Source organism: Arthrobacter sp. FW306-1B-G06A (assembly GCF_058781765.1).
The window spans coordinates 1-113,967 of the sequence record NZ_JBYSXB010000011.1 but is presented as its reverse complement, the minus strand read 5'-3'; the positions used below and the strand labels follow the sequence as shown (position 1 = coordinate 113,967).

Here is a 113,967-nt window from a genome sequence, read left to right as displayed (position 1 = left end):
AGTCCCTCCAGCTGCTCGCGGATGCCGGCTTTACGCGGATTTCCTTCGGCATGCAGTCGGCAGTCCCTCACGTGCTCAAGGTCCTGGACCGTACACACACACCCAGCCGCGTCCCCTTGGTGGTCCAATGGGCGCGCGACGCCGGCCTTGCCGTGAGCCTCGACCTCATCTACGGCACTCCCGGCGAGTCGATGGCTGATTGGCAGACCTCCCTGGAGACTGCCTTGTCCTACAGTCCGGACCACATCAGCGCCTACGCGCTGATTGTGGAAGAAGGCACCAAGCTGGCGGCACAGATCCGGCGCGGCGAGGTTCCCGGGATCGACGACGACGACCACGCCGCGAAGTACGAACTCGCCGATCAGCTGATCAGCGCCGCCGGTCTGGACTGGTACGAGGTCAGCAATTGGTCCCGTACGCCCGAACAGGCGTGCAAACACAACCTTGCCTACTGGCGGGGAGACGACTGGTGGGGCATCGGACCCGGTGCGCATTCCCACATGGGCGGCGTCCGCTGGTGGAACGTCAAGCACCCCACCGCCTATGCCAACAGACTCGGTAGCGGGGCCTCGCCGGCCGCTGGACGGGAAACGCTCGACGCCGGAACCCGGGAAGTGGAACGCATCATGCTGGAGGCGCGCCTCGGCACCGGGCTTCAAGTCGACGCGCTCGACAAGGTGGGCCGCCACGCCGTTGCAGGCCTCATTGCCGACGGCCTGGTTGAACCCGCAGCGGCCTTCCAGGGACGGCTGGTCCTGACCCTCAAGGGCCGGCTACTCGTCGATGCCGTGGTCCGCCGGATCCTTCCGGACTAGCGGCAGGCGTCAGCGCCCGGAGCGGGAGGCTACATAGGCATCCGCCGCGAGGACCGGCTACTTGATCCAGCGCAGGTTGAAGCGGTAGCGGTGCGGCTGACCGTGGTTGACGCGGATTCCGGCCGACACCGAGAAGCAGGTCACTGCGACCCAAATCGCCGTGGCCAAAACCGCGAACAGGTTTCCCACCACCGGGAGCAGGACCAGGATGTTTGCGAGCACGGCGGCAATCGTCGGAGGCAAAGTGAAGTTGAGCGCTTCCTTGGATTCCTGGGCCGTGAACGGGCCACGCTCGCGGAAGATCAGGTAGATCAGGAGCGAAGGCACGCAGCCGAGGATTCCTCCAAAGTGCGCCAGGGTTGCCCACTGCCGGTCTTCCGAGGCGGTCAAGGGCAGCGCGTTGGCAGGAACGCCGTGGTACTGGGACTGGCCCGAGGTGCCGTCCCGATCGTCAGGAGCGTTGTCTGCCACAGTTTCTTCCTTCGAGTGTCTATCGGTGCAGTGTTGCTGTCCCAGAATACTTGCTTGGCACGCAGTCAGCCGACCAACTGCTGTCCCCTACGCAGGTAATTCATCACGGAACGGTCAGGAAATCGATCACTTCCTCCACGCGACCGAGCAGAGACGCCTCCAAATCGGCATAGCTGTGGACGGCGCCCAGCAGCTTCTGCCAACCCAGTCCGACGTCCTCGGCCGTTTCATGCGGCCAGCCGAACGCCTTCAGGATCCCGGTCTTCCAATCCGTGCCCCGCGCGATGGTCGGCCATTGCTCGATCCCCAACACCTTGGGCCGGATTGCCTGCCAGACGTCCACGTAGGGGTGTCCCACGATCAAGACGTTTCCCGCGGCGCCCGGCAGCATCATGGCGTCGGCAGCAATCCGCGACTCCTTCGAATCCGGGACCAAGTGGTCCACAAGGATCCCGAGACGGCGGCCCGGGCCAGGGGAGAATGCGGCTATTGCCGCCTTGAGATCGTCCACGCCATGCAACGGCTCGACGACGATACCCTCCACCCGGAGATCATCTCCCCACACCTTTTCCACAAGTTCGGCGTCGTGCTTGCCTTCCACCCATATCCGGCTCGCCTTGGCGACTTGGGCCCGCTGGCCGGCGACTCGGACGGATCCTGATGCTGTCCTGCCTGCTGGCGCCGCCCCCTTGGCGGCGGCCGGGCGTGGGGCAGGCGGCAGGAGCTTCACGGCTTGTCCCTCCAGCAGGAATCCGAAGCCAAGCCGGAACGACTTGGCCTTTCCCCGCCGATCCTCCAGCACCACAATGTGCATGCCTCCGGACTTCTCCACCCTGGTCACGGCCCCGACCCAGCCGGACTGGACGTCTTCGAGAACCATTCCGCGTTCAACAGGAACCTCAGGCAGTTGCCGTTTGGCAGGCGAGGAGAGGTCTTGCGGGCCCCAATTGTCGTAAGACACGGTCTTCACACCACTTTGCGCTAGGGGATCGGTCACGGTCCGTGGCATTGCGCAGGACCGCGCGGGAATCATGTTCGCCGCGAGCGGTACCAATGCTAACAACGAGGTGGCTCATACTAGACTTGTTAGCACTTGGGCATGTTGAGTGCTAACTGTTGAAATGTTGATTGGAGGTGGGCAGTGAGCGAACCACGCAAGCTTGAAGTGTTACGCGCCATCGTGGAGGACTACGTTCACTCCCGCGAGCCGGTCGGTTCCAAAGCCTTGGTTGAACGGCACCATCTGGGAGTGTCGAGCGCAACCATCCGCAATGACATGGCCCTCTTGGAAGAAGAAGGCCTCATTGCCGCACCGCACACGAGCGCCGGCCGCATTCCCACGGACAAGGGTTATCGCCTGTTCGTCGACCGTATTTCCGAGGTCAAACCACTTTCGGCCGCCGAGCGCCGGGCCATCCACTCCTTGCTTGAGGGACCTGACGACGTCGAGGACATCCTTGAGCGCACCGTCCGGCTCCTCTCGCAACTGACCAACCAGGTCGCCGTCGTGCAGTATCCGCACCTGAGCCGCGCGCGCGTCCGGCACATTGAGTTTGTCCTTTTGGCACCGCGCCAGGTCCTGGCGGTGTTGATCGCCGATTCGGGCAAGGTGGAACAGGGCGTTGTGCACGCAGCGACGGACACCACCGACGACGAACTCATGGCCTTGCGGGCGCGATTCCTTGGAAGCATCGCCGGCTCCCAGCTCGACCTCATGCCGCAAGTGCTGCCATCGGTGGTTGCCCTGTGCCCGCCGGGGCTTCGGAACCTTGCCGGCGCCCTTGCCCACGGCCTGGAAAGGCTTGCCGAGCGGAGCCGCGACGAACGCATGGTCATGGCAGGCACGGCAAACCTGGCCCGCTCCAACGTGGACTTCCCGCTGAGCATCGGTCCGGTCCTCGAAGCGCTTGAGGAACAGGTGGTCATGTTGCGGCTTTTGTCCGACATGGCGGAAGACCCCCGGGGCGTCACGGTGAGCATCGGCCGCGAAAACCCCTACGACGGCCTCTCCGAGGCTTCGGTGGTTGCCACGGGCTACGGTCCGGGCAGCAGTGCCAAGATCGGCATTCTTGGACCCACCCGCATGGACTATCCCAACACCATGGCGGCCGTCCGTGCCGTCGCACGCTACCTTTCCCGCATTCTGGGCGGCTGACGGCCTCGGCTGGAAACCGCCCCGCAAGAAACGCAGTGGAACCGTAAACAAGGAAGAGATACCGACTTTGAGCAGTCACTATGACGTTCTGGGCGTCTCGCCGGAAGCAACCGGCGAGGAGATCAAGAAGGCCTACCGCAAACTCGCACGTAAGCTGCACCCCGATGTGAACCCCGGGGCTGGCGCTGCAGAGGAATTCAAGGCGGTGACCCACGCTTACGAGGTCCTCTCCGACCCACAGAAGCGCCGCGTCTACGACGCCACCGGCAATGAGAACGGGACCGACAACGGTTTCGGCGGCGGCTACGCGGGCCAGGGATTCGCCTTCCAGGACATCTTCGACACCTTCTTCGGCGGAGGAGGTGGCGGCATGCAAGGCCCAGCATCACGCATGCGCCGCGGGCAGGACGCCTTGATCAGTGTCCGCATCGACTTGCGCGAAGCCGTCTTCGGTGTCAACAAAAAGCTCGAAGTGGACACTGCAGTCATCTGTCCCACGTGCGAAGGCTCATGCTGCCGACCGGGCACCCACCCGGAACGCTGCGACATCTGTGGCGGCTCGGGCCAGGTCCAGCGGGCCGTGCGCTCGATCCTCGGCCAGGTCATGACCGCCGCGCCGTGTGGATCGTGCGAAGGTTTCGGCTCGATCATCAAGGATCCTTGCAATGAGTGCAACGGCCAGGGCCGCATCCGTAGCCGCCGTTCGCTGACCGTCAAGGTGCCTGGCGGCGTCGCTACCGGGACCCGCATCCAGCTGTCGTCGCAAGGCGAAGCAGGCCCCGCAGGCGGGCCTCCCGGCGACCTCTACGTGGAGATCCGGGTCAACAGCGATTCCACCTACATCCGGGAAGGCGACGACCTCCACGCCACGCTGAGCGTCCCCATGACCGCCGCGGCGCTGGGTACCGAGCTCCAGCTTGAGACTTTCGACGGTCCCCAGGAAATCGACGTCAAGTCCGGCACGCAGTCCGGCGAAGTCATCACCCTGCGCGGGCTGGGCGTCACCCATCTCCGCGGCTACGGCAGGGGAGACCTCAAGGTGCACCTGCACGTTGAGACGCCCGGCAAGCTCGACGCCGCACAGGAAGACCTGCTTCGCCAACTGGCCAAGTTGCGCGGGGAGCAGTTCACCGAAGGCAAGCTTGTGGCCAGTGGAGGTATGTTCGCGAAGCTGCGGGACAAGCTCGGTAACCTGTAGCGGTGAGCAACCCCGTATTCTTCACAGCTGCCGGATCGCTTGACGGGCTCGGGCCTGGCGACTCTTTCATGCTTGACGGCGCCGAAGCCAGGCATGCTGTCACCGTCAAGCGCCTGGAAATCGGCGAAGCCGTCGATATCGCCGACGGTGCCGGCAAACGGCTCACGGGCACGGTGGCCGAATCCGGGCAGGGAACCCTGACGGTCGTTGCCTCCGCCGTCCAGGAGGAACACCAGCCAGCCGTACGGCTCGTGTTGGTCCAGGCCCTCGCGAAGGGCGACCGGGACGAGCTCGCCGTCGAAACGGCTACGGAACTCGGGATCGACGCCGTCGTGCCCTGGCAGGCGGAACGTTCCATCGTGCGCTGGAAGGGTGACCGGGCGGCCAAAGCCCACGCGAAATGGCAATCTGTCGCCACGGCAGCCGCCAAGCAGGCGCGGCGCGCGTGGATTCCCGAGGTGCGTGCCGCCGTCGACGGCTCCGGCCTGGCTGCGGCCGTTGCCGCCGCCGATCTGGCGATCATCCTGCACGAGGACGCGAAACGTCCGCTACGGGAGGTCCTGGAGAAGTGGCACGGCGGGGTTTCCGACGCCGATGCCGGGGCTGGGCGGGAAGTGCTGCTCATTGTCGGCCCGGAGGGCGGCATTTCACCGCGCGAAGTGACGAAGCTCAGCGATGTCGGCGCCGTCACCGCGCTCTTGGGCCACCACGTGCTTCGCTCGTCGACGGCGGGTCCTGCCGCCGTCGTGCTCGCCAGTGACATCCTGGGGCGCTGGTAGCCCGCAGCACGTCCTAGATCAGCGGACGTCCTCAGCGAACGGTGAAAGTACGGGTATCAGTCGCGATGTCCGCGTCGTTGGGTCCCATCAAGGAGACCCGCAATTCGTAGCGGCCCGCTCCGAGCCCCACTGTGAAGCTGAAGGTTCCACCCTGTCCCGGAACGGTCGAGGCAGTGACCTGCCCGGCGAGGTACGAGGACTTGTCGCCGTTTGAGTTCTCGCGAAGGATTTGCCAATGCAGCTTCTTCGAGGGGTCCGTGCTTCGGCCGTTGAACTTGACCGGACCGGAAGGCAAGGTCAGGTCCTCCTGCGGGTCGATGATCCACACCGGCGCCACCATGGAGGCGTCGCGGACCATCGGATCGCCGAGTTTGACCTGGCCGAATGCCATGTAGTCCGTGTGCCCGTCAACCAGGATGGTCACCTTGATCTGCTGTCCTGAATCGATCAGGCCCGAACTTGCGGCCGCAGCGGTAGCGGTATAGACGAGTTCCTGGACCGCCCGCTGTGCCATCCCGGCATCGAGATTGGAGTTGAACGCGTCGCGGGAAACATCGACCGTGACCACGTTCTTACCGGAAATCGAGGTCGCCAGGCTGCCAGGGTTCTGCCAGGGAGTGAAGAAATCGTGATCCAGAGGCTTCTGGGACATCATGATCCGCAGCGCCGTGGTGATGGGGTTCTCGTTGCCTGGGTTGTCACGGAATTCGCGGTACAGGAAGGTGTCCGTGTCGCTGCGCCCGATCCAGTACACGGGGATCTTGTTGGAGGCCTGGGTCGTTTCGAGCGGAGCATTGCTGTCGGGGGCCGTCTGCAGGGCAGCGGTCGGGGTGGGGACCGGCGTCGTGGATCCCTGTCCAGTGCGATCGGCAATGCATCCCGACAGGAACAAGGCAGCCGTCAAGGCGGTCACAAGCATCGCGGAACGTTTCCGGATGCGTGTGCCGTGAGGGGTGACGGCTGGCCTGGTGATTTTGGATTCCTGATCGTGTTCGGCCGCTGTAGCGCGGGGGAGTCATGCGCCCGGCGCCCGGGCACAGGGGCATTTTTGCCCATGAATCAGCTTGTCATAGTCTCCGGGGCCCCGGCTGGCGTTTCGATACCCGGGCGGACAACTGCAATCCGATTGATACGAGGTCGATGCCGAGTTGATACCAAAGCGGCACGAATCCGCCGTCCGCAGCCCCGCCGGGCACGGTCCGGACCCATCCCGGAGACTGGCTGGCGTAGGATTGAAAGCAATCCGAGGCCCACGATCCTGCGCCCATCCAGCAGACGGACATCGGAGAAAATCGATGGACATCACCAAGCCGGAGGAGCACAGGCCGCGAGGCCAGCACTATGACAGAATCATTGAACGGGCGGCCCAAGGCCGGCAGCGTTGAGACAGGTCCGGCCGAGTTTCCCCACTCTGTCCCGGGCGCCCGGACGGAAGTTGTCATCTTCGACAACTCGGATCAGATGGTTCAGACCCTTGGCAGCCATGACGAGGCCTTGCGCTACATCGAAGCCCAGTTCCCCGGCGTCGACTTCCACGTGCGCGGCAACGAGCTCTCCTTCAGCGGACCGTCAAGCGACGTTCCCAGGATCATGCGGCTTCTGGAGGAAGTCCGTGGCCTGGTCGGCAAGGGGACAGTCATCACCCCGGACGTGCTCCAGCAGCTTGTTTCCTTGTTGCGGAGCCAATCGCTGCAAAACCCCGTGGAAATCCTGACCCACAACATCCTTTCGAGCCGCGGGCGCACCATTCGGCCCAAGACGCTCAACCAGAAGAACTATGTCGATGCCATTGATGACAACACCGTCATCTTCGGGATCGGCCCTGCGGGCACCGGCAAGACGTACCTGGCGATGGCCAAAGCCGTCCAGGCACTGCAGCTCAAGGAAGTCAGCCGCATCATCCTCACGAGGCCCGCCGTCGAGGCAGGTGAGCGCCTCGGGTTCCTGCCGGGAACGTTGAGCGACAAGATCGACCCCTACCTGCGTCCTTTGTACGATGCTTTGCACGACATGATGGATCCGGAATCGATTCCGCGGCTCATGGCTGCCGGGACCATTGAGGTAGCACCGCTTGCGTACATGCGCGGCCGCACGCTCAACGACGCGTTCATCATCCTCGATGAGGCGCAAAACACCACGGCGGAACAGATGAAGATGTTCCTGACCCGTTTGGGCTTCGGATCCAAGATGGTTGTCACGGGGGATATCACCCAGGTGGATTTGCCCTTCGGCGCCACTTCCGGGCTGCGCATCGTCCAGGAGATCCTCAGCGGGATCGACGGCGTGAACTTCACGATGCTGGACGCTTCCGACGTCGTCAGGCACCGGCTCGTCGCTGACATTGTGTCCGCCTACAGCAAGTGGGACGAAAAGCACCGGGTGCGTGCCCAGCACACGCCCATCCATGACAAACGGGGAGAACACCGATGAGCATCGAGGTCAACAACGAGTCCGGCGTCCAGGTGGACGAGGCACAATTGGTGACGCTTTCGCGCTTCATCTTCGAGCGGCTCTACATTCACCCGCAGGCCGAACTTTCCATCCTCCTGGTGGATGAGCCCGCCATGGAAAAGCTCCACATCGAGCTCATGGACGAACCCGGCGCCACGGACGTCCTGTCTGTTCCGATGGATGAGCTGACTCCAGGTACTCCCGGCAAGCCGGCTCCACAGGGCATGCTGGGCGACATCGCCATCTGCCCGCAGGTAGCCGAGGTTCAAGCGCGCAACGCCGGTCATTCAACGCAGGATGAAATGCTCCTGCTCTGCACGCACGGAATCCTTCACCTCCTCGGTTTCGACCACGCGGAGCCGGAGGAAAAGGAAGAGATGTTCGGCCTGCAGCGTGAGCTGCTGTCCGCGTTCCTCGGCAAGGACGCCCCCATGGAGACCATGCTGTGACCTCGCTCATCCTGGTCGGGATGGCGTTGGTATTCCTCAGTTTCGTCGCCCTGCTGACCGCGGCTGAAGCTGCCTTCACCTTCCTGCCGCGGCACGACGCGGAGCAAGCCATCGTCAAGAGCAGGGGAAATTCGCTTCGCAGTATCCTCGCCCAGCCCGTTGCGCACATTCGCGCACTGCGTTTCTGGCGTGTCTGGTTCGAGATGGCGGCAGCAGTGGCCGTCGCCGTCGTCATGCACAGCCTCCTCGAGAACGTTTGGCTTGCCGGATTGGCGGCTACAGGCATCATGGCCGTCATTGGATTCGTTCTGGTGGGCGTCTCGCCCCGTCAACTCGGACGCGCCCACTCGGGCGGGGTGGTTCGCTACTCGGCACCACTCATCAGGTTCCTGTGCTGGATCCTGGGTCCCATTCCTGGTTGGCTCGTTGCGATCGGCAGTACGGTAGCGCCCGGCGCGCCCAGCGGCGACGAAGCATTCTTCAGCGAGGAAGAATTCCGTGAACTCGTGGACAGGGCCACGGAATCCGACATGATCGAGGACAGCGAGGCCGAACTGATCCAATCGGTCTTCGACTTCGGCGACACCTTGGTGCGCTCGGTGATGGTTCCTCGAACGGACATTGTGAGCATCGAGTCCGGATCCAGCCTGGAGCAGGCCATGGCCTTGTTCCTCCGTTCCGGGTACTCAAGGATCCCCGTCATCGGCGAGAACGCGGACCAGATCCGCGGCATTCTCTATTTGAAGGACGTCGCTGCCGCATTGCATCGCCCCGAACAACCATCAGTCCGCCAAGACGTTGACGCCATAGCCCGCGAGGCCCGCTTCGTTCCGGAATCAAAGCCTGTCAGCGACCTCCTGAGCGAGCTTCAGCAAGAGTCCACGCATGTCGCCGTCGTCATTGACGAATACGGCGGCACGGCCGGACTGGTGACGCTGGAGGATCTGATTGAGGAAATCGTGGGGGAGATCGTCGATGAGTACGATTCGAACGATGCCGAGGTCACTGACCTTGGTGACGGCACGTACCGCGTCAGTTCGCGGATGAGCATCGACGACCTCGGCGAACTTTTCCACGTTGACCTCGACGACGACGAAGTGGACACCGTGGGCGGCCTCCTGGCCAAGACCCTGGGCAAGGTGCCCATCGTCGGCAGCGCGGTGCACGTGGATGGGATCTCCTTGAAAGCCGATAGGCTGGAAGGCCGGCGAAACCGGGTCAGCCATATCATTGCGGCAGCCATTCCAAAAGAAGACACTGACCTTGAAGACCTTCTCGACGAGGCCGACACAACGCAACAGGGAGTTCCACGTGAGCAAGCACAATAAGAAGTTCGACGCCGATCAGGACTTCGGCGGCTTCCACGCAGGATTCTCGGTTCTTGTGGGGCGTCCCAACGCCGGCAAGTCCACCCTCACCAACGCTTTGGTCGGCCAGAAGGTGGCCATCACCTCGGCAAAACCGCAGACCACCAGGCACACGATCCGCGGCATTGTCCATCGGGACGACGCGCAGCTGATCCTTGTCGACACTCCGGGCCTCCACCGCCCGCGCACCCTCCTTGGCAAGAGGCTCAACGATCTCGTCGCGGACACCCTCTCCGAAGTGGACGCCATTGGCTTTTGCTTGCCCGCCAACGAGAAGATCGGACCGGGCGACAAGTACATCGCAGCCCAGCTCGCCGCGGTGGGACGCAAGCCCATCATCGCCCTGGTCACCAAGACCGACCTTGTTGACCGCCAGGCCCTGACCGAGCAACTCCTGGCTGTAGCCGCGTTGGGCCGCGAAGTCCTCGGCGAGCAAGGCTGGGCCGATATCGTTCCGGTTTCAGCGACCGACGGTTTCCAGGTCAATACGGTCGCCGACGTCCTCATCGGCCACATGCCGCCTTCTCCGCCGCTCTACCCGGACGGTGAACTCACCGATGAACCGGAGGCCGTCATGGTCGCCGAACTTATCCGGGAAGCAGCACTGGAAGGCGTCCGCGACGAGCTTCCGCACTCCCTGGCCGTGGTGGTGGAGGAAATCCTGCCCCGCGAGGGCCGCTCCGAAGACAACCCGCTCCTCGACGTGCGGGTCAATTTGTACGTTGAGCGCCCGTCCCAGAAGGCCATCATCATCGGCAAGGCCGGAAGCCGGCTGCGCGAAGTCGGAACGAACGCCCGCAAGGGCATTGAGGCCCTCCTGGGAACCAAGATCTACCTCGACCTGCACGTGAAAGTGGCCAAGGACTGGCAGCGCGACCCGAAGCAACTCGTGAAGCTGGGGTTCTAACCGCTGGGGAATTTCCCAGTTTGGGCCCGTAAAATGGTCCGAATCCCATTTTCCGAGGAAAGGTTGAGCGAGTCGTGCGACGTCGCGATGCACGCGTACAAGAGCCCGGCACCCTTGGTGCCCGCGGCGCTGCACGCCACGGGGAAGCTCCCGGCACCCCCCGCCACATGAATGCTCCGAAGGGCCTCCCGCTCTGGCTCAAGGTCACTGCCGTGACGGTGTCAGTGCTGTTGGTTGCCGGTATCGCTTTCGCCGCCTACTGGGTCATCCGCTTGCAATCGAACATCAGCAAAGCACCGTTGTCGGCGGGCGCCACGAGAACCGAAGCCGCGGCCAACGATGCAACGGACCGCCTGCAGATCCTCATCCTCGGGTCCGACACGAGGGACGGCAAGAACTCGCAATACGGTTCAACGCAGGATTCCACCGGTTACGGCCAGTCAGACGTCATGATGCTGCTGGACATTTCAGCGGACAACAAGAGAGTGAGCCTCACGAGCTTTCCCCGTGACCTCCTGGTGAATGTCCCGTCATGCACTGATCCCAAGACCAATACCGTGTATCAACCCCACTCGAACGTCATGATCAACTCGGCCATGGCAGAAGCCGGGATCGGTTGCGCCGTGGACACAGTCAACAAGCTCACGGGACTGCAAATCGACCACTTCATGATGGCTGACTTCAACGCAGTCAAGGAGCTGTCCAACGCCGTAGGCGGAGTCAACGTGTGCGTGAGCGACGCCGTCTACGACCCCGATTCCGGACTCCGGCTCCCCAAGGGAACATCGAGCGTCCAAGGGGAACAAGCCCTGGCCTTCCTCCGTACCCGCCACGGTTTTGGCGATGGAAGCGACCTCGGCCGTATCCAGGCGCAGCAGGGTTTCCTCTCCTCGCTGACCCGGAAGATCAAGTCTGATGGCACGCTGGGCAATCCGCAGAGCCTGCTGTCCATTGCCGATGCCGTGACAAAGAACCTGACCGTGGACGAAGGCCTGGCGTCCGTCCAGTCGCTCCTGACCATCGGGAGCCGCCTCAAGGACGTTGACTTGTCCAAGGTCGCGTTCGTGTCGGTTCCCACCCAGCCCGCCGCCGTCGATCCCAACAGGCTCGAATTGGTTCAACCGCAGGCCACCCAGCTGTTCGCAGCCATGCGCGCGAACCTCGACCTGACCACCCCGGGGGCTACGGCCGCTCCCTCGGCCAGTCCCTCGCCTGCGGCCTCGGGGGCACCGTCCGGCAGCGCGGCGCCAGCGCCGAGCGCTCCGCCTGTTCCCGCCTATGACAAGGCCCTTCAGACAGTGACCGTTGCCGACGGAACAGGCATCGCATCCCGCGGCCAGGAGATCGCCGCCGCCCTGGTTGGCGGCGGATTCACGAAAGCCGCACACTTCCTCGCGGCTGCCGTTCCCAAGACCGTTGTGTATTACGGGGCAGGCTATGCCGACGTTGCGCCGGATGTCGCGAATCTCCTGGGGATCCCGGCCTCGCAAGTCGAACCATCCAACGGCATCGTGGGAGTCCAGGTCTATATCGGCAGTGACTTCGATTCGGGAACCAAGTACGGAGTTGCCTCCGTACCGGCCGACGTCGTCAAGCAGACCGCAGGCGACGTGAAATGCCAGGCGGTCAACCCGGCACTCGTCGCGAGGTAGCTGCTGCTGCTGCCTACCAGATGCTGACGCGGTCCTCAGGCGACAGCCACATTCCATCCCCGGCTTCCACCGCGAACGCCTCATGGAACGAATCCAGGTTCTTGGCGATGGCATTCGTTCGGAACTCGTTGGGGGAGTGCGGGTCCGTAGCGACGCGCCGGATGGCCTCCTCGGGACGGATGACTTGGCGCCAGCCGGCAGCCCAGGACATGAAGAAGCGCTGCTGTCCGGTCAGGCCTTCAAGGACCGGCGGCTCAGCACCGTCAAGGCTCAAGAGGTAGGCCTTGTAGGCAATGGTCAGGCCGCCGAGATCGCCGATGTTTTCGCCGAGCGTGAGCTTCCCGTTGACCTTGTGCTCAAGGGCGGCGTAGGGGGCAAGGGCGTCGAATTGGGCTACGAGCTTTGCCGCCAGTCCTTCGAACGCCTTTCTGTCCTCCTCGCTCCACCAATTCCGCAGCGCTCCGCCTCCATCGAACTGGGAGCCCTGGTCGTCGAAGCCGTGGCCGATTTCATGGCCGATGATGGCGCCGATGCCTCCATAGTTGACCGCGTCGTCAGCTTCCGCCGTGAAGAAAGGTGGCTGCAGGATCGCGGCGGGGAAGACAATCTCATTCAGCATCGGGTGGTAGTACGCGTTGACGGTCTGCGGGGTCATGAGCCACTTGTCGAGATCGACCGGCTTGCCGACCTCATCGAGGTGACGGTCGACGTCGGCGTTGTGTGCCCGCTCGACGTTGCCCAAAAGGTCGCTCGGGTCAATCTCGACGGCGGAATAGTCGATCCACTTGTCCGGAAAACCGATCTTGGGCCGGAAGGCCTCAAGTTTTTTCAGCGCTTCCGCCTTGGTGTCTTCGCCCATCCAGTCGAGGGCCGTGATGCTCTCGCGGTAGGCCTCGATCAGCTTGGCAACCAGCGTCTGCATCCTGGCCTTGTAGCCTTCGGGGAAGTGGCGTTCCACGTAGATCTGGCCTACCGCCTCCCCAAGGGCGGCTTCGACGACGGCGACGCCCCGCTTCCACCGGTCCTTGTTCTGTGGAGTGCCGCTCAGGGTGGTGCCGTAGAAATCGAAGTTTGCGTCCACGAACGCCGACGAAAGATAAGGGGCGGCGGCATTGAGCACGCGCAGGGCCAGCCACTCCTGCCACGTGGCAAGGGACTCGGACTCGACAAGGGCGGACGCACCGGTGAAGAAGTCCGGGGTGCTGACCACCAGCTCGGTGTACTTGTCCGCTTCAATGCGGGCCGAATCGAACCATGCGTCAAGGTGTGGAAACAGTTCGCGGCCCTCTTCCGCGGTCTTGAGGTTGTAGGTCTTCTGCGGATCGCGCAGGGTGACGTTGTCCCAGTGGTGCGAAGCAAGGGCCTTCTCAAGGGCGACGACGCGCGCCGCGGCAGTGTCGGCGTCGGGAATGCCCGCCAGGCCGAAGAGTTTGGCGACGTATTTCGCATAGGCGCTGACGATGCCTTCGAACTTCTCGTCCCGGTAATACGATTCGTCGGGAAGGCCCAGGCCGCCCTGGCCGATGTACAACAGGATCCGGTCCGGGTTCCCGGCGTCGGGAGCGGGATAGATCGAGAAGAGGCCGGAAACATCCGAGCGGAACAGGCGCCCCGTCAGGGCCACCACTTCGGCCGGCGACGTCGTGGCAAAGACCTCCGCGAGCCGGGCGCGGATAGGCTCCATGCCCTTGGCCTCGGTGGCTTCCTCATCCATGAAGCTGTTGTAGAGCCCGCCTACTTTGCGCTCGATGCCGCTGGCGTCTTCGCCCTTTGCTGCAGCTTCCTCGATGATCGCTTTGACTGCTAGTTCCGCGCCGTCGCGGAGCGCGGTGAAGGTTCCCTCGAGCGGTCGGTCGTCCGGGATGACCGTCGACTTCAGCCACGCCCCGTTGACGTGCTGGTAAAGGTCGTCTTGCGGCCTGACGCTTTCATCGATGTTGGACAGTGTGATCCCCGACTGTGGCACAAGAACTCCTTCGGACGACGAGCGGAACCGGCTCACTACCGTTCACGCGTCTGCATAGTGGACGTTGCTTCTGGTATTGCATTGTCATCATACGCACCCGTGTTACTGTGAAATGGTGCGTGCAGGAATGCTTCTCCTTAGCTGCCGCGGCGGGGCCTCGTAGGCGATCATTCGCTAGGCCAACCCTCGCTGCGGAGTTAGCTATGCCCGGCCAATCTTCCATCAAAGATTAAGAGAAAAGGCCCCAAGTCATGCGCAACGCACAAAAGCCCTCCGGAATGCCCATTCATCGGTACCTGCCTTTCCAGGAACAGATCAATGTCGAGCTGCCGGACCGCACCTGGCCGGACAAGGTCATCACCAAGGCTCCCCGCTGGTGCGCAGTGGACCTCCGTGACGGCAACCAGGCACTGATCGACCCCATGAGCCCGGCCCGCAAGCTGAAAATGTTCCAACTGCTGGTCAAGATGGGCTACAAGGAAATCGAAGTCGGCTTCCCGTCCGCTTCGCAGACAGACTTCGACTTCGTGCGGCAGCTCATCGAAGGCGGCCACATCCCGGATGACGTTTCCATCCAGGTCCTGACCCAGGCGCGCGAGCACCTGATCGAACGCACCTACGAATCCCTCGTCGGCGCCAAGCAGGCCATCGTCCACCTGTACAACTCCACGTCGGTCCTGCAACGGCGCGTCGTGTTCAACCAGGACGAGGACGGGATCCTGGACATCGCCCTCCAGGGTGCCCGCTTGTGCAAGAAATACGAGGAAACCCTCACGGACACACACATCACGTACGAGTACTCGCCGGAGTCCTTCACCGGAACCGAGCTCGAGTACGCAGCACGTGTTTGCAACGCGATCGCCGACGTTTTCGAAGCGTCCGCGGACAAGCAGGTCATCATCAACCTGCCCGCCACCGTGGAAATGGCCACGCCCAATGTCTACGCCGACTCCATCGAATGGATGCACCGGAATCTGCACCCGCGTGAAGGCATCATCATCTCCCTCCACCCGCACAACGATCGCGGCACGGGTGTTGCCGCCGCTGAGTTGGGCTACCTGGCCGGCGCCGACCGCATCGAAGGCTGCTTGTTCGGCAACGGCGAGCGTACCGGCAACGTGGACCTAGTCACCCTAGGCCTGAACATGTTCGTCCAAGGCGTGGATCCGATGATCGATTTCTCGGACATTGACGAAGTCCGCCGGACGGTCGAGTACTGCAACCAGTTGCCCGTTCCCGAGCGTTCCCCGTACGGTGGCGACCTGGTGTTCACGGCATTCTCCGGTTCGCACCAGGACGCCATCAAGAAGGGCTTCGAAGCCCTCGAGAAGGACGCCGCCGCCGCTGGCAAGGCCGTGGATGACTTCACCTGGCAGGTTCCGTACCTGCCGATCGATCCCAAGGACCTGGGCCGTAGCTACGAGGCCGTCATCCGCGTCAACTCGCAGTCCGGCAAGGGCGGGGTGGCGTACCTGCTCAAGAACGAGCACAGCCTCGACCTGCCGCGTCGCGCACAAATCGAATTCTCCGGCGTCATCCAGCACCGCACCGACACTGTGGGCGGCGAGGTCAGCGGTGCCCAGTTGTGGGCCATGTTCCAGGACGAGTACCTGCCGGCCAGCACGGCCGATGGCCAGTGGGGACGCTACTCGCTGGGTTCCATCCGCACCGAGACCGATGAGTCCGGCGAATTGACCCTGCATGCGGCCCTGCGCATTGACGGCACGATGGTCCAGCGGACCGGCACGGGCAACGGCCCGATCGCGGCCATGCTGGACATCCTGCGTCAAGACGGCGTGGACGTCCGCGTCCTGGACTACTCCGAACATGCCCTTTCCGAAGGTGGCAGCGCCACTGCCGCAGCATACGTTGAATGCGCCGTGGGCGAGCGGGTCCTCTGGGGAGTCGGTATCGATCCCAACACGAGCACCGCGGCACTCAAGGCAGTCATCTCTGCCGTCAACCGGGCCATCAGGTCCGTCCGGGCATAGCCATTTGCCGTGCGGCGTCGTCAACACGGCGCCGCACGGCTTCGCCGGCCCCGAGAAGGTCCGGTGTGGTGCGAAGATTAACTGTGGCCAATCCTTCGTCGTTTGCAGCGCGGTCCTATCGGGACGATGCCGTAGTGCTGCGCACCCACAAGTTGGGCGAAGCGGACCGCATCATCACTTTGCTGACAAAGCACCACGGACAAGTAAGGGCAGTTGCCAAGGGCGTACGGCGGACCAGCAGCCGGTTCGGTGCCCGGCTGGAGCCGTTCATGGTTGCCGACCTGCAACTCGTTTCCGGCCGCACTCTTGACATCGTCACCCAGGCTGTCGCGAAGGGCGCCTATGGGAGCTCGATCGCCGCCGACTACTCCCGGTACACCGTTGCCGCCGCCATGACGGAAACGGCAGAAAAGCTGACCGACGCCGACGCCGATTCGGGAACCGCCCAGTACAACCTGCTTGTCGGGGCACTTGCCGCGTTGAGCCGTTCCGACCACCCGCCGGAGCTCATTCTGGACTCCTACTTGCTCCGCGCTTTGGCGACCGGCGGCTGGGCGCCCAGTTTCACGGATTGCGCCCGCTGCGGGGCGAGGGGTCCGCACACAGCCTTCTCCGCTCCCTTGGGCGGAATGATCTGCAACGATTGCCGGCCGCCCGGCTCGCCGGCACCCGCTCCCGAGACCGTCGTCTTGTTGGGTGCGCTGCTGACGGGGGACTGGGCCACGGCGGATGTGTCCGAATCCTTGCATCGCCGCGAGGCCGCCGGATTGGTGGCGAGTTACCTCCAATGGCACCTTGAACGAGCATTGAAGTCCCTCAAACATGTGGAGCGAAGCTGAAAGTGGCACTGGGAAAAAAGAAGACGGCAACGGCGCGGACCACCCCGGTGAGGGCCCCCTACCACCACCCTTCGGGCGCCAGGCCGCCGGCCATACCTGCAGAACTGATACCGCAGCACGTGGCCATCGTCATGGACGGCAACGGCCGCTGGGCGAACCAACGTGGACTCCCGCGCATTGAGGGTCACAAAGCCGGGGAGCCGGCCCTGCTGGATGTGATGGCGGGCGCGATCGAACTGGGCATCAAGTACGTCAGCGTCTACGCTTTCTCCACCGAAAACTGGCGCCGTTCTCCTGAAGAAGTGCGCTTCCTCATGGGATTTAACAAGGATGTGCTACGTCGGCAGCGCAATCAGCTTGATGAATGGGGCGTGCGGATCCGCTGGGCGGGACGGCGGCCCAGGCTCTGGGGCTCGGTCATCAAGGAGCTGGAAGAAGCCGAGGAGTACACGCGCGGCAACGACACGTGCACCCTGACCATGTGTGTGAACTACGGCGGCCGCGCTGAAATCGCCGACGCCGTAGCCGCGATTGCCCAGGATGTCGCTGATGGCCGCCTCAAGCCCGGCTCCGTCACCGAGAAGACCATCCAGAAATACCTCGATGAGCCGGATCTTCCGGATGTGGACCTGTTCCTGCGAAGCTCCGGCGAGCAGCGCCTCTCGAACTTCCTCTTGTGGCAATCCGCCTATGCGGAATTCGTCTTCATGGATACCCTGTGGCCCGACGTCGACCGCAGGACTTTGTGGGACGCCGTCGAGATCTATGCCAAAAGGGACCGCCGCTACGGAGGCGCGGTCGACGCTGCGGCACCCCGCTGAACGCGGCACCGACTTAGCGCGAGCGCACCGTGTTAACACGAGCGCGCCGTGAAACCGCTCAGTCCGGATAGGATGCCAACCAGATGGCCACGTCCCGGTAGGCCTGCTGCCGGACGGTACGCCGTGACAGGAATACATCGTGAAGGGCACCTGGATAGCGGAAAACCGCCGTCCGGCGCCCGAGGCCCAGCGCCCGGCGGGCAGTCTGCTCGACGTCGATCACGGCGTCGACGCGCATGAGCTCCGCGGTCCACTCGGCCTGGATCCGAGTCCGGCCGGAAAGCAGCACGAGCACCGGAGCGTCGATATTGAGTTTGCGTTCGACGGCGGCGTGCCCGGCCAGGACTGCCTTTGTCCACCCTGCACGGATCGGGAAGGAAGCCCGGGGCCTCCATTCCGGATCCAGGGTCCATTCGCCGTGGGCCAGATTGCTGACGCTTTCCCAGTAGGCCGGCATCTCAGGGAAACGGAAGGGCCGTTTGGGATCGGTACGCGCAAACGGTTCCACCAGACGCATCGCCATGCTGCGGATCAGGCTGCTGCCCTGGAGTTCCAGCCACGGCGAATTCAACGTCAGGGTGGCAATACGGCCAGGATTCCGGTCAGCCCACAGCGCCGCGATCAGTCCGCCCAGAGAGTGGGCCAGGAGGTGGACGGTGGGTACCTCCGCGCTACCCGTCAGTTCGGCAACATCCTGCTGGATGGCACGAAGGGCGGCGTCAAGGTCTTCGTCATAGACCGAGAGATCGGTGGTGTAGCCGGGAGTCTGGCCCGGCCGCAGGCTCCGCCCGAACTTGCGCAGGTCAAGGGCATAGAAATGGAAACCCGAGGCGCCGAGGAACTCGGCCAGTTCTGTCTGCATGAAGTAGTCTGCCCAGCCGTGGAGGTACAGCACCACCCTCGGCGGCCCGTGGGTGACGGGCACGTCGCGCCGGCGCCGTCGTCGAGTGAATGCCGTCAAGGCATCCAAGAGTCCGTGCGGCGCCGTCTGCGTAGCGAGCGGGCGGACCTGCCGGACGAGGGTGGCGCAGACCGGACCCTCCTCGTCCGGTGGAAGTTCCAGCTCCAAGGCCTCGAAACCACCGCCCAGGAAGTCATGTTGCCAGACCGGCACCCCCAGTTCAGTGGTCATGGCGTTTCCCCCGCTTGTCCAAGTTCGTAGCCTGCCGGAGGTTCTGTCCGCGGCTCGTTGGTAATGTACCCGTGAATCCAACGCGCTAGCCTGTCGTAGGCATCGGCGCGCACCGGGCCGGCCGACAGGAAGACATCATGGAGGCCGCCGTCCACCCGTTCCAGGGTGACGGTCCGGCCAAGGGTCATGGCTCGGACGGCCATGGTGTTGACGTCCAGCACGGCGTCCGAATGCCGCATGGACTCCTGCCAGACCATGCCGTTGGCGCTCGCTCCGGAAATCAAGACCAGGATCGGGATGTCTATTCTCAGCCCCCGGGCTACCCTCGTGTGGCCGCTGAGGACCGCGCTGAGCCAACCGGCGCGCATGGGGAAAGCCAAAGGCGGGCGGTATTTATCGTCGAGGAGCCACTCGCCTTCGGCCGAGCTGCTGATGCTGCGGTAATAGAAGCCGCGTTCGGGCAAGCGCAGGATGGTCGTGGGCCGGAAGCGTGCCAGCGGCTTCACCATGGTCTGGGCGGCGCGGCGGACCACGGAACTTCCGTGCATTTCAAGCCACGGGCTATTGAGGACGAGGTACTGGACGGAGCCGGGGTGGCTGCTGACCCACAAAGCGGCCACGAGGCCTCCGGTGGAATGCCCCATCAGGGTCAACGAGCCGGGCTCCTGCCCATGCCCATCCGAAGAGCGGATCATATCGATGGCTTTGCTGATTTCGGCGTCGTAATCGTTCAGGTGCTCAACGTAACCGCCAGGCCTGTCCGCTTGCAGGCTGCGGCCATGGTTGTGCATGTCCAACGCGTAGAAATGGAAGCCTTGTCCCGTCCAGAACTCCGCCAAGGCGACGTTGAAAAAGTAGTCGCTCCATCCGTGCAGGAACAGGACCGAACGGTTGGCGGACGGGGGAAAGCCACCCGGGCTGTCCGCGCCCTGGCGCGGGACATGCCGGACCAGCGTTGCGCGCCGGACGACGCCATCAGGTCCGGCCGCCTCGAAGGCGCAACTCTCGAAGTCCGCACCGAGGATATCGGTCTGCCACTCCATGGGAACAGCTTAGACACTCGCCGCGGCATCGCGCCCGGCTGCACGTCCGGAGAACAGGCAGCCGCCAAGGAACGTCCCTTCCAATGCCCGGTAGCCATGGATTCCTCCTCCGCCGAAACCGGCGGCCTCACCCGCCGCATACACGCCGGGGACAGGAACTCCGGAATCGTCAAGCACGCGCGAACGGAGGTCCGTTTGAAGTCCGCCGAGGCTCTTACGGGTCAGGACGGAGAGCCGGACAGCCAGGAGCGGGCCGTGCTCCGGGTCGGTGAGCCGGTGCGGAGGCGCCACTCGCATGATCTTGTCGGTGGCGAAACGCCGCGCCGCGCGGATCGCGGCGAGCTGCGGGTCCTTGCCCAGTCCGCTTGCCACTTGCACGTCCCGATCGTGGATGAGTGAATCGAGCTGGGCGGGATCTATCAGCGCTGAACCCGTGAGCGCGTTCATTTTCGCGGCGAGCTCGGTGGCCGTCGCGGCGTGCAGGAAGTCCACGCCACGGTCCAGGAAGAGGCGCAATGGTGAATCGCTGCCTGGGTTGAGCCTGGAAACAAGGAGCCTGATGTCCTTGTCAGTCAGGTCCGGGTTCTGTTCGGAGCCTGACAGGGCGAACTCCTTCAGCGCGATGGTGCGGTTGCACACGAACCATGAATGTCCGTGTCCGCCCGCAAGGATGTGCCGGAGGGCGCCCAGTGAATCGAAGCCTGGAAATAGCGGGGCGGGCAACTGCCGGCCCGTCGCGTCAATCCACAGCGCCGACGGACCGGGGAGTATGCGGATACCGTGCGAAGGCCACACTGGGGAGTGGTTGTGGATACCTTCGGGGTAGTGCCACATGCGGTCGCCATTGATGAGCCTGCCGCCTGCGGCTGCGGCGGCGGCCAGAAACGCGCCGTCAACGGAGGCGGGTACACCGCTCAGCATATGTTCCGGCGCACCGCCGTCGGGCCATTGCCTCCGCACTAAAGTGTGGTTCCCGCCGATGCCGCCGGTCGTCACGATGATGGCTCCGGCGGTCGCCTCAAAGCGCCCGACGACGGTCCGGGACGATGCTTCGCCGCGTCCGGCGCCGGACGCCCCAAGGATCTCGCCGCCGACCCCGGTGACGCCGCCCGCCGTCGTCGTCATTTCCGTGGCGCGATGCCGGAAGTGGAGGGATATCCTTCCGCGGGCCACGCCTTCGTTCACTTTTGCCAGGAAAGGCTGCACGACGCCGGGTCCCGTGCCCCAGGTGACGTGGAACCGCGGGACCGTGTTGCCGTGGCCTTGGGGACCGTAGCCGCCGCGCTCAGCCCACTGCACCAACGGAAAGAGCCGCACGCCGAGCGATCTCAGCCAGCGGCGTTTCTCGCCGGCGGCAAAATCCACGTAGGCCTCCGCCCACAACCTGGCCCACGAGTCCTCCGGCCGGTCAAAGGCCGCGGACGCCAGCCAGTCGCCCAAGGCGAGTTCGGCACTGTCCTTGACGCCCAGCCTCCGCTGCTCGGGAGAGTTGACCAGGAACAAGCCACCGAAGGACCAGTGAGCCTGGCCGCCGACGGACGCGGACGGTTCCTGGTCCAGGACGGCAACCCGTTTGCCGTCGGCGTAGGCTTGGGCAGCGGCGACCAGTCCCGACAATCCTGCGCCAATAACGATGACATCGGCTTCGATGATTGCCTGGGAGTGAACTCCATCACGTGGATTGCTCGGCATTCGTACATGCTACCGCCCGGTAACCCGCTTGGTTTGGTGCGCGACCCGTAAACCGGAAAACTAGGAGCATGCGCGTTTACCCCACATTCTTCAAGCTGGCCTTCTCCTGGATGGATGCCGAAAAAGCCCACAAGATCGGCTTCCAGGCGATCCGCTTCGCACACCGCTCAGGCGCAGGACGCGTTTTGGCCAAAATGACGGCCCCGCACCCCTCATTGCGCACGGAGGCTTTCGGGCTGACGTTCCCGTCGCCCTTTGGCCTTGCGGCTGGCTTCGACAAAGAGGGCCACGGAATCGAGGCCCTCGCTGAACTGGGGTTCGGCCACGTCGAAGTGGGAACAATCACCGGCCAGGCGCAGCCCGGCAATGAGAAGCCACGGCTTTTCCGTTTGATCGAGGACAAGGCCGTCATCAACCGCATGGGCTTCAACAACGACGGCGCGGCGGCCGTGGCCCCACGGCTCAAGGCCGCTCGGGCGGCATTGCAGCGGACCCATTCAGGGGTTCGTCCCGTGATCGGAGTCAATATCGGCAAGACCAAGGTTGTCGAGCTCGACGACGCAGTCGAGGACTATCTGGTCAGTGCCCGCAGCCTGGCACCCGCCGCCGACTACCTCGTAGTCAATGTCAGCTCGCCCAACACTCCGGGACTGCGCCTGCTCCAGAACGTCGAAACGCTTCGCCCGCTCCTTCGCGCCGTCGGCGACGCCGCAGACGAATCGGCCGGCCGCCACGTGCCGCTGCTCGTCAAGATCGCACCGGACCTGAGTGACGAAGACATTGACGACGTCGCCCGCCTCGCCTTGGACCTCAAGCTCGACGGGATCATTGCCACAAACACCACCATCGGCCGGGAAGGCCTGGTAACCGACCCGGGCAAAGTGGATGCGTGCGGTGCCGGCGGACTCTCCGGCGCACCGCTCAAGGCGCGTTCGCTTGAGGTTCTGCGCCGGCTGAAGGCCGCGGTGGGGGAGGGCCTTGTGCTCATCGCGGTCGGCGGAGTGCAGTCCGCGGCCGACGTCCAGGAGCGGCTCGACGCCGGAGCAACCCTCGTGCAGGGTTACACGGCATTCCTTTACGAAGGTCCATTCTGGGCCGCCGGCATCAACAGGGCCTTGGCCAAACGGCGCAGTTAAGCGTCGCCGCCAGGCAGGGAACCGATAACCAGACACCTGGACCATTCCTGAACAGCCACGTGCGGTCAAGCAGAAGGACCCTGGAACAGCTGTTCCAGGGTCCTTCTGCTTCGTCGGACGCTTGTCCTCGGGGATCGGGGGCCTTAAGCGGGGTACTGGCCTCGCTGTACCTGCGGCTTCGGCAGGCGCAAGCGACGGAATTGCAGGGAACGCATGCTGCCGTACCAGACGGTGCCCCGCTCGACGTCGCCGAACTTCTGCGTCAAGCCCTTGCGCAACTTGCGGGAAAGGATGAAGACATCCGCGAAGACCGCGAGGAACATGACCCAGAAGCCGATCAGGATATAGCTCAGGGCGTCGCTTCCTGAAGGAATGATGAAGGAGATGACCACGAAAAGCAGGGCACCGAACATCAGGTACTCACCTAGGCTGAAACGGGCGTCGACATAGTCGCGCGCAAAACGCTTCTGGGGTCCCTTGTCCCGCAGCGGCAGGTACTTTTCGTCCCCGGTGTCCAGGGCCTGCCGCATTTTCTGGCGCTGATCCTGCACGGCAATGCGCTCGGCTTCCTTCGAAGCCTTGCGGTCCGTCGGGACGAGGGGGCGCTTACGGGCCGCTTCCTGTTCCTTGCGCTTGGGCGTGGGAGCGCCCTTGCCAACGCCTTTCACGGCAGCGTCGGCGGCAAGCTGGTCTACTTGGTCTTGAGCGCTCGGCTCATCCTTTTTACGTCCAAACACCACTACAGAATACCCCGCAGGAACCGCGCCAAAGTCGCCGTGACGTGCCGCCCCCCGAATGGGCCCGCCACGCCGCCCGGTCCGGTTCCCCGGCACCACTCGCGGAGGTAGTCTTTTCGCCATGACTTCAATGAATGCGGAGATCCCGCAGACCTTTTCCAGCGGCTCCGGCACAATCAATGTTGATGCGCTCAAGTCCTCGATCGATGCTTCCTTCGACGAGACCATGACCCGTTTGAAAGCCCTGGTCGCTATCCCTGGGATCGCCTGGCCCAGCTTTGACCCGGCGGAGCTGGAGCGGAGTGCCGAGGCTGTTGCTGCGTTGGTCCGCGAGTCGGGCTTCCAGGACGTCCAGATCCTGCGCTGCGACAAGGCCGACGGGAATCCCGGTGGACCTGCCATAGTTGCGCGCCGCGTCGCCGCGCCGGGCAAAGCAACGATCCTGCTTTACGCGCACCACGACGTGCAGCCGCCGGGCGATGTGACCTTGTGGGACAGCGAGCCCTTCGTCGCAGAGGAACGCGATGGCCGCCTTTATGGCCGTGGCGCAGCCGACGACAAAGCGGGAATCATGGCCCACCTGGCGTCTTACGCCGCCGTAACCCAGGTGCTGGGAGACGATTTCGGCCTTGGGGTCACCTTGTTCTTCGAGGGCGAAGAAGAAGCGGGCTCGCCGACGTTCCGCACTTTCCTCGAAACCCACCGCGAGCTCCTCGAGGCGAACGTCATTGTTGTGGCGGATTCAAGCAACTGGAAAGTCGGTGTTCCCGCGCTGACAACGAGTCTCCGCGGCTTGGTGGACGGCACCTTCGAAGTGCGGGTGCTGGATCACGCCGTGCACTCCGGCATGTTCGGTGGTCCGGTACTGGATGCGCCGACCCTTCTGTCCCGACTCATCGCGACCCTGCACGACGACGAGGGCAACGTGGCCATCGAGGGCCTGGTTGCCAAGGATGACGTCGTAGAGGACGTGGACGAGGAACAGTACCGCGCTGACGCCTCAGTGCTCGACGGCGTACGGCTCGCAGGCAACGGGAGCATCGCTTCGAGGCTCTGGACCAAGCCCGCGTTGTCCATCATCGGCATCGACGCACCCGCCGTCGACGTCGCATCCAACACGCTGCTCCCCGCCGCGCGGGCAAAGTTCAGCCTGCGCCTGGCTCCCGGGCAGGATCCCGATGCCGCCATGGACGCAGTCGGCAGGCACCTGGAGGCGAACGCGCCCTTCGGTGCGAAGGTGACGTTTGTGCCGGGGGAGCGGGGCAACGCCTTCTCCACCGATACAACGTCAGCTGCAGCCCGGATCGCGATGTGGGCACTCGGTGAAGCATGGGGCGTGCCCGCCGTTGAAATGGGGATCGGTGGATCCATACCGTTCATCGCGGATCTGACGGAAACCTATCCGGATGTCCAGATCCTGGTGACTGGTGTCGAGGATCCCGACTCACGGGCCCACAGCGCCAACGAATCGCTCCACATCGGCGATTTCCGCAACGCTGTGCTCGCTGAGGCGCTGATGCTCGCCCGGTTGAACACGGAAGGCCTCTGAGCCCGCGCCTGCATCGACCGGGAACAACGTAAGGGTCCGGCCGGTTACGTTAGGAGTTATAGCTATGCGTCGGCTCGACGTAGCATGTAGCTATAGCCCGCACGTATTTGGGTAAGGGCAGGCCGCGCGAAGGCGCAGCCGCCAAGAGCTTCATAAGAAGGTAGGCCAATGAGCACTGCAACCAACGAAAACAGCACCGGAGCGCAGCTCGCGGGCGGCGAGCTTCCTGAGCACGAGGTCAAGTTGACCGATGTCGCCGCGGGTAAAGTCCGGAGCCTTCTCGAACAAGAAGGCCGCACGGACTTGCGGCTCCGCGTCGCTGTTCAGCCGGGCGGCTGCTCGGGCCTGATCTACCAGCTCTACTTCGACGAGCGCCTGCTCGACGGCGATGCCGTCCGCGATTACGACGGCGTCGAAGTGGTTGTCGACAAGATGAGCGTGCCTTACTTGAGCGGTGCCAGCATCGACTTCGAGGACACGATCTCGAAGCAGGGCTTCACCATCGACAACCCCAACGCCGGCGGGTCTTGCGCCTGCGGCGATTCGTTCCACTAACCCGGGCATTCGCAGGCTGTTGGCCCAGTTCAGGAACGGGTTGAACCCGGTCCGACGCACTGGGCCAGCATGTCGGCGAAAACCGCTTGGTAGCGGTAAGCTCTACATCGGGTAGTAAAACTTTAGTGTGCCCGGTGGGCTTCCGGCCGGCCGGGCTGCAGCAACAAGAGGAAGGGCCGTCTGTGAGTTCGCAGAACCGAACCGGCAGCCGACGCATAAAGATCACCTCGATCACTGGCTTGGCACTAGCCGGCGCGTTGGTTTTGACCGGATGTTCACCAGAGGTAGAAAAAGGCTGGTTGCCCACGGAACGTGGAACCACCAGCAACACCGATCGGATCATGGACCTCTGGGTCAACTCATGGATCGCCGCCCTCGCCGTCGGCATTATTACTTGGGGCCTGCTGGTCTGGTGCATCATCGCCTACCGCCGCCGCAAGGGCACCACGGGTTTCCCGAAGCAGCTTAGCTACAACCTCCCTCTGGAGGTCTTTTATTTGACCATTCCGCTGTTCATGGTGCTGGTGTTCTTCTACTTCACCGACCAGGACCAGCGTGCAATCGATGACCGCTCCCAGGCGGCCGACGTCACGATTGACGTGCGCGGCAAGCAGTGGGCTTGGGACTTCAACTACGTGAAGGGCCCGGTCATCACCGAAGACCTTCACGAGGCCGGCGTCCAGGCGCACCTCACGGGCAACAACGTGGACAAGGACAAGCTCCCCACCTTGTACCTGCCGGTCAACAAGTCCGTTGACCTTGAATTGAACTCCCGCGACGTCATTCACTCTTTCTGGGTACCCGCCTTCCTTCAGAAGCGCGACATGATCCCGGGCAAGACCAACTACATCAGGTTGACCCCCACCAAGGAGGGCACCTATGACGGCAAGTGCGCCGAACTTTGCGGTGAATACCACTCAGAGATGCTGTTCCGCGTGAAGGTCGTTTCCGAGGCTGAGTTCCAGGCTCACATGGACCAGCTTCGCCAGAGCGGCAACACCGGTCTTCTCGATTCGAAGTACGACCGCAACCCGAACCTGAACGCAAAGAATTAAGGGAAGCGACGTGGCTACTTACACTCAATCCGCCGGAGTCCTTGACGCTCCGGTAGTACCGAAGTCCAAGGGACGCATCGTCGTCAACTGGATCACCTCCACTGACCACAAGACCATCGGGTACATGTACCTGATCGCGTCCTTTGTGTTCTTCTGCCTGGGTGGCGTCATGGCGCTGCTGATCCGTGCCGAGCTCTTCGAGCCCGGCATGCAGATCCTGCAGACCAAGGAACAGTACAACCAGCTCTTCACGATGCACGGCACCGTGATGCTGCTGATGTTTGCGACGCCGCTGTTCGCAGGCTTCGCAAACGTCATCATGCCGCTTCAGATCGGCGCCCCCGATGTCGCCTTCCCGCGACTGAACGCGCTGGCTTTCTGGTTCTTCCTGTTCGGCTCCACCATCGCGGTGTCCGGCTTCATCACCCCGCAAGGTGCCGCCTCGTTCGGCTGGTTCGCCTACGCGCCTTTGTCGGACACGACGTTCACCCCGGGCGTGGGCGGAGACCTTTGGGTCTTCGGCCTGGCATTGTCAGGTTTCGGAACCATCCTGGGTGCCGTGAACTTCATTACCACCATCATCTGCATGCGCGCTCCCGGCATGACGATGTGGCGCATGCCGATCTTCACCTGGAACACCCTTGTGACGGCAATCCTGGTTCTCATGGCCTTCCCGCCGCTCGCCGCCGCGCTCTTCGCGCTCGGTGCCGACCGCCGCTTCGGCGCCCACATCTTCGACCCGGAGAACGGCGGAGCTGTCTTGTGGCAGCACCTCTTCTGGTTCTTCGGCCACCCGGAGGTTTACATCATTGCGCTGCCGTTCTTCGGCATCGTGTCCGAGATCTTCCCGGTGTTCAGTCGCAAACCGATCTTCGGTTACAAGGGCCTGGTCTACGCGACCATCGCCATTGCCGCCCTGTCGGTTACCGTTTGGGCCCACCACATGTACGTCACCGGATCGGTGCTGCTGCCGTTCTTCTCCTTCATGACGATGCTGATCGCGGTACCCACCGGCGTGAAGTTCTTCAACTGGATCGGAACACTGTGGCAAGGCTCGATCACCTTCGAGACCCCCATGCTCTGGAGCATCGGCTTCCTGGTCACCTTCCTCTTCGGTGGCCTGACCGGCATCATCCTGGCCTCCCCGCCGCTTGACTTCCACGTCTCGGACTCCTACTTCGTCGTAGCGCACTTCCACTACGTCGTCTTCGGAACCGTCGTGTTCGCCATGTTCGCAGGCTTCTACTTCTGGTGGCCCAAGTGGACCGGCAAGATGCTCAACGAACGCCTCGGCAAGATCCACTTCTGGCTCCTCTTCCTGGGCTTCCACGGCACGTTCCTGATCCAGCATTGGCTCGGCGTCGAGGGCATGCCCCGCCGCTACGCGGACTACATGCCGCAGGACGGCTTCACCTGGATGAACCAGTTCTCCACCATTTCGTCCTTCGTGCTTGGCGCCTCGCTCCTGCCGTTCTTCTGGAACGTCTACATCACGTGGCGCAGCAACAAGAAGGTAGAAGTTGACGATCCCTGGGGCTTCGGCGCTTCGCTCGAGTGGGCCACATCCTGCCCGCCGCCGCGGCACAACTTCACCTCGTTGCCCCGTATTCGTTCCGAACGTCCTGCTTTGGACCTCCACCACCCGGAACTCGCCCAGCACCACACTGCACAGAGCCCCGAGCCGGCAGCAAAGGTACTCGGCAACGCTGATCAGAAGGACGCCAAGTGAAAATCGAATCATGGATCTTCGGAGCCGGGACCTTCTTCTTCGTCCCCGTCGCGGTGGCCTACGGCTTCCTGACCCACTGGTCCGAGTGGGTCGGAACCCTCGGCATTCTCCTGGTCGGTGGCCTGGCAGGCATGATCGGCGGCTACCTCGGTTTCACAGGCAAGCGAGTGGGCATGCGCCCGGAAGACCGTCCGGACGCTGAGATCCACGAGGGCGCCGGCGAGCAGGGACACTTCAGCCCCTGGAGCTGGTGGCCGTTGGCCCTCGGCCTGGCCTGTGCCGGTGGCTTCCTTGGCCTTGCCGTAGGTTTCTGGATCACGTTTGTCGCCGCTGGCCTGGCCCTCGTGGCCTTGGTCGGTTGGGTCTTCGAATACAGCCGTGGAGACCACGCGCACTAGAAGCACTTGAACAACGACGGCGGGCCCCACCATTTGGTGGGGCCCGCCGTCGTTGTATCTGGATGTCACAATGGAGTGCGTCGAAGGCGCGCTGTCCCGCTCATTGCCCTTCTACGGCCTCCAGGACGGCCGAAAGAGCGGCCAAGGCATCGTTGACCTCATTGAGCGTGCGGCCGGCTTGCAGCGCTTCTCGGGAGACGGACAGAACCACTTCGCACCCATGGCCGAAATCCTCGGTCATGACCTCGAGCAAAGACCGGGCATCCACCGCTTGCTGCCCGGGCTTACGGATCGTCACCGGAAGGCCCGTGGCCGTCACAGCCCGCACGAACACGGCGGCAGCCCGTGCATGGAGGCCGATCTCTGCGGCGACGATGGCTTTGTGCTCGGGCAAACCGGCTCCTTTGACTCGGACGGCCAGATGCCGACTGCGATTTTGATCCCTACAAGCGTAGCGCCGCCACACGGCGCCCGCGTTTACAGTGCCGAGCTGGTCTAGACCTGCCGGTGGATTGGCCTACGCTTATTTCATGACAGATTTCGTGGCCGGGGGCCGCTGTGCCCGCTGAGGCATCCCGCATCGCGGGGGAGATCGACCGCAAGAGCGGCACTCCCATCTACGTTCAGTTGCGCGAGATCCTGCGCAGCTATATCTCGGCGTCGTGCAAACCCGGTGCGGCGTTGCCTTCGGAGCGGGACCTTTCCGAACGGTTCGGACTTGCCCGCATGACGGTGCGGCAGGCCATCGACGCCCTGGTCGGCGAGGAAGTTATTGAACGCGTGGTTGGATTGGGAACCTTCGTCCGCAAACCGAAGCTGGACCTCCAGGTGAAGCTCACGTCCTACAGCGAGGAAATGCAACGCCGCGGCATGGTTCCGGCAGCGAAGGTCCTGAGCTTTGAACAGATCGCAGCCAGCGCCTTCCTGGCGAGGGAACTCCAGCTGGAGGAAGGTACGCCGTTGGTCCGCTTCCGCCGGCTCCTCCTCGCGGACAACGAACCCATGAGCGTGGATGAGAACTTCATCCCGGCCCATCGCGTGCCAGGCCTCCTGGACGATGCGCCCCCCACTTCGCTATACAACGTGCTGAGTGAGAAATACGGGTTGGTGATGGAGTGGGGAGAGGACATGATCGAAGCGACGGCAGCTTCACCATCAACGGCGCGGCTGTTGAACGTAGACGTCGGTACTCCGTTGCTCAAGATTCAGCGCCACGCATTCGTTGCCCGTGCCATGGTGGACTACTCCGTGTCCTACTACCGTGCCGACCGGTACAAGTTGTGGGTCCCGTTGCAGCGGCCGGGCGTCCGGTCCACCCGAAGCCAATCCACGGGGTACCGTACCCACTAGCTCAAAGCCCGGGAACCGGCCGCTTGAGCCCGCAAACGAAAGAAGGCCCCGTCCACATGGACGGGGCCTTCTTTGTGCTATCTGCGGGAGCTAGTGGCTAAGGCTCTTGTGCTCTTCGGCGGACTCGATGGCCTCATGGTGGCCGTGTCCGTGAGCGGCTTCAAGCTCGGCCGGGGTTGCCGGGGCAACACGGTCTTCGAAGAACCACTTGGACAACGCCGCGCGGCGCTTCTCCTTCGGGGTGACCACGCCGTGCTCGTTCGGTTCGGCCGGCAATGGGGAAGGCGACTCGAAGCCCACAAGCTTGTAGTGCTTGTAGTCGTCCAGCGGTGCGTGTACTTCGATGAACTCACCATGCGGCAGGCGCACGATGCGGCCCGTTTCCCGGCCGTGCAGGGCAATCTCGCGGTCCTTGCGCTGCAGCGCAAGCGCCACACGCTTCGTGACCATGAACGCAATGATCGGGCCGATGAAGAACAGCGTGCGCAGCCAGTACGTGACGTCGTTCAGGGCAACGTGGAAGTGCGTTGCGATGAGGTCCGAGCCGGCAGCGGCCCACATGACGCAGTACCAGGTGAAGCCTGCGACGCCAATGGCAGTGCGGGTAGGAGCGTTACGCGGACGGTCCAGAACGTGGTGCTCGCGGTTGTCCTTGGTGATCCAGCGTTCGATCCACGGGTACATGAACAGCACCGTGAAAATGATGCCGGCAGGAACCAACGCGGGCAGCAGCACATTCAGCGTCAGCACGTGGCCGAAGATGATGTATTCGAAGTGGAAGTCGTTGACCACACCAGGCATGAGTCGCAGGGCACCATCGACGAAGCCGATGTACCAGTCAGGCTGGGTACCTGCAGACACGGGGGAGGGGTCGTACGGCCCGTAGTTCCAGATCGGGTTGATGGTGAACATCGCAGCCATGAGCGCGACGACACCGAACACGATGAAGAAGAAGCCGCCGGCCTTGGCAGCGTAAACCGGTCCGAGAGGGTAACCAACGACGTTGCCGTCGTTGCGGCCCGGGCCGGGGTACTGGGTGTGCTTGTGCACAACCACCATGAACAGGTGGATGACGATCATCAGCAGGATCATGGCTGGCACGAGGAGGATGTGCAGCACGTACAGGCGGCCGATGATGGCCGTACCCGGGAACTCGCCTCCGAAGAGGAAGAACGAGATGTACGTTCCGATTACCGGGATGGACTTGATGACACCGTCGATGATTCGCAGGCCGTTACCGGAGAGCAGGTCATCGGGAAGAGAGTATCCGGTGAAGCCTTCAGCCATGGCCAGGATGAGCAGGACGCCGCCCACTACCCAGTTCATTTCACGCGGCTTGCGGAAAGCGCCCGTGAAGAAAACGCGCAGCATGTGTACACCAAGCGATGCCACGAACAGCAAAGCCGCCCAGTGGTGGACCTGGCGGAAGAACAAGCCACCGCGAATGTCGAAGGAAATGTTCAGCGACGAGTTGTACGCGACGGACATTTCGACATTCGTCAGAGGGGTGTACGAACCCGAGTAATGGGTCTCTGCCATGGACGGGTCGAAGAAGAAGGTCAGGAAGGTACCCGACATCAGGAGAATGACGAAGGAATACAGCGCCACCTCACCGAACATGAAGGACCAGTGGTCGGGGAAGACCTTCCGGCCGAATTCACGCAGGATTCCGGATCCGCCGACGCGCTCGTCAACGAAGTCCGTGATCCGGCCAACCTTGGTTTTGGGTACGAAGGGGACTTCAGCTGTTGATGAGGCGCTCATGCTCGTCACGCTCCCAGTAACTCGGTCCTACAGGTTCTTTGAAATCGCTCGTGGCTACGAGGTAGCCTTCAGCGTCAACCGCGATGGGCAGCTGGGGGAGCGGACGGCTGGCGGGGCCGAAGATAACCTTGCATTCCTTGGTGAGGTCGAAGGTTGACTGGTGGCACGGGCACAGCAGGTGGTGCGTTTGCTGCTCATAAAGGGCAACGGGGCAACCAACGTGGGTGCAGATCTTGGAGTAGGCAACGATTCCGTTGTAGCTCCAGGTTTCGCGTCCCTTGGAGATCGTCAAGTCATCCGGGTTGAGGCGCATGAGCAAAACGACGGCCTTGGCCTTCGCGTTGAGCTTGCCCTCCTGGAGTTCGTTGAGGCCCTCCGGGATCACGTGGAAGGCGGAACCGATGGTCACGTCCGATGCCTTGATCGGAGTTCCGTCGGGGTCGCGGGTGAGGCGCTTGAGCTTGCCGTCCTGGGGAGCCCACATGGTGTGCGCGAGCGTGTTGTCCGGGCGGGGACCCAGGTCACCGAACACTGCCAAGGCAGGGAGGGGCGCCAGTGCCACGGCACCCAGAAGGGTGTTGCGGATCAGCGGGCGACGCTTGATGCCGGTTTCCTCGACGATGTCCTCGACGATTCGCACGGCTGCCTGCCGGTCATCCTCGGTGCGGATGGCGTGGCGCTCTTCCGAAACCTCGTGGTCCGGCATGAGGGCCTTGGCCCAGTGCACGATGCCGGTGCCGATGCCCAGCATCGCAAATGCGGTGCCAAGGCCGAGCAACAGGTTTTGGGTGCGGATTGTTGCGATCGTGGAGTCTTGCCCAAGATCAATGGCAAAGTACGACACCAGGAAGATCACCGTGCCGATGACGGAGATGCCAAACAGTATGGCCACCTGTCGCTCGGCTCGCTTAGCGGCTCTCGGGTCCGTGTCAGCCAGGCGCAAACGGTGCGGAGGAAGCCCAGGATCCTGGAACTTCTCCACAACATTCTGACCAGCCGTAGCTACGGTGCCCGAGTGGTTCGGACTGCCGTCACTATGGTTGCCCATAATTCGCCTCATCCTTCTCTCGTTGTCCCGGCCGTAACCGGGTTAATGTTCAATTCAAAACTGCTGTGGGGACAGCAGAAGTTCTTTAGTGCGCTGGCCTAGGACGTACGCGACGTCAGCCAGATGGTGAAGGCGATGATGACGCCGAGGCCTGCAACCCAGACGAAGAGACCTTCGGATACCGGACCCAATCCTCCGAGATCGTTTCCACCAGGCGAGCCGTTGGTTTCGATCTTCTTCAGGAAGGTGATGATGTCGCGCTTGCCTTCAGGAGAGATGTTGGCGTCGTTGAAGACGGGCATGTTCTGCGGACCAGTGGCCATGGCTTCATAGATGTGCTGGCCGGAGACGCCAGCCAGTGCCGGAGCGAACTTTCCACGGGTCAAAGCACCGCCGGCGGCTGCGGCGTTGTGGCACATCGCGCAGTTCACGCGGAAGAGTTCGCCACCCTTGGCGGCATCTCCCTTTTCGTCGAGCAGCGATGCGTCGGGAATTGACGGGCCAGCGCCGAGCGAAGCGACGTAGGCCGCAAGCTGCTGGGTCTGCTGGTCGTTGAACTGCCGCGGCTTTTCCTGGGCCTGGGGTCCGTTCATCTGCATGGGCATACGGCCGGTGCCAACCTGGAAGTCAACCGCAGCAGCACCCACGCCGACCAGCGAGGGGCCGTCCTTGGTTCCGCTGGCGCCCATGCCGTGGCAGGTGGCGCAGTTGGCGGCGAAAAGCTTGCCGCCCTCCTGGGCGTCGCTTGCGCTGAAGGTAGTGGTATCTGCCTTCGCCTGGTTGACCGTTGTGGCAACGGCGTAGAGCCCACCAGTGACGAGGAGTCCCATCAGCAGCAGCGCAATGGCTGCCAGTGGATGACGTCGCTTCTGCGAGAGTGCCTTCACGTGGTGGTTCCTTTATTCGATCCTGCGTCGGCTCCAAGAGCCGCTTCTTTAAAATTCATCCTCTTGTGGAACAAGAGTGGGTGCCGGGCTACTTCAGTACGTAGATGACCAGGAAGAGGCCGATCCACACAACATCCACGAAGTGCCAATAGTACGAGGTGACGATTGCCGAGGTCGCTTCGAAGTGCCCGAACTTCTTGGCGGCGTAGGCACGGCCAATAATGAACAGGAAGGCGATGAGGCCGCCGATGACGTGGAGGCCGTGGAAGCCGGTTGTGATGTAGAACGAGGAACCGTAGGCATTGGCCGAGAGCGTCACATGCTCGGACACAAGCATCGCGTATTCGGTGGTCTGCCCGGCAACGAAGAAGGAGCCCATGATGAACGTCAGGATGAACCATTCGTTCATGCCCCAGCGGGTGAACTGCAGCACACCACCTCGACGGCGCGGCTCAAGTCGCTCGGCGGCGAAGACACCCATCTGGCAAGTGAAGGAACTCGACACAAGGACGATGGTGTTTACAAGCGCAAACGGGAAGTTGAGCTTGCCGGTTTCTTCCGCCCACAAGGCGCCCGACGTGGAGCGCAGCGTGAAGTACATGGCGAAGAGACCGGCGAAGAACATCAACTCACTGGAAAGCCACACAACGGTTCCAACGGAAACCAAATTGGGGCGATTCAGCGTCGGGTGCGCCGGGGTACTGGGGGCATGGGTCGCAGATGTCACAAGGACATTATGTCTGTAAAAGTCCGGACTTCCCAATGCGAACCGCCATTTGGGGAGACTTTTTCTACAAACACGCGAATTCGCGCGGAAAAGTTCCCGGCGTCCTTAGCATTGGTCACGGAGCAGGGTGGATCGCTAGCATCAAGTGGTGACTTCACAGGCATCTGCAGAGCAGGCAAGCAACTCGTGGCCCGGACTCATCTCCGCATTGATCAACGGGCATGACCTCTCGGTCGGGAACACGGCATGGGCCATGAACACGATCATGTCGGGAGAAGCCGCCCCTTCCCAGATTGCCGGTTTCCTGGTGGCCCTGCGCGCCAAGGGGGAAACGGTGGAAGAGGTCACAGGACTGGTGGAGGCAATGCTCTCCAACGCCAAGCCCGTGAGCATTCCGGGTGAAAAGCTCGACATCGTAGGCACCGGCGGCGATCGACTCAACACGGTCAACATCTCGACCATGGCTGCCCTCGTGGCGGCCGGCGCGGGAGCGCGTGTCGTAAAGCACGGGAACCGGGCGGCATCGTCGTCGTCGGGCTCTGCCGATGTCCTGGAAGCCTTGGGCGTGAGGCTCGACTTGCCGATCGAACGCGTAGCCCGCAACGCCGAAGAGGCGGGAATCACCTTCTGTTTCGCCCAGGTGTTCCACCCGTCGTTCCGCCATACCGGTGTGGTGCGGGCGGAGCTTGGCATTCCCACGGCCTTCAACTTCCTGGGACCCATGACCAACCCGGCCCATGTCCAGGCTTCAGCCGTGGGTGTTGCCAACGCCACCATGGCTCCCTTGATCGCAGGGGTCCTTGCGCGGCGGGGGAGCCGCGGATTGGTATTCCGCGGGGAAGACGGACTAGATGAACTCACCACCACGGGTCCATCCACGGTATGGGAAATCAGGAACGGGCAAGTGAGCGAGCAGCGGTTCTCGCCCGCGGATCTGGGGATCGCTGCGGCGACCGTCGCCGATCTTCGAGGCGGCGACGCCAAGGCGAATGCCGCCGTCGTGCGCGAAGTGCTTGACGGGAAGCCGGGCGCGGTCCGGGACGCGGTGTTGCTCAACGCCGCCGCAGGCCTGGTGGCCTTCGACACTGCAGCCGACGGACCGTTCCTGGACCGCATGAAGTCGGCCTGGCTGCGGGCTGCGGAATCCATCGATTCCGGAGCAGCCATCCGGGTCCTCGACACGTGGGTGGGACTCACCCAAAGGTAGGCAAGGCGCCCGGCTTCAGGCGGTTACTGCTCGAAGCCCAGTGAAAACGCCGCGTCCAGATCATGCTGCGAGTAGGCCCTGAAGGCGATATGGGTGGTGGTGTGCACCACCGCGGGAACCTTGGAGAGCCTGTCGGCGATGACGTCCGCCAACTCCTCATGCTTCGCCACGCGCGCCACGGCAATAAGGTCCCATTCCCCTGTGACGGAGTAGACCTCGCTGATTCCTTGGATGGCGGAGATCTCCTCGGCCGTCTCCGGGATGCGTGAAGCGTCGGTCTTGATCAGGACAAAAGCGGTGATCACTGGGGGCGGCCTTTCCGAAGTGCAGCAGTGGACGTAGCAAGCCTAGTCCATCGGCCGGTGCTTAGGACCGGTGGCTCCGTCGACGGGCACGCACCACGAGGGCGATCACGGCGCGGTAGCCGAGGAGCAGAATCGCCAAGCTGATCAAGGCGACAATGATGAACGCGAGCACCACGGTCTGTCCGGTAGCCGCACGCAAAAGCATGCCCCCGGCCACGGTTCCAATCCATACGCCGACGCCGGCCGGCCAGATCTGCAGGGGTGCCCGCCAGGCCCGCACGGCAAGCCATCCGATCGCGGCACCGGCAAGAAACGGCCATGCCGTGGAAAAGACCCCGGTCACCACATCGGCGCGCTGGTGTGCGTCGCGGCCGATGGCCGCGAAAACAAGAATGAGAATGGCGTCGGCCAGGCCGGCGATGAGGGCGGTGCGGGGCAGGGCGGATTTTGCAGCAGGCATGGAAACGACACTATCCCGCACTGATGCCCGAACTCGAACCGAAAGTCCTGCGCATGCCACTAGGCTCTTAAACCGGCACCTCTTGAACCCGCACCCTTGAACCAGCACCTCTTGAACCAGGATCGAGTACCGCGGAAGATGTGGCTACGACACGTGAAGCGACGCCAACCACCGGAGGTGCAACATGAAGTTGATCCAGGTTGCTCAGCGGGCGGTGGACCTCGACCGGGCATCGGCGTTCTACTCCCGGTTGCTGGGCAGTGCGCCGAGCGGAAGATTCGATCCGCCCGGCCTGCTCTTCTTCGATCTCGACGGCGTCAGGCTTCTCCTGGATCGCGGCGCTCCGTCGTCGCTGATCTACCTCGACGTCCCGGATCTCCGGCTCTCTGTTGAAGACCTACGCGCCTCGGGAACGAAGATCGTCCAGGAGCCACAATTGGTCTACAGCCATGTCGATGGAAGCCTCGGGCCAGTTGGAAGCGATGAGTGGATGGCCTTCATCAAGGACAGCGAGGGCAACACAGTCGGGCTGGTCGGCCGGCAGGCAAGCGGCAGCTAGGAGGCGGGGCCCCGGGAGCTGACAGCCGCCGTCGGGCAGGAAAAAGTTTGCCTGTAGATGGTCCCGGCGGGCGCTGTTAGCATGACGAAAAGGTAGCTGATCGTGCTGCCCCCAAACACCGAGGAGCCATGTAATGACCACGAACCTCAACCCCTACATCAGCTTTCGGGACAACGCCAAGGAGGCCATGGCCTTCTACCAGTCGGTCTTTGGAGGCGAGTTGACCCAAAGCACCTTCGCGGAGTTCCACGCGAGCGAAGACCCCGCCGAGAGCGACAAGATCATGCACTCGGCGCTCAAAACAGACAAGGGATTGCTGCTCATGGCCGCAGACACCCCCAATAGCATGGACTACAGCCCGGGAAACAACATCTCGGTGTCGCTCAGCGGCGACGACGAAGCAGAACTTCGCGGCTATTGGGACGGGCTGGTCGACGGCGGGACGGTCACCGTGCCGATGGAGAAGGCGCCGTGGGGAGACATCTTCGGGATGCTGACCGATAAGTTCGGCATTGCCTGGCTGGTCAACGTGTCGGGGGAGCAGCCTCAGTAAGCCAAGAACAGAAGCGCCCTCCGCCGCGCAATGCGGGACGGAGGGCGCTTTCTGTCTTATCGGGCTATCCGACCGGGTTGGTCGTTTGGCATGTCTGGTCTTGGGCGGTCTGGGCAACCACGTCATTGGGCTTAGGGGCCGGAAGCGTCGGCTTGTTGCCTGCGGCGAAATCTTGCCCGGCGTAGAGCTGGACTCCCTGGACGCTGGTGACCTGCTGCACGCTCGTCGCCGGCAACCCGAACATTGCGGCGACGTCCGCGGCAACGTCGGCAAAGCCTGCACCGTAGTAGACCATGGTCTGCGGCCGGGAGTCGGCTTGGATCCTGGCCAGCTTCGTGAAGCCTCCGGCGGAGAGAAGCGCTCCGATCTCCTGGCTTCTGCCGGTCACGCCCGTTCCATTGGCAACGGTGATCGGTTGAAGCGCCTTGTCGTATCCGGCCTTCGACGTTTCCGTGGAGGGAGCAGGGGACGCCGCGGCGCTTGGTGCGGGCTGGCTGAGGTCGGGGCTCTTGGTCAGGGCAGCAAAGAAGTTGCCCGCAGCCGGTTGATCGAGGTCGAGCCGGTTGGGATCGGACGCGGCAGGGACATTGGGCACGGTGATGAAGTTGACCTTGGCCGGGTCAATGTTTTTCAGCCTGCCCGCGATGGTCAAGAGGGCCGGGACCGAGGCGAGACCGTTGTCGACCGTGAGGTTCTTGGTGACCGTATCGGCGATGCCCAGCATCTTTTGGGGGTTTCCGAGCGTGCCGTCAGCTTTGAGCTTCCGCACGAGGGAACCAAGGAACGATTGCTGGGCCTTGATCCGTCCGAGGTCTCCGCCGTCGGAAAATGCATGGCGGGTGCGCAGGAAGGCAAGTGCCTGGTCACCTTCCACCTGTGAGGTGCCCTTGGGCAAATGCAATCCGGAGTCGGGGTCGTTGACGGCGGTGCTCACACAGACGTCGACGCCGCCGACGGCTTTGGATAGTTCGGTCACGGCGTTGAAGTCGGCCATCATGAAGTGGTCAACTTCCAAACCCGTGAGCTTGTTGACGGTGTCAACAGCGCAGCCGATGCCTGCCTCGGCCATCGCGCTGTTGATCATCGCATTTTGCCGTTCGGGGTATTGCTTGCCGGTTTTGTTGTCAGTACAGGCCGGCACGTCGACCAACAAGTCGCGCGGGAAGCTGATCACGTTGACATGGTTGTTGTCCGCGGAAATATCCAGCAACATCATGACGTCCGATTGGCCGTAGCCGGAGGATTGGTCCGTGGTGCCGAACTGCCCGTTCTTACCGCTCCTGGTATCGGTACCCAGAACGAGGATTTGGAGACGGTCCTTGCTGTCGTCCACCGGTCCTTCCGTCCTGACGCCCCCGGCACCGAGTGCGGACGATGAGATGTTGGACTGAAGGCGCCATACCCAATACCCTCCAAACGCGATGACTGCGATCAGCAAGACGGCCACTGCGGCGCTGGTGATTTTGAACCAGCGGGGCGAACGGCGAAAGCTGAACCGCCGGCTGCGGGCAGCCAGTTTTCCCTGGCCCGGGTAGGCAACAGGGGGTGACTGACCCGGCTCCGGGCTGGATGCATCGTGGCGAGTGACCAAAAGGGAACTACCTCTCCAGGGGAAATACGGACGGCCCTATTGTAGCCGGGGGCTCTGGGAAGCTTCCGTGAGGCCCGCGGCAGCAGGGCAGATGCCGCGCAATGATTCAATGGGAACATGACTCTGAGTTCACTTGCGGCGTTCGTCGGATTGTGCGTGATTTTGGCCCTCACACCGGGCCCTGACTCGTTCCTCGTCCTGAGGTACAGCCTGTCGAACGTCAAGGCCGGCCTCTCGGCGGGCCTCGGGTCCTCGCTCGGCAGCATCTTCTGGGCAGGGCTTGTCGGCATAGGATTGGCGGCCCTTCTGGAGCAGTCGGCCGAGGCATACAGGGTAGTGAAAATCATCGGTGGCCTGTATCTGGTTTACCTAGGGATCAGCGCCTTTATCCACAGTCGGCGAGGACAGCCAGCCCACCAGGAACAGGACTCTGTCGAGGCGGGCCCCAAACTGTGTTCGACTTTCCTGGCGGGACTTGTTTCGTGCATGCTGAACCCCAAAGTGGGCCTGTTTTTCCTCGCTGTGGTGCCCCAGTTCCTTCCTCCGGGGGAAGCGTCTTTTGGACTGACGATGTTGCTAGGAGTCATCGATTTCGTCATTTCGATGCTCTACCTCGGCGTCCTGTCCCTGGTGGCGACCAAAGCGGTTCTCTGGCTGAAGAGGCCATCTGTGACGAAAGCACTCGAACGGACGTCTGCCGCGATCCTCACGGCGCTTGGCCTGGGGACTGCGGTTTCGGCAAACAGCTGAGCGGGGATGACGCGCGCCTTTGCGTCATCCCTTCTGATCATCGCGGCGTTTCTCGAGGGGCGCACCCGTTGCCGTCCAGTGCTTCCGCCGTCGGGCTCAATGCTCCGCGGCGACGGCCGGAACGCTGCGGTCAAACGCCGTCAGGAGAACCATCGAGGCGCCGATTGCGACCAGGATCCACGCCAAAGTGTGGAAACCGGCGTCGGTGGTGGACGGCCCGAAGGCGATGCCGATGAGGCTGGAGGAGCCGATCGCGCCCAAGTACATTGACGTCCGCAGCAATCCGGAGGCCACAGCGATCTCCGCGGCAGTCGTTTGCAGGTACAGCGCCGCCTGATTCGCGAAACTGCTGAAACCGTTGGTCAGGCCCAGCAGCAAGGTCATTCCAATGAGTAGCCCGACGCCGGATCTGTGGTTCACGAGCAGCATCACGCCTGCGGAAAGCGTCAATGCGACGCCTGCAAGGATCAACGGCCAGCGGACCCACGCCCGGCTTGAGACGACCCGTGCCACGACAATGCTCAGCAGGCTTAACGGAATCAGAATCAGCCCCACCGCCGCGGGGTTGAGCCCCATACTTTGTTCCATCCACTGGCTGGTCCCGTACATCGAGGCATATGTGGCCAGGGCGGCCAGGATCGTACGCAGGTAGGTACGCTGCAGCGGTCCGTTCCTGCCCAGCATCCGGACGTCGATCAGTGGACTGCCCGCATGCCGCTCCCGCAACAGCAGCACCCCCGCGAGCACCACGGCCAGCACCGCAAGCCACCAGGCCGGCGTCGTGAGCGCCGAGAGGAACACCAGCAGCGAGACAATCGCACCGGCGAAGAGGGCGATCCCCGGCAGGTCCAGCATGGTGAGCAGGCTAACCAGGCCCTGTTTGTGCACCGGCGCGTCTTTCGCTACTCCAAGCAAAGTGAAGGTGAAGGCCAGCAGGGCCAACGGAATGTTGAGTGCGAAAAGGGCCCGCCAGCCGAACGCGCCGGCCAGCACTCCGCCGAGCGGCAAGCCGACGACGGCGGTCACCTGGGCCGCGATCGAAAAGTTGCCCAAGACGCGGCCCGGTACGCCAATGCCGGACTCGTCGGCCCGCCGGCGGACCAGCGCCATCGCCGTCGGGTAGCACGCTGAGGTTCCGATGCCGATGAGTGCCCGCGAAATGAGCAGCACGCCCAGGTTGGGCGCCAGCACTCCGACGACTCCGGCCAGCAGAAGGATAGCGACGCCGGAAAGGAACACCCGCCTGGGCCCGAAGAGAACGGAGAGTTTCCCCATGGTCGGTTGGGCCACTGCGCTGCATAGATACAGGACGGAAATGAGCCCGGCGGTGGCGCCCGGACTCGACCGGAAGTCAGCCCCGATGCCCACCAGCGCGGTGGCCATCATCGAACTGTTGATCGGGTTCAGGGTGGAGCCAAGCAGCAGCGGTGCCGTGAACCTCCAGCCGAGCGGGTTTGACGGCGGGTTCCCGTGGCCTGCAGCCGGAGCGCCGGCCGCGTTCCGTGGGGGAGTCAGCCCTCGGCTGCCCGTGTCAGCTGACGGGCTCGATGCTTGGGCGGCGTCCCGCGCGGTCACGACCGGGTGGCTTTGAGCACGCCCAGGATTTCCTGCGTCGTGCCGGTCTCGCCCAGCCGGGGAAAAATCGTGCTGACGGAGTTTTCGTGGGCGTTCATGGTCAAATCAGTCATCGCGTCGAGTGCGAGGGTGACGTTAAAGCCGGATTCGTGGGCGCTCCGCGCAGTGGATTCCACGCCAATGCTCGTGGCGACACCCGTCAGGACAACTTGCGTTACTCCGAGGTCTTCCAAGAGCGTGCCAAGACCGGTGTTGGTGAAGGCGCCCCAGGTCTTCTTCGTGACAAGGTGATCGCTCGGTTGCTGGTTCAGTTCGGGCAGGAGTTCGGCGAAATCGGCGGGGAACTCCCTTCCTGCAGTGCTGCCTTGATCTGTCCGGCCCGGAGCGCCGCCGGTGACGTTCACCAGTACCACGGGCAGTCCGTGGCTGCGAAAGGCGTCAGCCAGTGCAACGGAGTTCCGCACGATTGGCTCAAGGGGATGAGCCTTCGGGGACGCAACGATTCCCCGCTGAAGGTCAACGATGATGAGGGCGGTCTGTGGGTCCAACGTGGTGATGGGCATGGGTATCACGGCTCCAGAAGGCGTTTGAGTAGGTGGGTAGCGCCGGGCAAGCGTTCCTGCTCGTCCGGCGTGAGTTTGGACTGGATGGTGCGGTAGAGCCAATCAGCTTTGGCCGCCCGGCTAGCGCTGATGCTCCTCCGGGCTTCGGTTGTGAGGGACAAGATCCGCTGGCGGCCGTCTGCCGGATCAGGGCCGCTCTCAACGAGTCCTGCGCTGGAAAGGGCGGAAATGATGGCGCCCATGGACTGGGGACGCATTCCCTCTGCGCGGGCCAGCGCGGACAGGGTGGCCTGACCGTCACGATCCAAATGGATCAACACGGCCTTCTGCGCATTCGTCAGGTTGTCCACTTGGGTCGGGTTGTCCACTTGGGACTGCTCACGCAGCCGCCTGGTCAACTGGCCAATGAGGACACGAAGCTCCGCGGCAGCTTCGAGCATGCCCGTCGCGTCTGTATCCGGGTGGGGGTTCATAACAACGACGCTAGCAGATAGTAAGGCAAACTGAAAAGGTTGCCTTACTATCCTTGTTTTGTGGGGCCTGGACTGGTTATGTGGGCTCGGCGATCTCCACGGCTTCGCCACTCACGACAATTCCGCCTTGCGGGGGAATGTCGACCATGAGGACACTCGGGCGGCCGACGTGGCTGCCTTGGTGCACAATCACTCGGGTTGGGGTCTCCACGAGCGAAAGCAGCCGGAGGTATGCGCCGAAAGCCGCGGCGGCTGAACCTGTCGCCGGATCTTCAGTGATGGTTCCCACGGGGAAAAGGTTGCGCGAGTCGAACTCGCCGCCAGCAATCTCGCAGAGCGTCGTGACGGTGCCGGCCCAGCCCTGGGCATCCATCAGCGCGCGCATGGCATCCGGGTTGAACACGTAGGAGTCGAAGGTGCTCCGTTCGGCGAAGACCAGGATGGGGTGCCAGTTTCCGGCGAAAGCGACCTTCGGAGGGTAGCCCGGGTGCAGTTCGCTTTGGCCCATGCCGAGCAATCCGAGCAGGGAATCCAGGACGCCGTCGGAGAACTCGGCAATTTGGGGTTCCACGCTCGTGAAGCTTGCCGTGACCTCAGTGCCGCGGCCCGCCGTCTCAATCACCACGGGCCCTACCTCGGTGTCGAATACAAAGGTTCCCGCACCGTCGCGTCCTGAGAGCGCGACAGCCAAAGCGATAGTCGCGTGGCCGCAAAACGGTACCTCGGCGATGGGGGAGAAGTACCGCACACGGTTTCGGCGGGCGTCCCCGTCAACGGCCATCTCGGTGACAAAGACCGTTTCCGCGTACCCGATCTCAGCCGCGATTGCCTGCATCCGTGAGTCGTCCAGGCCGCTTGCATCCAGGACCACTCCTGCCGGATTTCCTCCTTCGGGGGTATCGGTAAAGGCGGCATAGCGCAGCACATCCGGGGTCTGTTCCATCCGGATATCGTCGCACGGAAGCCGCCGCCATGACCGAATTCAGCGTTCGACGGCGCTACCGGGCAAAGGGCGTAAAGGCTTGGGAGAATGAGGGCACGTAGCGTGGATCCAGAAGGGGTCCGCGGCCGTTGTTCGACGGGGTGAAACGACATGAGGTTGACGACAACGACCAACGTCTCGGTGGACGGCGTGATGCAGGGATTGGGCGGAGCCGACGAAGATCGCAGAGGCGGCTTTGAGCGCGGGGGATGGGCCATACCTCTTCTCGACGCCGAAACGGGTGACTATCTCAGCGAGGTCTACGGCGGTGCGTCCGGCGACCTCGCCACAGCAATCGCCGAGCTGAAGGCAGATCACGACGTCGAGCTGCTGGTCCCGGGCAGCGGCGTCCTGGTCCGATGGCTGCTCGCCAACGACCTCGTCGACCAACTCGATTTGCTCACCTATCCCGTGATCGTCGGCCAGGGCACTGGGGGAGGAGCCCCATGCTGGACCAGCGGAGCCCCGCCGGGAATTCCGTCTGGTGGGCAGCGTAACGCCACAACGAGCGCCTGCTATTTGCTTTTGAAGCTGAGCGTGTCCGCTCCAGCCGTCCAGGTCAGAGTGTCCTTCACGAACGACATTTCTATGGGGCGACTGAGGAATTGCGTGACCCATTGCTCCTGAGCAGAAGACTCGCCGGCGCAGCCCATTGCTCCAGCCGCGAGTTTGCCGAGTGTGAGGGTGTTCGCTGTGATGGTCGCCGGTCCACTGATCGGATTGCACGGGGTTTTCGCCGCGAACTGAAGCACCCCGTTGACGGAATACAGTTCCACTCTCAGCCCGCCTGCCGCCACCCAAGGCAGGGTGACGCCGTCGGATGTCCCCGAAATGCTGACGTATTGCGAACATGGGGCGGACGGCAGGAACGACGTGCACGTAACCACTGGAGGCGTGGAAACGGTCGGGGAAAGCGCTGGGACGTCCGGCCTTGTTTCGCCTACCGGGCCCGATGCACAAGAAGTCATTAGCAGGACGAAAAATAGTAGGCGAAAAGTGTTTTGCCACAATCGTGAATGCTTCATCGAATCCCCCTGAAGATGGAAGCTGATCGGAGCGTATACGTGGTCGGCGGCTTTGTCACTGGGCTTCGTTCGCCGGTTTGGTTGCCACTGCGCCCCAGGGAGAAGCGGGGGTCTGGCAGGACCGATTTCGGCACCTGTGCGGCCGTCGGAAGAAGCGGATGTATTCGCAGAAACGGGCGAACGGTCTTTCGCAACTTTACATAATGTAGATTATCGGCGTTAAAACCACGAGAGTGGGAGTAGCTGTGAGAACCCGTTCCTTTGTCGATTGCCAACCGGTCCAGCCGCTCGGCGAGCTCAGCGAAACGGACAAATGGGCTCCTACTAGAACTAGTAGCCCATCGCCTCAATTTGTGACGCAGAAGCTTTGAAAACCCGGAAACCGGTCGAGGAGCAGCTCCCCGGAAAACAGCCGATGCCCCTCAAAACGTCCACATTTCCACGCCCTGCCATTGTCAACGGCATCTTCGTCGCCAACAATGAAGCATGCCGGTCTACGTGAGGTCTCTGGAAACTGCCGTACCGCCCACAGTGCTTGTGCAACCACAGGCGCGCGACGTTTTTGCATCTCAACCCGGCCTGACACGGCTTGGATCCCGGCTGGTGCGAACCTGTTTTGATTCAGCAGCAATCGATACCCGATTCACCGCCGTCGCCGAATTGTCCCTTGATAACCACTCCGAGAATCCCTCGTTCTTCGACCCTGCCACGGGCCGTGTACTTAGCCCCAGCACCAAAGTCCGCAACGAAATCTTTGCCGTCGAAGCCACCAAATTGTTCATCGAGGCCGCCAAGGCCGCCGTCGGGAAATGTCCCGATATCGATTTACTTGACATAACCCACGTCATCACTGTTTCCTGTACCGGATTTTTCAATCCCGGCCCCGACTACAAAGTGGTCCGGGCCCTCGGACTCAGCCCGGCGGTACAGCGCTATCACCTCGGCTTCATGGGTTGCTACGCCGCGTTCCCCGCCCTCCGCGCAGCCCGGCAGTTCTGCCAGGCCGACCCCTCTGCCGTCGTCCTCGTCATCTGCGTGGAGCTTTGCTCGCTCCACGTCCGGACCTCAAACGATCCGGACACCATCATGGGCTCGGCGATCTTTGCGGACGGCGCGGCAGCCGCCGTCGTGACTTCCCGCGAACCCGAAGGGCCGGACCCGGTGATCAGGCTCGATCACTTCGAGACTGTCCTGACGCCAGTCGGCGAAGAAGCCATGGCCTGGAACATCGGAGACGAAGGATTCGAAATGGTTCTCGGCACGTACGTGCCCCACATCATCGAGGAACACATCACAGGCGCGCTCGAACCGCTGCTTGCCCGGGACCCCTCCCTGGCCGGACTCCCCTACCGGGACATTGCACATTGGGCCATCCATCCCGGCGGCCGCAGCATCCTCGACAAAGTCGAATCGAAGCTTGAACTCACCGAAGAGCAGATGATTCCCGCCCGCGACGTCCTTCGCGACTACGGCAACATGAGCAGCGCCACTGTGCTCTTCGTCTTGAAACACATCCTGGGACAAACTCCGGCAGAGCGGGAGGAACGCATCTGTTCCATGGCATTCGGGCCCGGCCTCACGGTGGAGACGGGACTGTTCACCAGGGTTTCCCCGACCCTGTGATGCCGGGTCTCTGATGCTCGCCCACCCCCGCGCTGGCGGCTTTCTCGGCGAACGGGATGTGACCGCGGTGGAAGACATGGACCGTCCCGATTGCGAGCTTGACCGGCTCAACCGGAGTTACGCGCGGTTTCCGATCGTCAACGCCGTAGTTTCCGGCTGGCGGGCCACCTACAGCTCACGGATCAAGCCTTTGCTCACGACGGCGGTGCCCACCACGGTCCTTGACATCGGCTGCGGCGGTGGAGACGTCGCCCGTAACCTCGCTCGTCGTGCCGCGGCGGACGGCTATCAGCTGGAAATAACCGGAATCGACCCGGACGAGCGCGCCTTCCAGTTCGCCAACTCCGCTCCGCCGGTGGAGCGCGTGAGCTACCGGAAGGCCCTCAGCTCGGAGCTCGTGTCAGAAGGTCGCACATTCGACGTCGTTATTTCCAACCATGTCCTGCACCACCTGACCACCCCGGAACTCGCCGCCTTCCTTCACGATTCCGAACAGCTTTGCGGCCGGATCGCCCTGCACAACGACCTCAAACGCAGCCGCATGGCCTACGCACTTTTCTGGGCAGGATCCTGGCCCCTCGGCATCGGTTCCTACATCCACGGCGACGGCCTCACGTCCATCAGGCGCAGCTATACCGCGGCGGAACTCCGTGCGGCCACTCCCCCGGCCTGGACGGTTGAACCGAGCGGCTTGTGGCACAACCTGCTGGTCTACCGGCCCGGCGAGGTCCATGATGTTTGACGTCGTGGTGGTTGGAGCCGGACCTGTCGGGCTATATATGGCAGCCCTGCTGCTGCAAAACGGGCACCGCGTCGCGGTTCTCGAAAGGCGCGCGACGTCGGGCCGCCAGACGCGCGCCATAGGAATCCATCCTCCCGCCCTGGCGGCCTTGGACGCAGTAGGTGCCGCACATCCCTTGGTCTCTTCCGGGGTCCGCATCACCCACGGTGCGGCTTACAGCGGTGGCAGGAAAGTTGCCGACATGGACTTCGCCCGCCCCTCCGCCGAGTACCCCTTCATCCTTTCCGTTCCGCAATACCTCACCACCCACGCCCTCGAGTCCAGGGTGATCGACCTCGATCCGGGAGCCCTCCACCGCGGGGTGCAGGTTGAGGAAGTCGTCGACGACGGCGGACACCTGCGTCTGCGGGGACAGCAATCGGGGGCTCCGGTGGAATTTCTAGGCCGCTTCGTAGTGGCCGCCGACGGTGTCCATTCCGCCGTCCGTGAGGGACTGGGTTTGGAGCCGCGTCTCCGCACCTATCCCGACTACTACGTCATGGGCGATTTCCGGGATGAATCGACGTACGGCGACAACGCCGTCCTCTTCCTTGAGCCCGGAGGAATCGTGGAGTCCTTCCCCCTGCCCGACGGCATCCGCCGGTGGGTGGTCCGGCTTGGCGCGCCGTGCCAGGAACCCACTCCCCATGCGCTCGCCGCACTTATCAAGAAGCGGACCGGCAGCGCGGTGGATTCCGCAAGCAATACGATGATCAGCGCGTTCGGCGTCACCTCCCGGATGGTCTCCCGCATGATCCACGGACGGGTCGCCCTGATTGGAGACGCCGCCCATGAGATCAGCCCGATCGGCGGCCAAGGGATGAACCTGGGCTGGTTGGACGCCGTTGCCTTGGCGCCGATCATCAGCGAAGCATTGCGAACATCCGCGGGAGGCCCTGCCACCAAGGAACTCGCTGGATTCGAGCGGGACCGGCAGCGTGCAGCGAAGAAAGCCATCTGGCAGGCCAGCCTCAACATGGCGCTGGGCCGCCCCTTGCCCCCGAAGGTCCTCAACGCAAGGAACGCGGTGATCGGCCGAGCCATCACCTTGCCGATGTTCTCGGAGCTTGTTGCCCGTAGATTCACGATGCATTGACACTAAGCTCAATCCATGGACTTTGAGACCCGCCCCATGGCTGCCGGCCCGGACACCACGTTTACTGCCTCGGAAATCCGCAGCGCAGTCCAGGACTTGCTCGGCCTCGAAGGCCTCCCGCCCATCGTGCAGGTCGGCCATCCCGTGCTGCGCCAGCGCGCCGCGCCCTATGACGGCCAGCTCGACGACACCGAACTGGCGCAACTGGTCGAGCGGATGCGGGATGTCATGCACGCCGCTCCCGGTGTGGGCCTCGCCGCACCGCAGCTCGGCATCCCCTTGCAGCTGGCCGTGCTCGAAGACCATTTCGATGTTGACCCTGTGGCCTCGGAGATCCGCCAAAGGACACCGCTGGGCTTCTTCGCGATACTGAACCCCGGCTACGAACCCGAGGGGACTGCAACGGCGTCGTTCTACGAAGGCTGTTTGTCGATGCGCGGATTCCAGGCCGTGGTCACACGGCACCGCGATGTCCGCCTGCATTATCAGCGTCCCGACGGCAGTGCAGCCTCGGCTGGATTCTCCGGATGGCAGGCCCGGATAGTCCAGCACGAGACCGACCACCTGCAAGGCGGACTCTATGTGGACCGCGCCGAGCTGCGGTCCCTGGCGAACGATGCAGAATACTCAGCACATTGGGCGTACCCCGGTATCGACGAGGCACGCCGCGGGCTTGGTTTCCTCAATCCGTAGCTGAGCCGGCCTCGCGGGGCCGGTTTGCTGCTGAAGGCAGGTGCCTTGCCCACCACGCGAGGATCTGCTCGAAACGCTGTCGCCTGTGGTGTGGCGTGCCCGAGCGCGATAGTTCGTGATCTTCACCCGGGAAGAGGAGCAACGCCGTCTCCACGCCTTGCGCCTTGAGGGCGGCAAAGTAGCGCTGGCCCTGTTCAACCGGGCATCGGAGATCGTTTTCGCTGTGGACTACCAGCGTGGGTGTCCGGACTGCGGTCACCACGGCCATGGGGCTTTGGGCCGCCATCTGTTCCAGCGAGCCGCCCGTGTATTGGCCACCGAAGAACCATCCAATATCCGATGATCCGGCAAAGCTGACGGGGTCAAGGAATCCGCGCTCCACGATGGCTGCCTTGAAGCGGTGTTCGTGGCCGATGACCCAGGCCGTCAGGTATCCGCCGTAGGACCCGCCCATGATGCCGATCGATTCCTTGTCCATCACCGGGAAGGCTTCCAGGGCACCATCCAGGAAGGTGAGTACATCCGCCATGTCCACGGTGCCCATCTTTTCCTTGATGGCCCCGCCGTGCGCCTGGCCGTACCCGGCGGAACCACGCGGGTTGCACATCAGCACGGCGTATCCCGCCTCGGCGTAAACCTGGGCTTCGTCGAAGAAGGCTCCCGTGTACTGCGCGAAAGGGCCGCCGTGGATGGTGAGCAGCACGGGGTGCGGGCCTGGCCCCTCCGGCAGGACCGCCCAGCCATGGACCGGGTAGCCGTCAGGGCCGGTGGCTGTGAACTCGTGCGGTTCAAGAATGGCTGCTTTGCCTCGGAGCGCCCTGGCGAAATCGGTGAGCACCCGGAATTCACCGTTCTCCAGAACGCCGAGCTCACCGTTGCTGAACGCGTCACCGAAAGAGACAGACACGATGTCTCGCACCGCGGAAGCGCCGATCACCACCCGGGGCCCCTCGACGAGGACCTCGGTCCCGCCGTCGGCCGTCCAGCGGATCAGTTGCACGTTCCCACGAGTCGTGTTGGGCGCCAGCACCCCATCCGCTCCGACGGTTTCGAGGGGGCAGCCAACGTCCTGGTTTTCGACGTCGCTCAGCATCGTCGCCTTGCCACCCCGGACCGGCATGACATATAGCGCTGTGTTCCTCGCGACGAAATCCAGGCCGTCATCGCCGAGGTCCTGTGCCGTAAAGAACAGCCGTTCGCCGTCCACGGACTCGCAGACTTCCAGGACAGACTGCGGTGCAGCGTCCGGACGCAGCGCGGTGATGTCCCCTCCCGCGGCGGGGACACGATAGATACCCGAGGCGAGATCGGCGTCGTGGCCTTCGTGAAGCGAGGCGACGAAGTAAACGCTCTCGCCGTTGCGGCTGAACGACGGCGAGGTGTGGTCGACGTCGCCGGAGGTCAACTGCATGGCCCGCGGCACCAGGCTCGCGGCCTCTGGCCCGAGGGCTTTAGCGGCCCTCCCGGCGGGGGCCACCGGCGGTTCCGCTCCGGGCTCGGGAACGTCGACGACGAACAGTTGCGCGGGCTTGTCGGCGGTGTAACCCAGTCCATTGAGCCTGTATTGGTTGTCGGTGATCAATCGGGGGTCTTCGCTGCCCGGCCCGACGCCGTCAACCGTTCCGTAACGGCCTTCCTCGGGAACCCGCGAAGAGAAAACAATCCTGTGAGAATCGGGTGCCCAGGAAAAGTCCGAGACACCCAGTTTCTGCTCAGTGATCGCTTGCGGTTCCCCGCCGTCGGCCTCCACCACGTGCAGTTGCGGCTTGCCGTCCGGCGTCGCCCTGAGGAATGCCAATACCGTACCGTCGGGCGAGAATGCCGGTGCGGTGTCCCGGAACCCACGGGTTATCCGACGGGGCGGGATCGCAGGGTCAAAAGGAACACTCCAAAGCTGCCCGACGTACGCATCAGCATCGAAATCGGGCCGCGTTACGGACACGACGGCGCGGGTCCCATCGGGATGGGCGGCGGGAGCAGAGACGGAATTCAGCAGCGGGAGTTGTTCGGCTTTCACGCTGGTGAGCCTAGCGGCCGCCACGGCGTGACGATATCTGCCACTCCGGCCGCCGTAGGATTGTCCCTATGCTTTCCGACGCCGTCCCTTCCCTGCGCTGCCCGGTCTGCAGGGGTCCTTTTGGACTAAGCGGGGCGGCGCCGCTTTCCCTGGTTTGCGTCGCCGGCCACAGTTTCGACGCCGCCAAACAGGGCTATTTCAACCTGCTCACGGGAAAGGGCACCGTCTTCGAGGCGGACACGGCAGAGATGGTCGCGGCCCGCGACGATTTCCTGGGCGCGGGCCACTACGCTCCGCTCGCCGAAGCCATCGCGGAGGAGGCGGCTCCGGTCCTGTCGGTGCCGGGCTCCCTGGTCCTCGATTCGGGGACAGGCACCGGCCACTACCTGCGGACAGTGCTGGAACGCACTCCTGCGGCAGCCATTGGCATCGATATCTCGAAGTTCGCCCTCCGCCGGGCCGCACGGCTGAATCCCGGCGCCGTCAATCTGGTGTGGGATATCTGGCGACCACTGCCCATCGCCGACCACTCCGTGGATGCCATCATCGTGGTCTTCGCGCCGCGGAACCCCCCGGAATTCGCCCGCGTCCTGCGTCCAGGCGGCCGGGTGATCGTGGTGACTCCGCGCAACGGACACCTTGGGGAGATTGCGGAACGCACCGGAATGCTCAACATTGAGCCGGGAAAAGAAGAACGACTTACCGAGTCCATGCAGGAGTTCTTCACTCTCGCGGACACCATTCACCTCGACGTGGACCTCAAGCTCGGTGGGCGGGACATCGCCGATGTCGCCTTCATGGGACCGGCGGGTCATCACCTGGAACGCGCCGCCCTTCTGGCGTCAACGACCTCGGAAACGTCCGTTCAAGCCACCGCGAAGTTCACCCTCAGCGTTTTCACAGCGCCGTAGCAAGGCGCCTAACGGGAACCTTCGCGCCGGGCTAGGATGGAAAAATAGCGACTGTGATCTTGCCGACGCTGCAGTCCGGATCAGGCCGGCTGCCGCCGCAAGTCCGGAAACAGGGGGAACGATGTTTGAATGGCTTGGCAGCAACTGGTGGGCCCTCTGGCTCACGGTGTTTCTCGCTTTCGCCGTGGTGGAGATGCTGACGCTCAGCTTCTTCTTCATCATGCTCGGGGCCGGCGCGCTGGCTGCACTCGTCGCTGACCTTGCCGGAGCCGATCTGTGGTTGCAGATTGTGGTCCTCTGCATCGTGTCCCTGCTGATGATCGCGTTCGTCCGTCCTATCGCACTCAAGCATCTGCACAAAGGGCCCGCCGAGCAACGCACCAACGTGGACCGCTTGATCGGCCAATCGGCGCTCGTCATGGAGCCCGTCAGCGCGACGGCGGGACTCGTCAAAATCGGTGGCGATGTGTGGAGCGCCCGCAGCGCGGCGGAAATCATCGACGCCGGCCAGACCGTGCAGGTCACCAGGATTGACGGCGCGACGGCGGTAGTCGCCCCGACAGCGGAAAACAGCCCGCACTAGCAGCGTCCCGCCATGGCTTACGCCACGACGTTCGACGACGAGCGTTCGGCGACTGGCGACCGGCATTTTGCCGCACACATACCGCATCAAAAACGTAACTGGGGAATGAAGGAGATGTATGGACAGCTTGGGAGGAACTGCAGCCGCGATCGTGCTGCTAGTTCTCGTCATATTCGTGATTATCGTTTTGGTCCGCTCGATCAGGATCATCCCGCAAGCGCGCGCCGGCGTCGTGGAACGCCTCGGTAAATACCAGCGCACGCTCAACCCCGGGCTCACCATCCTGATCCCGTTTGTCGACCGCTTGCTGCCGCTGTTGGACCTTCGAGAACAAGTGGTTTCCTTCCCGCCGCAGCCGGTGATTACCGAAGACAACCTGGTTGTATCGATCGACACCGTGGTCTATTTCCAGGTCACGGATCCCCGGGCAGCGACCTACGAGATCGCCAACTACATCCAGGCTGTTGAACAGCTGACCACCACGACGCTCCGTAACGTCGTGGGCGGCTTGAATCTTGAAGAAGCACTCACTTCGCGCGACCAGATCAACGGCCAGTTGCGCGGGGTCCTGGACGAAGCCACGGGACGCTGGGGAATCCGCGTTTCCCGCGTGGAGCTCAAGGCAATCGACCCGCCGCACTCCATTCAGGACTCAATGGAGAAGCAGATGCGGGCCGAGCGCGACCGGCGTGCTGCGATTCTGACGGCCGAAGGCACCAAGCAATCGGCGATCCTCACGGCCGAAGGCCAACGGCAAGCGGCAATCCTGGCTGCAGAGGGTGACGCGAAGGCAGCCATCCTCCGCGCAGATGGCGAAGCGCAGGCCATTCAGAAGGTCTTCGACGCCATCCATAAGGGCAACCCGGATCAAAAGCTGCTTGCCTACCAGTACCTCCAGACCTTGCCGAAGATTGCGGAGGGCTCATCCAACAAGCTGTGGATCATCCCGAGCGAGGTCGGTGAGGCCCTCAAGGGCATCGGCGGAGCGCTCGGTGGCGCCAACGGCGGATCCGGTGTCGCTGACCTGTTCAGCGATTCCAAACAAGAACCGTCCGCGTAACTACCGACAGTTTGAACGGGGACCGGCCACAATCTCTCTGGCCGGTCCTCTTCGCTTTGTCCTGTCAGCTTCGATCCGCGTATAATGGTGTATTTGTCCGGCCGGTTCAATCCGAACGGAACATTAACGCTTGGTCAGGCGTTTCATCTAGTGATGCAACGTGTGCAGACAGTAGTCCGGGCGACGCCTCGCGGCGTCCGGCTAGCGCGGAGCATGGTTCCGCGAACAGACAGAGGGAGTAATCATGAGCGATCGCAGCCTGCGGGGCATGCGTCTTGGCGCCCAGAGCATGGAAACCGAATCCGGCGTGGAGCCGGCGCCGCGTCAGAGGGTTGAATACCGCTGCGCGGACGGAGAGCAGGTCTTCGTTACCTTCTCCTCCGAAGCCGAGATCCCTCCTGTCTGGGTTTCCAAGACCGGCAAGGAAGCGCTCCTGGTTGATGGTGAACGCCCCGTTGACACCAACGAGAAGGCCGTCCGCACCCACTGGGACATGCTGCTGGAACGTCGCAGCCTCCCCGAGCTCGAGCAGATCCTCGAAGACCGCCTGAACATCCTGCGCGAACGTCGCGGGGAACGCCGCTCGGCATAACGCCGCAATTCCCAAAGGGCGCCGTTCCTCAGCGGACAGTTGCCGAGGGAACAGTTTCACGATAAAAGTCCGGGTCCGCACTCTTCAGAGTGCGGACCCGGACTTTTCCGTTGCATTTAGTGCATCTTCGTGGCTTCCGGTGGTTGGGTGGCCCATTCGGTCTCGGTGGCCCGCATCCAGGGATATGGCAGGAGTTCGGCTAGACCGACAGTTCCAACCTCTCCCCCGGCATCAACCAGGACCGTTGCCCCGGCTCCGTAGTTCCGCAGCAGCTCCCGGCAGACGCCACAAGGATTCGTGACCTGCGGTTCTCCGTGTTCGTCCATGCTGACTGCGACCGAGGACTCGATGGAGGCTTCCTGGGCAATGCGGGCATTGGCGAGGGCGCTGGATTCGGCACACACGTTGATTCGTTTGGAACCGATGTGAAGGCCCAGATAGATCGCCCCTGACGCGCCCCGCATCGCGGCAGCGACACGATGGTTCTCGCTGTGATGAGCCGTGAGGAGCAGTTGGCGGGCCGCGGCGTAGAGCTCTACGTCGGACTGACTGAGGTCAAACGAGATCACGTTCCTAGCTTCCAATGAAGATGCCGCTCTTCCTGCGTGCCAGCAGGTAGAAGACAATGCTCAGCACGGACAGCACCGCGACGTAAACCGGGAAGATCCACGATGCATTCATGGACTGGAGCCAGACCAGGAGATAGGAAGCCGTACCACCGAAGACGGCCACACCAATCCCGTAACCAAGGGAAGTTCCGGCGCCTCGGCATGATTTGGGCATCAGGGAACTGGTGACGACGTTGTACAGGGTCATGTTCAGGACAAGGACAACCGAGCCGCCCAGGAGGACCGCGGCGAACCCGCCGATGCCCGGACGGACGTACATCAGCATCAGGAAGACCGACGGAATCGACAGTGCGCGGGTGATCAGGAACCACTTCGAAATCGACTTGCCGTCTGCGAACTTGCCGACTACCAGGCTGCCGACAACCAGCACGGCTCCAAGAATGGTGGTGAGGGCGAAGACAGTGGTGGCGTCTTCTTTGAAGCCGCTGCGGGCCGCAGTGGGCAGGCCGGTGTTCCAGGCGTAGTTGTAGGCTTGCGCTGCTCCAACCACGAAGGTTATGGCCAGCACGCTCAGCCAATGCTTGCGCACGCCGCCCCAAACAGCTTTGGAGGAGTTCTCCGCGAGCTCCTCGGGCCGCATGGTTTCCGGAAGAGTGCGCCGAAGGTAGACCACGATGAAGCCGAAGATCGCTCCCACGATGAAGGGAACACGCCAGCCCCAGTCGGCCATGACAGCCCCGCTCAGCATCAGGCTGCACAGGTAGCTGACCAGCGAGGCGAGGAGAATGCCGGAGTTGACGAAGAAGGAGATGATGCCCGCGACGAACCCCTCGCGCCCCACGGGAACCAGTTCGACGGCGTGCGCGGTGGAAAGCGGAGCTTCAACACCGGTGGAGATGCCCTGCACGATGCGGCAGACCAAGAGGATGACGCCGGCGGCGCCGCCGATCTGCTGGTACGTCGGACACAGGGCGATGATCAGCGTGGTGATTGCCATCATCATGATGGACCAGAGCATCACTTTTCGACGGCCGATTCTGTCGGCGAAAGTACCGAGCAGGACGCCGCCCAAGGGACGGAAGGCGAACCCGACGGCGAAGACGGCCAGGGCGTTAAGCGTTGCGGCGGTGGGGTCCTGCGAGGGGAAGAACTTTGGCCCGATGAAGGCCGACAGGAGTCCGAAGACCATCCAGTCGTACCACTCAAGGGTGTTCCCGAGTCCGAGGCCCAGCAGCCCACGGCGGATTTCCGGAGAGAGCCGGGATTTCCGGGCGCTTTCCGGGCCATTCTTGACGACAGTGTCAGTCATGATTCTTTCCTTCCTCCGCACCTTCGCGGTGCGTGAGGGTACGGATCACCGTTGACATCCAGGGGGAATGGACGGTGATCGAAACTATCATTTTGGCTTGGTCCGGCAAGGCCGAACCAGCTCACCTCATGGGAAGCGAGTTAGCCCAGATAGCTACGCGTGCCTCTTCGTAGCGCTTTGAAGCAAACGGGGACACCCAGTCCCGTTAGAGGGAGCGTGGATGGCTTGCTTGGGTGCCGCAGGATCAGAAAGGGAAACACGAGGGTGGACGTGGGGCCGGGCTGGGCCTTCCGCCAGAAGGCTGAAGCGCCAACGTCTCTGATCGTGTTGCAAACTTCCCCAAGTGATGCGACTCACTTAACTATATTGAAGATATTCACCAGGTCAATGCTTTTTGGTAAATAGCCTTCGTTGCCCCGCGTGTATTGAAGAGTCTGCCGCGGCAGCGGCGTCAGTGAACCCGGAGAACGAGAAAATTTCACCAAACCATTGATTCGCTAAAATTTTTCACTATAGTTATGTGAGTCAGCTCACCGAGAGAAAGCTGGATCATGACCAACGAGATCATCACGGCATCCTCACCTGCCGGCACGAGCGCGCTTCTGGCAACTGTCGGCAACAAGGTCCGCACGATGCGCAAGGACAAGGGGATGACCCTGTCCAAACTCTCGGAAATCACCGGTCTCAGCCCGGCGATCGTCAGCCAGATCGAACGCGGGCTGGCCAACCCATCATTCACCACCTTGGCGCAGCTGGCTCACGGCCTGGACATTCCTGTGGGGAAGTTCTTCCTCGGCCAGGAAGAAACCAGGTCGCCGGTTGTCCGCAAGTCCGAGCGGCGAAACCTCAAAGGCGTCACCAAGAAGTCCGTGGGAGAGGCAGTCTATGAACTCCTGACCCCGGACCTCAATGGCGCCTTGGAGGCCCAATGGATCGTGAGTCCGCCAGGCCACGACACCAGCGCCACCCCTTTCCGCCACAGCGGCGAGGAGTTCGGCATCATCTTGTCGGGAAAGAAGGACATCTTCCTCGACGGCGAGTGCTACACGCTTGAGGCGGGCGATTCGATCACCTTCTCCTCGGATACGCCTCACTGGTACAAAAACAGCTACGAAGAGGTATGCGTAGCTATCTGGGTCAACGCCCCTCACGTATGGTGACCAGCCGGCGCTAGCCGCCGCTCGCTCCCATACACGTACGGACCCTTGGATGTCCGTTCGCAAACATCTCAATCTTCCGTGTCCAGGTCCCCCGGGACCTCTACTCGGCATGCCCTCCGCCAGGCCTGGTCCGCTGCGTACATCGCCGCAGGCTCTTCCTGAGCACCCCGTCTATACCCCGGCAACCGTTCCAACGGAATGCCCGCCGGGAAGTAAGGATCCTCCACCATGAACTCCTTTGCCACCACATCGTCACTGGAACTCAGTACGACGACGGCGGACCTCACCGCACCCGTCATCTCCCGCTCCAACGTCCTCGTGGTCGGCGGTGGGCCCGCCGGCGTGGCCGCCGCAGTCACCGCAGCACGGTCCGGCGCATCCGTCACGCTCCTGGAGCGCTACTCCTCGCTCGGTGGACTTGCCTCCGGAGGCATGGTCCTGGTGCTCGACGACATGATCAACGGCCAGGAAATCACGGTGACCGGCATCGTTTCGGAGTACGTGGAACGGCTGCAGAAGCTCGGCCTTGCTATCGTTCCGCCTGCCGATGACCGCAAGACCTCCGAGGAACTCTGGAACAAGTGGGGCCGCTACGGCACCTTCGACTTCCACTCCCACACCAACCCCAAGCCGATTTGCTACGCCGCAGCCTTCGATCCGGACGGCTGGAAGCGCGTCTCCAACGACCTTGTCCGCGAAGCCGGAGTCAACCTCCGCCTGCACTCGTGGTTCTCCCGCCCGATCGTGGACAACGGCGTGATCAAGGGCGTCATCTGCGAGACCAAGTCCGGCCCGCAGGCGTTCATGGCGGACATCGTCATCGACACGACCGGTGACATCGACGTCGCCTCCCGTGCCGGCGCCAGCCACATCAAGGACAGCTATCTCACCACCCTCGTCTTCCGCCTGGGCAACGTGGACACGGCCGCCGCAGAAGCTTTCGAGCAGGCCAACCCGAAGGAGGCCCGTGCCATCAACCGCACCATCAAGCGCCTCCTTGGCGGCGCTTGGGAACTGTGGTGGCTCAAGACGCCCATCGACGGCGTCGTCTGGTGCAACGCTCCCCACATGACCGGGTACGACGGCGTGGATCCGGCGGACATGACCGCCGCAGAGTTTGCCGCGCGCGACCGTATCACCGAGGCCGTGGAGTACGTCCGCGCCCACCTGCCCGGCTTCGAGAACTGCTACATGCTGGACGTCGCCTCCCAAATGGGCGTACGGCAGACCCGCCTGCTCGAGGGCGAATACGTCATGACCAAGGACGATGTCACCTCCCGCCGCCACTTCGCGGACACCGTGGCCCGCGGCCGCGATTACTACTACCCGTACCGCTCGCTGCTTCCCAAGGAAGTGGACCAACTCCTCGTCGCCGGCCGCCACTACTCCGCCACCCCGGAAGCGCAGAAGATGTCCCGCGAGATCCCGCCCTGCATGGCCATGGGCCAGGCAGTCGGCGTCGCCGCGGCTCTCGCGGTCGAAAACGGCACCCTCGTCCGCGACGTTTCCGCGCTGGACATCCAGCAGGGCATGCGCCGGCACGGTGCGGACCCGGGCGACATCCCGTCGTCGAACGCTACACTCGACAGCGAAGCGGTGGTGGGGGCATGAGCACCGACACGCTTCTCGATGAGTTTGAGGAAACCACGACGGCGGCGCCCGCCGGCGCCGCCAAGTCCAACGGCATCCCGCTTCCGCTCGAAGGCATCAAGATCGTGGACTTCACCCAAGTGTTCATGGGACCGTCCTGCACCCAGCTCCTGGGCGACTACGGCGCGGACATCATCAAGGTGGAACGTCCGGGCGCCGGCGACATTTCGCGCAATTCGTTCCCGGACAAGGACGGCCAGGACAACCCCATCTTCCTGTCCATCAACCGGAACAAGCGCAGCGTTTCCGTGGATACCCGCACCGACGAGGGCAAAGCCGTCCTCCGCCGGGTCATGGCCGACGCCGACGTCGTCGTCAGCAATTTCCGTTCCGGCGTGATGGAGCGGATGGGCTTCGGCTACGAGGAACTCAAGGCGGAGAACCCCGGAATTATCTGGGCCTCCGGCACGGGCTTCGGCCCGGTGGGACCCTACTCGCACAAGGGCGGCCAGGATGCGATCGCACAGGCGTACTCCGGCGTGATGTGGCGGCGCGAGTCGGACGACCAGAAGCCGGCCATCTACCCCACCACGTTGTGCGACTACATCACGGGCATGCACCTCATGCAGGGCATCCTGCTGGCACTGCGCACCCGGGAGGCGTCCGGCGTCGGGCAAAAAGTCGAGGTGACAATGTACGACTCCATGCTCCACCTGCAGATGCAGGAGGCGTGCATGCAGCTCAACCGCGGCTACGAAGTCAATTGGGGCGCCATGCCGCTGAGCGGTGTCTTCGAAACCACCGACGGCGCCGTCTGCATGGTGGGCGGCTTCACGCCTGATCCGCTCGCTCGGATTTCCGAAGCGCTGGGCCTGGACGAGGACCTCACCCAGCGGCCGGAGTTCGCCAACCTGGAGCAGCAGTTCAAGCACAAGCCGGCCTTGCAGGCGATCTTCCGGGAGCGGATGGCCACGAACACTACCGAGTACTGGACCAACCAACTGGAAAGCCAAGGCCTGCTCAACGCGCCTGTCCACACCCTGGAACAGGCACTGGCCGATGCCCAGACGGAGGCCAACGGCATGATCGTGGAAGCCGAGCACCCGGGCGTCGGCACCGTGAAGATGCTCAACGCCCCCATTCGCTTGTCTGCTACCCCGCCTTCCGTCCGGCGCGTGGCGCCGCGGCTCGGTGAGCACAATGTGGAGGTCCTCCTGGAGAACGGCTTCGACGCTGAAACCATCGAGCGCCTGCAGAAGTTGGGAGTGCTCCGGTGACCGTGTCGATGGAAGAGAAGACGATCGTCGACCAGGTCACGCTGACCATCGAGAATTACGTGGCCACGGTGGTCATCGACCGCCAGCACGTGCTCAACGCCGTCGACGGGACTGCACAAGCCCGGCTCAACGAGATCTGGAGCCAGATCGAAGCCGATCCTGACGTGCGCGCCGTCGTCATCACCGGGGCCGGCACGCGGGCGTTTTGCGTCGGGGCGGACATGTCCGCCTCTGCCGTGGACAAGACCGGCCTGCAGTATTGGGCGGAGCTTGACCCCAACGGTTTCGGCGGACTGAGCCTGCGCACGAGCCTGGACATTCCGGTGATTGCCCGGGTGAACGGCTATGCGCTGGGCGGCGGCATGGAGATGGTGCTCGGCGCCGACATTGTGGTCGCCGCGGACTCGGCCCGCTTCGGCCTCACCGAACCGCGGGTCGGGCGCTTGGCGCTCGACGGCGGCATCCACCAATTGGTGCGCCGCGTCCCCTACACGCAAGCGATGGGCATGCTCCTCACGGGCCGCAAGGCCGAGGCCGCGGAAATGCAATCGATGGGACTGGTCAACGAAGTGGTCCCCGCGGAGGAGCTCGACGCCGCGGTGCAGCGCTGGGTGGACCAGATCCTCGCCTGCGCGCCCAGCTCCGTCCGGGCCGTCAAGCAAATGGTCAGTAGGACCAGCCACCTGAGCGCCACTGATGCCCGAGGCCTCAGGCTGCCGGCACTCATGGCCGCACTCGACAGTGAAGACTCCGCTGAAGGCGTGCTCGCCTTCCAGGAAAAACGCCCGCCTGTGTGGCCGGGCCGCTGAATGCAGCATGAACAGATGCAAGACACCGAACTTCAGCACGAACGGAAGGACAAACCAATGCGGGAAGCACTAGCACCCGGAGTGTGGGGCGTCGTCGCCACTCCATTCCAGGGCAGCACCCTCGATCTGGACACCGACAGCCTGGCCCGGTTGGTGGAGCACTATGAATCCATCGGCGCGACAGGGCTGACTGTCCTGGGTGTCTTCGGCGAGGCGGCCGCCCTGACCGCAGCGGAGCGCAGCCTGGCGCTGGAAGTGGTGGTCGAAGAAACCCGATTGCCTCTCGTGGTGGGTGTGACCTCGCTCTTCACGGGCACGGCAGTCGAAGAAATCCGCGCCGCCCAGGCCGTGGCTGGCGACCGGCTCGCAGCCGTCATGGTGCAGGCCAATTCGGCCCGGCCGGAAGTTGTGATCGCGCACCTGAACGCCATCCACCAGTCCACCGGGGCCAAGGTCGTCCTGCAGGACTACCCAGTGGCCAGCGGCGTCAGCATCGGCACCGAAGCACTCATTTACGTGGTCCAGGCGTGCAAGTTTGTTGTCGCGGTCAAGGCCGAGGCCCCGCCGACCAGTGTGGCCATCGCCCAACTGTCGGCCGCCGTCGACGTCTCGGTGTTCGGCGGGCTGGGAGGTCAAGGGCTGCTGGACGAGCTGGTGGCTGGCGCCGCCGGCGCCATGACGGGGTTCTCCTACCCGGAAGCCCTCGTTGCCTGCGTCCGCGCGTGGCAATCGGGCGGTTACGACGATGCCCGGGACGCGCTGCTCCCGTACTTGCCGCTCATCAACTTCGAGCAGCAGGCCCGGATCGCATTGGCGGTCCGGAAGGAGTGCTTCCGTGAGCGGGGCTTCATCAAGGACTCCGGCGTCCGGCCGCCGGCGACTCCTTTCCCGGAGGTCCTCAGGAACGGAATGCTGACGCATCTGGCTGAAGCGGCCCACGCTTTGGATCTCTCCCTTACCCCCGCCGAGCACACAGTAGGAAGGCTCTAATGGATTTCGGAATCAGCGGCAAGACCGCCTTCGTCGCCGCCTCCACGGGAGGGCTGGGACTGTCCGTCGCCCGCGGGCTCGCGGCCGAAGGCGTCCGGGTTGCCATCACCGGCCGCCGCGGCGAGCTGGCCGAGAAGATCGCAGCAGAGCTGCAGGCCGACGGCCACAGCGCCGTGGCTGTCGAGGCCGACCTGAGCACAGCGGACGGAGTGACCGCCGCCGTCGAACGCGCAGTGGAACTACTCGGTCCCATCGACATCCTTGTCCTCAACGGCCCCGGTCCCAAGCCGGGGGCGGCCGCGAGCCTTGGCGCCGACGACATCACCGCCGCGTTCGAGCTGCTCGTGAAGCCCCACCACGCGCTTGTCTCGAAGATCCTGCCGGGGATGCGGGAGCGGCGCTGGGGACGGATCCTTGCCATCGGATCCAGCGGCGTTGTGGCACCCCTGCCCAACCTTGCCGTCTCCAACACGGGCCGCGCAGCATTGGCGGGCTACCTCAAAACCCTTGCGGCGGAAGTGGCTCTCGACGCCGTCACGGTCAACATGATCTTGCCGGGACGCATCGCCACCGATCGCGTCGCCGAACTGGACCGGGCGGCGGCCAAGCGCCGTGGCACCACGCCCGAGGAAATCCAACTCGAATCCCGCAAGACCATTCCGGCCAGACGCTACGGCGAACCGGAGGAGTTCGGCGCCGCCGCTTCTTTCCTCTGCAGCGCCCCCGCTTCCTACATCACCGGCGTCGCGCTTCGCTGCGACGGGGGCCTGATCCGGAGCCTTTAGGTCCGGCCGTCCTCCCGCACAGCCCCAACACCCAATCCCAACCGCTAAGCCAAAGGATGACCATGACTTCCACCGCCACCGAATCGGCAACGTCCGCCCGCCAGGATGTTGCCGCCGCGCAGCACCTGATCAACGGCGAATGGACCGGAGAACCCGAAATCCAGCGAATCAACCCGGCCCGCCCGGATGAACTCGCTGCCCTCTCCCCGCGAGGCACCGCCGACGACGTCGACGCGGCCATCACCGCCGCTGCCGCCGCCCAGCCAGCTTGGGCAGCCCTGCCCGCCCCTGCCCGCGGCGCCATCCTCATGACCGCCGGCAACCTCCTCCTCGAGCGCCAAAGCGCGATCGCCGAGGACCTCGTCCGCGAAGAAGGGAAGACCCTCGCCGAAGCCAAGGGAGAGGTCAAGCGTGCCTCGGACGTGCTGCGCTTCTTCGGCTCCCTCGGCTGGGGCGCCACGGGCGAAGTACTTCCCAGTGGGCTCCCGGATACCACCATTACCACCCGGCGCGAGCCGCTCGGCGTCGTCGGGCTCATCACCCCGTGGAACTTCCCCATCGCCATCCCGGCATGGAAGGCCGCCCCCGCACTCATCAGCGGTAACGCCGTGGTCATCAAGCCGGCCGAACTCACCCCGCTCTCCGCGACGCACCTTGCCCGCGCCCTCCACGACGCCGGTGTACCCGCAGGAGTCTTCAACGTGGTCCACGGAAAGGGCCGCGTGGTGGGAGACGCTTTGGCACGCGATCCCCGCATCGCCGGGCTGTCCTTCACCGGATCGACCAAAGTGGGGCTTGGGCTCCAGGAAATCCTGAACGCCCGCCGCGCCCGCGTCCAGCTTGAAATGGGCGGCAAGAACGGCGTCCTGGTGCTCGATGACGCCGATCCGCAGAAGGCCGCCGCGGTAGTCGCAGCCGGTGCGTTCGGACTCACGGGCCAGGCGTGCACGGCAACGTCCCGGGTCTACGTCACCCCGGGTGTCCGCGACGCGTTCCTCGAAGCCCTTGTTGCCGAGGCCGCGGGCTACACCGCCGGTGACGGGCTCGACGGCGCCAAGATGGGCGCTGTGGTGAGCAGCCAGCAGTTCGAACAGGACCAGGCAGCGGTGCGCACCGCCGTCGAACGCGGCGCCACCCTCCTTCACGGAGAGTACGACGGCGACCCCTCCGGAGCGCTGCTCTTCCCTGCCGCGGTGCTCACCGATATTGCGTTTGACGACGCTGCCGTGACCGAGGAAATCTTCGGTCCGGTAGTCGCGGTCCTGCAGGTCCCCGATTACGAGGCCGGACTCGCCGCCATCAATGATTCCCGCTATGGCCTCACCGCAGGCATTTGCACCGACTCCCTGGCCTTGGCCACGGATTTCGCCGCACGCGCGCAGGCGGGCGTGATCAAGGTCAACCGTCCCACGGCCGGCCTGGACTTGAACGTGCCGTTCGGTGGCGTGAAGGACTCCTCCACCAACACCTTCCGCGAGCAGGGCAAGTCCGCACTGGACTTCTTCACGTGGGGCAAGACCGTTTACACCGGTGTGTAGCGCGTCATGACCTATGTGATCGCGCAGCCCTGCGTGGACGTCAAGGATAAAGCCTGCATCGACGAATGCCCTGTGGATTGCATCTACGAAGGCGAACGCTCGCTCTACATCCACCCCTCCGAATGTGTGGACTGCGGCGCCTGCGATCCCGTCTGCCCGGTGGAGGCGATCTACTATTCAGACGATGTCCCGGATGAGTGGGCAGATTATGTCCGGGCCAACGTCGAGTTCTTCGAGGAACTCGGATCCCCGCAAGGAGCCTCGGCGCTGGGAAACCTGGGCCGGGACCACCCGGTGGTTTCAGCGGCACACGTCCCGGGCTGACGTTAGGCGGCCAGCCTGGCCTGGATCGCCCGTCGAAGCGACTCCAGGCTGGGCAGGCCCCTTAAGCCATCGGCCGTACGGTAGACGCGACACGCCATAGCCGGTTCCGCGGTGGACGGGTAGAGGTCAGTTCCGTCCACCATGAACGTCGGGGATCCGTGGAATCCGGCCATTTCCGCCTCTTCGTCGCTCACAATCTCCCTGACCGAAATCAAGGCCGGGTTGTTCCCTTCCAGCTCCACGGCCCGGGAGAAAAGTTCGCGGGCCGCCGAGCTGTGGGGACAGTCCTGGATGGTGAGCAATTCGAAATCCATGACCCCATTATCCGGCTTTGACCTGTCCGGCTCACAGCAGGTCGGCGTGATGCTCTGCGACGACGTTCGGATGGGCCCGAAGCCGGTACCGGAGGGCGTTGTCCCCGTAGGTTTCCAGAATCGGACTGTTTGTCGGGTCAACGGACAAGCCACGGGCTTTTGCCTGGAACTCAGGGCTCACGGCAAGCTGTGGCATGGTCGCGTCCAGTGCGGGGTTGTAGAAGAAGGGAAGCGAAATCCGGTCCGTGCCTCGAAGGGGTGAGATGACCCGGTGCAGGGTGGCCTTGAGGTAGCCATTGGTGGCCAGTTCCAGCATTTCGCCGATATTGACCACGAAAGTCCCCGGCACTTGTGGGGCGTCGATCCATTTCCCCTGGTACTCGACCTGGAGACCGCCTTTCCCGGGCTCAACCAGGAGAAGCGTGAGCACTCCCCCGTCACGGTGGGATCCTACGCCCTGCTTGGGTTCCGGGTTCGACTCCCCCGGATATCTCACAATTTTGAGGACAGGGAAAGCGCGCTCGGCGAATGCCGCATCAAAAGTGTCCTCGGGTGCTCCGAGCGAAACTGCCAGTGCCCGTAGCAACGCAAGCGAGATGGTACTCAGCCGTTCGGTCCATTCCGAGACAATGTCCCGCATCTCGGGCAACGCCTCCGGCCACAGGTTGGGCCCCTCCAGACGCCAATATTCGGCAATGCCAGGGCCCGGCTCAACAGCATCGCGCTCGACGCCGATGTCGATCTGCTCGCGCCAGTCGATCCCGCCGTCGGTGAGCTCGCCACCAACGCGGGTGTAACCGCGGAACTGGGGGCTGTGGACATTCTCGATCGCGAGCTTTTCCTCTTCCGGCAGCTCGAAAAAGCGGCGCGACACGTCGAGAATCGCGTCCGTCAACTCCTGCGGGATGCCGTGGCCGGCTAGGTAGAGGAAGCCAACCTCATGCATGGCATCTCGCAGTTCGTCACGGAATCGTGCGGCTTCTTCCGGGCCTGCATCCAGACGTGAGAAATCGATCACGGGCAATGTATCGAGAGTCAATGCACTTCGTCCTTTTCATCGAGTGTCGCCGTCGTGCGGATGATCCCTACGCTTCAGTTCGGCTGTTTGGGACGCCACACGCCGAAACGGTTGCCATGCGGGTCCAGGAGGTGCGCGAACTCGATCGCGCCGTTGTCAACGAACGGAATGGCTACGCTTGCACCGAGAGACTCGGCCCTGGCGATCGCGGCTTTGACGTCGTCAACCTGGACGTAGAAGATCGCCCACGACGTTCCCTCGAGCGAGGTCGTGTCCCACAGCCCGCCCTTGTCGCCATTCACCATCTGGTAGCTGGCAGGAGAGGACTCACCGAAACTCCAGTCGAAGAGCGAGCCGTAGAAGGCCTGCGTGCCCTCCGGATCGGGGGAACCGACTTCGAAGTAGTTCACTATGGAGGCCAAAACTGTTTCCTTTCCACTTCCCTCGCTGAAAGTCGGAAGCCGCCCGCGAGACCTGGGGGCGGCCTTTTCGAAGGGTTAGGGCATGACCTTGTAGAGATCGACGACGGTCTCTTCCGGGGGTGACTCGAATCCACCCGCGATGCCCGCCTGCATGCGGGGCATGAGAATGCTGTCGCGGAATTTCTCCCAACTTTCTTTCGACTCGTGGACGGCCATGATCGTCCAACCGCCCGCCGACGGGCCTGCTGCGTGGAAAGTCTGGCCCTCGGGCAAGAGCCCCTCTCCTGGGTGAACAGCGGCTATTGACGCCTCGTATTGGTCCTTGGTGCCTCCCGGGAAGAAGTGCACCACTCCGTACGGCTCCATATCTGCTCCTTGCTGGTGTGGATGGGTGTGGACATGCCAAGCAATAGACCCCGCCGCCCGGGATGTCAATGAGTTTTCAAAAGCGGGATCCACCTCCGGGATTCAGGTCCAGAATTCGTCTGCCTTGGCCGTGTCCTCGAAGAATTCCCGGCCCTCTACGACCTTTCCGTCGCGGAGAACAAAGGAAATGGCAGTTGCAATATCCAAGGTTTTTCCATCGTTTTCTGCGCGGCTTTGCTGGAGCCCGACGGTGTGGCTTTCTCCACCGACGATGTCCTGGACCGCGGCTTGGAAGGTACCCTGGGAACGTGCTCCCAGCTCGCCGAAATAGGCCAGAATGGCGTCGCGTCCTTGCTTAGTGCCGGACAGCACGCCATTCCCAGCTGCGTACCAGACTGCGTCCTCAGCGAACAACTCGCTGAGTGCCGCCAGATCACCCGTGTTAAAGGCCTCATATCCCCGCCGGACCAATTCGGCGTTTTCTGTAGCTCCCATGTTCGGATACCTCTCCGTCATCCTCGTAGGTCAATGGGACGGCTTAAGGCTATTCCTGGGCAGGGTGCCTGTCGATGGGAAAGGGCTTGAGTTGGGCGACCACGCGAACGCCCGCCGCCGGCGATTCGGTGGCAAGCTTGACCACAAGGGGCCGCACCTGGATGGAGGGTAAGCAGTGATCGATACCGCTGAAGCCGTTCTTCACGACGGCACGACGATTCCCATCACCATCCACGGAAACGGACGCGCCCTGATGGTTCCGGCCCGTTTCGCCCCTTATCCGACGGAGGAAGCCGAAACGATGCGCCGGTGGGGCGCAGATCCGGATCTGGGACCCAATCTTGTGAACGGACTCGCGCGATCCCACCGCGTCATCGTCGCCGATTATGAAAGCCACCGGATGGCCCACCCCGCGCCGGACACCCTTACTCCACGGAATGTCACGGCTGATCTCCTTGCCATCGCCGATGCCGCTGATGCCGGCAGCTTCGCCTATTACGGCTACTCCTGGCTGGCACTTTGCGGCTTGCAACTAGCAATCCGCACTGACCGGCTCTGGGCGCTGGTGATGGGCGGCTTCCCACCCCTCGATGGACCCTACGAGAGCATGTTGGCGGTCACGCGAGCAGCACATTCCATGTCCACACAATCTGCCGACGTCGTTCCTTCACCGACCGCCGACGTTGAGCCTGGAGACTGGGATTCGGTGCCCGTTCAAACGAACAAAGCACAAACCCGACAATTCGTCACTCTCTACGAGGTCCTTCAAGACTTCGACGATTCCGCCGCCGAAGTCCAGCCGGGTTTGCCCCGCCTTGCCTTCGCAGGATCGGACGATCTGATCGATTACGGCCCGGCATGGGGCAACGTTCATGTAAAGATCGGCGAGCCCCTGACGACACACAAGCAAGAACTCATTGACTCCGGGTGGGATGTCCACGTGCTTCCTGGCCTTGATCACATCGGAGCGATGCGTAGCTCCGTCGTCTTGCCGCTCCTGACGGACTGGCTCCGGAAGGTCGGCTAGGCTGCGCCCTCTTGAGACAGGTCCGGGCCGGTGGGACGATGAAGCGGTGAATCCCTTCCTCGAATTCGTCAGCCACAACTGGTGGCTGATCTTTCCGCTGAGCGGATTGGCTGGCGGGTGGGCGCGGTCCTGGTCCAGGTCCAGCGAAAGGCGGCACCGCCGTCGGGTGGAGCTCTATCAGCTCAAGAACCGCGCGGCGGAAGTGGAGCACGCCAGCCAGGCCGAGGTGGTGCGGCTGCAAGAAGCACACGACGCCGTGAACAGGCGATGGCTCGAATACGAACTCGACATCGCTAAGCTCATCGATTTTCCGGTCATGTCCGATGTCCGCGAACCGCTCACCGTGGAATTTCTTCGGGCCAAGAGGGAAGCTGACGGTCTGCGTCCGGCAACTCCGGGAGAAATCACGACGGCGGCCCGGCTGGCTGAGTATCGCGCGGCCGTCCGGAGCTTCGAGCTGGCGTTCGATGTGGCGGAACGGGAAGCCAAGCGCATCAAGGACAGCAACTTCACCGAGCCCGAGCGCCAGCGGCTGGCGACCGCCAGGAAGCTGCTGAGGATCGCTTCTGACAGTGCAGCGACGCCGGCGGAGCGACAGACCGCCTACAAGCGCGCCCGGCGCGAATTGGATGGGCTGATTGTCCTGCCCGAAGCGACCATCGCCGCCCTGGAAGAGAAGATCGCTGGAATACTCGACGCCCCAAAGGCTCCGGACTTCCATCAAAGCTGAGAGGAACCGATCTCAGTGTTTCAAGCGATGGATGATCACATACTTGTGGTGCTTCCGGTGTCGAGTCTTGGAACGACGTGGAGTCAGACCTAGAGGGGGTAACCCAAGGGCTTTCCGCCTGGCTGAGAGCCGAATATTTGCGTAAATCAGGAAGAAGATGAAGCCCAGCGATGGGATGAGCAGCACGAATATCCACGGTAAATTGCCCACGGCGCGCCTCCTATGCTCAGTCTCCGACCCGGCACAGCCGTCGTCAAGATTGCGCTATTAAGTGGTGGACGCCGCGTCGGCTGAGACAAAGGGCTATCCACGGGACCATGCTAGGCGTAGCTTTTTTCTCATCCCGGCACGTCTAACTTGGCCCGCAGCCGGTACCTACCAGGAGGTCATCATGGACAACCTATTCGGACGCGGCGGACTTGGAGTACCGGAGCCGCTCCGACGCTTCCTTCAAGGCGAATCCGACCCTTCGCTCCGCATCGAGCAGTACCAAGAGGGGGACACGCTCGTTGTCAGGGTGGATCTGCCGGGAATCGACCCCGAGACCGACGTCGACATCAGCATTGCCGACGACACCCTGCATATCGAGGCGCGGCGCGAGGAGGATGCCGAACACGTTGACAAGAAGGGCTACCGCACCGAGCTCCGTTACGGCGAACGGTCCCGAAGCATCCCGCTGCCCCGCGGAGTGAGCCAAGACGGCATCGTCGCGACGTATGAGGATGGCGTCCTGGAAATCCGCATCCAGCTCCCCGAACAGTCAGAGCCGCAGACCACGAAGATCCGCGTTGTCCGTACGGCTGGCCACGAAGCCAGTCAGTCTCCGGAGGAGCCGGGGAACTAGCCCAGCCGAGGACGCGGGCCTAAGGGCCTCCGTCCCGCCCGTTGAGTCTCCGCACTTTCTGAAGCAGGCGGGCCGGTCCTTTGCCTTGGGGCGCAGGCGCCTCCGGGGCCGTATCGGGCATCGCGAGGACAGCGATGACTGTGAGCGCGGCGCTCACAAGCACGGCGAGAAACACTGCAGCAGACGCCAAGACAACCGCCTGCGAATTCTTCCCGCCACCGGGGCTGCCGGCGTAGATCGCATTAGCCACGGCGCCGAAAACCGCGACGCCAAGAGAACTGCCGATGGATCGCGCAAAAAGGTTGGTGCCCGTCACCACTCCGCGCTCGTGCCATTCGACGCTGGACTGGGCGGCGATCAGGCTCGGGGTTGCCAGAAGCCCAAGTCCGAGTCCCGCGACAAAGCAGCTGCCCGCGACGAGCACCAGGTTCGGTGTGTAGGCCGTCACGGCGAGGGCCGCCGAACCGATGAGGGTGACGGTGATCCCGATCAACGCTGTTGCCCGGAAGCCGATCCGTAGATAGAAACGGCCCGACTGAGAAGCACTGATGGGCCAGCCGATGGTCAAGGCTGCCAATGACAGGCCCGCAGCCAATGGCGACACCGAAAGCGCACCTTGAAGGAAGGTCGGAACGTAAGAAGTGAGGCCAAGCACGATTGCTCCGGCCCCGAAGGAGATCAGGGCGGTCGTGGCGAGAAGGCGCCTCGAAACCACCCACGGCGGAAGGACGGGCTCAGCTGCTCGTCGCTCGACCAGGACGAAGGCAACGAGTAACACTGCACCAAGGGCGAACACCGCGATGCTGATCGGAGAATCCCAGGCCCATTCCTGTCCACCCTCCAAAGCCCCGAGGATGGTCAAGGTCAACGTGACCGTGAGAAGGACGGCTCCCAGATAGTCGACGTGGTGCTTTACCCGTTCGATGTTCTCCTGGAATTTTTGAACCAGCATCCACGCCGCCACGAGGCACAGCGGAATGTTGACCAGGAAGATTCCGCGCCACACTCCAAGCGAAGCGAACACGCCGCCCAGTGTTGGGCCGACAACCGACGAGGTGGCCCACACGCTGGCCAGGTAGCCTTGCACCTTTGCACGCTCGGCGAGGGTGTAGATATCGCCGGCGATGGTAATGGCCACCGGGAGGACCGCGCCGGCACCCAAGCCCTGAACCACGCGGAAGGCAATGAGCGCAGGCATGCTCCACGCCAAGCCGCAGAGGATCGATCCGATCAGGAAGAGTCCAATCCCGGTGAGAATGATCGGCTTGCGACCTGCCATGTCGGAAAGTTTCGCGTACACCGGAACGGAAACGGCCTGTGCGAGCAGGTAGGCGGAGAAAAGCCACGGGAACGAGGCAAACCCGCCGATTTCATGCACAATCGAAGGCACCGCAGTCGCCACAATGGTGGCATCGATCGCGACAAGGCCGCTCGAGAGCATCAGGGCTATGAGTATCGGGCCCCGCTTGGATCGGAAGCCTACGCCGTCGCTTTCAGTTGCCATCTCCGGGCCTGTCTTTCCCCTATGCCGCGGCGTATCCTAATTACGTTCCCGGCACCGGCCTCGGCCGGCATTCTTGTCTGCACCCACCATTTTTCCCTGCACCCACTTAGTTAGGCGCCATCCATGGAGATGAACATCAGGGACCACTGGGACATGCTCAGCCCCGAAACGCGGCATTGGCTAATCGACAACCCTGGATGCGTGGTCTTGCCGCGGACCCTCACGGAGATACTCCATAAGGAAACCGGCATCACCCCGGATGCCGACCAGCACAGCCAGGTCAGCCTCTCCCCCGAGGATCTGAGGTTCCTCCGGGCCAAGTCTGAAGAAAACACGGTCCGGCCGACGTAATCGATGCCAGGGCACTCGACTGCGTCAGTCGTCGTCGTCATCCGCTGGCACCGGTGGTTTGGCCGCCTCGCGTAGCGGTCCCACTGCGCCGTCCGCGCCGTAGTCCCCCTCCGCGTACTGGCCGATTTCCGACTCTGCTGTGCGCCCCGGAACTGTTCCTGCGTCACCGAGGTCGGCTTTTGCGTAGCGCCCGGATTCCTTGGCTTTCCCACCCAAGGGTTCGGGCAAGCCGCCTTGGCTGCCCGCCGCTCCGTAGTCTCCTTCGCTGTATTGGCCTTCTTCGTCTTCGGAGTGCCGCCCGGGTTCCGTTCCCGTCTTGCCGTACTCCCCCTCGACGTAACGGCCCCTGAGTTCCGGTTCCTCGCGAGCTCCGCTTGTCTCATCTTCAGTGGGTTCTTCGACGCCGCTGCTGTCGGACATGATCTTGCCTTTCCCGCAACCAACCTTGCGTCTCTTCGGCGCCCCTTAAGTTTATCGAGGGGCTTTGCGGCACAACAGGGCGCTGGACCTAGGGACTCTGAAGTGCCAGTTTTGGTTCGTAGCTTTCGAGCCCGACGCTTGCCCTCACGAGTGCCCGCAGTTCCGCCAATCTTCCGTTGATGGCTCCTGCCGCCCGGGCCTGGATCAGGACGTTTCCGAGGGCCGTGGCTTCCACGGGGCCGGCGACAACCGTCTTGCCGGTGGCATCGGCGGTGAGCTGGCACAACAGCCTGTTTTGCGAGCCGCCGCCCACGATGTGGACCACTGACGTCCGCTTTCCGGACAGTTCTTCGGCGCGCGCCAGAGTCCTGGCGTAGGCGGCGGCGAGGCTGTCCAGGATGCAGCGCACGACGGCGGCCGGCCGGTCCGGGAGGACGGCACCGCCAGCGCGGACCGCGGATCTGATCCGTTCGGGCATGTTGTCCGGGGCGATGAACGCAGGATCGTCGGCGTTGATCTGCGGGCCGCCGGCGGGAAGTGCCGCCGCGGACTCCAGGAGCGCCGTGAGTTCCTGCCGGTGCCCTTCGGCCGCCCACGTGCGTTGGCATTCGCTGAGCAACCACAGGCCGCCCACGTTGCGCAGGTACCTGATGGTGCCGTCGACGCCGCGTTCGTTGGTGAAGTTGGCCAAGCGGCTTGACTCGTCCAGGACCGGGCTGTCCAGCTCAACGCCCACGAGGGACCAGGTGCCGGAGGAAATGTAGGCGAAGTCTTCCTGCCGGGCCGGAACGGCCGCAACGGCCGAGGCGGTGTCGTGCGATCCCACGGCAACCACCGCAGTCTCCGCGGGCAACCCTGTCCGGGCCGCGATCTCCGGCAGCAGCGTGCCTACGGTTTCGCCCGGCTGGATGATGGCCGGGAACAGGTTTTTGGGCAGGCCGAGTGCCCTGAAGAATTCGGTGGCCCACTCCCCCGTGACGGCGTCGAAAAGCCCGGTGGTGGAAGCATTCGTGGCCTCGGTACGGCGTTGCCCCGTCAGTTTGAACGCAATAAGGTCCGGAATCAACAGAGCCTGGACGCCGCGCAGTTCACGCTCCGTGGCGAGCTGGTAGATGGTATTGAACTGCAGGAACTGCAGACCCGTGGTGGCATAGAGCCGCGCCGGGTCCAGGACCTTGTGGACGTCCGCGACGGCGGTGCGGCCGCGCTCGTCGCGGTAGCTGAACGGCTGGGTCCGCAGGACACCGGAGGCATCCACGAGTCCGTAGTCGACGGCCCACGTGTCGATCCCGATACTGGCAATCCGATCCCCGCTTGCGGCGGCCGTTTCGGCGGCCGCCGCAAGTCCCGTGAGCACCTCACCGAACAGGGCGTCGAAGTCCCAGTGGAGTCCGCCGTCGAGCTCCACGACGCCATTGGGGAAACGGTGCACCGTTTCCAGCGAGACCGTTTTTCCGGACGCGCGCCCTCCGGTGACCCGGCCGAGCATGACGCGCCCCGAGGACGCTCCGATATCGACGGCGGCGAAAACGCCGGCGCCGGCCTCCTTCCCGCTCATCGGAGGAAGGCCGCGGCGACGCCCGCGTCCACCGGGATGTGCAGGCCCGTGGTGTGCGAGAGTTCGTTGCTGGTGAGCACGGCGGCCGCGTTGGCGACGTGCTCGGGGAGGACTTCGCGTTTGAGCAGGGTGCGTTGGGCGTAGTACTTGCCCAGTTCCTGCTCCTCGACGCCGTAGACGGCGGCGCGCTTGGCACCCCAGCCGCCGGCGAAGATCCCGGAGCCGCGGACCACGCCGTCGGGGTTGATGCCGTTGACGCGGATGCCGTGTTCGCCCAGTTCCGCGGCGAGGAGCCGGACTTGGTGGGCCTGGTCTGCCTTGGTGGCGGAGTAGGCGATGTTGTTCGGGCCGGCGAACACTGAGTTCTTGGAGGAAATGTAGACGATGTCCCCGCCGAGGCCCTGGTCGATCATGACCTTCGCCGCGGCCTTGGAGACCAGGAACGAGCCCTTGGCCATGACGTTGTGCTGCAGGTCCCAGTCCTTCTCCGTGGTTTCCAGCAGGGGTTTGGAGATCGACAGGCCGGCGTTGTTCACCACCAGGTCCAGCCCGCCGAACGCCAGGACGGCCTCCTGGACGGCCGCGGCCACCTGGGCCTCGTCGGTGACGTCTGCCTGCACGCCGACGGCGACGTCCGCGCCGCCGAGTTCGGCCGCGACGGCCTGCGCGTTCTCCAGGTTGAGGTCCGCGATGACCACGCAGGCGCCCTCCGCGGCAAGGCGGGTCGCGATCGCCTTGCCGATGCCCGACGCCGCGCCGGTCACCAACGCGATGCGCGTGGCGTGGGACTTCGGCTTGGGCATCCGGGCGAGCTTGGCTTCCTCGAGGGCCCAGTATTCGATCCGGAACTTCTCGGCTTCCTCGATCGGGGCGTAGGAGGAGATGGCCTCGGCGCCGCGCATCACGTTGATCGCGTTGAGGTAGAACTCCCCGGCGACCCGTGCGGTCTGCTTGTCCTTGCCGTAGGAGAACATCCCGACGCCCGGGACCAGGACGATGGCCGGGTCCGCGCCGCGCAGGGCCGGGGAATCCGGGCCGGCGTGGCGGTCGTAGTAGGCCTGGTAGTCCTCGCGGTATGCGGCGTGGAGTTCCTTCAGGCGTGCGGTGCTTTCCTCGATGCCGGCGTCGGCGGGCAGGTCCAGGACGAGGGGCTTGACCTTGGTCCGCAGGAAGTGGTCCGGGCAGGAGGTGCCCAGCGCGCCCAGGCGCGGATGCCCGGCGCCTTCGAGGAATTCCAGGACACGCGGATCGTCGCTGAAGTGGCCCACCTGCGGTTTGTCGGCCGAGGCGAGGCCGCGGATCACCGGGGCCAACGCGGCCGCCTTGGCGCGTCGCTCGGCTTCCGGGAGCGCACCGTAGCCGGGGAGCGTGGCGCCGAAAGGCTCGGCTTTGCCGTTCTGGGCGATGTAGCGTTCGGCCTGCTCGATGATCCAGAGGGAGTTGGCTTCGGCTTCCTCGCTCGTGGCGCCCCAGGCGGTGATGCCGTGGCCGCCCAGGATGGTGCCGATGGCCTGCGGGTTGGCTTCCTTGATCGCGGCGATGTCCAGTCCCAGTTGGAAACCGGGGCGGCGCCAGGGCACCCACACGACCTTCTCGCCGAAGACCTTGGAGGTCAGGGCTTCGCCGTCCACCGCCGTCGCGATCGCGATGCCGGAGTCCGGGTGCAGGTGGTCCACGTGCGCAGCGTCCACGAGCCCGTGCATGGCGGTATCGATCGACGGCGCAGCGCCGCCCTTGCCGTGCAGGCAGTAATCGAAGGCGGCCACCATGTCGTCTTCGCGCTCGACGCCGGGGTAAACGGCCTTGAGTGCCTGCAGCCGGTCCAGCCGCAAAACCGCCAGGTTTTCCGCCTTCAGGGTTCCCAGGTCCCCGCCGGAACCCTTGACCCACAACAGCTCGACGTCCTCCCCGGTCACCGGGTCCTGTGCCGTGCCCTTGGCCGAGGTGTTTCCTCCGGCGAAGTTGGTGTTCCTTTTGTCCGCGCCCAAGCGGTTGGAACGGCCGATCAGTTCTTCAACAGTCTTGTTGGTTGTGTTCTGCATATTCATGCCTAAGCGCCCCATCCGGCTTGCTGGCCGCCCACGCGGTCCTCGTTGATCTTCTTCTGGTAGCCACTGGCCTTGAACGCGGTCATCGGGTCCGCGGGCAGGCCGCGCGATTCACGCCACTCGGCCAGGACCGGCCGGACATCCGTGTAGAAGGCATCGTTGAAAATGCCGTTCGCGGCAAGGACGTCGCCTTCACGCTGCGCCTCGGTGAGCGCGTCCGTGTCGATGAGCAGTGCCCGGGCCGTCATTTCCTGGACGTTGAGCACGGAGCGGATCTGGCCCGGGATCTTCTCTTCCAGGTTGTGGCACTGGTCCAGCATCAAGGCCACGCCCGAATCCTTTCCGAAGCCCCCGCCGCGGATGACCTCGTGCATGATGCGGAACAACTGGAAAGGATCCGCGGCCCCGACGATCAGGTCATCGTCCGCATAGAAGCGCGAGTTGAAGTCGAAGGAGCCCAGCTTACCCAGGCGCAACAACTGCATCACGATGAACTCGATGTTGGTTCCCGGGGCATGGTGGCCGGTATCCAGGCACACGAAGGCCTTCTCCCCCAGAGCCAGCGTCTGGGCATAGGAGGTACCCCAGTCCGGAACGTCCGTGTGGTAAAAAGCCGGCTCGAAGAACTTGTACTCCAGCACCAGGCGCTGGCTATCCCCAAGGCCCGCGTAGATCTCCTGGAGGGATTCCGCGAGGCGGTCCTGCCGGCCGCGCATGTCATCCTGGCCAGGGTAGTTGGTGCCGTCCGCCAGCCAGACCTTCAGGTCCCGGGAACCCGTGGCGTGCATGATCTCGATGCACTCCAGGTGATGATCGATCGCCCGGCGGCGCACCCCGGCATCGGAGGACGTCAGGGAGCCGTACTTGTACTCGTCGTCCTGGAACGTGTTGGAGTTGATGGTCCCCAGCCCGACGCCAAGGTCCGCCGCGTACCCGCGGAGGGCGGAGTAATCGTCCACCTTGTCCCACGGGATGTGCAGTGCCACAGTCGGTGCAAGACCCGTCAGCTCGTGGACTTTCGCGGCGTCAGCCAGCTTCTCCTCGATGGTCCGCGGGGTGCCGGGCGTGCCGAACACCTTGAATCGCGTGCCCGAGTTGCCGTAGGCCCAGGACGGGACCTCGATGGCCAATTCGCCGAGGCGGCCGAGGGCCGCTTCCGTCGTGTTCATGGTTTTTCCTTCTGTTGCCTGTGCGTCGTCTTCGAACAGCAGTGCGTTTCTTTTGAATCAATTCCGTCTTGAATCGTTTCATTCAAGTGCCTACTCACACGGTAGGGCCTGCTTCCATGGCGTGTCAACAGTCAATCCCGGAGATCGCCGATCGAACCACGTAATATTGATCAAGCGGTTTGATTCGATTCATCAATTGGGAGGTAGAGAGTGCCAAGCGGCCCGGGAGCAAAGCTGACTGACGTCGCCGCCCTTGCCAGAGTTTCGGTCGGAACAGTTTCGAATGTCCTCAACCGTCCGGACCAAGTCTCGTTCGACAAGAGGACCCGCGTTCTTGCCGCCATCGAAGAGCTGGGATTCGTGCGGAACGAATCGGCCCGCTCACTGCGGTCCGGCTCCACCAGGAGCCTCGGCATGTTGGTGCTGGACGTGCGAAACCCCTTCTTTACCGATGTCGCTTTGGGCGCTGAAAACGTCGCCGAAGACCACAAGCACTCCCTGATACTGGCCAACAGCGCCGAAGACGCCGGCCGCGAGGAGGCCTATCTGGACCTCTTCGAGCAGCAGCGGGTCCAAGGCGTCCTCATCACGCCGTTCGGACAAGTTCTTCAACGGCTGGAAAGAATGCGCGACCGGGGTATCCCTTCTGTACTCGTCGACAGGCTCGCAAGCACGGATCAGTTCTGCTCGGTTTCGGTGGACGACGTCGCCGGCGGCGCCACTGCCCTGGAGCATCTCGTCAGCGTCGGCTCGGTACGTCCTGCATTCGTCGGCGGCCCCTTCACCCTGCAGCAGGTCGAGGACCGATACCGGGGTGCCGCCGACGCGGCCGCACGTGCCGGAGTCCCGCTTCAACTATTCGAAACGCCCGATCTGAAATTCGAACGCGGACGCCGGATTGGAGATCTTATCGGGAATCTCCAACCTGACAAGCGCCCGGATGCCGTGTTTGCCGCCAACGATCAATTAGCCCTAGGGCTTTTGCAATCCTTCGCCGCGAACGGGCTCCGCGTGCCCGAGGACATCGCCATCGTCGGGTTCGACGACATCGATTTCGCTTCGCAGTCGAGCATCCCACTCAGCTCCATCAGTCAACCGAGGCAGCTGATCGGCGAGCGTGCCGCCCAACTCCTGTTCGACGAAATCGACGCCGAACCCGGCCACGTGCACAGCCAAGTGGTGTTCACGCCGGAGCTCGTGGCGCGGCAGAGCACCCTGCGCCGCTAAGCGGATCCCTTCGATCCGGCCGTCGGCACCAGATCGCCCTTTTCGGATGAAATGAGCGATATGTAGGTCTCCAGTTGGGACCGAAGCTGATCCGCCGAGTGATGTTCCGGCGTCAGCGTGGCCGTGATCTGGGCACCGAGCGCAAACGTCATGATCCCGCCGACGATGTCGTCGTCGTTGAGACCTTCTTTCAGTTCGCCGAGTTCCCTGGCTTCACGGAGCTTGTCGAACAGGGCGTCACGCCATTGCTCCATCGAGGAATCATGCAAGGCGGCCTTCGCCGGGTCCGTCAGTGCGCGCTGCCAGAAGGCGATCGCGATTCGCGCTTCGTTTAGCCGCTCGGCGTCGAGCGGCAATATTTCATGGCAGTAGCTGCGCAACGCCGACAGTCCCCGCAGGCCGGCGGTGGAGTCGCTCATGCGGCTATTCGTCTGGTTGAAGACGTGGCCGAAAGCAAACGTCAAGAGATCGTCTTTCGTGGGGAAGTACGGCTTGAGCGCGCCGTTGGCAAAGCCCGCTTCCGTTGCTATCTCGCGCATCGTGGCACCCTCGATCCCCCGGCTTGCGATGATCCGCCACGTGGCTTCGACCAGCTCCACCCGGCGCTTGTCGTGGTCTACGATCTTCGGCACTCTTTCCCCAAATCTTTTTTCTACAACCGTTGTGACTTAGATTACACGATGCTATTCTCTACACACATAGAAAATAAACCGCCACTCACAAAGGCCTTCCATGAGCACAACCTCCTCTCCAGAAATCGCCGACATGGCTGAGATTGCCGGACTGTCTCCGTATGCCTTGACCAGTGCCGAAGACATCACGGCCGTCAGGGGCATTTTGGCCGACGCCGGGCTCTTCGACGGATCCATCCGGATCGCCTACCTTGGCCTCCTTGACCCCCCTCGCGATTCAGGAGCGGGCGAAACGGAGACTCCGGACCGCAGGTTCAGGGCGTTCCTGCACAACGTCTTGAGCGGTGCGGCACAGGACGTCGTGGTCTCCGTGACACACCAGGAAGTCGTCTCGAAGGTAGATCTTGACACCTCGGTGACGGGCGAGCTTCCGGTCATCGAAGAAGAATTCGAGGTGGTCGAAGAGATCCTCGCCCAGGACGAGCGGTGGCTCAAGGCCTTGGCTGACCGGAACCTCGACGTCAGCAAAGTCAGGGTCGCTCCCCTTTCGGCCGGCGTCTTCGAGTACCCCGAGGAGAAAGGCCGCCGGATTCTGCGCGGCTTGGCATTCGTCCAGGAGTTCCCCGAGGACAGCGCCTGGGCCCACCCCGTGGATGGGCTGGTTGCCTACGTTGATGTCGTCAGCAAGACGGTGGACCAGGTCCTGGATTTCGGCGCCGTCCCGGTGCCGGCAGAACATGGCAACTTTACGGACCCGGAGCTGACCGGACCGATGCGCACCACGCAGAAGCCGATCCACATCACCCAGCCGGAAGGTCCGAGCTTCACCGTCCACAATGGAAACCATGTCGAGTGGGAGAAGTGGAGCCTGGACATCGGCTTCGATGTCCGGGAAGGCGTCGTTCTGCACAATGTAGCGTTCGACGACGTCGATCGCCGTCGCAGCATCCTCAAGCGGGCTTCCATCGCCGAAATGGTGGTGCCATACGGCGACCCCTCACCCGTGCGCTCCTGGCAGAACTACTTCGATACCGGCGAATACCTCGTGGGCCAATACGCTAACTCGCTCGAACTCGGCTGCGATTGCCTCGGCGAAATCACCTACCTCAGCCCGGTAGTCAGTGACGCGTTCGGCCGGCCACGGGAAATCCGAAACGGAATATGCATGCACGAAGAGGATTGGAGCATCCTCGCCAAGCACAGCGACCTCTGGAGCGGCGTGAACTACACCCGCCGGAACCGCAGGCTCGTCATCAGCTTCTTCACGACTATCGGCAACTACGACTACGGCTTCTACTGGTACCTCTACCTTGACGGCACCATCGAGTTCGAAGCCAAGGCCACCGGCGTCGTCTTCACGAGCGCCCACCCCGGAAAGGGCTACCCGTACGCCTCGGAGCTCGCACCGGGCCTTGGGGCGCCCTTCCACCAGCACCTCTTCAGCGCCCGGCTGGACTTCGCCATCGACGGCTTGAGCAACAGGGTCGAGGAAGAGGACGCCGTCCGGGTACCGATGGGAGAAGGCAACGAACGGGGCAACGCCTTCGCCCGCCGTCGGACGGTGCTCAAGCGCGAGTCGGAGGCCGTGCGCGAGTCTGACATGGCGGCGGGACGGGCCTGGATCATCTCCAATCCCGACTCACTCAACCGCCTGGGCGACCCCGTGGGATACAAGCTCCACGGACAAGGCCATCCCATGCTCCTCGCCGATCCCCAATCGTCCATCGCCCAACGCGCAGCCTTCGCCACGAAGGACCTATGGGTGACCCGCTATGACGAGAACGAGCGCTACCCCAGCGGCGACTTCGTCAACCAGCACTCCGGAGGAGCCGGACTGCCGGCCTACATCGCCCGCGATAGGGACATCGACGGACAAGACATCGTCGTATGGCACACCTTCGGGCTGACCCACTTCCCCCGCCCCGAGGACTGGCCGATCATGCCCGTCGACACGGTGGGATTCAAACTCCGCCCCGAAGGTTTCTTCGACCGGAGCCCCGTACTCGACGTTCCGCCGTCGAAACCCGCCTCAGGCGGCCACTGCCACATGGAGGCCCAGAAATGAGTTTAACAACCGGGAAAGAGACCACTGAGGTGGGACACCCGCATCATCATCGACGTCGTCTCGGCGTCCCTGCGGTGACCTTCATGATCATCGCCGCCTCGGCTCCGCTCACTGTCCTCGCCGGCGGCGTGACGACGACGTTTGCCGTCACCGGAGTCACTGGCGTGCCGCTGTCCTTCCTGCTGCTCGGCGGAACCCTCGCCGTGTTCGCCGTCGGCTACGCGGCCATGAGCCGGTACGTCGTCAACGCCGGCGCCTTCTATTCCTACGTGGCGCAGGGCATCTCCCGGCCGGTCGGCGTCGGGGTTTCCATGGTGGCCCTGATGGCCTATAACTTGATGCAAGTCGGCATCTACGGCCTCTTCGGCTTCACCGTCTCAAGCCTGATCAACGAACGCTTCGGCATCACCGTCCCGTGGTGGATTCCGGTGCTTGTCTGCATCGCCGTCGTTGCATTCCTCGGCGTGAACCGCGTGGACCTGTCAGCGAAGGTCCTCGGGGTGCTCGTCGGCCTGGAGTTCCTCGTGGTGATTGTCTACGACGTCGTCTCCTTTGCCGTGGCCCCCGAGGGAGTCAGCGGAGCGCCGCTCAGCACGCAGAGCCTTTTTGTGCCGGGCGTCGGGGCGGTCCTCTCCTTCGGCATCGCGGCGTTCATGGGATTCGAATCGGCCGCGATCTACGGCGAGGAAAGCAAGGACCCCAAGCACACCGTAGCCCGGGCTACGTATACCGCGGTGGCCATCATCGCCTTGTTCTACGCCGTTTCCTCGTGGGCCATGGCGGTCGGAACCGGACCGTCCGCAGTGGTGGACGCTTCCGCGAAACAAGGACCGGACCTGATGTTCGGTTTCCTCAGTGACCATGCCGGCGTACTTCTCGCTGACCTGGCCCGCCTGCTCTTCGTCACCAGCCTCTTCGCAGCTCTCGTCAGCTTCCACAATGCCGCAGCCCGCTATTTCTTCTCCCTGGGCCGGGAACAAGTCCTGCCGCGCAAGCTGGGCGCAGTACGGCGGCACAGCGGCGCCCCCTACGCCGGGTCGATCGCCCAGACGGTGATCGCCGTCGTGGTCACGGTGGCTTTCGCCATCGCGGGGACCGGATCATCGCTGGGCGACCTCTACCCTGTCCTGACCATGTTCACGTGGCTGACGAACGACGGCGCCATGGGACTTGTCCTCTTGATGACCGTTGTCTCGCTGGCGGTCATTGGGTTCTTCCGCAAGAACAGGCATGACGCTGGAATCTGGACCCGCCTGATCGCCCCTGCCCTGGGGTTCGTGCTCCTTGCGGCGATCTTCGTGCTGATCGTGGTCAACTTCAACGTACTGCTCGGCCAAAACGAGACCAATGCGCTGACGCTCGTCCTGCCTGCCACGATCATCGTGCCCGGGCTGGTGGGGATCGCCTGGGCGTTCCGCCTCCGCCGGAGCAACCCGGCCGTGTATCGGCGGATCGGTCACGGCGAGGAGGGGCCGGCGGCCGTCCATCTCGGCGACGAAGACGACGTGTAGCGCCGGGACTGACGACTTGTGAACAACATGCACACAACCCTTTCGATCGTCATGCTCGCTTGCTGTGCCCTCGGAATCTGGAGCCCGATGCGTGAAGGATTGGTCAGGAACCTTAGCCAGTGGGGGCCGATGGCACTCATGCTCATTGCGATGGCGGACACAACCGTCGGGCCAGGCATTGTGCCGGGCGTCGTGTGGGGCCTTCTCCTGCTCCTCACGTCCCCTCTTCCGCTGGTGCTCTTGCCCAAGGATCGCCGGGGCGGCATGGAAATACACCGCTCCTTGTCCATGGTGGCCATGTTCGCCATTTTCGTCACAACCCTTCCCACTGTCCCGTCAAGTTCTGTACACCAAGCACATGCGCATTCAGGACTCGGTGGAGCGAATCCGGCCCTGGCAGTTGCCCTCGCGGCAGCGGTCATCGCCTACTCAATCGCCCTGGCCGCCCGAACCCTTCGACGAAATGGCCGCGGACACCGTCGTCACGCGTCTGCATCGCTTGAGGCGATCTCTTCGGCGGGCGCCTTGGGCGCCATGATCCTGATGGCCGTCTGACCGCAAGTGCCTTGTCCATAGAAACCATTACCAACTCAGAGTGGAGTAAACCCTTGGAAAGCTACGACGCCCTCCTCGCTTCAATCACCCCGACCACCGGCGAAAGCCGGACCATTATCGACCCCGCCACGGGCACCGTTGTCGGCGAGGCCCCGGTTCACACGGTCGACGACCTCGAACGCGCGGTCGCCGCCGCCCAGGTAGCCCAACCAGCGTGGGCCGCTCTGGGCCACGACGTCCGCTCCGCCGCGCTCCTCAGGGCGGCAGACGCCGTCGAACGCTCCGCCGAGGAACTTGCCCGCCTGCTCTCCCGCGAGCAAGGCAAACCGCTCAACGGCCCCAACGCCCGCTTCGAAGTCGGCGCCTGCGCGGCCTGGCTCCGCGCCACCGCCGCCACCCCGCTCGAGGTGGAAACCGTCGTCGACGACGGCGAAACCCGCGCCGAACTCCACTACCGGCCCATCGGCCTCGTCGGCGCGATCGGCCCCTGGAACTGGCCCATGATGATCACCATTTGGCAGATCGCCCCCGCCCTCCGGATGGGCAACGCCGTCGTCGTCAAACCCTCCGAATACACACCCCTGTCCGTGCTGGCCCTGGCCGCCGTGATCAACGAAGAACTCCCCGAAGGCCTCCTCACGGTGGTCTCCGGCGGCCGGGACGTCGGCGCCCGGCTCGCCGAACACCCGGCCATCGGCAAGGTCATGTTCACCGGTTCCACCGCCACCGGCAAAGCCGTCATCCGCTCCAGCGCGGACACGGTAAAGCGCCTCACTCTCGAACTCGGCGGCAACGACGCCGGCATCGTCCTGCCCGATGCAGACCCCAAAGCCATCGCCGAAGGACTCTTCTGGGGTGCCTTCATCAACACCGGCCAGACCTGCGCCGCACTCAAGCGCCTCTACGTCCACGACTCCCTCTATGAAGCAGTGTGCACCGAGCTTGCTGCCGTTGCCGCCGCGATGCCCATGGGGGTTGGTTTGGACGAAGCGAACGTGCTGGGACCGCTGCAGAACCGGCAGCAGTTCGACATCGTCGCGAAGCTCGTGGATGCCGCCCGCGATTCCGGCGCCCGCATCCTGCTCGGCGGCAACCCCGACGACGGCCAGCCCGGCAACTTCTACCCCACCACCCTCGTAGCCGACATCGACAACAGCAACCCCCTCGTCGCCGAGGAACAGTTCGGCCCGGCCCTGCCCATCATCCGCTACGGCACCGTGGACGAGGCCGTCGCCATGGCGAACGCGCTCGACGTCGGACTCGGCGCCTCCGTCTGGTCCTCCGACCTGGACGCTGCCCGTGACGTTGCCGCCCGCCTTGAGGCCGGAACCGTATGGATCAACAAACATGGCAACGTCGACCCGCGGGTCCCCTTCGGCGGCGCCAAGCAATCCGGCTATGGCCTGGAATTCGGCGTCGAAGGCCTCAAAGCCCTCGGGGTCCCCCAGGTGATCAACGGCTGACCCAACTGACTAGCAGTTGTTGTCGTATTGAGGCCCCAGAACGACAACAACTGTCAGCTAGTTGGGGCGTGCCGCCGTCGCCTCTGAATCTCGACGTAGGCGGTGACAAGGAGCAGGACAACCACTGCGAGGGCCAACGCGACGGCGGCGGGAACCACAGCGCTCACCGGTATGAGCAACACGGCGATCACCACGGTCGGCACCGCCCACGGCAGCACCGCGCGCGGAGGCTGTCCGTAGCGAAGCGACACGATCGCATTGCAACCATAGAAGAGGGCCAGACCTCCCCCGAGAGAAATCCCGGAACCGAAGGGCAAGTGCTCATAGGGGGCTGGAATGGCCGTCGCAATGGCCCCGGCGATTGCAGTTACCCCCAAAACCAGAAGAAACGGCATGAACAACGTTGTCTGAAGGATCCCGGCGAAATCGGACCGGGCCTGCAGTCGCTCGAGCCCTGCCGTGACTGTCCCCGTGCCGTATTGGAAGAATGCCCAGCCGAGCAGGGCAACCACGATGAATCCGAGCGCACCGAGCAGGCCTGCGCCCGGGCCCCAATCGTCAGACACCTCGGTGACGATCGTGAAGATGGACTCGCCGAGCACAATGATGACGAACAAGCCAAGCCGCTCGGATGCGTGCTCGATGTTGATGCCAGCGATGCCGCGGTCAGGCCAAAGGCGGGCGCTAAGAGCCATCATGCCAATCTCGACAACGATCGCGGCGGCCCACAGAACGACGGCAATGTGGAGAGGCAAGGAGGCGGAGATGAGCCAGAGGACGGCCGTGCCGCCGTTGTAGATCCAGATCCGCCACGGAAATTCGGCCGAATTTTCACTGTGCTGGTACAGCCACAAGATCAGCAGAACCACGCGAATGGCGGCATTGGCCAGCGAAAAGGCCCAAGCGCGTTCGCCAAAGGCACCGGGCGCGGCGGCGGCCATGATGCTCGCCGCCGCCATCGCCGCGAGCATCGCGACGCCCAGAGCCCGGGACGACAAACCTGGCAGGAGGTTGACTACGGAGACAATGTTCACCCAAGCCCACCACGCCGGAAAGAAAAGCAGGACGAAGGTGCCGAACTCAGCCCATCCGGGGTCGCCGTGGATCCCGCGCGCAAGCTGCCCGACGAAAGCCACAAAGACGAGGTCGAAGAACAATTCCATCCAGTGGACGCGGCGAGGGTCACGGGCCACCTCGTGTTTCAACGCGCCAGGAACCGACGAGTTATCCATCATTGACCCATGCTATTGGCTGCCGGACTTGCCGTTGCTCCAGTTCGGCCCGCGAGATAGTAGCATTCGTAATGCAGGAATACGCTGTGCGCGAGCGTCATACCGACAGGGATAGGTTGCGGGGGCAAGCAAAGTCAATGGATTCGGAACCGGTACAGCCAGAGGTAACCCCTCGATTCAGCAACACCCGGAAGCAGAATACCGAGCTTGCCGTCCAGCAACTCCGGGACGGCGGGTTCACGAACATCCAGGTGGATGAATTCCTCGAGACGCTGCACCGCATGGAGGCAGACGAGTCGATACTTGCGCCGCTGACGAATGCCCTGCTCGCGATGAACGTCTCGGTCCAGTGGCTCATGTAGGAACCGCCAGCACTCCACGACCCCGATCCGGCTAATCGGACTCGGCCTCCTGCTCGATGCGTCGGCGCTGCTCCTCGAGCTCCTTCTCGCCTTCGTCTTCAGCTTGATAAAGCTTGGAGTTGGTGATCCGGAGTTCACGCATCACGGCGTCGAGCTTCACGTGGAGGGCGGCGCTGTCTCTATTCTGGGTGTTTTGGATGATGAAGACCATCAAGAACGTCACGATGGTAGTGCCGGTATTGATGACCAACTGCCAGGTATCCGAAAATCCCAGGAGTGGTCCCGTAAACGCCCAAACAATGAGGATGATTACTGCCGCGCTGAACACCCAGGCGTGGCCGAGAACTTTGGCCACCTTGGTGGTGAACCGGGTGAAAAAATCCGGACGGGAACCGCTGTCTTCGCTCATCCAGCCATCATCCACCCACTACCGGGTTGGCACCTACCCATCCTGCAGCTCGGTGCCGTTTCGGCCCAAACGCTTTCCAACGTTGTAATCTTCAGCTAAGGACGGTCGCTGACGTGCGCGGAAGAAGGAAAAGTGGCAATTACCATGCGGGATGTGGCCCAGGCGGCCGATGTGTCTATCAAAACCGTATCGAACGTCATCAATGACCATCCAAACATCAAAGCCGAGACCCGCGAGCGGGTTTTGCTGGCCATCGAGAAACTCGGCTATCAGCCGAATCTCTCGGCCCGGGGCTTGCGGTCCGGACGCACGGATGTCATCAGCCTCATCATCCCGGATCTGAAGAATGCCTATTTTGCCGAGCTCGCCGATGCCGTCATGACGGCCGCCTCAAAACGCGGGAAAGTGGTGATCATCGAGCAAAGCGGAGGCTCCCGGACGCGCGAGCTGGAGATCCTGCATGGCCCCCGGATGCGAATGGTCGATGGCGTCCTGTACAGCGTGCTCGGCCTGAGCCAGGAAGACGCAGGCCTCATCGAGATTCCGACTCCCATGGTCCTCCTGGGTGAGCGGATCTTTCACGGCCCCACGGACCACGTGACCATGCAAAACATCGAGGCTTCGCAGGCAGCTACCGACCACCTCCTCCAACGCGGACGAACGAAACTACTCGCTTTTGGTGCCCACCGAAATGAAGTCATCGGTTCAGCCGGGCTTCGCTTGGAAGGTTACCGCCGCGCCTTGCAGAAGGCGGGGCTGGATTACCGGGACGAACTGGCAATCGACGTCCAGTCGTGGCACCGTTCCGACGGCGCCCAGGCAATGCGGCACGTCCTGGAGTCCGGGCTGGAGTTCGACGGCGTCGTGGCCTTCAACGACTCGATCGCCCTAGGGGCGATGCGTGTCATGCAGGATGCTGGACTGAGAATCCCTGAGGATGTGGCGATCATCGGCTTTGACGACATCGACGAAACCCGGTATTCACTCCCGACGTTGTCAACCATAGATCCGGGCCGTCGGGAGATCGCCGAGACCGCCGTCGCGATGCTCCTGGAACGAATCGACGGCGCGGCCGAAGCAACGCCTGCCCGCGAGTTTGAAGCCGGGTTCAAGGTCATCAGCCGGGAATCCACGGCGATCTAGCCCGCCGAAGACGCCGTCCGATTTCTTCTTGACATGTAAGTCCAGTCACATCATCATGGATTTACAACGATTACTTACATCGATGTAAAAGCTCGGAAATGTCTCTTGTCCCCCATCCGCCGAGTCCGTCCAAGTCCCACCACCATCCATTGGCTGGAAGACGGCCTGCCCTCGCTGCTCCACCTCCGACGACGACGTCCATGCACGACCGAAGGGAAACTACGTGAACAAGAAAGCAATCGCCGCAGCAGTGTCAGCCGCTGCCCTTGCCGCCACATTGGCAGGGTGCAGTGGTGGCGCGGATGCCGCCAGTGCGGGCTCCAATACCACCAATTGCACGAACAAGATTGTCCATTCCGATGCTCCGAAGGTCTCCGTGTGGGCGTGGTACCCCAACATGGCCAAGGTCGTCGACAACTTCAACAACTCCCACACCGATGTCCAGGTCTGCTGGACCGTGGCCGGCCAGGGTGGCCCGGAGTACGCGAAGTTCCAAACAGCCATCCAGGCCGGCAAGGGAGCCCCTGACGTGATCATGCTCGAGGCTGACCAGCTGACGGGTTTTGAATTGCAGAACGCGCTTGTGGACCTGAGCAAGTATGGCGCCGCAGACGTCAAGAAGAACTTCAGCGCGGGTTCCTGGAAGGACGTCTCGCAGGGCGATTCGGTCTACGCCATTCCGGTCGACGGCGGGCCGATGGCCATGATCTACCGTAAGGACATCCTGGACAAGTACGGCATCAAGCCGCCGACGACGTGGGCCGAGTACGAAACGGCCGCGCAGAAGGTCAAGGACGCCGGCGGCCCTGCTTTCGGAGACCTTGGCAGCAATGTCCCCGCAGCCCTGACCGCCCTCATGGCCCAAAAGGGCGCCGTTCCCTTCACCTATGACCTGGCGGACCAGAAGAACATCTCCATCCACCTCGACAGCCAGCCGGCCAAGGACGTGCTGAACTACTGGGCGGGACTCGTGAAGAAGGGCCTGGTCGCCACCCAGGACCAGTTCACCACCGACTACATTTCAGGAATGATCGGCGGCAAGTACGCCACGTACATCTCCGCCGCATGGGCTCCCGGCTACCTCACCGGGTCCGGAGTGGGTAAGGGCAACGAGAAGGGAACATTCGCTGCGGCGCCCCTCCCCCAATGGGATGCAAGCAACCCGGTCTCCGTGAACTGGGGAGGATCCACCTTTGCCGTCACCTCACAGGCCGGTGACCAGAAGCTCGCCGCCGAAGTCGCCAAGGGCCTCTACGCCGACGACGCCTCGCTGACGGACGGCTGGAAGACCCAAACGATCTTCCCGCTCAACCAGAATGTGTTGAAGTCGGACGCGTTCACCAACAACGCCGTCGACTTCTTTGGCGGACAGACCGCGAACAAGGACATCTACATACCGGCCGAAAATGCCTACAAGGGATTCAGTTACAGCCCGTTCAGCGTCTACTACTACGCGCAACTGCAGGCAGAGACGGTCAAGATCAATGCCGGCAAAGTCAGCGGGGACGAAGCAGCCACCGAGCTGCAGGGCATCATGGTGAACTACGCGAAGAGCCAAGGGTTCACAGTCAACTGACAGCTCCTCCCGTTCCGCCGGCCCCGGGTGGGCGGAACGGGGCGGAATCGATCAAGAGAAAGTTGCAGGACAGCTCATGGCAGTTCACGGGTCAACGGTGACGTCGTTGCCACACACTTCCACCCCGGACAAAGTGAATTCCGCGCCCCCGCCCGAACGCAGGACCCGCTCCCGCAGCGACAAGATGAATGCGCGGCGGGCCAGGACCGGATGGCTCTTCATCGCACCGTTCGGAATAGTTTTCGTGGCGTTCCTTCTTGCTCCGCTTGCCTACGCCCTCTACCTCAGCCTGTTCACCAAGGGCCTGGCGACAGGGACGCGGTTCAGCGGTTTGGAGAACTATCTCCGCGCCTTCTCGGATCCACAGTTCCTCAAGGGTGTGTGGTTCGTGGTCCGCTTCTCCCTGGTCCTCATCCCGGTCCAGATGGCCGTCTCCCTGGCAGCCGCCCTCGTGCTCGACCACCTCACCACCCGGCTCGCAAGGTTCTCCCGGCTCATGATCTTCCTGCCGTACGCAGTGCCGGCCGTCATTGGTGCCCTGATGTGGGGCTTTCTTTACAGTCCGACATTCGGCCCCCTCGAGCAGTTTTTCTCCCTGTTCCACGCCTCCGCGCCCTTCCTGCTCAGCCAGGACAACGTCTTCTACGGCCTTCTCAATGTTGTGACGTGGCAATGGGCCGGCTATTACATGATCATCATCTACGCGGCATTACAGGGAATCGATCCGACCCTCTACGAGGCCGCCAAGATTGATGGGGCCTCCGAAAGGCAGGTTGCGTTCCGCATCAAGATCCCCCTGGTTTCTTCGGCACTTGTGCTCATTCTCATCTTCGCGCTGATCGGGACGCTGCAGTTCTTCTCCGAGCCGCAAATCCTCGGGCCGGTAGCCAACGGCAGCATCACCCCGGATTTCACCCCGAACATCTACGCGTTCAATTTGGCCTTTGGATACGCCCAGTTCAACTACGCCTCGGCCATATCCTTCTCCCTCGGCATCGTCGTCTTCATCGCGGTGTACATCTTCATGTTCGCCACCCGCAAGAAAGGGAGCAACCTCTCATGAGTGCGCTGACAACACATCTCCCGGCCGCAACCCGGCTGTCGCGGCCCCGGCGGCGCAACGTGGTGGCTCATGCCTTTCTGGGCGTCCTGGTCCTATATTTCCTGGCTCCCATTTGGTGGCTTTTCGTCGCCAGCACGAAAGACGCCCAAGGACTTTTCGCGGGCTCGTCCGGCGCTATGTGGTTCGACAAGAATTTCAACCTGATCGCGAACATTCAGGAGCTTTTCGCCTACAACGGCGGGGAGTACGTACAGTGGCTGGGCAATTCCCTTCTCTACGCTGTCAGCGGCGGTCTGGGAGCGACCGCAATCTCGGTCCTGGCCGGTTATGGGTTTGCCAAGTACAAGTTCCGGGGCCGGAACCTTACGTTCGCACTGTTGCTCGGTGCCGTGATGGTCCCCATGACGGCGCTGGTCATCCCGACATTCATCCTGATGTCCAACCTCAAGCTGACCGATACCGTGTGGGCGGTCATCCTGCCGTCGCTGCTTAGCCCCTTCGGCGTCTACCTGATGCGGGTTTACACCGCAGAAGCGGTTCCAGACGAGCTGCTCGACGCGGCCAGGGTGGACGGAGCCGGTGAACTCCGCACCTTCTTCCAAGTCTCGTTGCCCTTGCTTCGGCCGGCGCTGGTGACCGTCCTGCTGCTTTCCGTCGTTGGGACCTGGAACAACTACTTCCTGCCCTTGGCCATGTTGTCCACGGAGAGGCTCTATCCGCTCACCGTGGGCATAGGGCTCTGGGAGCAGCTGGCTTCGTCCAACAACGGGGGCGGCCACTCGCTCTGGAGCCTGATCGTCGTCGGTTCGTTCATTTCCATCATTCCCCTCGTGGTGGCATTCCTCACCCTGCAGAAGTACTGGCAGGGCGGCCTGTCACTCGGCAGCCTCAAATAGCCCCTTGAAGCACCTCTTCATTTCCCGCTCCTTCTCACCGAAAGCAGACCATGGTTTCCGCACGCCTTACGATCGACCCACAATTCGCAGTGGGCGCAGTCAATCCCCGCCTCTTCGGTTCGTTTGTTGAACACCTTGGACGCTGTGTCTACGACGGCATCTACGAACCCGGTCACCCCAGCGCCGACGCCGACGGTTTCCGCACTGACGTGATCGAGCTCGTCAAAGAACTCGGTGTTTCCACCATCCGCTATCCGGGCGGCAACTTCGTCTCCGGGTTCCGCTGGGAGGACAGCGTTGGGCCCAAGGAACAGCGCCCCCACCGACTCGACCTCGCGTGGCACTCCACCGAAACCAACGAGATCGGCATGCACGAGTTCAGCACCTGGCTTGAGAAGGTGGGCAGCGAACTCATGCTGGCCGTCAACCTCGGCACCCGCGGCACGCTGGAAGCTTTGGACTTGTTGGAGTACTCCAACATCCGCTCCGGGACGGAGTTGTCGGACCGCCGGGCCGCTCATGGCCGGGTGGAGCCCTTTGGCGTCAAAATGTGGTGCCTCGGCAATGAGATGGATGGCCCGTGGCAGTTGGGCCATCGCTCTGCCGACGACTACGGCAAAATCGCATCGCAGACCGCGAAGGCAATGCGCCAGCTTGATCCTTCCGTTGAACTTGTGGTCTGCGGCTCATCGAGCGCCCATATGCCCACCTTCGGAGAATGGGAGCGCGTGGTACTCACCCACGCCTACGAGGACGTTGATTACATCTCCTGCCACGCCTACTACGAAGAAAAGAACGGTGACCTGGACTCGTTCCTTGCTTCCGCCACCGACATGGACCACTTCATTGAATCCGTTGTGGCGACGGCGGACCACGTCAAAGCTGTCAACGGGAGCGCCAAAACCATCAACATTTCCTTCGACGAATGGAATGTGTGGTACCTCGAACGGTTCCATAACGTGGACAAAATCGAAGGGCTGGACAACTGGCCCAAGGCGCCGCGACTGCTTGAGGACACGTACTCAGTAGCCGACGCCGTCGTCTTCGGCAACCTCCTGATCTCACTACTTAAGCACGCCGACCGTGTCACGTCCGCCTCCCTGGCGCAGCTCGTCAACGTGATCGCTCCCATCATGACCGAACCCGGCGGTCCCGCGTGGAAACAGACCACGTTCTTCCCGTTCGCGTTGACCTCCAAACTGGCCAAGGGCGTCGCCCTGGACGTGAGGCTGGATGCGGACAAGTACAGCACTGACGCTTACGGTGCCGTCCCGCTCATCGACGCGGTCGCGACCTACGACGCGGACGCCGCTGCGACGTCGGTCTTCCTGGTCAACCGATCACGGACTGAAGAGGCAACGGTCACCATCGACCTCACGGCTCTTGACAGCGCGATCGTCCTGGATGCGCAGACGCTCTCGGACGCGGATGTATACGCCAAGAACACGCTCAACGATCCGAACCGCGTCGGGCTGCACCCGAATAAGAGTGCCGTAGTACGTGACGGCGTCGTCGAAATCACCCTGCCACCCGTCTCCTGGACGGCCCTGAACCTCGGCTGACTTTGTGAATTCGTGAGAAGGCAAGCGACATCCCGGTCCGAAGACCGGGATGTCGCTTCCACTTGCGGCACTATGGGCCGAACCCCTTTTGCCCGCCGCCGCCCGGTGGGACGATTTTGACATGAGCGAAAACGAAGACCAAAAGCTCGCGTCCCCGGCTCCCGGCCATTACCTTCCGAGGGAAAAGGGCGCCTTCGTGGAGGAATACGAACACCCGACCACCCACCAGATGCGCATCGTCGGCCAGCGGAGGACCGAAGCGGAAGCCAAGCTCGAACGCCAACAGCGCGAGGCGCGTGAGAAGTTCCATGAATAAAGAGATACGGAAAAACCCGGGTTAACGGCAACGCGCCGTTAGCCCGGGCTTCTTCTTGTTAAAAGCCCTCGCCGTTCACAGCCCGCCGGCGAGTTTGTAGTAGGCGGCGTTCCACGCGAGTTCCTTCTTGAACTGTTTGATGGTGGTGCCGTCGTCGATGGTGAGCAGTTCGGTCCGGGCGATTTCGGCGAAGTCCTCGAACACGTCCATGCCCACCTGGGTGGAGAGCACGGTGTGGTGCGCGGCGCCTGCGGTGAGCCACGCGGCGGCGGAGGTGGCGAAGTCGGGCTTCGGCTCCCACAGTGCACGCGCGACCGGGAGGTTGGGGAGCGGTTCCTCGAGGTCGACGACGTCGACGGCATTCGCGACGAGGCGGAACCGGTCGCGCATGTCCGAGAGCGCGACCACGACGCCGGGCCCCGCATCGGTGTCGAAGACCATGCGGACGGGATCTTCCTTGCCGCCGATGCCCAGCGGGTGGATCTCCACGCGCGGCTTGGCTGCGGTCAGGGAGGGGCAGACCTCGAGCATGTGCGCGCCGAGGATCTTCTCCTCCCCCGGCGTCAGGTGGTAGGTGTAGTCCTCCATGAGCGAGGCGCCACCGGGCAGTCCGGCGCCCATGACCTTCGCAGCCCGGACCAAGATCGCGGTCTTCCAGTCGCCCTCGGCACCGAAGCCGTAGCCGTCGGCCATGAGCCGCTGCACGGCCATGCCGGGAAGCTGGCGCAACGCGCCCAGGTCCTCGAACGACGTCGTGAATGCGGCGGAGCCGTTCGCCTCCAGGAAGGACCGCAGACCCAGTTCGATCCGGGCGCTGTAGCGCAGGGACTCGTGCCGGGCGCCGCCGGCACACAGTTCCGGTGCGACCTCGTAGAGGCGCTCGTATTCGGCTACGAGGGCGTCGACGTCGTACTCCGGCGCGCCGTGCACGGCGTCGGCGAGTTCGTTGACGGACCACGTGTTGACCGAGACGCCGAAGCGCAGCTCGGCTTCGGTCTTGTCCCCTTCTGTGACGGCAACGTTGCGCATGTTGTCCCCGAAGCGGGTCAGCTTGAGGGTGCGCACCGCGGCCCAGCCGGCGGAGGCGCGTTGCCACGCGCCCACCTGGCGCGTGACCTCGGGGTTGGAGACGTGCCCGACGACGGTCTTCCGCGGCACGCCGAGGCGGGACTGGATGTACCCGAATTCGCGGTCGCCGTGGGCTGCCTGGTTCAGGTTCATGAAGTCGAAGTCGATGTCCGCCCACGGCAGGGCCACGTTCGCCTGGGTGTGCAGGTGCAGGAGCGGCTTGCGGAGCAGGTCCAGTCCCTGGATCCACATCTTGGCCGGGCTGAACGTGTGCATCCACGCGGTAACGCCGATCACGGCGTCGTCCGAGTTCGCTTCCAGAGCGGTGCGGCGGATCGCGTCCGCGTCCGTCAGCACGGGCTTCCAGACGAGCTTGACCGGAACATCGGAGGACGCGTTCAGTGATGCGGCGATCTCCTGGGACTGCGCGGCGACCTGCTTGAGGACGTCCTCGCCGTAAAGGTGCTGGCTGCCGGTGAGGAACCACACTTCGTAGTGTTCGAGGGACGTGTTGTGGGCGATGGGCATGCGTTTCTCCTTGAAGGTTCGTGGGTGGCGCGCGTCAGCGGCCGTAGACGTTCTGGTAGCGGCTGTAGAGGGACTCGATCTGGCCGGCGTCGATGGGCAGCGGTTCACCGAGCTGCCGGGAAATGTGGACGGTGCGGGCCACTTCCTCGCACATCACGGCGGCCTTGACGGCGGAGCGGGCGTCCTTGCCGATAGTGAACGGTCCGTGGTTCTGCATCAGGACAGCCGGTGAATGGGACGCCCGGAGCGTGTCCACGATCCCGCGGCCGATCGAGTCGTCCCCGATCAGCGCGAACGGGCCCACCGGGATGGTGCCGCCGAATTCGTCGCCCATCATGGTCAGCACGCACGGGATCGGCTCCCCGCGCGCAGCCCATGCCGTCGCGTAGGTGGAGTGCGTGTGGACGACCCCGCCGACGTCGGGCATGTTCCGGTAGACGTAGGCGTGCGCGGCAGCGTCCGACGACGGCGAAAGGTCCGGATTGCCCCACGCCCCGTCGCCATCGCCGCCCACGGGAACCCCGTGGAGGTCCGTGACCACCATGAGTTCGGGCGTCAGCGCATCGTAGGAGACCCCGGACGGCTTGATGACCATCAAGTCATGCCCCGGGACGCGGGCGGAGACATTGCCCGCGGTCCAGACCACCAGCTCGTACCGGGTCAGTTCGGCGTGCAGCGCGCAGACCTCGCGGCGGATCGTGGCAATGGTGCCCAGCAGGGCGCTCATGCGGAGACCCCTGCGGTGAGGAGCGTTTTGCTCGCGTTCCGCTGGATCTTCTTGAGCCGGTGCATGACCTCGTTCGCTCCGCGGCCGAAGTAGTCATGCAGGGTCCGGTATTCGCGGAACAATTCCTCGTAGGCGGCGACGTTTTCCGGGATCGGGGTGTAGACGGCGCCGGGCTCGGATCCCATGGCAGCCGCGGCTTCCCGGATGTCCGGGTACTCCCCCGCAGCGACGGCGGCGTGGATCGCCGAACCCAGCGCGGGACCCTGGGTGGAGCCGATCGTGGAGAGGGGCAGCCCCGTGATATCGGCGTAGATCTGCATCAATAGCGTGTTTTTCAGCAGCCCTCCGGCCACGATGAATTCCTTCACCGGCACCCCCGCGTCCCGGAAGGCATCCACAATGGTGCGGGTGCCGAAGGCCGTGGCCTCCAGCAGCGCCCGGTAGATGTCTTCCGGGCGGGTTGCCAGGGTCTGGCCCACGATCACTCCGGAGAGTTCGTGGTCCACCAGGACGGACCGGTTCCCCGAGTGCCAGTCCAGGGCAATGAGTCCGTGTTCACCGATCTCCTGGGTGGAGGCGAGTTCGGTGAGGTATTCGTGGATGCCCAGGCCCGCGGCTTCGGCAGCTGCATGATATTCGGGCGGCACGCCGTACTTGGTGAACCAGCCGAAGATGTCGCCCACCCCGGACTGGCCGGCCTCGTAACCCCAGAGCCCGTCCACGATCCCGCCGTCGACCACTCCGCACATGCCCGGCACCTCACGAAGCTCGGAGCCGTTCATGACGTGGCACGTGGAGGTGCCCATGATCGCGACGAGCTGTCCCGGTTCCACGGCCCGGGCGGCGGGCGCGGTGACGTGGGCGTCAACATTCCCGACCGCGACGGCGATCCCGGCCGGGAGGCCGGTCCAGCCGGCGGCTTCGGCAGTCAGGTAACCCGCGGCGTCGCCCAGGCGGCCGATTGTGTGGGCCAGTTTGGTGTCGACGAAGTCCTTGAAGCCCGGGTTCAGGGCGGCCAGGAATTCCCTGGACGGGTAGGCGCCGTCCTGGTAGATGCCCTTGTACCCTGCGGTGCAGGCATTCCGCACGTAGTTCCCGCACAGTTGCCAGACGATCCAGTCGGCGGCTTCCACCCAGTGGTCCATCGCCGCATACGCGCCCGGGTCCTCCTCCAGGAGCTGGAGTCCCTTGGCGAACTCCCATTCCGAGGAAATGAGCCCGCCGTAGCGCGGCAGCCAGGCCTCGCCCCGCTCGGCGGCGAGTGCATTGATGCGGTCCGCCTGCTCCTGGGCCGCATGGTGGCGCCACAACTTCACATACGCATGCGGCCTGCGGGCGAAGCCGGGCAGCTCGTTTAGCGGAGTGCCGTCAGCCTTCACCGGCACCATCGTGCACGCCGTGAAGTCCGTGGCAATCCCGACGACGGCGGCCGGATCGATCCCGGCGTCGCGCACCGCTGCGGGGACCGCGTGGCGCAACACGTCGCGGTAGTCTTGCGGCACCTGCAGCGCCCATTCGCCGGGAAGGCGGACAGCCGGGCCAGCAGGCTCGTCGGCCAGATCGGCCGGCAAGGCCTCCGTGATGACCGCATGCGGGTACTCAAACACTCCGCTTCCCAGTTCCTTGCCATCCCTGACCCGCACCACCACGGCCCTGCCGGAAAGCGTGCCGTAGTCCACGCCGATGACGTAATGTTCGTTGCCGTCCGCTGTGACGTCCATGAAGTCCTCCAATAAGCCAGCCCGCAGCCTTGCGGATTGGTTCCATTGTGAGCGCTAACAAAATTCACGTCAAGCCGTCCTTCCCACATGAACATGAATACGATCAGGCGGGAGCCGACGTACTTTGGCGCACCACCAACTCTGGCTCCACCACCGTGGCGCCGACGCTTTCCCCGCCCTCCATACCGCTCAGCATGAGGTCCATGCAGCGCCGCCCGAGTTCTTCGAAGTCCTGGCGTACCGTGGTCAAAGGCGGCGTGAAATAGCCTGATTCGGGCTGGTCGTCGAAACCCACCACCGAAACATCCTCGGGCACCCGGACACCTGCCTCGTTGAACGCACGCAGCAGGCCCAGGGCCATCTGGTCATTTCCCACAAAAAGCGCCGTGGCGGTCCTTTCACCGGCAAGCTTCCTGCCGATGTCATAGCCGCTGCCGGCGCTCCAGTCCCCCACCACCAGCAAATCGTCCTGAAGGCCAGCCGCCTGCAAGGCCTCGCTCCACCCTTCGGCCCGGGCGACGCCGTCGATCCAGTCCTGCGGGCCGGCCACGTGCCCGATCCGCCGGTGCCCCTGCTCCACCAGATGCCTCACGGCCAATTCCGCGCCGCGCTTCTGGTCCACCATGGCTCCGCCGACCGACGCGTCGCCCAGCGACCCCACGGCCACTACGGGAACCCCGGCCTTCACTTCCGCCAACGCCAGCAGGGTGTCCGAATGGGGAACGATCACAACGATTCCGTCCACGGACTGGTCCAGGAAATGCCGGACCGCATCAAGGATCGCCTCCCGGTTGACCGTCCTCAAGGCTGCGATGCTGACGAAATAGCCGGCATCCCTCGCAGCCTGCTCGACGCCCAGCAGGGTGTTCGCCGGGCCGTACTGCGCCAGCTCGCTCGCCAGGACCCCGATGGTCTGGGAACGGCGGGTCACGAGGCTCCGCGCAGCAGTATTGCGCCGGTATCCCAGCTCGGCGATGGCGGCCTCGACACGCTCCCGGGTGCCCTTGCTGACGTTGGGGTGGTCGTTGATCACCCGTGAAACGGTCTGGTGCGAGACTCCCGCCAATTCCGCTACGTCTTCAAGCCGTGGTAAGCGCCCGCTGCTTTTTGTCATGGAGCTATTCTGCGTGACCTGGAGGCCAAGCGACGAACAGGACCGCAGCGAGTCCACGCTGAGCTACCGGCCAGTACAAGACCACGGGCATGCCGGGGATAGACTCGATTCAAGCCCAACAACCACCATTTGAGGAGCCCCATGCGCGCCACCATCATCCACGGTCCCGGCGACATCCGCGTTGAAGACCGTAACTACCCGACGGTCCAGCTGCCCACCGACGTCGTCGTCAAAGTCACTGCCTCCTGCGTCTGCGGATCGGACCTTTGGCCCTACCGCGGCGTAAAGCCCACCCACCAGCCTTCGGCCATCGGACATGAATTCATCGGCACGGTGGAAAGCATTGGCGACGACGTCACCACCCTGGCGCCCGGCGATTTCGTGATCGCTCCGTTCGTGGTCAGCTGCGGGGCCTGCCCGCAATGCTTGAACGGCGTCACAGTTGCCTGCGATCATTTGGCAGGTTGGGGCGGCAAGGATGACAGCGGTCACGCGATCGACGGCGGCCAAGGCCAGGCCGTGCGCGTGCCGCTCGCCGAGTCCACGCTCGTCAAGGTTCCCGGCATCACGGAACCCGACGACGCCCTCCGCGCGAGCTTGCTGACGCTCTCGGATGTGATGGCCACCGGCCATCACGCCGCCCTCGCGGCGAAGGTCGGCCCCGGCAAGACCGTCGTCGTCGTCGGCGACGGCGCAGTCGGGCTCTGCGGCGTGCTCGCAGCAAAGCGGCTCGGAGCAGAACGAATCATCGCGATGTCGCGGCATGCCGACCGCCAGGCTATTGCCCTCGAATTCGGCGCAACAGACATCGTCGCTGAACGTGGCGAGGACGGCGTAGCCAAGGTCCGCGAACTGCTGGGAGGCGTTTTGGCCGACTCCGTGTTGGAGTGCGTCGGGACCAAGGAGTCCATGGAACAGGCACTGCACAGTGTCCGCCCGGGCGGCGCCCTCGGCTTTGTCGGTGTCCCGACAGGCGGAGCTGAGGCCCCCTTGCGCTACTTGTTCGACACGAACATTTCGATTGCCGGCGGCATGGCCCCTGCCCGCACCTACATCCCGGAACTGCTCGCCGACGTGCTTGACGGAAAGATCAATCCGGGCAGGGTCTTCGACACCGTGATGCCGCTCGAGGAAGCGCCCGAGGCCTACCGCGCCATGGACGAACGGCGCTCCATCAAGGTCCTGCTCACTCCCTGAGGCCATGGGCGGAACCCGCAGCTTCTTGCGGGATAGGTGGACTGTGGCGTGCACGCGGGAACGGCGAGAGAATCCATATAGGAAGCCTCGCCTGAACCCAAAGGAGCGAACAAAATGATCACTGGTGCCCCGGCGCGCCCGGTGGTTAACCAGGACGGGTATTTGCCCATCGAGGATCACGGACTCATTGGAGACGGGTCCACCTGCGCTTTGGTGGGACGGGACGGCGCCATTACCTGGCTTTGCTTGCCGGAATTCGACAGTCCACCGTTCCTTGCCGGGATCCTCGACGCGGAATCAGGCGGCCGTTTTGAAATAGCTCCTGTTCGCACCCTGGCATCCTCCCAGCGCTACACCGAGGATTCCTGCGTGCTGGTCACGTCCCTTGTGTCCGATCGTGGCGTGCTGCAGGTGACGGACGGGCTGACGTTGCGTGCGGGTGCCGACTTGTCGGAGCCGGTGCCGGCCGGCCGTTCCGAACTCCTGCGGCACGCGCGAGCCGTGGGCGGCGACGTCCCGCTGCGCATCAGCCTGATACCGAAGACCGGTGTCACTTTTGACACCCTGGCTACCGGCTGGAGGTTTGATTGGCGGCAGGACGGAGTCCACGAGGTCTACCTATGGTCTTCCGTTGAACTCATCCCCGACGGCCGTGGCCTGTCCGCCGAGTTGACGCTTCGCGCGGGAGAGACCCTGACCATGGTCCTGCACTGGTCCGGGCGGTTCCGGCTCCGTCAGCATCCGGAGAGCAAGAAGCTCATTGACCAGACCGTGTATGCGTGGCGCCGGTGGGCATCAAACCTGGATTGCGAAGGCTCCCAAGCGGAGTTGATGAAGCGTTCGGCCCTGACGCTGAAGATGCTGGACCACGCCGAGACGGGGGCCATCTTGGCCGCCGCTACCTCTTCGTTGCCGGAGTGGCCGGGAACGTCCCGGAATTGGGATTACCGGTACACATGGGTGCGCGACGCCTCGTTCTCCAACTATGTGTTCAGGCGCATTGGCGATCCCAGTGATGCGGACGTCTTCCTTGCCTGGGTCCTGACCAACGTCGAGCGGGACGGTGCCCCGCACGTCATGTACGCCCTGGACGGTTCCCAGCCGCCCGATGAGGTCGAGGACCCGCACTTGCGCGGATACCGCGGCTCGGCCCCGGTCCGGTGGGGAAACGGCGCCCGCCACCAACTCCAGCACGATGTGTACGGTGAAATCGTCGATATCGCCTACCAGTGGTCGGGCAGCGGCAAGCGAGTGGATGAGCGGCTCTGGGCCGCATTGGTACCCATTGTGGAAATGGCCATCAGGAGCTGGAGGGTTCCCGACTCGGGGCCTTGGGAAATCCGGGACAAGAGCAGGGCCTTCACCTACTCGGCGGCGTTATGTTACGTCGCGATCGACCGCGCCATCCAGATCGCGCGCAGGGACGGGCTTCCCTATCCCAAACGCCGGTGGGAGGCCACGGCCCGTCAAATCCGGCAGGCTGCCCTGACACAATCATGGGATCCCCGGCGGCGCACCTTTACCGAGAACCTAGGTGGCAACGGCGGTCTCGACGCGTCGCTCTTGACCCTTCCCGTCCGCAACGTCATTGATTTCGACGATCCCCGGATGGTTTCCACGACGAAAGCGATCGCGGCGGAGCTCGACGCCGGCAACGGACTTTTGTTCCGCTACCTGCCATCGGTTTCTCCCGACGGTCTGCCCGGAAACGAAGGGGCGTTCCTCCTCTGCAGCTTCTGGCTGGTGGACAACCTGGCAGGACAAGGGCGCGTGGATGAAGCCCATGAACTCTATGAGTCCCTCTGCAGCCGTGCGAATTCACTGGGCCTGCTACCCGAGCAGATCCACCCGGACACCGGAGAGTTCCTCGGCAACTTCCCGCAGGCGTTCAGCCATGTGGGCGTGCTGGCCAGCGGCCTGCGCCTGCTGAAAGCGGAGCGGCGGGCCGCAAAGGCTGGCACTACCACACGGAATCAGGGCTAGCGGCGAGGGGCGAAGCCGATGCGTGCGTGGTGGGTCCGGGAACCAGCTCCGATTGAATCCGGGCCGCTTGTCTGGGGCGAACGCCCCGATCCTCAACCAGGAGTGCATGAGCTCCTGGTCAGAGTCCGGACCTGTGGTGTCTGCCGCACGGATCTGCATCTGGCAGAGGGCGACCTCACCCCTCGGATGCCGAATGTAGTCCCCGGCCACGAGGCGGTAGGAATAGTCAGCGAGGCGGGCGAAGGGTGCGTGAGGTTCCGGCGCGGTGACAGGGTCGGAGTGGCCTGGCTGGGTGGAACCTGCGGGAGCTGCGAGTTTTGCCGCCGCGGTGACGAGAACCTTTGCCTCTCCCCCGTCTTCACGGGTTGGGACAGGGACGGTGGCTATGCCGAACAACTCACGGTGTCCGAGGATTTTGCCTATGCCATCCCGCCCCGGTTTTCGGACGAACAGGCAGCCCCTCTGTTGTGCTCCGGCATCATCGGGTACCGGGCGCTCAAACGGGCCGCTGTTCCGGAGGGTGGCCGACTGGGCATCTATGGTTTCGGAGGATCTGCCCACCTCACGGTCCAGATGGCGCGCCACCAAGGGGCGCAGGTGTACGTGATGACGCGTTCGGAGCCGGCCCGTGAACTGGCGCGGAAGCTGGGTGCGGTGTTTGTGGGCGACGCGTACGAATCCCCGCCAGACCCACTCGACTCGGCGATACTGTTTGCCCCTGCCGGGGACCTCGTCCCTGTCGCCCTCAAGGCATTGGGCCGGGGCGGGACCCTCGCCATTGCCGGCATCCACCTCAGCGACATACCGCCCTTGAACTATTCCGCCGATCTCTTCTATGAGCGGCAGCTCCGCAGCGTCACTGCCAACACCCGGGCAGACGGCGAAGAGTTCTGGTCCTTGGCCGCGGAAATCCCGCTGGCTCCCACCACGACGGCGTATCCGTTGGCTCAGGCCGACCGGGCGCTGCGGGATTTGGCCGCTAGCCGTGTTACCGGAGCCGCCGTGCTGACAGTCTGAACTGCGGATGTCCCCGCATCACAGACAAGCAGACGGGAGCATAAACGGCGATCGGCGGGTCCGATGACGGCCCGCCGGTCGGTATTCCGCTGTTCAGCGTTTCAGGACATCGCGTTCAACACTTCAGTGCGAAGGGCTGACCATGTGATGCCGATGTTCCTCGGTGCTGGGCTTGATCGCCATCGCGGTGACGACGAGCGCCACCAGGCCAGCGATCCACGATGTCCAAGCGACTCCGGCTTGCATGGAGTACGAGCCTAGCCACGGCGAAAGGAACAGCAAGGCACCAAAGGCCGCCTGCACCCACTCCATGACCGGCGTTCCGGGCATGGCCAGATTGATCACACCGCTAACGATCAGCAAAACGCCGAATACGACCATCAAGGCAGCCGACGAGCCGGCGGCCGTGGTCCAGATGACCGATAAAGCAGCATAGAGACCGGCGACAACCGTGACCCAATCCTGCCATCGCGTCCATTTCTTCATTGAACCCACCTCTGTGATGTGGACTGCATTCCGGGGCACCGAGCAAGTACTCCGGTATTGGTGTAACAAAATCCACGCGCAGCTACTTCCCGACAGACGCGTGCGGTATTGGACCGCCGTCGTTGAATCCTGCCGCGCGCGAAGCCTTGCTAAGAGGGGACTTCCGGTCTAGAACGTAGTCATAGAGCAACATCGACGGACATGCCCGGCGTCGCCCGGCACGTCCGTCCGGAGAGGACCCCGTGATATCGAGTCGCTGGTCGTAAAGTCGCAGTCAGCCCGGTGCTGACTCAGCGACGTCCGTTGGTGCGAACCGCCGTGGCCTCCGGCGTGGACTTGCGTCCGCCGCCAACGCCCAGGTTCCGGCCCGACCCCGCCAGGTCGCCTGCAGTCGCAACCAACAGAAGGAAAGAAATGCTAAACATGAAGGTCCCGGCACGAGGCGCCGGAACCGCCTTCATTGCAACCATCGCTATCACGGCACTCGCCGCGTGTTCGAGCACGGGCACATCTTCGTCGTCGTCGAGCACCGCAAGTTCCGGAGGAGCTGTACCGCAGATATCTGCGGATGCGTTCACGGCCGATTTCTCGGCAATGAAACAGCTCACGTCGCTCGCTTCACAAGGCAAGGGCATGGTGGGCGTACTGCTGCCGGACACCACAACCTCGGCGCGATACGTGACTTTCGACGCCCCGTTCCTGAAGAAGGCATTCGAAGCCGCGGGACTCGATTCCTCCAAGTTCAAAATCGACAACGCGCAGGGCAGCGCAAGCACGATGCAGACCCAAGCCGAGGCTGATATCACGGCCGGCGCATCGGTGCTGCTTGTGGACGCCCTGGACTCCGGTTCGGGCGCGGCCATCGAGGCGGCCGCCAGTGCGCGCGGCGTCAAAGTGATCGACTATGACCGGCTCGTCAAAGGCGGGACAAAAGATCGCACCTATGTCAGCTTCGACAACGTCAAGGTTGGTCAGCTCATCGGCCAAGGCGAAATCACGTGCATCGCTGACTGGAAAGTCACCAAGCCAAACATCCTGGTCATGGATGGCGACCCGACCGACAACAACGCGAAGCTGTTCGCCGAAGGTTACAACGGCGTACTCAAGCCGCACTTCGACAATGGCGAGTACGTCAACGTAGGAGAGCCGGCGGGCACGTGGACACCGTCAGTGGCTCAGACGACGTTCGCCCAGCAATACACTGCCCACCCGAACATCAACGCGGTTGTCACGCCGAACGACGACAATGCCAACGCGGTGATCGCCTACCTGCAGAGCAAGCAGATTCCCGCCAAGACCTTCCCGACGACGGGACAGGATGCGTCCTTGTCCGGCCTCCAGAACATCCTGAAGGGCTACCAGTGCGGAACGGTGTACAAGCCGATCTACTTTGAGGCCCAGGCTGCGGCCGCGGCAGCGCTCTACCTTCGGGCGGGCGTCACCGTTCCGTCAACCCTCGTCAACGGCAAGACCACGGACGACACCGCGAAGTCCGATGTCGCATCGGTCCTGCTGACCCCGCTGTGGGTGACCACGAAGAACATGGCGGACACTGTCGTCAAAGACGGCGCCGTAACGAGTTCTTCGCTGTGCATCTCGCAAGTGAAGGACGCGTGCACCGCGGCAGGTATCCAGTAGTCCGAACGATGAGTGAGTTGGCAGCCCCGGACCCCGCCGACGTCGGGCCCTTGCTTCGGCTGGAGGGCATCGACAAGAACTTCGGGCCGGTGCAGGCACTGGTCGACATCACCCTTGAGGTGCCGATCGGCAAGGTGACTGCGCTTGCCGGCGACAACGGCGCGGGCAAATCGGTCTTGATCAAATGCGTTGCCGGCATTCACACCCCCGACGACGGGCAGCTGTTTTGGGAAAACCAGCCCGTACGGTTGAACTCGCCGCACGAAGCCGCGGCGCTCGGCATCGAGACCGTGTACCAGGACCTGGCACTCTGCGACAACCTCGACATCGTGCAGAACCTGTTCCTCGGCCGCGAACGCCTGCGACATTTCCTCCTCGACGAGGAGAGCATGGAGATCGCGGCCCGGGAGACACTGACGAGCCTGGCCGTGACAACAGTGCGGTCGATCCGGCAACCCGTCGCGTCGCTGTCCGGAGGGCAACGCCAGTCGGTGGCGATCGCGAAATCGGTGCTGTGGAACTCGAAGCTCGTCATCATGGACGAGCCCACCGCTGCCCTCGGCGTCGCCCAGACGGAGGTGGTCCTTCACCTGATCCGCCAGCTCGCCGACCGTGGAGTGGCCGTCATCGTCGTCTCACACAATATGAACGACGTGTTCGAAGTCGCGGACCGCATCGCCGTGCTCAGGCTCGGGCAGCTGGTGGCTATCCGGCCTGTCACGGAAATGGACCGGCAGATCGTGGTCGACCTGATGACCACGGGGTTCTCCGATCGGGCAAGGCCGGAACTCGCGCCTCCACCGCCGTCGAACCGCCAGCTCACCGCCGCCAAGGGTCCGCTCCCTTCCGCAGCGGCGGTGCTCCAGGACGAGCCGACCACGGCGGCAGCCAAGCGGAAGGCCGCCTTGGCGTTGAATCCGGACATCACCGCGACGTCGCTCCCCGAATATTTCCGCGCTGCGTTCGCGCGGGTCCGGGGCGGCGAGAGCGGAGTGCTTCCGGTTCTCGCGGGCCTGTTGCTCATCTCGGTACTATTCCAATCGCTGAACCCGAACTTCCTGACGCCCGGGAACATGGTGAACCTGCTCATCCAGGGTTCCGTTTTCATGCTGCTCGCAATGGGCCAGGTCTTCGTGCTCCTGCTCGGCGAAATCGACTTGTCCATCGGGTACGTCGGTGGAGTGGGCGGCGTCATTATGGCCGAACTCGTGCAGGAGTCCACCGGTTGGCCGTGGTGGGCGGCGATCGCCGTCGGCCTGCTTGGCTGCGCCGGGATCGGACTGCTCCACGGGACGATCATCACCCGGCTCGGCCTGCCGTCGTTCGTCGTGACCCTTGGCGGCCAGCTCGGCTGGCTTGGCGTGATGCTCATCATCCTTGGCAGCGGCGGCGTCGTGCCCATCAACGACAATGTCATCAACAACATCGCGAGCGGCAACCTCAGCCCGGTCACCAGCTGGATCCTCATGCTCGTGGTCGTCGGAGCGTTCAGCACGTGGACGTGGCTGCGGGACGCCCGCCGGCGCAACACCGGGCTCGTCGCGCCGCCCGCCAGTGTAAGCGCCCTGAAGATCGCGGCGGTGCTCGCCGCCGGTGTGGCGATCGTCTGGCTCTGCAATACGGACCGCGGAATCCTGGTCGAAATCAGTGGCGTTCCGTGGGTCCTTCTCGTGGTGCTCGGAGTCCTCGCCGCCTGGACCCTGCTGCTTGGGCGAACCCGGTTCGGTCGCTACGTCTACGCCATTGGCGGCAACGCCGAGGCCGCTCGGCGGGGAGGCGTGAACCTTGCCCGTATTCGCACCCTCGCCTTCATCCTCGCTTCCTTCACTGCAGGCATCGGCGGAATCGTCTACGCGTCGCGCCTCCGTTCCGTCTCGACCTCGTACGACGGCGGCACGCTGGTGCTTTACGCCGTGGCCGCCGCGGTGATAGGCGGGACCAGCTTGTTCGGCGGCCGCGGCAAGGTGCTGCACGGGGTCCTGGGCGGGCTGGTGATCGCCACGATCGATAACGGCATGGGCCTGCAGGGCTACAGCGCACCGGCCAAGTACGTGGTCACGGCGCTGGTTCTCGTCGCGGCCGTGACGATCGACGCCGTCGCGCGCCGCGGACGCTCCCGGACCTGAGGAGGCGCCGGGCCCAGCGGTCGTGGCAGGTCTGGACTTGGATTATCAGCAGGCTTAACGTTCAAGAGTGGCTGGCTACCCGGAGGGGTGGTCCGAGCGGCAATCCCTGCGGCCAGCCCACGCAAGTCCGAGCGAGGAGGAAGATGCGAAAGGTTGAAGAAACGATTGATGTGGCGGTCCCCGTCCGTACGGCTTATAACCAGTGGACGCAGTTTGAGTCGTTTCCCCGATTCATGTCCGGGGTGGAATCCGTAACCCAGTTGAGCGACACGACCAACCATTGGGTCACCAAGGTAGGAGGCGTGGAACTGGCCTTCGATACGGAGATAGTCGACCAGGAACCCGACGACCGGATTGCGTGGCGCAGTATTGACGGCAAATCGCACGCCGGCATCATCAGGTTTTCGCCGCTCGACGACAACCACACGCACGTCAAGGTCCATTTCGAATGGTCGCCCGAGACTTTTATGGAGAAGGCCGGAGCCGCACTCCAGATAGACGAGATGCAGGTGAAGGCCGACCTGAAGAAATTCAAGGAGTTCATCGAGTCGCGTGGAAACGAAACCGGAGGGTGGCGCGGCGAGGTGGAGGAATAAATGACCGACCGTGGACCAGTACTTGTGGTCGGCGGCACCGGGATGCTTGGCAGCCAGGTGGTGTCGAGGCTGCTGGCGGGCGGAAAACAGGTCCGCGCGTTGGTGCGGCCCGGTTCGGTTGCGGGCCGCCTTGAGCAGCTAGGGGCCACGATCGCCCGTGGCGACATGATGGACCCGGAGTCGCTTGCGCACGCCATGGACGGCGTCGACGCTGTGATCACCTCGGCGGCCGGATACACCCATCACCGGGAAGGCGACACCCCTGTCACGGACACGGTGGGCAACATCAACCTCGTCGACGCGGCCAGCCGCGCCGGTATTCGCCGATTTGTCCTCACTAGCATCCTCACGTGCGATCAGACCCCGGAGGTTCCACACTTCTGGCACAAGAAACTGACCGAGGATCGGCTGGAGGAGCTCGGCGTCCCGTTTGTGGCCCTGCGCCCGGGCGCTTTCCTTGAGCAGATCGCTCGATTCGGCGACCCTTTCAGCGAAGGGCGGCTCAGGTGGTTCGGGTCTTCGAGTGTTCCCCTGACGTACGTTCTTGCCAGTGACCTCGCCGGGTACCTCGCGGCGGCAGTCGACGCGAGCGGCGTCGAAGGGCAGCGCATCGACATCGGCTGGGACCGGCCGGTCACCATGCAGGACATCGCCGATATCTCTTCCCGAATGCTCGGCCGGCAGATCGAGCTCGTTCTTAACCCGATCAACCAGATGGGGCCGGACTTTCAGGCGATGATGGAGTGGTTCGGGACCGGCCGCTACGTCGCCGATACCTCACTGCAGCGCGAGGTCTTCGGCCCGCCGCCAACCGCGGAGAACGCCGTCGCGCGCCTGCTCACCAGCCTCGGGCACAAACTTCTCTGAGGCAGGCACGACGGCGGCCGCACGGCGCAGTCTGTTGACCCGTGTCAGCCCACGGCCGGCAGCGCGTCGGGGATGCGCGGTTTGGCGTTGCCTGCGAAGGTGAACTTGGCCTCGTCGCCTTCGCCGTCGACGTCGACCACCACGATGTCGCCCGGGTGCAGTTCGCCGAAGAGGATCTTCTCGGAAAGCTGGTCCTCGATCTCGCGCTGGATGGTCCGGCGCAGCGGCCGGGCACCCATGGCGGGGTTGTAGCCGCGGGTGGCCAACAGGACCTTGGCCGCGTCCGTAAGCTCGATGCCCATGTCCTTATCCGCCAGATGCTGTTCCAAGCGACGGATCATCAGGTCAACGATCTCGATGATCTCGTCCTGCGTGAGCTGCGGGAAGACGATGACGTCGTCAACGCGGTTGAGGAACTCGGGACGGAATTGCTGTTTGAGCTCCTCCGTGACCCGTGCCCGCATCCGGTTGTACCCGGTGGTGGTGTCCGTGCCAGACTGGAAGCCCGTTGCGACGCTCTTGGAGATGTCCCGGGTGCCCAGGTTGGTGGTCATGATGATCACCGTGTTCTTGAAGTCCACCACCCGGCCATGGCTATCCGTCAGGCGGCCGTCTTCCATGATCTGTAGCAACGAGTTGAAGAGATCGGCGTGGGCCTTCTCCACTTCGTCGAACAGCACCACGGAGAACGGACGACGCCGGACCTTCTCGGTCAGCTGCCCGCCCTCGTCGTAGCCGACGTAGCCCGGAGGGGCACCGAAGAGACGGGACACGGTGTGCTTTTCCGAGTACTCGGACATGTCCAGCGTGATGAGTGCATCCTCATCGGCAAAGAGGAATTCCGCCAATGCTTTGGCGAGCTCGGTCTTGCCGACACCCGTGGGCCCGGCGAAGATGAACGAGCCACCCGGGCGCTTGGGATCCTTCAGGCCGGCACGCGTGCGGCGGATTGCACGCGACACGGAATTAATCGCTTCATTCTGCCCGATGACGCGCTTGTGCAGCTCCTCCTCCATCTTGAGCAGGCGGCTGGATTCTTCCTCGGTGAGTTTGAAGACCGGGATGCCGGTGGAGTTCGCGAGAACTTCGGCAATCAGCTCCTCGTCCACCTCGGCGTTGCCGTCGGTGCCGCCGGACTTCCACTTGAGCTCCCTTTCCCGGCGCTCGGCGACAAGTTTCTGCTCTTTCATGCGCAGCGACGCGGCGCCTTCGAAGTCCTGGGCGTCGATGGCGGATTCCTTCTCCATCTTCACCTCGGCGATGCGTGCATCCATCGCCTTGAGCTCCGGCGGACGGGTCATGCGGCGGATGCGAAGCCGTGCACCGGCTTCATCGATCAGGTCGATCGCCTTGTCCGGCAGGAAGCGGTCCGAAACGTACCGCTCCGAGAGGCTCGCCGCGGCCGCCAGTGCGCCGTCGGTGATGGTCACCCGGTGGTGCGCTTCGTAACGGTCACGCAGGCCCTTGAGGATCTCAACAGTGTCGGCCACTGACGGTTCCTGGACCTGGATCGGCTGGAAGCGGCGCTCCAAAGCGGCGTCCTTCTCAATGTGCTTGCGGTACTCATCCAGGGTGGTGGCCCCGATGGTCTGGAGTTCACCACGCGCCAGCAACGGCTTGAGGATGGACGCGGCATCGATCGCACCCTCGGCGGCACCGGCACCCACGAGCGTGTGGATCTCGTCGATGAAGAGGATGATGTCCCCACGGGTCCGGATTTCCTTCAGGACCTTCTTCAGGCGCTCTTCGAAATCCCCCCGGTAACGGGAACCGGCCACCACGGAGCCTAAGTCGAGCGTGTAGAGCTGCTTGTCCTTCAGGCTCTCGGGCACGTTGCCCCGGACGATCGCCTGGGCAAGGCCCTCGACGACTGCCGTCTTGCCGACGCCCGGCTCGCCGATCAGCACGGGGTTGTTCTTGGTGCGGCGGGAGAGGACCTGCATGACGCGTTCCATCTCCAGTTCGCGGCCGATCACAGGATCAAGCTTGTTCTCACGCGCTGCCTGGGTAAGGTTGCGGCCGAACTGGTCCAGCACCACCGAACCGGCGGGAGCAACCTCGGCCTGGCTCGGTCCGGCGACCATCCCGCTGGGGTCCTTGCCCTCATAGCCGGAGAGCAAATGGATGACCTGCTGGCGGACCCGGCCGAGGTCGGCACCAAGCTTGACCAGGACCTGCGCGGCAACGCCTTCACCCTCGCGGATGAGGCCGAGCAGGATGTGCTCGGTACCGATGTAGTTGTGGCCGAGCTGCAAGGCTTCCCGGAGGGCGAGCTCAAGCACCTTCTTGGCGCGCGGCGTAAAGGGGATATGCCCGGAGGGGGCCTGGCGGCCCTGGCCGATGATCTCCTGCACCTGCTCGCGGACGCCATCGAGCGAAATGCTCATCGACTCAAGCGCCTTGGCGGCGACCCCCTCACCCTCCTGGATCAGTCCCAACAGGATGTGTTCAGTACCAATGTAGTTATGGTTGAGCATGCGTGCCTCTTCTTGGGCAAGCACAACAACGCGACGGGCACGGTCCGTAAATCTCTCAAACATTTCGCCACACTCCTGGCAGCCGCCTACCTTGATGCTACGTCGCTGAGGGCCTTCGTGGGGGATCGCCGGAGGCAGAATTTTAGATAACGGTCCAGCCGCCTGCATGGCTCTTCCGCACGGACGGTCAAGACCGTGAAGAATGAAAACAACCACCAAGTAGAGGGAATTACCATGAGCACCCTGAAGCACCGCCTGCACGCCGACGTCGTTGTCCACATGAAGGACCGCAACAAAACTGCGCTCACGACGGTCCGTAACGTCCTGGGCGAAATCGAGACGCGCGAGAAGTCCGGCAAGACACCCATCGAGCTGGACGACACCCAGGTGACGGCACTGCTGCAGAAGGAAGCCGCCAAGCGCAGGGACACTGCCCGCATTTACACGGAGGCCGGCGAGGCCGAGCGCGCCGCGGCGGAAATTGCCGAAGCAGAAGTGATAGAGGCGTACCTGCCCGAAATGCTGACGCTTGCCGAAGTCGAGGGCATCGTCGACGAGGCAATCGCCGCATTGCAGGCCAGCGGCCAGGAACCCACGATCAAGCAGATGGGCGCCGTGATGAAGCCCGTCACAGCAAAGGTCGCCGGCCGCTTCGACGGCAAGGCCGTCAGCGAAATCGTCCGGACCCGGCTCGCATAGATTCACCGGCACGCAGGGAGGAGCAGCCATGGCAGCCATCATCCTGGGATGGAATCCACGGCTTTGGAACGACTGGAACTACGAGGCTGTGATCGAGCAGGTCGCCGAAACCGGTCAATTCCTGGAGCGGTGGAACGTCGGGCAACACCGGAAGATCCAGCCGGGCAACCAAGCATGGCTTCTCCTGCAAGGCGGAGGACCCCACGGACGCGGGCTGATCGGACACAGCGTCGTGATGTCCGAAAGCTACGAAGTGCCACAAAGCACCGAGCCGAAGGGTATTGCGCGGTACGTGAGCGTGGCCTTCGATGCCTTGCTCCCCCTCGGCGGCCAGATCCCGTCGAGTGTCCTCTCCAGGGAGGTGCCGGACGTGGCCTGGAATCGCTTCCGCGGTTCGGGGCGGTCTATTCCGTCATCGTCAGAACCTGCTCTTCAGCGCGTGTGGCGGGAGCACGGCCCAGCGGCGTCCGAGCCGTTCCAGACTGTTCCGGGGACCTACCCGGAAGGAGCCGTCAGCCGCATTGAAACGAACCGCTACGAGCGGGACCCTGAAGCCCGCCGCATCTGCCTGGCTTTCCACGGAACGTCCTGTGCCGCATGCACCTTCTCCTTCGAAGTAAGCTACGGCGACATCGGCAAAGACTACATCCACGTCCATCACGTGGTTCCGGTTTCACAGCTTGGCAGCGACTACCGGCTGGACCCGATCGCGGACCTCGTCCCGTTGTGTGCCAACTGCCACGCGATGGCGCACCGGGGCGCGGGCACCCCTCGTACCGTGGCGGAATTGCGGCGGGCCATCGCCGCCGCCGGCCACTTGCCCGGCCAAATTGTAGACGACAGGGCATTGGCGGCCCAGGACGCCGCGCACCGGATCCTCGAGCAACGGTGACCATTGGGCCGTCCATTGCACTAGCCAGCCAGGGTTCTTCACCGTATTTTGGTTAACTACACCGTGTGGCGAGCACCACGCACTGTGAGTCAGATGATCCATTTGCCGGCTGAAAGACCGGGGCGCAACGTCGCGCCCCGGTCCCGGCGAGACCTACCGGGCGTCACGCGCCGCCCGCTGTTCAGGAGGATATGCATGACCGGGACGTTTGAACTCTTCATCGACGAGGACACGAGCTTCAGATTCAGGCTCAAGGCGCCGGACGGAACGGTGGTAGCCGTCTCCAAGTCCTTTCCCGACAAGCGCGCCGCAGTGAGCGGCATCAGTGACGTCCGCGAATACGCAGGAATGGGCCTGATCACCGATCTCTGCCCCGAAGTCCCACTATGCGGACCAGCGCCCACGCCTCCGGTCCCCGTTGCTCGGCAAGCCGGTCCCACCGCGATGCCACCGCTTCCCGCACCGCCGCGGCACCACAGTCCCCTCCCCCAAAGGGATCGCACCCGACCCTGGCATACTCCCGCCCTGGTCGACCATCCCGCACCGGTTTAGACGAGGCGTGAAGCCGGAAGCTGCAGGCCATCCCGCCGCGGCGCCCCTTGTCCCGGCCCCGCGCCGCCGGGTGTAATGGACGCACGACGGCGACTCCCGCCGTCGTGCGCTGAAGGAGCCGCAATGTTCACCAGCCCGTACGCTGATGTCGAGATCCCCGAAGTCACGATCTATGAGTATCTGTTCGGTGGGCTGAGCGGCGAGGACCTTGACCGGATCGCACTCGTGGACGGCACGTCCGGCGCGGAAATGAGCTACCGGCAACTCGTCAGCCGAATCGACGCGACCGCAGGCTGGCTCGCGGGCCACGGGGCCGGCCCCGGGACCACCGTGGGCCTCTTCTGCCCCAACGTGCCCGCGTTCGCGGTCGTCTTCCACGGGGTCCTCCGCGCGGGCGCCGTCGTCACCACGGTCAACGCGCTGTATACCGCCGATGAAGTCGGCAGCCAGCTCAGCGACGCCGGCGCCTCCTGGCTCTTCACCGTCTCGCCCTTCCTGGAACGCGCGGCGGCCGCCGCCCAGGCCGCCGGCATTCCGGCGGAGCGCCTCGTGGTGCTCGACGGCGGCGACCTCGCCTCGGCCGCGGGTCATCCCTCGCTCGCGGACATCATCGACGCCGGCCTTCCCGCGCCCACGCTGAGCGTCGATCCGCATGCCGCCGCCGTCGTGCCCTACTCCTCGGGCACGAGCGGCACACCGAAGGGCGTCCTGTTGAGCCAGTACAACCTCGTGGCGAACGTCGCGCAGTCCAGTGCCTTCTTCCGCGTGACTCCCGACGACGTGCTGCTCGCCGTCCTGCCGTTCTTCCACATCTACGGCCTGACAGTGCTGCTCAATCTGGCCCTCGGCGAGCGGGCCCGGCTCGTCACGATGCCGAAGTTCGACCTCGCCGAGTTCCTCCGCATCACCCAGGACCACCGCTGCACGTACCTCTTCATCGCTCCGCCCATCGCCGTCGCACTGGCGAAGCATCCGCTGGTGGACCAATACGATCTCTCGTCCGTGCGCGTCGTGCTTTCAGGAGCAGCTCCCCTCGATGGCGAACTGGGACACGCTGTTGCGAAGCGCCTCGGATGCACGATGCTCCAGGGCTATGGCATGACCGAGCTGAGCCCAGTCTCCCACGCCATCCCGCGCGACGGCGCCGAGAACGTCCCGCTCGACTCGGTGGGTTACGCCGTGCCGAACACCGAGTGCAAGCTCCTCGACCCCGCCACGGACGAAGAAATCGACATCCCGGCCGAAGGACCGAGCGCCCCCGGGCAGCTCCTTGTCCGCGGCCCGCAGGTCATGCTCGGCTACCTGAACCGGCCCGACGCAACAGCGGCGACTATCGATCCGGATGGCTTCCTCCGCACCGGCGACATAGCGACCGTTACGGCTGACGGCGTCGTGACGATCGTCGATCGACTCAAGGAACTGATCAAGTACAAGGGCTACCAGATTGCGCCCGCCGAGCTCGAAGCGCTCCTGCTCACCCACCCGCGGATTGCGGACGCCGCGGTCATCGGCACCCACGCGGACGACGGCGAAGAGGTGCCGAAGGCGTTCGTCGTCCGGCAGGCGGGGGCCGAGCTCGGGGACGGGG

Annotated in this window: 111 protein-coding genes (1 of these 111 only partly in view); 67 read left to right on the top strand and 44 right to left on the bottom strand. The window is 63.6% G+C overall.

The genetic code is table 11. The features are described from left to right. On the top strand, positions 1–815 hold the 3' portion of the coding sequence (hemW, locus tag AC3WJM_RS08300) for a radical SAM family heme chaperone HemW (protein WP_492271582.1). 415 nt of this gene lie to the left of the window's left edge; the window shows 815 of its 1,230 coding nt (coding positions 416–1,230); the start codon falls outside the window, past its left edge; the stop codon is at positions 813–815. 57 nt (positions 816–872) lie between these two features. On the opposite strand, the gene AC3WJM_RS08295 is transcribed toward hemW, so the two are convergent. Beyond that, complete coding sequence (locus AC3WJM_RS08295; RefSeq protein WP_059390016.1) at positions 873–1,286, bottom strand: DUF4870 domain-containing protein; 414 nt, start codon at positions 1,284–1,286, stop codon at positions 873–875. Between the two features lie 103 nt (positions 1,287–1,389). After that, a complete protein-coding gene (locus tag AC3WJM_RS08290) occupies positions 1,390–2,247 on the bottom strand; it encodes a DUF3097 family protein (RefSeq protein ID WP_306959820.1) in 858 nt (285 codons plus the stop codon). A gap of 180 nt (positions 2,248–2,427) precedes the next feature. Here AC3WJM_RS08290 and hrcA point away from each other — a divergent pair, with 180 nt between their 5' ends. The 3 genes from hrcA to AC3WJM_RS08275 all read left to right on the top strand — a co-directional run bounded on the left by hrcA (position 2,428) and on the right by AC3WJM_RS08275 (position 5,418). Continuing rightward, the gene (gene hrcA, locus AC3WJM_RS08285; protein ID WP_332602192.1) at positions 2,428–3,441 is read left to right on the top strand and encodes a heat-inducible transcriptional repressor HrcA; all 1,014 of its coding nucleotides are present in this window, start codon (positions 2,428–2,430) and stop codon (positions 3,439–3,441) included. Between the two features lie 67 nt (positions 3,442–3,508). Next, positions 3,509–4,639, top strand: a complete 1,131-nt coding sequence (dnaJ, locus tag AC3WJM_RS08280) for a molecular chaperone DnaJ (RefSeq protein ID WP_059390014.1) — start codon at positions 3,509–3,511, stop codon at positions 4,637–4,639. A 2-nt stretch (positions 4,640–4,641) separates the two neighbouring features. Continuing rightward, positions 4,642–5,418 (top strand): 16S rRNA (uracil(1498)-N(3))-methyltransferase, encoded by a 777-nt coding sequence (locus tag AC3WJM_RS08275; RefSeq protein ID WP_441438134.1) that lies wholly within the window; start codon positions 4,642–4,644, stop codon positions 5,416–5,418. Between the two features lie 31 nt (positions 5,419–5,449). Here the strand turns inward: AC3WJM_RS08275 and AC3WJM_RS08270 are convergent, their stop codons facing one another. Beyond that, positions 5,450–6,337 (bottom strand): GerMN domain-containing protein, encoded by an 888-nt coding sequence (locus AC3WJM_RS08270; protein WP_059390012.1) that lies wholly within the window; start codon positions 6,335–6,337, stop codon positions 5,450–5,452. Between the two features lie 422 nt (positions 6,338–6,759). On the opposite strand from AC3WJM_RS08270, the gene AC3WJM_RS08265 reads away from it, so the two are divergent. From AC3WJM_RS08265 to AC3WJM_RS08245, 5 genes are all read left to right on the top strand, one after another. After that, positions 6,760–7,848, top strand: a complete 1,089-nt coding sequence (locus tag AC3WJM_RS08265) for a PhoH family protein (RefSeq protein ID WP_059390011.1) — start codon at positions 6,760–6,762, stop codon at positions 7,846–7,848. Next, a complete protein-coding gene (gene ybeY, locus AC3WJM_RS08260) occupies positions 7,845–8,318 on the top strand; it encodes an rRNA maturation RNase YbeY (RefSeq protein WP_059390010.1) in 474 nt (157 codons plus the stop codon). Before AC3WJM_RS08265 ends, ybeY begins: the two co-directional genes overlap by 4 nt. Next, entirely contained in the window at positions 8,315–9,646 is a 1,332-nt protein-coding gene (locus AC3WJM_RS08255; protein WP_492271581.1) for a hemolysin family protein, read from the top strand. The genes ybeY and AC3WJM_RS08255 overlap by 4 nt, the downstream gene beginning before the upstream one ends. Then, on the top strand, positions 9,630–10,592 hold the full coding sequence (gene era, locus AC3WJM_RS08250; protein WP_059390009.1) for a GTPase Era: 963 nt from the start codon (positions 9,630–9,632) through the stop codon (positions 10,590–10,592). Before AC3WJM_RS08255 ends, era begins: the two co-directional genes overlap by 17 nt. A gap of 74 nt (positions 10,593–10,666) precedes the next feature. Then, positions 10,667–12,244, top strand: a complete 1,578-nt coding sequence (locus AC3WJM_RS08245) for an LCP family protein (RefSeq protein WP_307053462.1) — start codon at positions 10,667–10,669, stop codon at positions 12,242–12,244. A gap of 13 nt (positions 12,245–12,257) precedes the next feature. On the opposite strand, the gene AC3WJM_RS08240 is transcribed toward AC3WJM_RS08245, so the two are convergent. After that, on the bottom strand, positions 12,258–14,210 hold the full coding sequence (locus AC3WJM_RS08240; RefSeq protein ID WP_492271580.1) for a M13 family metallopeptidase: 1,953 nt from the start codon (positions 14,208–14,210) through the stop codon (positions 12,258–12,260). A 251-nt stretch (positions 14,211–14,461) separates the two neighbouring features. Between AC3WJM_RS08240 and leuA the strand changes: the two genes are divergently transcribed. From leuA to AC3WJM_RS08225, 3 genes are all read left to right on the top strand, one after another. Continuing rightward, complete coding sequence (gene leuA, locus AC3WJM_RS08235; protein ID WP_441438136.1) at positions 14,462–16,201, top strand: 2-isopropylmalate synthase; 1,740 nt, start codon at positions 14,462–14,464, stop codon at positions 16,199–16,201. A gap of 83 nt (positions 16,202–16,284) precedes the next feature. Further along, entirely contained in the window at positions 16,285–17,040 is a 756-nt protein-coding gene (gene recO, locus AC3WJM_RS08230; protein WP_284989013.1) for a DNA repair protein RecO, read from the top strand. Between the two features lie 2 nt (positions 17,041–17,042). Then, the gene (locus AC3WJM_RS08225; protein WP_284989015.1) at positions 17,043–17,861 is read left to right on the top strand and encodes an isoprenyl transferase; all 819 of its coding nucleotides are present in this window, start codon (positions 17,043–17,045) and stop codon (positions 17,859–17,861) included. A gap of 58 nt (positions 17,862–17,919) precedes the next feature. On the opposite strand, the gene AC3WJM_RS08220 is transcribed toward AC3WJM_RS08225, so the two are convergent. Genes AC3WJM_RS08220 through AC3WJM_RS08210 form a run of 3 tightly spaced genes read right to left on the bottom strand, consistent with a single transcriptional unit; the run spans position 17,920 to position 21,728 of the window. After that, entirely contained in the window at positions 17,920–18,993 is a 1,074-nt protein-coding gene (locus AC3WJM_RS08220) for an alpha/beta hydrolase (protein ID WP_492271579.1), read from the bottom strand. Beyond that, positions 18,990–20,036 carry an alpha/beta hydrolase gene (locus tag AC3WJM_RS08215; RefSeq protein WP_284989018.1) on the bottom strand — a complete coding sequence of 349 codons (1,047 nt, stop codon included), beginning with the start codon at positions 20,034–20,036 and terminating at the stop codon, positions 18,990–18,992. The genes AC3WJM_RS08220 and AC3WJM_RS08215 overlap by 4 nt, the downstream gene beginning before the upstream one ends. 9 nt (positions 20,037–20,045) lie before the next feature. Next, entirely contained in the window at positions 20,046–21,728 is a 1,683-nt protein-coding gene (locus AC3WJM_RS08210) for an FAD-binding dehydrogenase (protein WP_492271578.1), read from the bottom strand. Between the two features lie 68 nt (positions 21,729–21,796). On the opposite strand from AC3WJM_RS08210, the gene AC3WJM_RS08205 reads away from it, so the two are divergent. Next, positions 21,797–22,864, top strand: a complete 1,068-nt coding sequence (locus tag AC3WJM_RS08205; protein ID WP_059390005.1) for a quinone-dependent dihydroorotate dehydrogenase — start codon at positions 21,797–21,799, stop codon at positions 22,862–22,864. 143 nt (positions 22,865–23,007) lie between these two features. Here AC3WJM_RS08205 and AC3WJM_RS08200 read toward each other — a convergent pair whose 3' ends face one another. Then, the gene (locus AC3WJM_RS08200) at positions 23,008–23,601 is read right to left on the bottom strand and encodes a DUF3043 domain-containing protein (RefSeq protein WP_059390007.1); all 594 of its coding nucleotides are present in this window, start codon (positions 23,599–23,601) and stop codon (positions 23,008–23,010) included. A gap of 121 nt (positions 23,602–23,722) precedes the next feature. On the opposite strand from AC3WJM_RS08200, the gene AC3WJM_RS08195 reads away from it, so the two are divergent. From AC3WJM_RS08195 to AC3WJM_RS08175, 5 genes are all read left to right on the top strand, one after another. Further along, on the top strand, positions 23,723–25,150 hold the full coding sequence (locus AC3WJM_RS08195; protein WP_284989023.1) for a dipeptidase: 1,428 nt from the start codon (positions 23,723–23,725) through the stop codon (positions 25,148–25,150). Positions 25,151–25,318: 168 nt separating this feature from the next. Continuing rightward, on the top strand, positions 25,319–25,705 hold the full coding sequence (locus AC3WJM_RS08190; protein WP_059390004.1) for a HesB/IscA family protein: 387 nt from the start codon (positions 25,319–25,321) through the stop codon (positions 25,703–25,705). A gap of 182 nt (positions 25,706–25,887) precedes the next feature. Then, the gene (gene ctaC, locus AC3WJM_RS08185) at positions 25,888–26,760 is read left to right on the top strand and encodes an aa3-type cytochrome oxidase subunit II (RefSeq protein ID WP_059390003.1); all 873 of its coding nucleotides are present in this window, start codon (positions 25,888–25,890) and stop codon (positions 26,758–26,760) included. 10 nt (positions 26,761–26,770) lie between these two features. Continuing rightward, positions 26,771–28,489: an aa3-type cytochrome oxidase subunit I gene (ctaD, locus tag AC3WJM_RS08180; protein WP_059390002.1), complete on the top strand. Its 1,719-nt coding sequence runs from the start codon at positions 26,771–26,773 to the stop codon at positions 28,487–28,489. Then, the gene (locus tag AC3WJM_RS08175; RefSeq protein WP_492271577.1) at positions 28,486–28,887 is read left to right on the top strand and encodes a cytochrome c oxidase subunit 4; all 402 of its coding nucleotides are present in this window, start codon (positions 28,486–28,488) and stop codon (positions 28,885–28,887) included. The genes ctaD and AC3WJM_RS08175 overlap by 4 nt, the downstream gene beginning before the upstream one ends. Positions 28,888–28,987: 100 nt before the next feature. On the opposite strand, the gene AC3WJM_RS08170 is transcribed toward AC3WJM_RS08175, so the two are convergent. Beyond that, positions 28,988–29,281, bottom strand: a complete 294-nt coding sequence (locus AC3WJM_RS08170) for an HPr family phosphocarrier protein (RefSeq protein ID WP_306959838.1) — start codon at positions 29,279–29,281, stop codon at positions 28,988–28,990. Positions 29,282–29,445: 164 nt separating this feature from the next. Between AC3WJM_RS08170 and AC3WJM_RS08165 the strand changes: the two genes are divergently transcribed. Continuing rightward, on the top strand, positions 29,446–30,237 hold the full coding sequence (locus AC3WJM_RS08165) for a GntR family transcriptional regulator (RefSeq protein WP_059390001.1): 792 nt from the start codon (positions 29,446–29,448) through the stop codon (positions 30,235–30,237). Positions 30,238–30,327: 90 nt separating this feature from the next. On the opposite strand, the gene qcrB is transcribed toward AC3WJM_RS08165, so the two are convergent. The 4 genes from qcrB to ctaE all read right to left on the bottom strand — a co-directional run bounded on the left by qcrB (position 30,328) and on the right by ctaE (position 34,699). Then, positions 30,328–32,001 (bottom strand): cytochrome bc1 complex cytochrome b subunit, encoded by a 1,674-nt coding sequence (gene qcrB / locus AC3WJM_RS08160; RefSeq protein ID WP_059390000.1) that lies wholly within the window; start codon positions 31,999–32,001, stop codon positions 30,328–30,330. Then, positions 31,979–33,049, bottom strand: coding sequence for a cytochrome bc1 complex Rieske iron-sulfur subunit (qcrA, locus tag AC3WJM_RS08155; RefSeq protein ID WP_284989026.1), 1,071 nt, complete (start codon positions 33,047–33,049; stop codon positions 31,979–31,981). Before qcrA ends, qcrB begins: the two co-directional genes overlap by 23 nt. A 98-nt stretch (positions 33,050–33,147) precedes the next feature. Then, positions 33,148–33,936 carry a cytochrome bc1 complex diheme cytochrome c subunit gene (gene qcrC, locus AC3WJM_RS08150; protein ID WP_059389999.1) on the bottom strand — a complete coding sequence of 263 codons (789 nt, stop codon included), beginning with the start codon at positions 33,934–33,936 and terminating at the stop codon, positions 33,148–33,150. Positions 33,937–34,024: 88 nt separating this feature from the next. Further along, entirely contained in the window at positions 34,025–34,699 is a 675-nt protein-coding gene (gene ctaE, locus AC3WJM_RS08145) for an aa3-type cytochrome oxidase subunit III (RefSeq protein ID WP_172465702.1), read from the bottom strand. Between the two features lie 112 nt (positions 34,700–34,811). Between ctaE and trpD the strand changes: the two genes are divergently transcribed. After that, on the top strand, positions 34,812–35,870 hold the full coding sequence (gene trpD, locus AC3WJM_RS08140; protein WP_492271576.1) for an anthranilate phosphoribosyltransferase: 1,059 nt from the start codon (positions 34,812–34,814) through the stop codon (positions 35,868–35,870). A 23-nt stretch (positions 35,871–35,893) separates the two neighbouring features. Here trpD and AC3WJM_RS08135 read toward each other — a convergent pair whose 3' ends face one another. Both AC3WJM_RS08135 and AC3WJM_RS08130 read right to left on the bottom strand, forming a co-directional pair. Further along, on the bottom strand, positions 35,894–36,175 hold the full coding sequence (locus AC3WJM_RS08135) for an Lrp/AsnC family transcriptional regulator (RefSeq protein WP_070349420.1): 282 nt from the start codon (positions 36,173–36,175) through the stop codon (positions 35,894–35,896). A 61-nt stretch (positions 36,176–36,236) separates the two neighbouring features. Then, positions 36,237–36,635, bottom strand: coding sequence for a DUF3054 domain-containing protein (locus tag AC3WJM_RS08130; protein WP_492271575.1), 399 nt, complete (start codon positions 36,633–36,635; stop codon positions 36,237–36,239). Positions 36,636–36,819: 184 nt separating this feature from the next. On the opposite strand from AC3WJM_RS08130, the gene AC3WJM_RS08125 reads away from it, so the two are divergent. Next, positions 36,820–37,194 (top strand): VOC family protein, encoded by a 375-nt coding sequence (locus AC3WJM_RS08125; RefSeq protein ID WP_284989029.1) that lies wholly within the window; start codon positions 36,820–36,822, stop codon positions 37,192–37,194. A 133-nt stretch (positions 37,195–37,327) separates the two neighbouring features. Then, a complete protein-coding gene (locus tag AC3WJM_RS08120) occupies positions 37,328–37,747 on the top strand; it encodes a VOC family protein (protein ID WP_284989030.1) in 420 nt (139 codons plus the stop codon). A gap of 64 nt (positions 37,748–37,811) precedes the next feature. Here the strand turns inward: AC3WJM_RS08120 and AC3WJM_RS08115 are convergent, their stop codons facing one another. Beyond that, entirely contained in the window at positions 37,812–39,338 is a 1,527-nt protein-coding gene (locus AC3WJM_RS08115) for an LCP family protein (protein WP_492271574.1), read from the bottom strand. Positions 39,339–39,455: 117 nt separating this feature from the next. On the opposite strand from AC3WJM_RS08115, the gene AC3WJM_RS08110 reads away from it, so the two are divergent. Then, complete coding sequence (locus tag AC3WJM_RS08110; protein WP_492259838.1) at positions 39,456–40,088, top strand: LysE family translocator; 633 nt, start codon at positions 39,456–39,458, stop codon at positions 40,086–40,088. A 96-nt stretch (positions 40,089–40,184) separates the two neighbouring features. On the opposite strand, the gene AC3WJM_RS08105 is transcribed toward AC3WJM_RS08110, so the two are convergent. From AC3WJM_RS08105 to AC3WJM_RS08090, 4 genes are all read right to left on the bottom strand, one after another. Then, positions 40,185–41,663, bottom strand: a complete 1,479-nt coding sequence (locus AC3WJM_RS08105) for an MFS transporter (protein WP_492271573.1) — start codon at positions 41,661–41,663, stop codon at positions 40,185–40,187. Then, positions 41,660–42,226, bottom strand: a complete 567-nt coding sequence (locus AC3WJM_RS08100) for a cysteine hydrolase family protein (protein ID WP_492271572.1) — start codon at positions 42,224–42,226, stop codon at positions 41,660–41,662. The genes AC3WJM_RS08105 and AC3WJM_RS08100 overlap by 4 nt, the downstream gene beginning before the upstream one ends. Positions 42,227–42,231: 5 nt before the next feature. After that, complete coding sequence (locus tag AC3WJM_RS08095; RefSeq protein ID WP_492271571.1) at positions 42,232–42,699, bottom strand: MarR family winged helix-turn-helix transcriptional regulator; 468 nt, start codon at positions 42,697–42,699, stop codon at positions 42,232–42,234. 76 nt (positions 42,700–42,775) lie between these two features. Then, on the bottom strand, positions 42,776–43,642 hold the full coding sequence (locus AC3WJM_RS08090) for a PhzF family phenazine biosynthesis protein (protein WP_306959857.1): 867 nt from the start codon (positions 43,640–43,642) through the stop codon (positions 42,776–42,778). Between the two features lie 150 nt (positions 43,643–43,792). Between AC3WJM_RS08090 and AC3WJM_RS08085 the strand changes: the two genes are divergently transcribed. Next, a complete protein-coding gene (locus AC3WJM_RS08085; protein ID WP_492271570.1) occupies positions 43,793–44,308 on the top strand; it encodes a dihydrofolate reductase family protein in 516 nt (171 codons plus the stop codon). Here the strand turns inward: AC3WJM_RS08085 and AC3WJM_RS08080 are convergent. Beyond that, positions 44,197–44,649: an META domain-containing protein gene (locus AC3WJM_RS08080; protein WP_492271569.1), complete on the bottom strand. Its 453-nt coding sequence runs from the start codon at positions 44,647–44,649 to the stop codon at positions 44,197–44,199. The two genes, AC3WJM_RS08085 and AC3WJM_RS08080, sit on opposite strands and share 112 nt — an antisense overlap. 543 nt (positions 44,650–45,192) lie before the next feature. Between AC3WJM_RS08080 and AC3WJM_RS08075 the strand changes: the two genes are divergently transcribed. Genes AC3WJM_RS08075 through AC3WJM_RS08060 form a run of 4 tightly spaced genes read left to right on the top strand, consistent with a single transcriptional unit; the run spans position 45,193 to position 48,899 of the window. Continuing rightward, positions 45,193–46,329, top strand: coding sequence for a type III polyketide synthase (locus AC3WJM_RS08075; RefSeq protein ID WP_492271568.1), 1,137 nt, complete (start codon positions 45,193–45,195; stop codon positions 46,327–46,329). Between the two features lie 13 nt (positions 46,330–46,342). Next, positions 46,343–47,071, top strand: coding sequence for a class I SAM-dependent methyltransferase (locus AC3WJM_RS08070; protein WP_492259844.1), 729 nt, complete (start codon positions 46,343–46,345; stop codon positions 47,069–47,071). Continuing rightward, positions 47,061–48,206 carry an FAD-dependent oxidoreductase gene (locus tag AC3WJM_RS08065; protein WP_492259845.1) on the top strand — a complete coding sequence of 382 codons (1,146 nt, stop codon included), beginning with the start codon at positions 47,061–47,063 and terminating at the stop codon, positions 48,204–48,206. The genes AC3WJM_RS08070 and AC3WJM_RS08065 overlap by 11 nt, the downstream gene beginning before the upstream one ends. A 15-nt stretch (positions 48,207–48,221) precedes the next feature. Then, on the top strand, positions 48,222–48,899 hold the full coding sequence (locus AC3WJM_RS08060; RefSeq protein ID WP_492271567.1) for a peptide deformylase: 678 nt from the start codon (positions 48,222–48,224) through the stop codon (positions 48,897–48,899). Here the strand turns inward: AC3WJM_RS08060 and AC3WJM_RS08055 are convergent. After that, positions 48,889–50,916 carry a S9 family peptidase gene (locus AC3WJM_RS08055; RefSeq protein ID WP_492271566.1) on the bottom strand — a complete coding sequence of 676 codons (2,028 nt, stop codon included), beginning with the start codon at positions 50,914–50,916 and terminating at the stop codon, positions 48,889–48,891. The two genes, AC3WJM_RS08060 and AC3WJM_RS08055, sit on opposite strands and share 11 nt — an antisense overlap. Before the next feature lie 68 nt (positions 50,917–50,984). Here AC3WJM_RS08055 and AC3WJM_RS08050 point away from each other — a divergent pair, with 68 nt between their 5' ends. The 4 genes from AC3WJM_RS08050 to AC3WJM_RS08035 all read left to right on the top strand — a co-directional run bounded on the left by AC3WJM_RS08050 (position 50,985) and on the right by AC3WJM_RS08035 (position 54,062). After that, entirely contained in the window at positions 50,985–51,827 is an 843-nt protein-coding gene (locus AC3WJM_RS08050) for a methyltransferase domain-containing protein (protein WP_492271565.1), read from the top strand. A gap of 121 nt (positions 51,828–51,948) precedes the next feature. Continuing rightward, positions 51,949–52,410, top strand: a complete 462-nt coding sequence (locus tag AC3WJM_RS08045) for an NfeD family protein (RefSeq protein WP_059389985.1) — start codon at positions 51,949–51,951, stop codon at positions 52,408–52,410. Positions 52,411–52,528: 118 nt separating this feature from the next. Then, the gene (locus AC3WJM_RS08040; protein ID WP_059389984.1) at positions 52,529–53,470 is read left to right on the top strand and encodes an SPFH domain-containing protein; all 942 of its coding nucleotides are present in this window, start codon (positions 52,529–52,531) and stop codon (positions 53,468–53,470) included. A 244-nt stretch (positions 53,471–53,714) separates the two neighbouring features. Continuing rightward, entirely contained in the window at positions 53,715–54,062 is a 348-nt protein-coding gene (locus AC3WJM_RS08035) for an RNA polymerase-binding protein RbpA (RefSeq protein ID WP_059389983.1), read from the top strand. Between the two features lie 116 nt (positions 54,063–54,178). Here AC3WJM_RS08035 and AC3WJM_RS08030 read toward each other — a convergent pair whose 3' ends face one another. Further along, the gene (locus AC3WJM_RS08030) at positions 54,179–54,631 is read right to left on the bottom strand and encodes a cytidine/deoxycytidylate deaminase family protein (protein ID WP_306959873.1); all 453 of its coding nucleotides are present in this window, start codon (positions 54,629–54,631) and stop codon (positions 54,179–54,181) included. Positions 54,632–54,635: 4 nt separating this feature from the next. Next, positions 54,636–55,940: an MFS transporter gene (locus tag AC3WJM_RS08025; protein WP_492271564.1), complete on the bottom strand. Its 1,305-nt coding sequence runs from the start codon at positions 55,938–55,940 to the stop codon at positions 54,636–54,638. Positions 55,941–56,491: 551 nt separating this feature from the next. Here AC3WJM_RS08025 and AC3WJM_RS08020 point away from each other — a divergent pair. From AC3WJM_RS08020 to fdxA, 8 genes are all read left to right on the top strand, one after another. Beyond that, the gene (locus AC3WJM_RS08020; RefSeq protein WP_059389980.1) at positions 56,492–57,100 is read left to right on the top strand and encodes a helix-turn-helix domain-containing protein; all 609 of its coding nucleotides are present in this window, start codon (positions 56,492–56,494) and stop codon (positions 57,098–57,100) included. Between the two features lie 228 nt (positions 57,101–57,328). After that, a complete protein-coding gene (locus AC3WJM_RS08015; RefSeq protein WP_284989047.1) occupies positions 57,329–58,711 on the top strand; it encodes an FAD-dependent oxidoreductase in 1,383 nt (460 codons plus the stop codon). Further along, on the top strand, positions 58,708–59,967 hold the full coding sequence (locus tag AC3WJM_RS08010) for a CaiB/BaiF CoA transferase family protein (protein WP_492271563.1): 1,260 nt from the start codon (positions 58,708–58,710) through the stop codon (positions 59,965–59,967). Before AC3WJM_RS08015 ends, AC3WJM_RS08010 begins: the two co-directional genes overlap by 4 nt. A gap of 8 nt (positions 59,968–59,975) precedes the next feature. Then, positions 59,976–60,776 (top strand): enoyl-CoA hydratase-related protein, encoded by an 801-nt coding sequence (locus AC3WJM_RS08005; RefSeq protein ID WP_492271588.1) that lies wholly within the window; start codon positions 59,976–59,978, stop codon positions 60,774–60,776. 57 nt (positions 60,777–60,833) lie between these two features. Next, positions 60,834–61,766 carry a dihydrodipicolinate synthase family protein gene (locus tag AC3WJM_RS08000; protein ID WP_441438150.1) on the top strand — a complete coding sequence of 311 codons (933 nt, stop codon included), beginning with the start codon at positions 60,834–60,836 and terminating at the stop codon, positions 61,764–61,766. Next, complete coding sequence (locus AC3WJM_RS07995) at positions 61,766–62,551, top strand: SDR family oxidoreductase (protein ID WP_306959885.1); 786 nt, start codon at positions 61,766–61,768, stop codon at positions 62,549–62,551. The genes AC3WJM_RS08000 and AC3WJM_RS07995 overlap by 1 nt, the downstream gene beginning before the upstream one ends. A gap of 62 nt (positions 62,552–62,613) precedes the next feature. Beyond that, a complete protein-coding gene (locus tag AC3WJM_RS07990; RefSeq protein ID WP_284989054.1) occupies positions 62,614–64,089 on the top strand; it encodes an aldehyde dehydrogenase family protein in 1,476 nt (491 codons plus the stop codon). 6 nt (positions 64,090–64,095) lie between these two features. Further along, on the top strand, positions 64,096–64,413 hold the full coding sequence (gene fdxA, locus AC3WJM_RS07985; protein WP_059389976.1) for a ferredoxin: 318 nt from the start codon (positions 64,096–64,098) through the stop codon (positions 64,411–64,413). 2 nt (positions 64,414–64,415) lie between these two features. On the opposite strand, the gene AC3WJM_RS07980 is transcribed toward fdxA, so the two are convergent. The 5 genes from AC3WJM_RS07980 to AC3WJM_RS07960 form a co-directional block, all read right to left on the bottom strand. Continuing rightward, positions 64,416–64,727 carry a hypothetical protein gene (locus AC3WJM_RS07980; protein WP_284989055.1) on the bottom strand — a complete coding sequence of 104 codons (312 nt, stop codon included), beginning with the start codon at positions 64,725–64,727 and terminating at the stop codon, positions 64,416–64,418. Between the two features lie 31 nt (positions 64,728–64,758). Further along, complete coding sequence (locus AC3WJM_RS07975; RefSeq protein WP_307053433.1) at positions 64,759–65,766, bottom strand: isopenicillin N synthase family dioxygenase; 1,008 nt, start codon at positions 65,764–65,766, stop codon at positions 64,759–64,761. Between the two features lie 53 nt (positions 65,767–65,819). Further along, positions 65,820–66,167: a VOC family protein gene (locus AC3WJM_RS07970; RefSeq protein ID WP_059389973.1), complete on the bottom strand. Its 348-nt coding sequence runs from the start codon at positions 66,165–66,167 to the stop codon at positions 65,820–65,822. Positions 66,168–66,242: 75 nt separating this feature from the next. Further along, the gene (locus AC3WJM_RS07965) at positions 66,243–66,533 is read right to left on the bottom strand and encodes a hypothetical protein (RefSeq protein ID WP_059389972.1); all 291 of its coding nucleotides are present in this window, start codon (positions 66,531–66,533) and stop codon (positions 66,243–66,245) included. A 102-nt stretch (positions 66,534–66,635) separates the two neighbouring features. Further along, entirely contained in the window at positions 66,636–67,028 is a 393-nt protein-coding gene (locus AC3WJM_RS07960) for a nuclear transport factor 2 family protein (protein ID WP_059389978.1), read from the bottom strand. Positions 67,029–67,203: 175 nt separating this feature from the next. Between AC3WJM_RS07960 and AC3WJM_RS07955 the strand changes: the two genes are divergently transcribed. The 3 genes from AC3WJM_RS07955 to AC3WJM_RS07945 all read left to right on the top strand — a co-directional run bounded on the left by AC3WJM_RS07955 (position 67,204) and on the right by AC3WJM_RS07945 (position 69,629). After that, positions 67,204–68,055: an alpha/beta hydrolase gene (locus AC3WJM_RS07955; RefSeq protein ID WP_492271562.1), complete on the top strand. Its 852-nt coding sequence runs from the start codon at positions 67,204–67,206 to the stop codon at positions 68,053–68,055. A gap of 46 nt (positions 68,056–68,101) precedes the next feature. Then, complete coding sequence (locus AC3WJM_RS07950; RefSeq protein WP_492271561.1) at positions 68,102–68,785, top strand: hypothetical protein; 684 nt, start codon at positions 68,102–68,104, stop codon at positions 68,783–68,785. A gap of 391 nt (positions 68,786–69,176) precedes the next feature. Further along, positions 69,177–69,629, top strand: a complete 453-nt coding sequence (locus tag AC3WJM_RS07945; protein ID WP_059389970.1) for an Hsp20/alpha crystallin family protein — start codon at positions 69,177–69,179, stop codon at positions 69,627–69,629. Between the two features lie 19 nt (positions 69,630–69,648). Here AC3WJM_RS07945 and AC3WJM_RS07940 read toward each other — a convergent pair whose 3' ends face one another. Further along, the gene (locus AC3WJM_RS07940) at positions 69,649–71,133 is read right to left on the bottom strand and encodes an MFS transporter (RefSeq protein WP_492271560.1); all 1,485 of its coding nucleotides are present in this window, start codon (positions 71,131–71,133) and stop codon (positions 69,649–69,651) included. 123 nt (positions 71,134–71,256) lie between these two features. Here AC3WJM_RS07940 and AC3WJM_RS07935 point away from each other — a divergent pair, with 123 nt between their 5' ends. Next, positions 71,257–71,484, top strand: a complete 228-nt coding sequence (locus tag AC3WJM_RS07935; RefSeq protein ID WP_253257550.1) for a hypothetical protein — start codon at positions 71,257–71,259, stop codon at positions 71,482–71,484. Between the two features lie 24 nt (positions 71,485–71,508). Here AC3WJM_RS07935 and AC3WJM_RS07930 read toward each other — a convergent pair whose 3' ends face one another. From AC3WJM_RS07930 to rhaI, 4 genes are all read right to left on the bottom strand, one after another. Further along, positions 71,509–71,904 carry a hypothetical protein gene (locus AC3WJM_RS07930; protein WP_284989066.1) on the bottom strand — a complete coding sequence of 132 codons (396 nt, stop codon included), beginning with the start codon at positions 71,902–71,904 and terminating at the stop codon, positions 71,509–71,511. 88 nt (positions 71,905–71,992) lie between these two features. Beyond that, the gene (locus tag AC3WJM_RS07925) at positions 71,993–73,462 is read right to left on the bottom strand and encodes a rhamnulokinase (protein ID WP_492271559.1); all 1,470 of its coding nucleotides are present in this window, start codon (positions 73,460–73,462) and stop codon (positions 71,993–71,995) included. Next, positions 73,459–75,504: a bifunctional aldolase/short-chain dehydrogenase gene (locus AC3WJM_RS07920; protein ID WP_492271558.1), complete on the bottom strand. Its 2,046-nt coding sequence runs from the start codon at positions 75,502–75,504 to the stop codon at positions 73,459–73,461. The genes AC3WJM_RS07925 and AC3WJM_RS07920 overlap by 4 nt, the downstream gene beginning before the upstream one ends. 8 nt (positions 75,505–75,512) lie before the next feature. After that, a complete protein-coding gene (gene rhaI / locus AC3WJM_RS07915) occupies positions 75,513–76,679 on the bottom strand; it encodes an L-rhamnose isomerase (RefSeq protein ID WP_492271557.1) in 1,167 nt (388 codons plus the stop codon). 210 nt (positions 76,680–76,889) lie between these two features. Between rhaI and AC3WJM_RS07910 the strand changes: the two genes are divergently transcribed. Continuing rightward, on the top strand, positions 76,890–77,906 hold the full coding sequence (locus AC3WJM_RS07910) for a LacI family DNA-binding transcriptional regulator (protein ID WP_284989071.1): 1,017 nt from the start codon (positions 76,890–76,892) through the stop codon (positions 77,904–77,906). Here the strand turns inward: AC3WJM_RS07910 and AC3WJM_RS07905 are convergent. Beyond that, a complete protein-coding gene (locus AC3WJM_RS07905) occupies positions 77,903–78,538 on the bottom strand; it encodes a TetR/AcrR family transcriptional regulator (protein WP_059389965.1) in 636 nt (211 codons plus the stop codon). The genes AC3WJM_RS07910 and AC3WJM_RS07905 overlap by 4 nt on opposite strands. 133 nt (positions 78,539–78,671) lie before the next feature. Here AC3WJM_RS07905 and AC3WJM_RS07900 point away from each other — a divergent pair, with 133 nt between their 5' ends. Genes AC3WJM_RS07900 through AC3WJM_RS07885 form a run of 4 tightly spaced genes read left to right on the top strand, consistent with a single transcriptional unit; the run spans position 78,672 to position 84,132 of the window. Then, positions 78,672–80,603, top strand: a complete 1,932-nt coding sequence (locus tag AC3WJM_RS07900; protein WP_492271587.1) for a primary-amine oxidase — start codon at positions 78,672–78,674, stop codon at positions 80,601–80,603. Further along, a complete protein-coding gene (locus AC3WJM_RS07895) occupies positions 80,600–82,114 on the top strand; it encodes an APC family permease (RefSeq protein ID WP_441437458.1) in 1,515 nt (504 codons plus the stop codon). Before AC3WJM_RS07900 ends, AC3WJM_RS07895 begins: the two co-directional genes overlap by 4 nt. A 27-nt stretch (positions 82,115–82,141) precedes the next feature. Then, positions 82,142–82,669, top strand: coding sequence for a hypothetical protein (locus tag AC3WJM_RS07890; protein WP_492271556.1), 528 nt, complete (start codon positions 82,142–82,144; stop codon positions 82,667–82,669). A gap of 53 nt (positions 82,670–82,722) precedes the next feature. Then, positions 82,723–84,132 (top strand): aldehyde dehydrogenase family protein, encoded by a 1,410-nt coding sequence (locus tag AC3WJM_RS07885; RefSeq protein WP_492271555.1) that lies wholly within the window; start codon positions 82,723–82,725, stop codon positions 84,130–84,132. A gap of 53 nt (positions 84,133–84,185) precedes the next feature. Here the strand turns inward: AC3WJM_RS07885 and AC3WJM_RS07880 are convergent, their stop codons facing one another. Beyond that, positions 84,186–85,367: a low temperature requirement protein A gene (locus AC3WJM_RS07880; protein ID WP_492271554.1), complete on the bottom strand. Its 1,182-nt coding sequence runs from the start codon at positions 85,365–85,367 to the stop codon at positions 84,186–84,188. Positions 85,368–85,501: 134 nt separating this feature from the next. Between AC3WJM_RS07880 and AC3WJM_RS07875 the strand changes: the two genes are divergently transcribed. After that, a complete protein-coding gene (locus tag AC3WJM_RS07875; protein WP_148667708.1) occupies positions 85,502–85,726 on the top strand; it encodes a hypothetical protein in 225 nt (74 codons plus the stop codon). Positions 85,727–85,757: 31 nt separating this feature from the next. Here the strand turns inward: AC3WJM_RS07875 and AC3WJM_RS07870 are convergent, their stop codons facing one another. After that, complete coding sequence (locus AC3WJM_RS07870) at positions 85,758–86,135, bottom strand: low affinity iron permease family protein (protein WP_059389959.1); 378 nt, start codon at positions 86,133–86,135, stop codon at positions 85,758–85,760. A gap of 132 nt (positions 86,136–86,267) precedes the next feature. Here AC3WJM_RS07870 and AC3WJM_RS07865 point away from each other — a divergent pair, with 132 nt between their 5' ends. The 6 genes from AC3WJM_RS07865 to AC3WJM_RS07840 all read left to right on the top strand — a co-directional run bounded on the left by AC3WJM_RS07865 (position 86,268) and on the right by AC3WJM_RS07840 (position 92,691). Then, positions 86,268–87,278 (top strand): LacI family DNA-binding transcriptional regulator, encoded by a 1,011-nt coding sequence (locus AC3WJM_RS07865; protein WP_059389958.1) that lies wholly within the window; start codon positions 86,268–86,270, stop codon positions 87,276–87,278. Positions 87,279–87,501: 223 nt separating this feature from the next. Further along, positions 87,502–88,854, top strand: coding sequence for an ABC transporter substrate-binding protein (locus AC3WJM_RS07860; RefSeq protein WP_492259864.1), 1,353 nt, complete (start codon positions 87,502–87,504; stop codon positions 88,852–88,854). 76 nt (positions 88,855–88,930) lie between these two features. Continuing rightward, a complete protein-coding gene (locus AC3WJM_RS07855) occupies positions 88,931–89,917 on the top strand; it encodes a carbohydrate ABC transporter permease (RefSeq protein WP_084784670.1) in 987 nt (328 codons plus the stop codon). Further along, entirely contained in the window at positions 89,914–90,813 is a 900-nt protein-coding gene (locus AC3WJM_RS07850) for a carbohydrate ABC transporter permease (RefSeq protein ID WP_059389956.1), read from the top strand. The genes AC3WJM_RS07855 and AC3WJM_RS07850 overlap by 4 nt, the downstream gene beginning before the upstream one ends. A 50-nt stretch (positions 90,814–90,863) precedes the next feature. Further along, positions 90,864–92,375 (top strand): arabinosylfuranosidase ArfA, encoded by a 1,512-nt coding sequence (gene arfA, locus AC3WJM_RS07845; protein WP_059389955.1) that lies wholly within the window; start codon positions 90,864–90,866, stop codon positions 92,373–92,375. A gap of 121 nt (positions 92,376–92,496) precedes the next feature. Further along, a complete protein-coding gene (locus AC3WJM_RS07840) occupies positions 92,497–92,691 on the top strand; it encodes a hypothetical protein (protein WP_148667707.1) in 195 nt (64 codons plus the stop codon). Positions 92,692–92,766: 75 nt separating this feature from the next. Here AC3WJM_RS07840 and araA read toward each other — a convergent pair whose 3' ends face one another. The 4 genes from araA to AC3WJM_RS07820 form a co-directional block, all read right to left on the bottom strand. Then, entirely contained in the window at positions 92,767–94,287 is a 1,521-nt protein-coding gene (araA, locus tag AC3WJM_RS07835; RefSeq protein ID WP_492271553.1) for an L-arabinose isomerase, read from the bottom strand. Between the two features lie 34 nt (positions 94,288–94,321). Next, entirely contained in the window at positions 94,322–95,014 is a 693-nt protein-coding gene (locus AC3WJM_RS07830) for an L-ribulose-5-phosphate 4-epimerase (RefSeq protein ID WP_492259867.1), read from the bottom strand. Beyond that, the gene (gene araB, locus AC3WJM_RS07825) at positions 95,011–96,735 is read right to left on the bottom strand and encodes a ribulokinase (protein ID WP_492271552.1); all 1,725 of its coding nucleotides are present in this window, start codon (positions 96,733–96,735) and stop codon (positions 95,011–95,013) included. The genes AC3WJM_RS07830 and araB overlap by 4 nt, the downstream gene beginning before the upstream one ends. A gap of 103 nt (positions 96,736–96,838) precedes the next feature. Beyond that, entirely contained in the window at positions 96,839–97,849 is a 1,011-nt protein-coding gene (locus AC3WJM_RS07820) for a LacI family DNA-binding transcriptional regulator (RefSeq protein WP_492271551.1), read from the bottom strand. A 141-nt stretch (positions 97,850–97,990) separates the two neighbouring features. On the opposite strand from AC3WJM_RS07820, the gene AC3WJM_RS07815 reads away from it, so the two are divergent. From AC3WJM_RS07815 to AC3WJM_RS07805, 3 genes are all read left to right on the top strand, one after another. Beyond that, positions 97,991–99,046 (top strand): zinc-dependent alcohol dehydrogenase family protein, encoded by a 1,056-nt coding sequence (locus AC3WJM_RS07815; RefSeq protein ID WP_492271550.1) that lies wholly within the window; start codon positions 97,991–97,993, stop codon positions 99,044–99,046. A gap of 114 nt (positions 99,047–99,160) precedes the next feature. After that, positions 99,161–101,029, top strand: coding sequence for a glycoside hydrolase family 15 protein (locus tag AC3WJM_RS07810; RefSeq protein ID WP_492271549.1), 1,869 nt, complete (start codon positions 99,161–99,163; stop codon positions 101,027–101,029). 18 nt (positions 101,030–101,047) lie between these two features. Continuing rightward, positions 101,048–102,046, top strand: a complete 999-nt coding sequence (locus AC3WJM_RS07805) for a zinc-dependent alcohol dehydrogenase family protein (protein ID WP_492271548.1) — start codon at positions 101,048–101,050, stop codon at positions 102,044–102,046. A gap of 123 nt (positions 102,047–102,169) precedes the next feature. Here the strand turns inward: AC3WJM_RS07805 and AC3WJM_RS07800 are convergent, their stop codons facing one another. Together AC3WJM_RS07800 and AC3WJM_RS07795 are read right to left on the bottom strand one after the other, a co-directional pair. Then, the gene (locus AC3WJM_RS07800) at positions 102,170–102,532 is read right to left on the bottom strand and encodes an SPW repeat protein (protein WP_307053409.1); all 363 of its coding nucleotides are present in this window, start codon (positions 102,530–102,532) and stop codon (positions 102,170–102,172) included. Between the two features lie 290 nt (positions 102,533–102,822). Further along, positions 102,823–103,110, bottom strand: coding sequence for a hypothetical protein (locus AC3WJM_RS07795; RefSeq protein ID WP_284989086.1), 288 nt, complete (start codon positions 103,108–103,110; stop codon positions 102,823–102,825). A gap of 16 nt (positions 103,111–103,126) precedes the next feature. On the opposite strand from AC3WJM_RS07795, the gene AC3WJM_RS07790 reads away from it, so the two are divergent. From AC3WJM_RS07790 to AC3WJM_RS07775, 4 genes are all read left to right on the top strand, one after another. Next, positions 103,127–104,170 carry a sugar ABC transporter substrate-binding protein gene (locus AC3WJM_RS07790; protein ID WP_284989087.1) on the top strand — a complete coding sequence of 348 codons (1,044 nt, stop codon included), beginning with the start codon at positions 103,127–103,129 and terminating at the stop codon, positions 104,168–104,170. An 8-nt stretch (positions 104,171–104,178) separates the two neighbouring features. After that, positions 104,179–106,296, top strand: coding sequence for an ABC transporter permease subunit (locus tag AC3WJM_RS07785; protein ID WP_284989088.1), 2,118 nt, complete (start codon positions 104,179–104,181; stop codon positions 106,294–106,296). Positions 106,297–106,439: 143 nt separating this feature from the next. Then, complete coding sequence (locus AC3WJM_RS07780; protein ID WP_306959947.1) at positions 106,440–106,892, top strand: SRPBCC family protein; 453 nt, start codon at positions 106,440–106,442, stop codon at positions 106,890–106,892. Beyond that, positions 106,893–107,759, top strand: coding sequence for an SDR family oxidoreductase (locus AC3WJM_RS07775; protein ID WP_492271547.1), 867 nt, complete (start codon positions 106,893–106,895; stop codon positions 107,757–107,759). Between the two features lie 44 nt (positions 107,760–107,803). On the opposite strand, the gene AC3WJM_RS07770 is transcribed toward AC3WJM_RS07775, so the two are convergent. Next, positions 107,804–110,299 carry an ATP-dependent Clp protease ATP-binding subunit gene (locus AC3WJM_RS07770; protein WP_284989091.1) on the bottom strand — a complete coding sequence of 832 codons (2,496 nt, stop codon included), beginning with the start codon at positions 110,297–110,299 and terminating at the stop codon, positions 107,804–107,806. Between the two features lie 171 nt (positions 110,300–110,470). Between AC3WJM_RS07770 and AC3WJM_RS07765 the strand changes: the two genes are divergently transcribed. The 4 genes from AC3WJM_RS07765 to AC3WJM_RS07750 form a co-directional block, all read left to right on the top strand. Then, positions 110,471–110,935, top strand: coding sequence for a GatB/YqeY domain-containing protein (locus AC3WJM_RS07765; RefSeq protein WP_492271546.1), 465 nt, complete (start codon positions 110,471–110,473; stop codon positions 110,933–110,935). Positions 110,936–110,963: 28 nt separating this feature from the next. After that, positions 110,964–111,827, top strand: coding sequence for an HNH endonuclease (locus tag AC3WJM_RS07760; RefSeq protein ID WP_306959951.1), 864 nt, complete (start codon positions 110,964–110,966; stop codon positions 111,825–111,827). Between the two features lie 195 nt (positions 111,828–112,022). Beyond that, positions 112,023–112,379 carry a YegP family protein gene (locus AC3WJM_RS07755; RefSeq protein ID WP_492271545.1) on the top strand — a complete coding sequence of 119 codons (357 nt, stop codon included), beginning with the start codon at positions 112,023–112,025 and terminating at the stop codon, positions 112,377–112,379. A 123-nt stretch (positions 112,380–112,502) separates the two neighbouring features. Continuing rightward, the coding region (locus AC3WJM_RS07750; RefSeq protein ID WP_492271544.1) for an AMP-binding protein at positions 112,503–113,967 on the top strand (1,465 nt) is incomplete at its 3' end.

Coding starts and splice junctions, on each gene's coding strand:
- AC3WJM_RS08270 (WP_059390012.1), bottom strand. CDS start 6,337: ATGCTTGTGACCGCCTTGACGGCTGCCTTGTTCCTGTCGGGATGCATT.
- AC3WJM_RS08265 (WP_059390011.1), top strand. CDS start 6,760: ATGACAGAATCATTGAACGGGCGGCCCAAGGCCGGCAGCGTTGAGACA.
- ybeY (WP_059390010.1), top strand. CDS start 7,845: ATGAGCATCGAGGTCAACAACGAGTCCGGCGTCCAGGTGGACGAGGCA.
- leuA (WP_441438136.1), top strand. CDS start 14,462: ATGCGCAACGCACAAAAGCCCTCCGGAATGCCCATTCATCGGTACCTG.
- AC3WJM_RS08220 (WP_492271579.1), bottom strand. CDS start 18,993: ATGACCACTGAACTGGGGGTGCCGGTCTGGCAACATGACTTCCTGGGC.
- AC3WJM_RS08215 (WP_284989018.1), bottom strand. CDS start 20,036: ATGGAGTGGCAGACCGATATCCTCGGTGCGGACTTCGAGAGTTGCGCC.
- AC3WJM_RS08210 (WP_492271578.1), bottom strand. CDS start 21,728: ATGCCGAGCAATCCACGTGATGGAGTTCACTCCCAGGCAATCATCGAA.
- AC3WJM_RS08205 (WP_059390005.1), top strand. CDS start 21,797: ATGCGCGTTTACCCCACATTCTTCAAGCTGGCCTTCTCCTGGATGGAT.
- AC3WJM_RS08195 (WP_284989023.1), top strand. CDS start 23,723: ATGACTTCAATGAATGCGGAGATCCCGCAGACCTTTTCCAGCGGCTCC.
- AC3WJM_RS08190 (WP_059390004.1), top strand. CDS start 25,319: ATGAGCACTGCAACCAACGAAAACAGCACCGGAGCGCAGCTCGCGGGC.
- qcrB (WP_059390000.1), bottom strand. CDS start 32,001: ATGAGCGCCTCATCAACAGCTGAAGTCCCCTTCGTACCCAAAACCAAG.
- qcrA (WP_284989026.1), bottom strand. CDS start 33,049: ATGGGCAACCATAGTGACGGCAGTCCGAACCACTCGGGCACCGTAGCT.
- AC3WJM_RS08130 (WP_492271575.1), bottom strand. CDS start 36,635: ATGCCTGCTGCAAAATCCGCCCTGCCCCGCACCGCCCTCATCGCCGGC.
- AC3WJM_RS08125 (WP_284989029.1), top strand. CDS start 36,820: ATGAAGTTGATCCAGGTTGCTCAGCGGGCGGTGGACCTCGACCGGGCA.
- AC3WJM_RS08120 (WP_284989030.1), top strand. CDS start 37,328: ATGACCACGAACCTCAACCCCTACATCAGCTTTCGGGACAACGCCAAG.
- AC3WJM_RS08110 (WP_492259838.1), top strand. CDS start 39,456: ATGACTCTGAGTTCACTTGCGGCGTTCGTCGGATTGTGCGTGATTTTG.
- AC3WJM_RS08100 (WP_492271572.1), bottom strand. CDS start 42,226: ATGCCCATCACCACGTTGGACCCACAGACCGCCCTCATCATCGTTGAC.
- AC3WJM_RS08095 (WP_492271571.1), bottom strand. CDS start 42,699: ATGAACCCCCACCCGGATACAGACGCGACGGGCATGCTCGAAGCTGCC.
- AC3WJM_RS08090 (WP_306959857.1), bottom strand. CDS start 43,642: ATGGAACAGACCCCGGATGTGCTGCGCTATGCCGCCTTTACCGATACC.
- AC3WJM_RS08085 (WP_492271570.1), top strand. CDS start 43,793: ATGAGGTTGACGACAACGACCAACGTCTCGGTGGACGGCGTGATGCAG.
- AC3WJM_RS08080 (WP_492271569.1), bottom strand. CDS start 44,649: ATGACTTCTTGTGCATCGGGCCCGGTAGGCGAAACAAGGCCGGACGTC.
- AC3WJM_RS08075 (WP_492271568.1), top strand. CDS start 45,193: ATGCCGGTCTACGTGAGGTCTCTGGAAACTGCCGTACCGCCCACAGTG.
- AC3WJM_RS08070 (WP_492259844.1), top strand. CDS start 46,343: ATGCTCGCCCACCCCCGCGCTGGCGGCTTTCTCGGCGAACGGGATGTG.
- AC3WJM_RS08065 (WP_492259845.1), top strand. CDS start 47,061: ATGATGTTTGACGTCGTGGTGGTTGGAGCCGGACCTGTCGGGCTATAT.
- AC3WJM_RS08060 (WP_492271567.1), top strand. CDS start 48,222: ATGGACTTTGAGACCCGCCCCATGGCTGCCGGCCCGGACACCACGTTT.
- AC3WJM_RS08050 (WP_492271565.1), top strand. CDS start 50,985: ATGCTTTCCGACGCCGTCCCTTCCCTGCGCTGCCCGGTCTGCAGGGGT.
- AC3WJM_RS08045 (WP_059389985.1), top strand. CDS start 51,949: ATGTTTGAATGGCTTGGCAGCAACTGGTGGGCCCTCTGGCTCACGGTG.
- AC3WJM_RS08040 (WP_059389984.1), top strand. CDS start 52,529: ATGGACAGCTTGGGAGGAACTGCAGCCGCGATCGTGCTGCTAGTTCTC.
- AC3WJM_RS08035 (WP_059389983.1), top strand. CDS start 53,715: ATGAGCGATCGCAGCCTGCGGGGCATGCGTCTTGGCGCCCAGAGCATG.
- AC3WJM_RS08025 (WP_492271564.1), bottom strand. CDS start 55,940: ATGACTGACACTGTCGTCAAGAATGGCCCGGAAAGCGCCCGGAAATCC.
- AC3WJM_RS08020 (WP_059389980.1), top strand. CDS start 56,492: ATGACCAACGAGATCATCACGGCATCCTCACCTGCCGGCACGAGCGCG.
- AC3WJM_RS08015 (WP_284989047.1), top strand. CDS start 57,329: ATGAACTCCTTTGCCACCACATCGTCACTGGAACTCAGTACGACGACG.
- AC3WJM_RS08010 (WP_492271563.1), top strand. CDS start 58,708: ATGAGCACCGACACGCTTCTCGATGAGTTTGAGGAAACCACGACGGCG.
- AC3WJM_RS08005 (WP_492271588.1), top strand. CDS start 59,976: ATGGAAGAGAAGACGATCGTCGACCAGGTCACGCTGACCATCGAGAAT.
- AC3WJM_RS08000 (WP_441438150.1), top strand. CDS start 60,834: ATGCGGGAAGCACTAGCACCCGGAGTGTGGGGCGTCGTCGCCACTCCA.
- AC3WJM_RS07995 (WP_306959885.1), top strand. CDS start 61,766: ATGGATTTCGGAATCAGCGGCAAGACCGCCTTCGTCGCCGCCTCCACG.
- AC3WJM_RS07990 (WP_284989054.1), top strand. CDS start 62,614: ATGACTTCCACCGCCACCGAATCGGCAACGTCCGCCCGCCAGGATGTT.
- fdxA (WP_059389976.1), top strand. CDS start 64,096: ATGACCTATGTGATCGCGCAGCCCTGCGTGGACGTCAAGGATAAAGCC.
- AC3WJM_RS07980 (WP_284989055.1), bottom strand. CDS start 64,727: ATGGATTTCGAATTGCTCACCATCCAGGACTGTCCCCACAGCTCGGCG.
- AC3WJM_RS07965 (WP_059389972.1), bottom strand. CDS start 66,533: ATGGAGCCGTACGGAGTGGTGCACTTCTTCCCGGGAGGCACCAAGGAC.
- AC3WJM_RS07960 (WP_059389978.1), bottom strand. CDS start 67,028: ATGGGAGCTACAGAAAACGCCGAATTGGTCCGGCGGGGATATGAGGCC.
- AC3WJM_RS07945 (WP_059389970.1), top strand. CDS start 69,177: ATGGACAACCTATTCGGACGCGGCGGACTTGGAGTACCGGAGCCGCTC.
- AC3WJM_RS07940 (WP_492271560.1), bottom strand. CDS start 71,133: ATGGCAACTGAAAGCGACGGCGTAGGCTTCCGATCCAAGCGGGGCCCG.
- AC3WJM_RS07935 (WP_253257550.1), top strand. CDS start 71,257: ATGGAGATGAACATCAGGGACCACTGGGACATGCTCAGCCCCGAAACG.
- AC3WJM_RS07930 (WP_284989066.1), bottom strand. CDS start 71,904: ATGTCCGACAGCAGCGGCGTCGAAGAACCCACTGAAGATGAGACAAGC.
- AC3WJM_RS07925 (WP_492271559.1), bottom strand. CDS start 73,462: ATGAGCGGGAAGGAGGCCGGCGCCGGCGTTTTCGCCGCCGTCGATATC.
- AC3WJM_RS07920 (WP_492271558.1), bottom strand. CDS start 75,504: ATGCAGAACACAACCAACAAGACTGTTGAAGAACTGATCGGCCGTTCC.
- rhaI (WP_492271557.1), bottom strand. CDS start 76,679: ATGAACACGACGGAAGCGGCCCTCGGCCGCCTCGGCGAATTGGCCATC.
- AC3WJM_RS07900 (WP_492271587.1), top strand. CDS start 78,672: ATGGCTGAGATTGCCGGACTGTCTCCGTATGCCTTGACCAGTGCCGAA.
- AC3WJM_RS07895 (WP_441437458.1), top strand. CDS start 80,600: ATGAGTTTAACAACCGGGAAAGAGACCACTGAGGTGGGACACCCGCAT.
- AC3WJM_RS07890 (WP_492271556.1), top strand. CDS start 82,142: ATGCACACAACCCTTTCGATCGTCATGCTCGCTTGCTGTGCCCTCGGA.
- AC3WJM_RS07880 (WP_492271554.1), bottom strand. CDS start 85,367: ATGATGGATAACTCGTCGGTTCCTGGCGCGTTGAAACACGAGGTGGCC.
- AC3WJM_RS07875 (WP_148667708.1), top strand. CDS start 85,502: ATGGATTCGGAACCGGTACAGCCAGAGGTAACCCCTCGATTCAGCAAC.
- AC3WJM_RS07870 (WP_059389959.1), bottom strand. CDS start 86,135: ATGAGCGAAGACAGCGGTTCCCGTCCGGATTTTTTCACCCGGTTCACC.
- AC3WJM_RS07855 (WP_084784670.1), top strand. CDS start 88,931: ATGGCAGTTCACGGGTCAACGGTGACGTCGTTGCCACACACTTCCACC.
- AC3WJM_RS07850 (WP_059389956.1), top strand. CDS start 89,914: ATGAGTGCGCTGACAACACATCTCCCGGCCGCAACCCGGCTGTCGCGG.
- arfA (WP_059389955.1), top strand. CDS start 90,864: ATGGTTTCCGCACGCCTTACGATCGACCCACAATTCGCAGTGGGCGCA.
- AC3WJM_RS07840 (WP_148667707.1), top strand. CDS start 92,497: ATGAGCGAAAACGAAGACCAAAAGCTCGCGTCCCCGGCTCCCGGCCAT.
- araA (WP_492271553.1), bottom strand. CDS start 94,287: ATGCCCATCGCCCACAACACGTCCCTCGAACACTACGAAGTGTGGTTC.
- AC3WJM_RS07830 (WP_492259867.1), bottom strand. CDS start 95,014: ATGAGCGCCCTGCTGGGCACCATTGCCACGATCCGCCGCGAGGTCTGC.
- araB (WP_492271552.1), bottom strand. CDS start 96,735: ATGGACGTCACAGCGGACGGCAACGAACATTACGTCATCGGCGTGGAC.
- AC3WJM_RS07820 (WP_492271551.1), bottom strand. CDS start 97,849: ATGACAAAAAGCAGCGGGCGCTTACCACGGCTTGAAGACGTAGCGGAA.
- AC3WJM_RS07815 (WP_492271550.1), top strand. CDS start 97,991: ATGCGCGCCACCATCATCCACGGTCCCGGCGACATCCGCGTTGAAGAC.
- AC3WJM_RS07810 (WP_492271549.1), top strand. CDS start 99,161: ATGATCACTGGTGCCCCGGCGCGCCCGGTGGTTAACCAGGACGGGTAT.
- AC3WJM_RS07805 (WP_492271548.1), top strand. CDS start 101,048: ATGCGTGCGTGGTGGGTCCGGGAACCAGCTCCGATTGAATCCGGGCCG.
- AC3WJM_RS07800 (WP_307053409.1), bottom strand. CDS start 102,532: ATGAAGAAATGGACGCGATGGCAGGATTGGGTCACGGTTGTCGCCGGT.
- AC3WJM_RS07790 (WP_284989087.1), top strand. CDS start 103,127: ATGAAACAGCTCACGTCGCTCGCTTCACAAGGCAAGGGCATGGTGGGC.
- AC3WJM_RS07785 (WP_284989088.1), top strand. CDS start 104,179: ATGAGTGAGTTGGCAGCCCCGGACCCCGCCGACGTCGGGCCCTTGCTT.
- AC3WJM_RS07780 (WP_306959947.1), top strand. CDS start 106,440: ATGCGAAAGGTTGAAGAAACGATTGATGTGGCGGTCCCCGTCCGTACG.
- AC3WJM_RS07775 (WP_492271547.1), top strand. CDS start 106,893: ATGACCGACCGTGGACCAGTACTTGTGGTCGGCGGCACCGGGATGCTT.
- AC3WJM_RS07770 (WP_284989091.1), bottom strand. CDS start 110,299: ATGTTTGAGAGATTTACGGACCGTGCCCGTCGCGTTGTTGTGCTTGCC.
- AC3WJM_RS07765 (WP_492271546.1), top strand. CDS start 110,471: ATGAGCACCCTGAAGCACCGCCTGCACGCCGACGTCGTTGTCCACATG.
- AC3WJM_RS07760 (WP_306959951.1), top strand. CDS start 110,964: ATGGCAGCCATCATCCTGGGATGGAATCCACGGCTTTGGAACGACTGG.
- AC3WJM_RS07755 (WP_492271545.1), top strand. CDS start 112,023: ATGACCGGGACGTTTGAACTCTTCATCGACGAGGACACGAGCTTCAGA.